Source organism: Corynebacterium sp. AOP12-C2-36, from assembly GCF_052379185.1.
Lineage (GTDB): Bacteria > Actinomycetota > Actinomycetes > Mycobacteriales > Mycobacteriaceae > Corynebacterium.
On sequence record NZ_JBQSYJ010000004.1, the window covers coordinates 173,015 to 258,012 of the forward strand.

Annotated in this window: 68 protein-coding genes and 1 tRNA gene (1 of these 69 cut by a window edge); 44 read left to right on the top strand and 25 right to left on the bottom strand. The window is 69.0% G+C overall.

All coding sequences use genetic code 11. The annotated features are described in order from the left end of the window. Positions 1–257, bottom strand: partial view of a molecular chaperone DnaK gene (gene dnaK / locus ACT3UN_RS05030; protein ID WP_444614810.1) — the 5' portion only. It extends 1,606 nt beyond the left edge of the window; the window shows 257 of its 1,863 coding nt (coding positions 1–257); the start codon lies at positions 255–257; the stop codon falls past the left edge of the window. A 213-nt stretch (positions 258–470) separates the two neighbouring features. Between dnaK and ACT3UN_RS05035 the strand changes: the two genes are divergently transcribed. The 6 genes from ACT3UN_RS05035 to ACT3UN_RS05060 all read left to right on the top strand — a co-directional run bounded on the left by ACT3UN_RS05035 (position 471) and on the right by ACT3UN_RS05060 (position 6,492). Next, positions 471–1,397 (top strand): alpha/beta hydrolase fold domain-containing protein, encoded by a 927-nt coding sequence (locus ACT3UN_RS05035; RefSeq protein ID WP_444656590.1) that lies wholly within the window; start codon positions 471–473, stop codon positions 1,395–1,397. A gap of 134 nt (positions 1,398–1,531) precedes the next feature. Next, entirely contained in the window at positions 1,532–2,776 is a 1,245-nt protein-coding gene (locus tag ACT3UN_RS05040) for a hypothetical protein (RefSeq protein ID WP_444656592.1), read from the top strand. 96 nt (positions 2,777–2,872) lie between these two features. Next, on the top strand, positions 2,873–4,138 hold the full coding sequence (locus ACT3UN_RS05045) for a pyridoxal phosphate-dependent aminotransferase (RefSeq protein WP_301442440.1): 1,266 nt from the start codon (positions 2,873–2,875) through the stop codon (positions 4,136–4,138). Between the two features lie 12 nt (positions 4,139–4,150). Then, positions 4,151–5,437, top strand: coding sequence for a sensor histidine kinase (locus ACT3UN_RS05050; RefSeq protein ID WP_444656594.1), 1,287 nt, complete (start codon positions 4,151–4,153; stop codon positions 5,435–5,437). Between the two features lie 33 nt (positions 5,438–5,470). Continuing rightward, the gene (locus ACT3UN_RS05055) at positions 5,471–5,713 is read left to right on the top strand and encodes a hypothetical protein (protein WP_301442438.1); all 243 of its coding nucleotides are present in this window, start codon (positions 5,471–5,473) and stop codon (positions 5,711–5,713) included. 26 nt (positions 5,714–5,739) lie between these two features. Continuing rightward, positions 5,740–6,492 carry a response regulator transcription factor gene (locus ACT3UN_RS05060; protein ID WP_301442437.1) on the top strand — a complete coding sequence of 251 codons (753 nt, stop codon included), beginning with the start codon at positions 5,740–5,742 and terminating at the stop codon, positions 6,490–6,492. Positions 6,493–6,757: 265 nt separating this feature from the next. Here ACT3UN_RS05060 and dcd read toward each other — a convergent pair whose 3' ends face one another. After that, a complete protein-coding gene (gene dcd / locus ACT3UN_RS05065; protein WP_301442436.1) occupies positions 6,758–7,369 on the bottom strand; it encodes a dCTP deaminase in 612 nt (203 codons plus the stop codon). 114 nt (positions 7,370–7,483) lie between these two features. Between dcd and ACT3UN_RS05070 the strand changes: the two genes are divergently transcribed. From ACT3UN_RS05070 to ACT3UN_RS05095, 6 genes are all read left to right on the top strand, one after another. Next, positions 7,484–7,557, top strand: a tRNA-Gly gene (locus ACT3UN_RS05070). A gap of 205 nt (positions 7,558–7,762) precedes the next feature. Further along, positions 7,763–9,202 carry an APC family permease gene (locus ACT3UN_RS05075; RefSeq protein ID WP_441582482.1) on the top strand — a complete coding sequence of 480 codons (1,440 nt, stop codon included), beginning with the start codon at positions 7,763–7,765 and terminating at the stop codon, positions 9,200–9,202. Between the two features lie 623 nt (positions 9,203–9,825). Continuing rightward, entirely contained in the window at positions 9,826–10,107 is a 282-nt protein-coding gene (locus ACT3UN_RS05080; protein ID WP_301442434.1) for a type II toxin-antitoxin system RelE/ParE family toxin, read from the top strand. Then, a complete protein-coding gene (locus tag ACT3UN_RS05085) occupies positions 10,082–10,411 on the top strand; it encodes a HigA family addiction module antitoxin (RefSeq protein WP_444656596.1) in 330 nt (109 codons plus the stop codon). Before ACT3UN_RS05080 ends, ACT3UN_RS05085 begins: the two co-directional genes overlap by 26 nt. Positions 10,412–10,491: 80 nt before the next feature. Further along, positions 10,492–11,010 carry an adenylyl-sulfate kinase gene (locus tag ACT3UN_RS05090; RefSeq protein WP_301442432.1) on the top strand — a complete coding sequence of 173 codons (519 nt, stop codon included), beginning with the start codon at positions 10,492–10,494 and terminating at the stop codon, positions 11,008–11,010. Between the two features lie 161 nt (positions 11,011–11,171). Further along, the gene (locus ACT3UN_RS05095) at positions 11,172–11,522 is read left to right on the top strand and encodes a diadenosine tetraphosphate hydrolase (RefSeq protein ID WP_444656598.1); all 351 of its coding nucleotides are present in this window, start codon (positions 11,172–11,174) and stop codon (positions 11,520–11,522) included. A 65-nt stretch (positions 11,523–11,587) separates the two neighbouring features. Here the strand turns inward: ACT3UN_RS05095 and ACT3UN_RS05100 are convergent, their stop codons facing one another. Next, positions 11,588–12,994 carry a GntR family transcriptional regulator gene (locus ACT3UN_RS05100; RefSeq protein ID WP_444656600.1) on the bottom strand — a complete coding sequence of 469 codons (1,407 nt, stop codon included), beginning with the start codon at positions 12,992–12,994 and terminating at the stop codon, positions 11,588–11,590. 240 nt (positions 12,995–13,234) lie between these two features. Here ACT3UN_RS05100 and ACT3UN_RS05105 point away from each other — a divergent pair, with 240 nt between their 5' ends. Both ACT3UN_RS05105 and ACT3UN_RS05110 read left to right on the top strand, forming a co-directional pair. Beyond that, a complete protein-coding gene (locus tag ACT3UN_RS05105; RefSeq protein WP_444614811.1) occupies positions 13,235–16,873 on the top strand; it encodes a bifunctional proline dehydrogenase/L-glutamate gamma-semialdehyde dehydrogenase in 3,639 nt (1,212 codons plus the stop codon). Positions 16,874–16,944: 71 nt separating this feature from the next. Further along, positions 16,945–17,751 (top strand): DsbA family oxidoreductase, encoded by an 807-nt coding sequence (locus tag ACT3UN_RS05110; RefSeq protein WP_444656602.1) that lies wholly within the window; start codon positions 16,945–16,947, stop codon positions 17,749–17,751. On the opposite strand, the gene ACT3UN_RS05115 is transcribed toward ACT3UN_RS05110, so the two are convergent. Next, positions 17,748–19,418, bottom strand: coding sequence for an MFS transporter (locus tag ACT3UN_RS05115; RefSeq protein WP_441582481.1), 1,671 nt, complete (start codon positions 19,416–19,418; stop codon positions 17,748–17,750). The two genes, ACT3UN_RS05110 and ACT3UN_RS05115, sit on opposite strands and share 4 nt — an antisense overlap. 297 nt (positions 19,419–19,715) lie before the next feature. Between ACT3UN_RS05115 and ACT3UN_RS05120 the strand changes: the two genes are divergently transcribed. The 4 genes from ACT3UN_RS05120 to ACT3UN_RS05135 are packed head-to-tail and all read left to right on the top strand — an operon-like array spanning position 19,716 to position 26,339. Next, positions 19,716–21,239, top strand: a complete 1,524-nt coding sequence (locus tag ACT3UN_RS05120) for a sugar transferase (protein WP_444656605.1) — start codon at positions 19,716–19,718, stop codon at positions 21,237–21,239. Then, positions 21,240–22,355, top strand: coding sequence for a glycosyltransferase (locus ACT3UN_RS05125; RefSeq protein WP_444656607.1), 1,116 nt, complete (start codon positions 21,240–21,242; stop codon positions 22,353–22,355). Then, positions 22,327–25,107 carry a polysaccharide biosynthesis tyrosine autokinase gene (locus tag ACT3UN_RS05130; protein ID WP_444656609.1) on the top strand — a complete coding sequence of 927 codons (2,781 nt, stop codon included), beginning with the start codon at positions 22,327–22,329 and terminating at the stop codon, positions 25,105–25,107. Before ACT3UN_RS05125 ends, ACT3UN_RS05130 begins: the two co-directional genes overlap by 29 nt. 59 nt (positions 25,108–25,166) lie before the next feature. Further along, positions 25,167–26,339, top strand: coding sequence for a hypothetical protein (locus ACT3UN_RS05135; RefSeq protein ID WP_444656611.1), 1,173 nt, complete (start codon positions 25,167–25,169; stop codon positions 26,337–26,339). A gap of 96 nt (positions 26,340–26,435) precedes the next feature. Here the strand turns inward: ACT3UN_RS05135 and ACT3UN_RS05140 are convergent, their stop codons facing one another. From ACT3UN_RS05140 to ACT3UN_RS05150, 3 genes are all read right to left on the bottom strand, one after another. Further along, positions 26,436–27,368 carry a nitroreductase family protein gene (locus tag ACT3UN_RS05140; RefSeq protein WP_301442989.1) on the bottom strand — a complete coding sequence of 311 codons (933 nt, stop codon included), beginning with the start codon at positions 27,366–27,368 and terminating at the stop codon, positions 26,436–26,438. Between the two features lie 70 nt (positions 27,369–27,438). Next, on the bottom strand, positions 27,439–28,812 hold the full coding sequence (locus ACT3UN_RS05145; RefSeq protein WP_301442988.1) for a polysaccharide pyruvyl transferase family protein: 1,374 nt from the start codon (positions 28,810–28,812) through the stop codon (positions 27,439–27,441). Further along, the gene (locus ACT3UN_RS05150; RefSeq protein WP_301442987.1) at positions 28,809–30,071 is read right to left on the bottom strand and encodes a glycosyltransferase family 4 protein; all 1,263 of its coding nucleotides are present in this window, start codon (positions 30,069–30,071) and stop codon (positions 28,809–28,811) included. Before ACT3UN_RS05150 ends, ACT3UN_RS05145 begins: the two co-directional genes overlap by 4 nt. 180 nt (positions 30,072–30,251) lie before the next feature. On the opposite strand from ACT3UN_RS05150, the gene ACT3UN_RS05155 reads away from it, so the two are divergent. Genes ACT3UN_RS05155 through ACT3UN_RS05175 form a run of 5 tightly spaced genes read left to right on the top strand, consistent with a single transcriptional unit; the run spans position 30,252 to position 34,790 of the window. Next, entirely contained in the window at positions 30,252–31,328 is a 1,077-nt protein-coding gene (locus tag ACT3UN_RS05155; protein ID WP_441579114.1) for an acyltransferase family protein, read from the top strand. After that, positions 31,325–31,834, top strand: a complete 510-nt coding sequence (locus tag ACT3UN_RS05160) for an arsenate reductase/protein-tyrosine-phosphatase family protein (protein WP_441579113.1) — start codon at positions 31,325–31,327, stop codon at positions 31,832–31,834. The genes ACT3UN_RS05155 and ACT3UN_RS05160 overlap by 4 nt, the downstream gene beginning before the upstream one ends. A 47-nt stretch (positions 31,835–31,881) precedes the next feature. Then, entirely contained in the window at positions 31,882–33,033 is a 1,152-nt protein-coding gene (locus tag ACT3UN_RS05165) for an acyltransferase family protein (protein WP_444656613.1), read from the top strand. After that, complete coding sequence (locus tag ACT3UN_RS05170; RefSeq protein WP_301444291.1) at positions 33,034–33,621, top strand: hypothetical protein; 588 nt, start codon at positions 33,034–33,036, stop codon at positions 33,619–33,621. Between the two features lie 50 nt (positions 33,622–33,671). Then, positions 33,672–34,790 carry an acyltransferase family protein gene (locus ACT3UN_RS05175; RefSeq protein ID WP_441588176.1) on the top strand — a complete coding sequence of 373 codons (1,119 nt, stop codon included), beginning with the start codon at positions 33,672–33,674 and terminating at the stop codon, positions 34,788–34,790. Between the two features lie 975 nt (positions 34,791–35,765). On the opposite strand, the gene ACT3UN_RS05180 is transcribed toward ACT3UN_RS05175, so the two are convergent. Then, positions 35,766–37,355 (bottom strand): VanW family protein, encoded by a 1,590-nt coding sequence (locus tag ACT3UN_RS05180; RefSeq protein WP_301442586.1) that lies wholly within the window; start codon positions 37,353–37,355, stop codon positions 35,766–35,768. Between the two features lie 199 nt (positions 37,356–37,554). Further along, entirely contained in the window at positions 37,555–38,787 is a 1,233-nt protein-coding gene (locus ACT3UN_RS05185; RefSeq protein ID WP_301442585.1) for a glycoside hydrolase family 3 N-terminal domain-containing protein, read from the bottom strand. Positions 38,788–38,921: 134 nt separating this feature from the next. On the opposite strand from ACT3UN_RS05185, the gene ACT3UN_RS05190 reads away from it, so the two are divergent. The 4 genes from ACT3UN_RS05190 (at position 38,922) to ACT3UN_RS05205 (ending at position 45,146) form a co-directional block, all read left to right on the top strand. Next, positions 38,922–39,518 carry a universal stress protein gene (locus ACT3UN_RS05190; RefSeq protein ID WP_444656615.1) on the top strand — a complete coding sequence of 199 codons (597 nt, stop codon included), beginning with the start codon at positions 38,922–38,924 and terminating at the stop codon, positions 39,516–39,518. Between the two features lie 60 nt (positions 39,519–39,578). Beyond that, entirely contained in the window at positions 39,579–39,773 is a 195-nt protein-coding gene (locus tag ACT3UN_RS05195) for a DUF2613 domain-containing protein (protein WP_301442583.1), read from the top strand. Between the two features lie 34 nt (positions 39,774–39,807). Next, positions 39,808–43,482 (top strand): alpha-(1->3)-arabinofuranosyltransferase domain-containing protein, encoded by a 3,675-nt coding sequence (locus ACT3UN_RS05200; protein WP_444656617.1) that lies wholly within the window; start codon positions 39,808–39,810, stop codon positions 43,480–43,482. A gap of 1,283 nt (positions 43,483–44,765) precedes the next feature. Further along, on the top strand, positions 44,766–45,146 hold the full coding sequence (locus ACT3UN_RS05205) for a hypothetical protein (RefSeq protein ID WP_441582477.1): 381 nt from the start codon (positions 44,766–44,768) through the stop codon (positions 45,144–45,146). Between the two features lie 282 nt (positions 45,147–45,428). On the opposite strand, the gene ACT3UN_RS05210 is transcribed toward ACT3UN_RS05205, so the two are convergent. Then, positions 45,429–46,550, bottom strand: a complete 1,122-nt coding sequence (locus ACT3UN_RS05210) for an acyltransferase family protein (protein ID WP_444656619.1) — start codon at positions 46,548–46,550, stop codon at positions 45,429–45,431. Between the two features lie 172 nt (positions 46,551–46,722). Between ACT3UN_RS05210 and ACT3UN_RS05215 the strand changes: the two genes are divergently transcribed. Next, positions 46,723–47,997, top strand: coding sequence for a DUF3068 domain-containing protein (locus tag ACT3UN_RS05215; RefSeq protein WP_444656621.1), 1,275 nt, complete (start codon positions 46,723–46,725; stop codon positions 47,995–47,997). Between the two features lie 74 nt (positions 47,998–48,071). Further along, positions 48,072–49,682 carry a hypothetical protein gene (locus ACT3UN_RS05220; protein ID WP_444656623.1) on the top strand — a complete coding sequence of 537 codons (1,611 nt, stop codon included), beginning with the start codon at positions 48,072–48,074 and terminating at the stop codon, positions 49,680–49,682. Positions 49,683–49,702: 20 nt separating this feature from the next. On the opposite strand, the gene ACT3UN_RS05225 is transcribed toward ACT3UN_RS05220, so the two are convergent. From ACT3UN_RS05225 to ACT3UN_RS05235, 3 genes are read right to left on the bottom strand one after another with little or no spacing between them, the layout of a single operon-like run. Next, positions 49,703–50,578 (bottom strand): hypothetical protein, encoded by an 876-nt coding sequence (locus ACT3UN_RS05225; RefSeq protein WP_441582476.1) that lies wholly within the window; start codon positions 50,576–50,578, stop codon positions 49,703–49,705. Then, on the bottom strand, positions 50,575–51,285 hold the full coding sequence (locus tag ACT3UN_RS05230; protein WP_441579627.1) for an ATP-binding cassette domain-containing protein: 711 nt from the start codon (positions 51,283–51,285) through the stop codon (positions 50,575–50,577). Before ACT3UN_RS05230 ends, ACT3UN_RS05225 begins: the two co-directional genes overlap by 4 nt. A gap of 2 nt (positions 51,286–51,287) precedes the next feature. Then, the gene (locus ACT3UN_RS05235) at positions 51,288–51,653 is read right to left on the bottom strand and encodes a GntR family transcriptional regulator (RefSeq protein ID WP_444656628.1); all 366 of its coding nucleotides are present in this window, start codon (positions 51,651–51,653) and stop codon (positions 51,288–51,290) included. Positions 51,654–52,029: 376 nt separating this feature from the next. Between ACT3UN_RS05235 and ACT3UN_RS05240 the strand changes: the two genes are divergently transcribed. After that, positions 52,030–52,614 carry a manganese efflux pump MntP gene (locus ACT3UN_RS05240; protein ID WP_301443473.1) on the top strand — a complete coding sequence of 195 codons (585 nt, stop codon included), beginning with the start codon at positions 52,030–52,032 and terminating at the stop codon, positions 52,612–52,614. Positions 52,615–52,693: 79 nt separating this feature from the next. Here the strand turns inward: ACT3UN_RS05240 and ACT3UN_RS05245 are convergent, their stop codons facing one another. Next, positions 52,694–53,854 (bottom strand): glycosyltransferase family 4 protein, encoded by a 1,161-nt coding sequence (locus ACT3UN_RS05245; RefSeq protein ID WP_444656630.1) that lies wholly within the window; start codon positions 53,852–53,854, stop codon positions 52,694–52,696. Positions 53,855–53,975: 121 nt separating this feature from the next. On the opposite strand from ACT3UN_RS05245, the gene ACT3UN_RS05250 reads away from it, so the two are divergent. The 5 genes from ACT3UN_RS05250 to ACT3UN_RS05270 all read left to right on the top strand — a co-directional run bounded on the left by ACT3UN_RS05250 (position 53,976) and on the right by ACT3UN_RS05270 (position 61,278). Further along, positions 53,976–54,776 (top strand): class I SAM-dependent methyltransferase, encoded by an 801-nt coding sequence (locus tag ACT3UN_RS05250; RefSeq protein WP_301443475.1) that lies wholly within the window; start codon positions 53,976–53,978, stop codon positions 54,774–54,776. 186 nt (positions 54,777–54,962) lie between these two features. After that, positions 54,963–56,189, top strand: coding sequence for an acetyl-CoA C-acetyltransferase (locus ACT3UN_RS05255; RefSeq protein ID WP_301443476.1), 1,227 nt, complete (start codon positions 54,963–54,965; stop codon positions 56,187–56,189). Between the two features lie 39 nt (positions 56,190–56,228). Continuing rightward, complete coding sequence (locus ACT3UN_RS05260) at positions 56,229–58,523, top strand: 3-hydroxyacyl-CoA dehydrogenase NAD-binding domain-containing protein (RefSeq protein WP_444656632.1); 2,295 nt, start codon at positions 56,229–56,231, stop codon at positions 58,521–58,523. Between the two features lie 189 nt (positions 58,524–58,712). Then, positions 58,713–59,351, top strand: coding sequence for a DedA family protein (locus ACT3UN_RS05265; RefSeq protein WP_444656634.1), 639 nt, complete (start codon positions 58,713–58,715; stop codon positions 59,349–59,351). A 46-nt stretch (positions 59,352–59,397) separates the two neighbouring features. Next, positions 59,398–61,278 (top strand): alkaline phosphatase family protein, encoded by a 1,881-nt coding sequence (locus ACT3UN_RS05270; protein WP_444656636.1) that lies wholly within the window; start codon positions 59,398–59,400, stop codon positions 61,276–61,278. Here the strand turns inward: ACT3UN_RS05270 and ACT3UN_RS05275 are convergent. From ACT3UN_RS05275 to ACT3UN_RS05290, 4 genes are all read right to left on the bottom strand, one after another. Next, positions 61,275–62,456, bottom strand: coding sequence for an oxygenase MpaB family protein (locus ACT3UN_RS05275; RefSeq protein ID WP_444656638.1), 1,182 nt, complete (start codon positions 62,454–62,456; stop codon positions 61,275–61,277). The genes ACT3UN_RS05270 and ACT3UN_RS05275 overlap by 4 nt on opposite strands. 29 nt (positions 62,457–62,485) lie before the next feature. Next, a complete protein-coding gene (locus tag ACT3UN_RS05280; protein ID WP_441579883.1) occupies positions 62,486–63,742 on the bottom strand; it encodes an oxygenase MpaB family protein in 1,257 nt (418 codons plus the stop codon). A 135-nt stretch (positions 63,743–63,877) separates the two neighbouring features. Next, positions 63,878–64,987: a YihY/virulence factor BrkB family protein gene (locus ACT3UN_RS05285; protein WP_444656640.1), complete on the bottom strand. Its 1,110-nt coding sequence runs from the start codon at positions 64,985–64,987 to the stop codon at positions 63,878–63,880. Positions 64,988–65,041: 54 nt separating this feature from the next. Then, positions 65,042–66,475: a YeeE/YedE thiosulfate transporter family protein gene (locus ACT3UN_RS05290; RefSeq protein WP_444656642.1), complete on the bottom strand. Its 1,434-nt coding sequence runs from the start codon at positions 66,473–66,475 to the stop codon at positions 65,042–65,044. 334 nt (positions 66,476–66,809) lie between these two features. Here ACT3UN_RS05290 and ACT3UN_RS05295 point away from each other — a divergent pair, with 334 nt between their 5' ends. Next, complete coding sequence (locus ACT3UN_RS05295; RefSeq protein ID WP_301443756.1) at positions 66,810–68,411, top strand: alpha/beta hydrolase; 1,602 nt, start codon at positions 66,810–66,812, stop codon at positions 68,409–68,411. Positions 68,412–68,415: 4 nt separating this feature from the next. Here the strand turns inward: ACT3UN_RS05295 and budA are convergent, their stop codons facing one another. The 6 genes from budA to ACT3UN_RS05325 form a co-directional block, all read right to left on the bottom strand. Beyond that, entirely contained in the window at positions 68,416–69,147 is a 732-nt protein-coding gene (gene budA / locus ACT3UN_RS05300; RefSeq protein ID WP_444656644.1) for an acetolactate decarboxylase, read from the bottom strand. Positions 69,148–69,189: 42 nt separating this feature from the next. Further along, positions 69,190–70,185, bottom strand: coding sequence for an aldo/keto reductase (locus ACT3UN_RS05305; RefSeq protein ID WP_301441645.1), 996 nt, complete (start codon positions 70,183–70,185; stop codon positions 69,190–69,192). Beyond that, complete coding sequence (locus ACT3UN_RS05310) at positions 70,182–71,378, bottom strand: glycerate kinase (RefSeq protein ID WP_301441646.1); 1,197 nt, start codon at positions 71,376–71,378, stop codon at positions 70,182–70,184. Before ACT3UN_RS05310 ends, ACT3UN_RS05305 begins: the two co-directional genes overlap by 4 nt. Positions 71,379–71,412: 34 nt before the next feature. After that, positions 71,413–73,242, bottom strand: coding sequence for a phosphoenolpyruvate carboxykinase (GTP) (locus ACT3UN_RS05315; RefSeq protein ID WP_444656646.1), 1,830 nt, complete (start codon positions 73,240–73,242; stop codon positions 71,413–71,415). Positions 73,243–73,315: 73 nt separating this feature from the next. Then, on the bottom strand, positions 73,316–73,870 hold the full coding sequence (locus ACT3UN_RS05320) for a DUF6802 family protein (protein ID WP_301441648.1): 555 nt from the start codon (positions 73,868–73,870) through the stop codon (positions 73,316–73,318). Beyond that, on the bottom strand, positions 73,867–74,796 hold the full coding sequence (locus ACT3UN_RS05325) for a hypothetical protein (protein WP_444626694.1): 930 nt from the start codon (positions 74,794–74,796) through the stop codon (positions 73,867–73,869). Before ACT3UN_RS05325 ends, ACT3UN_RS05320 begins: the two co-directional genes overlap by 4 nt. A gap of 106 nt (positions 74,797–74,902) precedes the next feature. On the opposite strand from ACT3UN_RS05325, the gene trmB reads away from it, so the two are divergent. From trmB to ACT3UN_RS05350, 5 genes are read left to right on the top strand one after another with little or no spacing between them, the layout of a single operon-like run. Then, positions 74,903–75,688: a tRNA (guanosine(46)-N7)-methyltransferase TrmB gene (gene trmB, locus ACT3UN_RS05330; protein ID WP_301441650.1), complete on the top strand. Its 786-nt coding sequence runs from the start codon at positions 74,903–74,905 to the stop codon at positions 75,686–75,688. Next, the gene (locus ACT3UN_RS05335) at positions 75,685–76,350 is read left to right on the top strand and encodes an NYN domain-containing protein (RefSeq protein ID WP_301441651.1); all 666 of its coding nucleotides are present in this window, start codon (positions 75,685–75,687) and stop codon (positions 76,348–76,350) included. The genes trmB and ACT3UN_RS05335 overlap by 4 nt, the downstream gene beginning before the upstream one ends. Before the next feature lie 15 nt (positions 76,351–76,365). After that, a complete protein-coding gene (locus ACT3UN_RS05340; RefSeq protein WP_444656648.1) occupies positions 76,366–78,831 on the top strand; it encodes an MMPL family transporter in 2,466 nt (821 codons plus the stop codon). A gap of 6 nt (positions 78,832–78,837) precedes the next feature. Further along, on the top strand, positions 78,838–80,133 hold the full coding sequence (locus tag ACT3UN_RS05345) for a lysylphosphatidylglycerol synthase transmembrane domain-containing protein (RefSeq protein WP_444656650.1): 1,296 nt from the start codon (positions 78,838–78,840) through the stop codon (positions 80,131–80,133). A gap of 37 nt (positions 80,134–80,170) precedes the next feature. Then, a complete protein-coding gene (locus tag ACT3UN_RS05350) occupies positions 80,171–80,590 on the top strand; it encodes a DUF3054 domain-containing protein (protein ID WP_301441654.1) in 420 nt (139 codons plus the stop codon). On the opposite strand, the gene ACT3UN_RS05355 is transcribed toward ACT3UN_RS05350, so the two are convergent. Continuing rightward, a complete protein-coding gene (locus ACT3UN_RS05355) occupies positions 80,565–81,464 on the bottom strand; it encodes a LysR family transcriptional regulator (protein WP_301441655.1) in 900 nt (299 codons plus the stop codon). The two genes, ACT3UN_RS05350 and ACT3UN_RS05355, sit on opposite strands and share 26 nt — an antisense overlap. Before the next feature lie 120 nt (positions 81,465–81,584). Between ACT3UN_RS05355 and ACT3UN_RS05360 the strand changes: the two genes are divergently transcribed. The 3 genes from ACT3UN_RS05360 (at position 81,585) to ACT3UN_RS05370 (ending at position 84,961) form a co-directional block, all read left to right on the top strand. Next, positions 81,585–82,814 carry an MFS transporter gene (locus tag ACT3UN_RS05360; RefSeq protein WP_444656652.1) on the top strand — a complete coding sequence of 410 codons (1,230 nt, stop codon included), beginning with the start codon at positions 81,585–81,587 and terminating at the stop codon, positions 82,812–82,814. Between the two features lie 129 nt (positions 82,815–82,943). After that, positions 82,944–83,513: a DUF6230 family protein gene (locus ACT3UN_RS05365; RefSeq protein ID WP_444656654.1), complete on the top strand. Its 570-nt coding sequence runs from the start codon at positions 82,944–82,946 to the stop codon at positions 83,511–83,513. Then, complete coding sequence (locus ACT3UN_RS05370) at positions 83,513–84,961, top strand: DUF6114 domain-containing protein (RefSeq protein WP_444656656.1); 1,449 nt, start codon at positions 83,513–83,515, stop codon at positions 84,959–84,961. Before ACT3UN_RS05365 ends, ACT3UN_RS05370 begins: the two co-directional genes overlap by 1 nt. The last annotated feature ends 37 nt before the right edge of the window (positions 84,962–84,998 follow it).

The following is an 84,998-nucleotide window of genomic DNA, read 5'->3' on the forward strand; positions in this document are numbered from 1 at the left end:
TTGCCGTCGATCTCGCTGGTGGTCCAGCTGTCGTCGCCGATGTGCCGCTTCACGGAGCGGATGGTGCGGTCGACGTTGGTGACCGCCTGGTTCTTCGCGGACTGCCCGACGAGCACCTCACCGTTCTTGGCGAAGGCGACGATCGACGGGGTGGTCCGGGAGCCCTCGGAGTTGGCGATGACCGTGGCCTCGCCGCCCTCGAGCACGCTGACGACCGAGTTCGTGGTTCCCAGGTCGATTCCAACTGCACGTCCCATGGTGACTTCCTCCTGCTGTTCTTGAGCTTGTTAAGTGAGCCGCGCTCAAGTCTGCACCTGACATTCCGAGGTGTCAACCTGAGTTGAGTGCTTGCGACTCAATGTCTGACATTCTGTACAACTCGCCGCACCGCAAAGTTGTTCCCGATCCGCTCAACTTTTTTCCACGGGCCTGTTTTGGGGCCCACCCCCGCTGCCCTAGGATCGACCCCCATGAGCCTGCAGATGCACCTCCTCGCCGCCGCCCCCGGACTGCCCGGCCTCTCCGGTCTGGCCGGGGGCACGTCCTGGCGCTCGCCGGCGAAGGTCCGCGAACTCATGTCCACCCCGCGGACCTCCACCCCGGTCCCCCACGAGCTCTACCAGGTCAACCATGTCGTCCTGGACACGCTGACCACCGACGACGGGGACTTCGACACCTACTCCCTGGTGCCCGCGACCGACGCCCCGCGAGACACCCCGCTGGACATCTGCGTGTACGTGCACGGCGGCGGCTACGTGAACGGCCTGAGCGCCCGGCACTGGTCACTGGTCAGCGAGATCGCCGGCGCCGGGATGAAGGTCGTCGTCCCGGACTACGGGCTCGCCCCGGAGTTCGACGCCACCGCCGCCGCACGTCTGCTCGACGTGGTCGTGGACCGGGCCCTCGCCGAGGCCGGGACCTCGTGCCTGCGCGTCACCCTCGCTGCGGACTCCGCCGGCGCCGGACTCGCCCTGGGCTGGCTGATCGACCGGCAGGACCGGTCCGGGACCGCCGGCAGGATCGACCGGATCGCACTGATCAGCCCCTGGCTGGACGCCACCTGCCACAGCCCCGGCACCGACGACCTCGTCGACACCGACCCGTTGCTGCACCCGGACGCGCTACGCGTCGCCGGGGAGGCGTGGGGACGCCACGTGGGCGTCGACGACCCGCTGGTCAGCCCGCTCGCGGCGTCCGACGCCCAGCTGGGGACGCTACCCCCGGTCCGCGTGTGGAGCGGCACCCGTGACGTCCTGCACGCGGACGCGGTGCTGCTGGCGCAGCGCACCGGCTGCGAGGCCACCGTCGTGGACGGTGCACTGCACAACTACCCGCTGCTGCCCGTCCCCGAAGGCCGGGCGGGACGCGCCGAGATCCTGTCCTGGCTGGCCCCGTGAGCGGTGCCGGCGACACGTCCGACGCCGCCGTGGGTTAGTGAGACGGTCGACGGGGGCTAGAATGGACGCGACCGTTCCCCGCGCCGGTGCCACTCGGCATGTCGCAGAACCGTGTGACGAGACGAAGAGACCAGATGAGCAACCCCTCAGACCCCCACCGCCACCATGGTGACGACCTCCCGCGCGACACTGACGCGTTCGAGGACACCGAGTTCACCATGGGCGGCGATGCCGCCGGTTCCGGGAGTTCCGACGGCACCGACGGTTTCGCCGCCGAGATCGACGACTCCGGCGCGCGCGACGACTCCGACGAGAACACCGAGGTCATCGACGCCGAATCCGCCGAGGTGACCGACGACACCGGGGACGCCGGGGAGGCCGAGGCGCCCCTGGGGTCCACCAACGACCCCGAGGTCACCGGCATCATCCCCGTCGTGGACGACGAGCAGATCTCCGGCCACGAACTCAAGCACGCCCCGGGCGGGGACGCCGGCCCGAATGCCGGCCCAAGCACGGACGCGGGCTCCGACGAGGATTCCGCGACCAGCGTCCTCCCCCTGGCCGGTGTCGCCGGTGCGGCGGGAGCGGCTGGCGCCGCAGGGTCGGCAGGCGCGGCCAGCGCGTCGACCGGAACGTCGGGCGAAGCGTCAGCCGACGCCCCGACCACGTCCAGCGCAGCGTCCACCGGGACCGGAGAGTCGGCCGCGTCCGGCAGCGCCGCCGCGGCGTCCGGCACGGGGACCGGCAGCAGCAGTGGCGGCAGTGGTAGTGGCGACGGGACGTCCACGAAGAACTCCTCGCGCCCCTGGTACGGGCGCTTCCCCACCTGGGGGTGGATCCTCGTGATCGGCGGGGTGCTGTCCGTCGGCGGGGCGGCGACCGCCGTCGCCATGATGAACTCCGGCAGCGACCAGGAGCGCCAGTCGCCCTACAGCAGCGTGGAACCGAACTACCCCACCCGCGAGGCCTGGGACCCCAGCAGCCCGATCCCCACCGCGCAGCCGAACAGTGGCTCCGACTCCGGTTCCACCTACTACGAACCCGAGTACGACGAGCCCGACGAGTACTACTCCCCCTCCCCGGAGGAGTCCGAGGATTCCGCGCCGGCGTCACCGTCGTCGCAGGCACCGTCCTCCCCCTCTGAAAACTCCGGTGGCGGCAACAGCGGCAACAGCGGCAACAACGGGAACGGTAACAACTCGGGGAACGGCAACAACTCCGGAAACAACTCCGGAAACGGGACCGGTACCGGGAACAACGGCGGCGGTACCGGCAATGGCACCGGTGGCGGCACCGACACCGGTGACGGCACCGACAACGGCGAGTCCGGCGGTGCCGGAACCGGCGGCGGGGAGTCAGGGGAGGACAGCCCCCAGTAGCGAGCCACCGGTTCCGCCGACCTTTTCGGCCGGATCGGTGCCCCAGTTCCGGTAGTCGGCTGTCACGGCGACAGGTGGACTGGCACAATTACTGGAATGAGCACTGAAGAGAACAACGCGCAGGGGCTCGGCGGATCCGGTCAACTCCGTCCGCTCGACCAGTCGACGAAGCTCCAGAACGTCCTGTACGAGATCCGTGGCCCGGTGAACTCCGAGGCCGAGCGGATGGAGGCCGACGGGCACCGGATCCTCAAGCTCAACACCGGTAACCCGGCAGCCTTCGGCTTCGACGCCCCGGACACGATCGTCCAGGACATGATCGCCGCCCTGCCGTTCGCCCAGGGCTACTCCCAGTCCAAGGGCATCCCCTCGGCACGTCGCGCCGTGGTCTCGCGCTACGAGGTCGTGCCCGGGTTCCCCAGCTTCGACATCGACGACGTCTTCATCGGCAACGGTGTCTCCGAGCTGATCACGATGACCACCCAGGCGCTGCTCAACGACGGCGACGAGGTGCTCATCCCCGCACCGGACTACCCCCTGTGGACTGCGGCGACGACCCTGTCCGGCGGCAAGCCCGTGCACTACCTCTGCGACGAGGAGGACGACTGGGCCCCCTCGATCGAGGACATCGAGTCGAAGATCACCGAGCGCACGAAGGCGATCGTGATCATCAACCCGAACAACCCCACCGGCGCGGTGTACAGCCGCGAGGTGGTGCAGAAGATCGTGAACATCGCCCGCGAGCACTCCCTGCTGCTGCTCTCCGACGAGATCTACGACAAGATCCTCTACGACGACGCCGTGCACGTGAACACCGCGTCGCTGGCCCCCGACCTGCTGTGCATCACCTTCAACGGCCTGTCGAAGGCCTACCGTGTCGCCGGCTACCGTGCCGGCTGGGCGGTGATCACCGGACCGAAGGAACACGCGAAGGGCTTCATCGAGGGGCTCACGCTGCTGGCGTCGACCCGTCTGTGCGCCAACGTGCCCGCCCAGTACGGCATCCAGGTCGCCCTGTCCGGACGCCAGTCCATCGACGACCTGGTGCTCCCCGGCGGCCGCCTGCTGGAGCAGCGCAACACCGCCTACACGAAGCTCAACGAGATCCCGGGCATCAGCGTGGTCAAGCCGATGGGTGCGCTGTACGCGTTCCCGAAGATCGACCCCGAGGTCCACGAGATCCACGACGACGAGCAGTTCATGTTCGACCTGCTGCGCTCGGAGAAGATCCAGATGGTGCAGGGCACGGGCATGAACTGGCCATCTCCGGACCACTTCCGGGTGGTCACCCTGCCGTGGAAGCAGGACCTCGCCGAGGCGATCGAGCGCCTGGGCAACTTCCTGTCCTCGTACCGGCAGTAGGACGCACCGAACGTGAACTCTCCAACCCGGGCGCCTCACCGCCCCAACCGGCTGCTCCGCATGCTGCGGGCCAGCCGGATCACCCGGCTCGGTGTGGTCGAGACCGTGCTCGCCGCATCGCTCATGGGTTTCGAGCTGATGGAGGCCCCCAGCCCCGCCTCGGCAGGAACGACGGGCTACGCGGTAGTCACCTTGGCGCTCATCGCCTGCGCCGCAAAGTTCCCGGTGGCAGTCTCGACGTTGTCCCTGCTGATGGTCCTGTCGTCCTTTCTGGTAGCTGATCTCCTTCCGCTGTACTCGGTCTTCTTCACGATGCTGATCGTGGAGATCGTCACCGCCAGTGGCCAGATTTTGCTTGCGGTCTGCCTCACTTTCGCCCATTGGGTCCTCGCCGCGATCGATCCGGTGGCCCAGGCACTCATGACTGACATAGTCTCGCTCACGGTCGGTGGCATCATGCTCACCGCCGCTCTCCTGCTCGGATACACCCGCGACCGGCACCAACGTCAGCAGAAGAACATGCGGGCTTCGCTCGCCGAACAGGAGCGTGAACAGCGCCTCGAGCTGGCCCGCGAGCTGCACGATTCGGTGGCCACCTCGCTGACCAGCGTGGTGATGCAGGCCCAGGCGCTCACCCTGCTGCCCCCCGGCGAGGAGCACAACCATCGGCAGAGTCTGGAGAATATCTCCGAGTCTTCACGCGAAGCGTTGTCGAATCTCCGCACCATGCTGCAGTTGCTCAACGAGAAGCCGAACAGAGTGTCCTTCCGCACCCGCACCGCCAGTCCTCCCCTGGATGTCGCCGTCGGAAGGATCGAGCAGGAACTCGAGGCTCACTCGCTGCAACTCCGCGCGAGACTTCAACTGCCACCAGGCATAGCTGCGGTACTGAACGACCCTGCACCGGCGGAGTCAACCAAGGCCGATGCCGCCGCGTGGACAGACCGCGACACCGTCATCAAGGTCCTCACGGAGATGACGTCCAACGCGGCGAAGCACTCCTCTCCTCGCGCGACCATCCACCTGGAGTGCCGGGTCGATGGCGACGTGTTCGAAGTCAGTATGACGAACCCGACGCGACGCCCCACCCCGCCGGACGAATTGACGTCCGGGGGTATGGGGCTGGGTTCCATGCGAGCCCGAGCGACAAAGGCCGGGGGTACGTTGACCGCCCGACTTCACGGCGGGCGCACCGGCGATAGCACTGTTGAAGCCCCCGAGCTACCCGGAGCGGGGGGAGGGGAAACGTACTTCTGGCGTACAACCCTCAGACTGCCTATAGTTGTTACCAAATCTTGATAAACACCCCTCACCTCGATCCAAGGAGCACCTATGTCCCACTCGACACCACTGGGCCGCAAGCTCGTCCTGGCAGCCACCAGCGCGATCCTCACAGGCGGGTTGCTTTCCGGCGTGGCATCCGCAGACACCGCACTCCCCGAAGCTTCCACCACCTCGTCGTCAGCCGTATCCTCGGGCCTTTCCGGGTCGTGGACCGTTGACGCCAAGCGCGCCGCCTTCGACATCTTCAACTGCAAGTACCACCCGTACCACCCGTGGTGCCGCGGACGCTGAGACATATCACCAGCAATCTGTCTGACATGCACTCAAGCCCTGTCCGCCTACTGATCGTGGACGACGACCCACTCGTCCTCTCGTCGCTGCGCCTCTACTTCGGCTCGCCTGCGGGCGAGCAGATCGAGGTCGTCGGCGAGGCGTCCACAAGCCAAGGCGCACTCGAGATCCTCGACGCCTGCACCCCGGAGACCCCTGTCGACGTCGTCCTCGCCGACATCCACATGCCCGGTATGGACGGCGTGGAACTCCTGGGAAGAATCCAGGAGCTACCGGACCCCCCGGTCTTCGTGGCGATGACCGCTCTGGACGAGGAGGAGACGATGCTCTCCGTCCTCGCCCAGGGCGGGCGGGGTTACATTCTGAAGAGTTCGCGTCCCGAGTTCATCATCGATACGGTGCTCGCCACCGTCGGCGGCGGAACTGTGGTCAGTCCACAGCCGGCGTCGAACCTGGTTCGGCACCTGTCCCAGGACTCCCCGGACAACTCGGCTCTGCAGGGCGCCAACCACGCGCCACCTGCAGCCGAGCCGCCCCGGTATCCGGGTGCCCCGACGCTCCCGCACCTGCCCGCCTCGGAGGAGCGCGTGCTGGCCCTGCTGTGCGTCGGCATGTCCAACGCGGAGATCAGCAGGAAGACCGGCCGGTCGTCCAGCATGGTGAAGAAGCAGGTCTCGCAGCTGCTGGGCCGGTTCGGGGCGTCGTCCCGCGTGCAGCTCGCCGTGCTGGCGACCGAGGCCGGATTCCGTCCGGACGACGTCCTACAGACACGGCAGTGAGCCCCCAGCGACACCGCACCGCGTTGCCATGATCCTTTAATGCTGGGTTCGTAGATTGAATATCAGCGCCTCCGGAGGTCGCTGAGACACCACAGTCACGGTGGTCACCGGAACCTACGCAGTGAAACGTCATCATCGCATAGACACGTCCCGGCGAAAGGACCCGTATACGGTAGCTGAGCATTCTCCTCTTGAAACGTCAGCACCTCGCCCCCGGCAGCAGCAATGCTCCCGGGGGCGAGGTGTGTGCGGAGAAGCTCTGGGGCTACTTCCGGAAGTTCAGGTACGCCTTCGACGGGGTGGGGCCGCGCTGCCCCTGGTACTTCGAGCCCAGGGGGCCGGAGCCGTAGGGAGCCTCCGCGGGGCTCGAGAGGTTGAACAGCGCCAGCTGCCCGATCTTCATGCCGGGATACAGGGCGATCGGCAGGTTCGCCGTGTTCGACAGCTCCAGGGTGATGTGGCCGTTGAAGCCCGGGTCGACGAACCCGGCCGTCGAGTGGGTGAGCAGGCCGAGGCGCCCCAGGGACGACTTCCCCTCGAGCCGGGCCGCCAGGTTGTCCGGCACGGTGACGAACTCCAGCGTGGAGCCGAGGACGAACTCGCCGGGGTGCAGGATGAACGCCTCAGACTCCACTCCGCCGTCGTTGACGGGCACACCGTCCTCCCCCGTGCCGTCACCGACCTCGACGAGGGTGGTGAGGTCCTCCTGCGGGAGGCGCGGGTCGATGTGGGTGTACCGGGAGTTGTTGAACACCCGGAAGTAGCGGTCGAGACGTACGTCGATGCTCGACGGCTGGATCAGGGACGGGTCGAACGGGTCCAGGGCGAGGTCACCTGAACCGAGGGCTGCGCGGATGTCTCGGTCGGAAAGAAGCACGTCACTTACCCTAGCCGACCAGCAGGCACCCCGTTGTGCCACCCCGCCGCTGGGCTGTGTTAAAGTCGTCCGCAGTGCATGAGACAGCCCACCGTGCTGACCTCAGGCGCGATCGCCGATGTAGTTCAATGGTAGAACATCAGCTTCCCAAGCTGAATACGCGGGTTCGATTCCCGTCATCGGCTCCACTGAACAAACCCCCTCCGAGCAGCACCGGAGGGGGTTTCGTCGTAGTAGTAGGCCAGGACGCGGCATGCGCTGCAGCATCAGCTGCTGCTGAATGCCTACCCCGCACTCGCCTCCTGCCGTTGGCCCCGCGGAATTCGCCACCAAAGGTTAGGCAGGACTACAGTTCCCTCCATTAATAATGGTCACAATCAAGAAAAGGTGTACATGGAACCGACGACGACCTCCACTGACCGACATTTCAAGAGGTCGCTGGGCAACCTGGGGATCTTCTGCCTCGGCTTCGGATCCATGATCGGATTCGGTTGGATCGTGCTCACCGGCGGGTGGATCGAGGACGCCGGCGCAGGCGGCGCCATCATCGCCTTCCTCATCGGCGGCGGGATCATGGTCCTCGTCGGACTCGTGTACGCAGAGCTCGCGTCCGCCATGCCCTTCGCAGGTGGGGAGCACAACTACCTGATGCGCGGTATGGGTCCCCGGCTTGCACTGCTGGGCTCGTGGGGGATCATCGGCGGGTACGTCACCGTCTCGATGTTCCAGTCCGTGGCCGTCCCCCGCGCGGCGACGTACCTCTTCCCCGACCTCGCCCAGGTTCCGATGTACTCCATCGGCGGCGAACCCGTGTACCTCACCTGGGCACTGATCGGCACCGCGACCGCCGTCGTCCTCACCTGGATGAACATCCGCGGGATGAAGGGGTCGAGCCTCTTCCAGACGTCCATCATCCTCTTCCTCGTCATCGTCGGCCTGGTCCTGCTGGTCTCCTCGATCTTCAACGGCAAGGTCGAGAACGTGGAACCCTTCTTCAACAACGGGACGTCAGGAATGGTCGCGGTGCTCGTCGTCGTCCCGTTCCTCTTCGTCGGCTTCGACGTCATCCCGCAGTCGGCCGAGGAGTCCAACGTCCCGCCACGTCAGCTGGGAAAACTGATCGTCATTTCCGTGGTGGCGGCGACCCTGTTCTACATCATCATCGTCTCGACCACTTCCCTCGCCGCCCCGACCTCTGCCATCGAGTCCTTCGACCTGGCAACGGGAGACGCCCTGACCTACATGCTGGGCAATGACCTGTGGGGCAAGCTCGTCATCGCCGGCGGACTCGCCGGAGTGATCACCACGTGGAACGCCTTCATGGTGGGCGCGTCCCGACTGCTCTGGGCGATGTCCAGGTCAGGGATGATCCCCGCCTGGTTCGGCCGGATGAACGAGAACACCGGCACCCCGGTCAACGCCCTGCTCTTCCTGGGCACCGTCACCGGACTGGCGCCCTTCTTCGGCCTGGCGATGCTCGACTGGGCCGTCGACGCCGGTGGCCCCAGCATCGTCATCACGTACCTGATGGTCGCCGTCGTCTTCCTGATCCTGCGCAAGCGCGAGCCTTCGATGGAGCGCCCCTTCATGGTCGGACGACGTCCCGTCACCGGGAAGGTCGTCGGAGTCCTCGCCGTCCTCGCCACGGCGGCGATGCTGGCCCTCTACCTTCCCGGACTCCCCGCGTTCCTGAGCCTCGGCCCGTGGATCCTCTTCGGGCTGTGGTGGGTGTTCGGCATCTTCTTCGCCCTGCGCCTACCCTCGGGCATCGCCGGCGGCGAGGACTCCGAGGAGAAGCTGCTCGAGGCTCTCGCCGCGAAGCGCGGTAGCTGACCTACCTGTCATCCGAACCATGCCCCAGGTCAGCAAATGGAAAAAGTGAACGCCTGTGAGGCATCTGCGGGTACGTTGGGCGTGCTGTGACGATCGCGCGCGACCGCAGCGTTGGCGCTGGAGAACCCGGAACCGGGAAACAGTGACAGCCCAGCTGGAAGCCGAGCCCCCACGTGTCGGATACCCGAGCTGAATACGCGGGTTCGATCCCCGCGGTCGGATTCACTAAAAAAATACCCCTCCGAGCAACGACGGAGGGGTTCTACCCTCCACACATGCAGGGACCACACGTGATGGCCCCTACCCATTCGCGCGCTTTGTTGCCACAGCAGGCGGCGCGCCATCGAGACGGAGGGCAACAACCGTGCCCGACCCGTACTCGACCCGTAGCCGTCCGCAACGGTAGGGCGACTCTGAACGAGTAAGGGACGCTGTTGGCCGCAGCACTGGCGAAACTCCAGGGCCCGCGTATCCTCTTCACGATCAGCGCCCTCACCCCCGGTGAAGAATCTTCCCGGAATCCGACTCGCACCCCTGAGCACGGCCGTCAAGACAATAGAGTCACATCATGATCATACAGTCAATATGTGATCCTAGTTTCACACTGTGATACCATACGTTGCGTGGACTTCCGGAGAAACAGCCTGCAGCGCTTCCACACCACCGGTGCCGCGCCCAAGTACATCCCCCCGGAGCTCCGAGCAGCCGTCCGCCGAAAACTGGTGATGATCGCGCGTGCCACCAACATCAACGATTTGCGTGTCCCGCCAGCCAATCATCTCGAACGCCTCAGTGGCAGCCTGACCGGCTACCACTCCATCCGCGTCAATGCACAGTGGCGCATCATATTCATCTGGACAGACAAAGGAGCTGTTGACGTTGACTTCACCGACTACCACCGCTGACCGCGCCGATGACGCGGCAGTCGTGCCCGTTCCCCACCCCGGCGAGATCCTGCGGATCGAATTCCTGGAACCGTTGGGCGTCACCCAGTACCGCCTGGCCAAGGACATCCACACCACCGGTTCGCAGATTTCCAAGCTGGTGCGCGGAACCATCGGGGTCAGTGCCGACATGGCCCTCCGCCTGTCCGCCTACTTCGGCAACTCCGCCGAATTCTGGCTTGGACTGCAGGTGGAATACGACCTGTGGCAGGCCAGCCAATGCACCGACACCAGCAGCATCTCCGCCCTGGACACCTCCGCCTGACCCCCGCCGACGCCTCGGCATCCACACCAGTGGATGCCTGCACGGCCGGCTGCCGTCCCCCACCGTGAAACGATGTAGACATGAACCGACCAGAGATCCTCTTCATCGGCGGACGCTCGGGCGTGGGGAAGTCCACCGTGGCCTTCGCGCTCCATGACCTGCTGGCTTCGAAGGACGTCACACATGCCGTCATCGAAGGTGATGCTCTCGATCTGGCCCACCCCTCCCCGTGGAGGCAGCGGATGGCGGAGCGAAATCTCGCTGCCGTGTGGTCGAACTACCGCGACGACGGCTACCACCGGCTGATCTACACCAACACCGTCTCGGTCCTGGAAGTGGACGAACTTGCCGCAGCCGTGGGTGGCGATCCGGACGTAACCTCGGTGCTGCTGCAGGCGACCGACGCGACCGCCAAGTATCGCCTGGAACGCCGTGAACACGGGGACAGTCTCCGGGAGCACATCGAGCGAAGCACAAAGGCCGCGTCGTTCCTCGAGAAGAAGGCGGCGCCGTCAGTACACCGCATCCCGACCGGCGGACGGACGCCTGAGGAAATCGCTCTGGTGCTCGCCGACTTGGCCGGCTGGGAGGCCTCATAACAAAGACTCCCCAGCATCGACCGGCTACTGTGCTCAACATGGACTAGAGAAATGACCGAATAGGGTCCGCACGCCGCGGCGAAAACCCCACTGTCCTCGGCGAACTCAATTCGGGCTTCGCTGTCATCGGAGACCCCCAGTTCCTCCCGGGCTACAGTCTCTTGCTCAGCAAGAACTCCGAGGTTACGGCCCTCTCTGAGCTCCCCAGGAGGGAACGTCTTGACTTCCTTGCTGACGTGGACCTGCTCGCCACTGCAGTCGAGCGTGCGTGCCGTAGCGTTGATCCGGGCTTCCGTCGGGTCAACATTGAGGTACTCGGGAACATGGACGACTATGTCCACGCCCACATCTTCCCGAGGTATCAATGGGAACCGGACGACCTGCCCTACCGCCCCGTGTGGCACTATGACCCCGCCAACTGGAGCGACCCCACCACTGCACTGTCCTCCGCCCACGATGCCCTGCGACAATGCATCACCGACGAGATTACTGACCTTCAGGCAGCCGAGTAAGCATAGTCCCCTTTCCCGGGACGCCGGCCGGTTACCTCGCGGTCCTGCAGTCGGGCCCAGTGCACCTACGCCTCCCCGACCAGCCGCTCCCACAGGGCCGGGTCGAAGGTCGTCGGGGAGACACGCACCATGTGGCGGACGGCGTCGTCGAGCTTCGCGCGCCACACCCGCACCGCGCCGTCCGCCTTGCCCGCCAACAGGGCGTTGAGGATGTAACGGTCGTCGCCCACGATGCGCTGCACCGCGGGGGCGTAGTCCAGCTGCAGCACGGAGATGAACATGCGCAGCCGCAACGTCAACGCGTGAAACACCCGCGACGACTGCGGCAGGCCGCTGGCGTCCGCCAACGTCTGCTGGAAGTGCAGGTCAGCCTGGTCCACGTCCGCGGCCGTCCCGTGCTCCACCGCAGCCTCCACCGCCCGCAACGCCAACTGCGGTGCCAGCATCTGCTTGCGCGAGCGTCCCGAGCACCCCCGCAGGATCACCGCCCCCACCTGCAGCCGCGCCGCGTAAAGGTCGATGATGTCGCTGCCCGTCACCAACGGCAGGGCGAACGTGCCACCCGTGGCCGTGAGCAGACCGTCGTCGACCAGACGGCGCATCGCCGAGCGCACCGCCGACACCGGGATCTCCATGTGGTTCGCCAGCCTGGTGCTGGTCACACGGTCGCCCGGGCGGAAGCCGGCGTTCATGATCTCCTTGCGCAACGCGATGGCGATCTGCTCGGTCACCGAGATCTCGTTCTGCAGGCGCCTCGGCGTCGCCCCTGACTGGGCGTTGGACGGGGGTGGATACTCCGCCAGGGATAGGTGGTCCGAGTCAAAACCCCCATCATTTCTGGTTCTACGGCTCTCCGCCCCACCCACCTCAGGGCGTTCCCACTGCAACCCGTGCAACCCGTGGCCCACCGCGACGGACACCTGTGCGAGCAGGTCGCCGGGGACGGCGTCGACGGTCGGCACGCAGGCGTCGAGCACCGCCGACAGCTGCCCCAGGAAGCCGTCCCAGCTCTGCCCGCCGGGCTCCCACATCACCCGGACGACCCCCGGCGGCGGCCCGTCGTCCCCGCCGTCGAAGGACGCCTGACTCTGCGGCCAACCGGACACGCCGGCCACCCGCAACGCCGCCATCACCGCCGTGGCCCGCCGGTCGGCAGCCTGTCTCTCACCGCTGCGAACAGTCACCTCATCTGGGTGTTCGCCGTCCTGTGCACTGTCCCGCGCCTCGAAGTGCAGGACGACCCGCGGGTACTCCACGCGGAAACCCGTCATCCACAGCTCCCCCTGGGTGGGCAACGTGAGAGCGTCCGGGTCGTCCGCCCCCGCCCGGATCCGACGCATCGCCCGACTCACCACCGGCTGGCTCAGACCCGTCATCAACGCGATCCGTCGCGTGGAGTAGTCACGCCCACCCACACGCGGCCCGGCCGTCGCCAGAACTCCGGCGACGATCTCGTCGGCGACCTCCTGCACCCGGGGGCGCCCCCGTGGTGGGGACGGTGGGTACGCCTCGGGGGGAATTTCTACGGCCATAAGCACAGGGTGCCACATTCCCGTACCCGTTTACCGATTTTTGACTCAAAGTGTGGCCGTGTCCGGAACTGCCCCTGTCTGTGATGCGGGCGATACGCGGATACTCGGCCAGTATCAGTGACATTGGCGGCAGGCACCCCTAACCGCATCGATCAAGAACGCTTCCGAGGAGGACACCCCATGACGACCGCGAACCCCGCGTCCGGCAAGGAGAAGAAGAACACAACCACGGCCCCGGTCGAGGTCAAGCCCTCGGCACAGGACGCCGGCACCACCTCCGCCGTCTCCACCGAGCACCTCGCCCCCCTCGCCGACGCCGCGGTCGCCAAGGTCACCGCCTGGCTCAACGCCAGCCGGAAGTCCGACGTGAAGCCGAACCCCTCGGCCGAGCGGCTGTCCGCCGTCCTCTCCGACCCCAACGGCCTCGACTTCACCGTCGGCTTCGTCGACCGGGTCGTGCGTACCGAGGACCAGCACGCCGCCGGCCGCGCCCTCGCCGAGCTCGGCTCGATCATGCCGGACACCCTCAGCACCCTCGACAAGGCGCAGATCAAGATGGGTTCCGCTCTCGCCCCGGTCATCCCGCAGATCGTGGTCCCCGCCGCACGTCAGCGCATCCGCTCCATGGTCGGCCACATGATCGTCGACGCCCGGGACAAGAAGTTCGGCAAGGCCGTCGCCGAGCTCACCTCCGGTGGCCACCGCCTGAACATCAACCTCCTCGGTGAGGCCGTCCTCGGCGAGGCCGAGGCCGACAACCACCTCGAGGAGACCCGCCGCCTGCTGGCCCGCCCGGACGTGGACTACGTCTCGATCAAGGCGTCCTCCATCGCCTCGCGCATCAGCCTCTGGGGCTTCGAGGGCACCGTCGACTACATCGTCGAGCGCCTCACCCCGCTCTACGTCGAGGCCGCCCGCGCGCCGAAGGGCTCCAAGTTCATCAACCTGGACATGGAGGAGTACCGCGACCTCACGCTGACCATCGCCGTCTTCCGCCGCCTGCTCAGCCTGCCGGAGACCAAACACCTGGAGGCCGGCATCGTGCTGCAGGCCTACCTGCCGGACGCCCTCGGCGCGATCCAGGAGCTCTCCGCCTTCGCCGACGAGCGCGTCGCCGACGGTGGCGCCGGCATCAAGGTCCGCCTGGTCAAGGGGGCGAACCTGGCCATGGAGACCGTGCACGCCGAGGTCGCCGACTGGCCCGTCACCACCTGCGCCTCCAAGCAGGACACGGACGCCAACTACAAGCTCGTCCTCGACTGGACGATGCACCCGGAGAACATGCGCGGCCTGCGCCTGGGCGTGGCCGGCCACAACCTCTTCGACATCGCCTTCGCCCACATGCTGTCCGTCAAGCGCGGCGTCACCGACCGCGTCGAGTTCGAGATGCTTCAGGGCATGGCCACCGAGCAGGCCGAGGCCGTGAGCTCGGACGTGGGCCAGCTGCTGCTCTACGTGCCCGCCGTGCGTCCCCAGGAGTTCGACGTCGCCATCTCCTACCTGGTGCGTCGCCTCGAGGAGAACGCCGCCAGCGCGAACTTCATGTCCGGCATCTTCGACCTGGAGCCCGGCAACGAGATCTTCCGCCGCGAGGAGGCCCGCTTCCGCGCCTCCCTCGGCGACCTCTCCGAGCTGCTGTCCACCAACGGTTACACGGCCCCGCTGCCCAACCACCTGCAGGACCGTTCCGCCGAGGTCGAGCCGTCGTCCGACGAGCTCGCCGCGTCCTACGCCGACGGCGTCCTGCCCGCCTTCGACAACGAGGCCGACACCGACCCGTCACTGCCCGCCAACCAGGCGTGGGCCGCCGAGGCCATCGCGGTCTCCGCGCAGGACGGCTGGCTGGACGCCCAGACCGCGCCGACCATCGTCGCCGACGCTGAGGTCGACGCCCTGGTCACCTCCACCCGCGACGCCGCCGCCGACTGGGCCGCGACCCCGGCCACCGAGCGCGCCGCGATCCTGTACCGCACCGCCGACCTGCTCGCCGCCCGCCGCGGCCACCTGGTCTCCATCGCCGCCGCCGAGGTCGGCAAGGCCGTCTCCCAGGCCGACACCGAGATCTCCGAGGCCATCGACTTCGCCCGCTACTACGCGCACTACGCCCTGGAGCTCGAGAAGGTCGACAACGCCGCCTTCACGCCCGACAAGGTCGTGCTGGTCACCCCGCCGTGGAACTTCCCGCTGGCCATCCCCGCCGGCTCCACCTTCGCCGCGCTGGCCGCCGGTGCCGCGGTGATCCACAAGCCGTCGAAGCCGACCCCGCACTGCTCCATGGCCATCCTCGACGCCCTGTGGGACGCCGGCGTGCCGCGCGAGGTCCTGCGCGGCGTGTACCCCGCCGACCGCACGGCAGGACGCAGCCTCGTCAGCCACCCCTCGGTCGACCGCGTGATCCTCACCGGCGCCTCCGAGACCGCCGCGATGTTCGAGTCCTGGCGCCCGGAGCTGAAGATCAACGCCGAGACGTCCGGCAAGAACGGCATGATCGTCACCCCCGCCGCCGACCGCGACCTGGCCGTCGCCGACATGGTGTACTCCGCCTTCGGCCACGCCGGCCAGAAGTGCTCCGCGGCCTCCCTCGGCATCCTCGTCGGCAGCGTGTACGACTCCGAGCGTTTCCGCCGCCAGCTGGTCGACGCCGCCGCCTCGATGATCATCGACTGGCCGACCAACATGCGCGCCGACATGGGCCCGCTCACCGAGCTGCCCAGCGACAAGCTGCAGCGCGCGATGACCACCCTGGAGGACGGCGAGTCCTGGCTGCTCAAGCCGCGCCAGCTCGACGACACCGGCCGCCTGTGGTCCCCCGGCATCAAGGACGGCGTGAAGCCGGGCTCCTTCTTCCACCTCACCGAGGTCTTCGGCCCGGTCCTGGGCCTGATGAAGGCCAAGGACCTGGACGAGGCGATCACCCTGCAGAACGCCACGGACTTCGGCCTGACCGGCGGTATCCAGAGCCTCGACCCGTCCGAGGTGCGCACCTGGGTGGAGCGCATCGAGGTCGGCAACGCCTACGTGAACCGTGGCATCACCGGCGCGATCGTGCAGCGTCAGTCCTTCGGCGGCTGGAAGCAGTCCTCCGTGGGCCTGGGTTCCAAGGCCGGCGGCCCGAACTACGTGATGCTGATGGGCAGCTGGGCCGACGACACCGCCGCCGGTTCCTCCGTCTCGCCCACCGGCTCCGCCCCGGTGGACGGCTACATCGCCGAGCTGCAGCGTCGGAACACCCTGTCCGTCGCCGACGCCGCCTGGCTCGCCGCCGCCGGACGTTCCGACAACGACGCCTGGGAGGCCGAGTTCGGCACCCCGCGCGACGTCACCGGCCTGACCGCCGAGGCGAACATCTTCCGCTACCGGCCCGCGCACGTGGTGCTGCGGATCAGTGCGGACGCCCGCCCCGTCGAGGTCGCCCGCGCCGTCATCGCCGCCCACCGCACCGGTTCGCCTCTGCGCGTCGTCGTCGACCCGACCGTGGACGGCAAGGTGCAGGACGTCCTGGCCGCGTCCACCCGCCTGGGCGTCGGACACACCATGACGACCGCGGACGACGACGACTTCGCCGCGCAGCTGTCGTCGCGTGCCCTGGACGACGGTGTCGGTGCCCGCGTGCGTGTCATCGGCACCCGCAACCCGGAGACCCTCTCCACGCTGGCCGACCGTCCCGAGGTGTGCCTGCTCAACGACGAGGTCACCGCCTCGGGCCGCGTCGAGCTGCGCCTGTGGCTCAAGGAGCAGGCCGTGTCCATGACGCTGCACCGCTTCGGTAACCCGAGCACCGAGTTCCACGCCCTGGCCGACGAGGTCCGCCGCGGGTAGGAGCGCTGGAGCGCGCTGCACGGCACTGCCGTACACGGAATAGCCAGGGGCAGGCCCACGTTGCACCGGATGTGAACATCGACATCTGCTCCGACGTGGCCTGCCCCTGGTGCTACATCGGCAAACGCCGTTTCGAGACGGCCCTCGCCGCCTTCCCCCACCGCGACGAGATCACCGTGGCCTGCCCCTGGTGCTACATCGGCAAACGCCGTTTCGAGACGGCCCTCGCCGCCTTCCCCCACCGCGACGAGATCACCGTGGCCTGGCACTCCTACCAGCTCGACCCGACGCTGCCGGAGCACGACGACCGCTCGGAGGCCGAGTACCTCGCGGCGTCCAAGGGGATGCCGATCGATCAGGTCCGCCAGATGTTCGGCCACGTCGCCGAACAGGCCGCCGCAGAGGGGCTGGACTACGACTTCGACTCGCTGGTGGTCGCCAACTCCCTGCGCGCCCACCAGCTGATCCAGCTGGCGAAGGAGCACGGCGGGGAAACCACGGACACAGTGGACACCGTGGAGGAGGCCCTGTTCCGCGCCCACTTCGTCGACGGTGAGGACATCGGGGCGTCGGACGTCCTGGTGCGTATCGGTGTCGCCGCGGGTCTGGACGCCGACGTGGTCACCGCCGAGCTGCAGGACGGCACGCGGATCCCCGCGGTGCAGGAGGACGTCCGGCATGCGGCGTCCCTCGGCCTGAACTCGGTGCCCACGTTCGTGCTCGACATGAAGCTCGCGGTACCCGGCGCGCAGCCGGTGGAGGTCTTCACCCGGGCGCTCGAGCAGCAGTGGGCGGCGTCCCACCCCGCCCCGACGATCGCGACCGTCCCGGGGGTGCAGGACGAGGCGTCCTGCGGGCCGGACGGCTGCCAGCTCTAGGAGCCGGCGCGCCCCGTGCCGTCCTTGCCGCGGATGAAGATCAGGCTGGCGAGGGCGCCGACGACCGCCAGGATCGCGGCGATGATGAAGATGCCGTGCAGCCCGTCGATGAAGAAGCCGAGGGTCTCGTGGGCGAAGGCCTGCGACTGCCGGCCGATCTCCTGGAAGAGGCCACCCTCCGCGGCGTCGCGCAGCCGGTCCTCCATGGCCGGGGGCATGCCGGGCGGGAACTGCATGCCGTCGATGCCGGTGTTGACCTTGTTGGACAGGTACGCCCCGTACACCGCCACACCGAAGGCGGTGCCCAGCGGCAGGGCGGTGTTCGCCAGGCCGGTGGCCATGCCCGTGCGTCCGGACGGCACGACCGCCACCGCCAGGGACATCACGTGCGGCAGCATCAGTCCGGTGCCCGCGCCGAGCACCAGGTACATCGGCAGCAGGTCGGCCCACCCGGAGTCGACGTCCATCACCAGTCCCAGCATCAGTCCGCCGGCGACGATCAGCATGCCCGCCGCCTGGACCACGCCGACGGGAACCCACCGCACCAGGGCGATGCCCACCGCGGAGAACACGACCATCGGCACGGCCAGCGCGCTGGAGACGTAGCCGATCTCCAGGGCGGAGAGTTCGAGCTGCCCGGCGAGCCACAGGATGATGAAGGGCATCATGCCGAAGCTGAACATGCGTGAGGCGAAGGCGTTGAAGGTGACGGTGGCGAAGGAGGGGATGCGGAAGAGGCGGAAGTCGACCATCGCCCGGTCACCCTTGGACAGTTCGAACAGGACCAGCGCGGCGAAGAGCAGCACGCCGGCGGCCAGGGAGGCGATGATGATCTCGCTGGTCCAGCCCTGCTCCTGGCCGTCGATGATGCCGTAGTTCACCAGCACCAGCGACACGACGATCAGGATCACCGCCCACACCGAGATCCGCGGGACGCCGGACGCACCGGGCGCACCGGACGCACCGGACGACGCAGCCGCCGCACCGGCGGCGCGGCGTGCGTCGCGCTCCTCGCGGTGCAGGTCGGGGATGAACAGCAGGGTCGCGAGCATCACGAAGATGCCGATGGGGATGTTGATCGCGAAGATCCACTCCCAGGTCCCGGTCTCCACCAGGGCGCCACCGACCAGCGGGCCGAAGGCGCTCGCCGCACCGCCGATGCCCATCATCGCCGCCACCGAACGCGTGCGTTTCGCCGAGGAGTCCGGGTCCGCCGGGTCGAAGGCGTCCGCCAGCAGCGGGGTGCAGGTGCCGAACACCAGGGCACCGCCGGCACCCTGCAGGGCGCGGAAGGCGATGATGCCGGCCTCCGAGCCGGTCGTCACGCAGCCGATCGAGGCGGCGAGGAACAGGACGTGGCCGATGAGGAAGATACGTCGGCGTCCGACGATGTCCGACAGGCTCGCCGCCGCCAGCAGCAGGGAGGCGAAGGTGAGGCTGTAGGCGTTGATGACCCACTGCGCCCCGGAGAGCGAGAGCCCCAGGTCCGCGCTGATCGAGGGCAACGCGACGAGCACGATCGTGATGTCGATGGTCATCATCACCGTCGACAGGGCGGCGACGGTGAGGCTCCACCCCACGGGGCGCGGCGACGGCAACCGGTGCCGACCACCCGCACCCGCCTGGCGGGGGTTGGCCCGCGGGGGAGCCGGCGAGTTCGAAGTCATGCTCCAACTGTATCGGAGGTGAAATGGCCACCCCTGCATATCCGCCCCCAATCCACTCCGGTAGCCAGGCGCGGCATTAGTGGTTAGCATGACCCACAAGCGACAGACACCACTCTCCGACCTCTCCCGGCCCTCTCCCCGGCCTCTCCCTTCTCCCCTCTCCGCCCTCCAACCTCCACACACCCCTCACCCCTCCCCTCTCCACGCGCCCGTCACCACCATGCGGGCTGAACAAGGTGATTCACCGTGATCCTCGGAAAAGCATCAACTGACCCCTCACCCCCCACCACGAGCTCCGTGGCCACGCGCCCGACAGGCACCAGTGTCCAGCGCATCTCCCAGGCCCGGGAGCGCCGCCAGGACCGCCACCTGCAGCGCAAGTGGTTCTTCATCGTCTCGGACGCGATGGCGCTGTTCGCCGCCACGTTCATCGCCAACGCGGTGAGCCTCTACCTGTGGAAGCCCCTGGGCTGGGCACTGGTGGAGGAGGTCTTCTCCCTGCGCAGCCTGGGGATGACCTTCCTGCTGACGATGTGCTGGGTCGCCGCGATCACCGTGTGCCGTGGCTACAGCCACCAGGCGAGGGCGTTCCCCACCATCGGACGCGAGCTCGTGATCAAGGGGTCCCTGTGCTACTTCGCGGCACTGGCCTGCGTGGACGCCCTGTCGTCCTACGGCCTGTTCCGCCAGTTCGCCCTGCTGGCCCTGCCCACCGGGCTGGTGCTGATGGTCATCACCCGCAACCTGTCGCGCCGCTACACCTCCCGGTTCCGCACGGACCTGCAGCGTCAGTTCCTGGTGATCGGCAACGTCGCCGACATCAACAAGCTGCTGACCACCTCCTGGCACGAGAACAACACCACCGACGACACCGCCGCCGGACGCCCGGGCTGGATCCACGCGATCCTGGTCATCGACCCGCACAACCAGCACCTGCTGGCCGACACCGGCGACGTTCCGCTCAACTCGATCTGTATCGACGAGTCCTTCTCCAACGAGGACTTCGTGGCCACCGCCGCCGGCTACAACTGCGACGCGGTGTGGGTCGCCTCCCTGGCGGAGTTCGGCCACCGCAACCTGCGCCGCCTGTCCTGGCACCTGGACCGGCTGAACATGCGGCTGTACCTCGACCCGATGATCGAGGGCATCGCCGGCACCCGCCTGAACGTGGTCCCCTTCGGTCCCAGCCACACCCTGTACGTGGACCGTCCCCGCTTCAACGCGGCCAACGGGCTGGCCAAGCGCTTCTTCGATGTCGCGGTCTCCGCGTTCGCCCTGGTCGCCGTCTCGCCGATCCTGGCGATCACCGCCCTGGCCATCAAGCTGGAGGACGGCGGCCCGGTGTTCTACGTCAGCGACCGCATCGGCTACCACGGCCGCTCGTTCCGGATCTACAAGTTCCGCAGCATGCACACCGACGCCGACGAGCGCCTGCAGAAGCTGCGCGACGACGTCGGCGCCGACGGCCTGTTCAAGATGAAGGACGACCCGCGCGTCACCAAGGTGGGCAAGTTCATCCGCAAGACCAGCATCGACGAGCTCCCCCAGTTCGCCAACTCCCTGTTCGGCACGATGAGCGTGGTCGGCCCGCGCCCGCACCTGCAGCACGAGGTGGACGCCTTCGGCGACGACATGCGCATGCGCATGGAGGTCCGCCCGGGCATCACCGGCCTGTGGCAGGTCTCCGGACGTTCCGACCTGACCCCCACCCAGGCCGAGAAGCTGGACCTCTACTACGTGGACAACTGGTCGCTGTCGCTGGACGTGCGCACGATCCTGCAGACCGTCCAGGCCGTGCTGCTGTCGCGGGGTGCGTACTAGATGACCACGATCCTGCACGTCACCGACTGTTTCGACGGTGGGGTGGCCACCGCGGTCAACCAGTACGTGCGGCTGACCCCGGAGTACCGCCACGTGCTGCTGGCCAACAACTCCCGCAGCACCGCCCCCACCGCAGGACGCACCCCTGGCGCGTTCAGCGCCGACGAGACGCTGCCGGGCTCACCCGCCGCCGCGGTCACCGCGGTGCGCCGCGCCGCGGACGCCCACCGGGCGGACGTGGTGCACGCCCACTCCAGCTTCGCCGGCGCCTACACCCGCGTGGCACGGTCCTTCGACCTGGTCACGCCGGGGCGTCCGGCACGTCCGGTGGTCTACACCCCGCACAGCTTCGCCTTCGAGCGCGCGGACATCCCCGCCTGGAAGCGCGGCGCCTTCCGCGCCATGGAGCGCTCCCTGCACCCGCTGACCACCGTCGGCGCGTCCTGCGCGCAGTGGGAGGGTGAGCTGATGGTCGGCCTGGGACGCACCCCTGTCGTGGTGGTGCCGAACGCCCTGATGGACGACCACCCGGCGGTGCCGGGCAGCTGGTCGCCACCGCAGGACGGTGCCGCCCCCGTCGTCGGCGTGGTCTCCCGGGTCACCCCGCAACGCGACCCGGCGTTCTTCGCCGAGACCGCCCGCCGCATCCGGCGGCGCATCCCGGACGCCCGGTTCGTGTGGATCGGCGACGGCGACGGCAAGGACGCCTCCCTGGTGGACGTCCTGACCGACGCCGGGGTGGAGGTCACCGGCTGGCTCTCCGGCGAGGAACTGCGCCGCCAGGTCGCCGGACTGTCGCTGATCGTGCATACCGCACGGTGGGACGGCTTCCCGATGGCCGTGCTCGAGGCCCGGCGCATCGGCGTCCCGCTGCTGGTCCGTGACATCCCGGCGCTGCGGGAGTGCCCCGCCACCGCCCGGTTCGACTCCCCCGACGACGCCGCGGCCAAGGCCGTGACGATCCTGCGGGAACGTTCCGACCCCTCGCACTGGGCGGGCCTGGACGAGTCCCACACCCCCGAACGCCAGCACGCGGCCCTCACCGAGGCCTACTCACTCGCACTCGAACTCACCGGAAGGAGGAGACGTGGCAGAACCCGACAGCCCAGCAGCTGAACCGGCCGGCACGGGCCGCCGGTCACCGCTGGAGTCGCCCCTGCTCGTCGCCGTCCTGCTCGGGGCGGTGGCGGTCGTCGTCGGGCTCGTGGCCCGCGCCACGATCACCGGACGCTTCGGCGGCTTCGGCAACGACGCCGGCACCATCCGCGAGATCATGACCTCCCCGTTCAGCGCCATGGACCTGGGTTACGGCTCCTACTCGGTGATCGCCCACTTCTACGGCGCCCTCGGCATGGAGGACGCCCCGACCGCCGCCTCCGTGTTCGGCGCGGTCATCGGCTCCACCGCGCTGGGCATCGTCCTGGTGCGCGTCGGCGGGGTGCACGCAGGGCGGATCTCCCTGGTCCTGGCCCTGGCCACCCCGGTGCTCATCGGCCTGTACCAGGCGACCTACACCAAGGAGATCCTGATCTCCCTGGGCATGATCGCCATCGTGCTGATGCCGATGAACCTGCTCGGCGAGATCGTGGTCGTCGCCGCACTGGCGCTGCTCGGCACCGAGTACCGCACCTACTGGTCGATCGTCGCGGTCGTCTACGTGGTGCTGCGCCTGCTGCTCGCCCGCCGCACCTCACTGCAGGGACGCCGGATCTCCACCACCCCGTGGCGGGTCGTGCGCATCCTCGCACTCCTCGGCGCGCTCGCCGGGCTGGCCGTGTGGATCGGCACCGGTGAACCCGCCGACTACTTCCGCACCGCCGTGAACGAGGGCGAGGCCCGCCAGGCGGTGACCGGGTCGATCATCACCCGGTTCATCGAACTCCCCGAACCGCTCGGCGGCATGGTCAACGTGGTGCTGACCATCCTGTTCTTCATCGTGCCGCTGCCGCTGGCGGCGAAGTTCTCCCCCTACTACCTGGTCATCGGCATCGTGTTCGCCGCGATCTGGGTCAGCGCGGTGTACGCCGCGTCCGCCGCCGCACGCGCCGGCGCCACCCCGGCCGACCGGGCCCGGATCCCGCGACGGCACCGACGGATGATGGCCCGCTTCGCCGCGGTGCCGCTGTCCTTCCTCGTCGTCCAGGGCCTGTTCGAACCCGACTGGGGTTCGGCCCTGCGGCACGCCACCCCGATGGTGCCCCTGATCGTGGGCGCCGTCGCCCTCAACGAACGTTACAGACCGAAAACAGAACCGACAGACACGACCGAACCGACAGACAAGAAAAGGACCCTCTCCATGACAGCCTCCACCACCTCACAGGAGACGTCCGGCGCCTCCGGGCAGAATTACCTCGCCACCTACCTGGGTTACCTGCGCAAGTCCTTCTGGATGCTCCTCGTCGGAGCACTCGTCGGCGGTCTCATCGGCTGGGGCGCCTCCGCACTGATGACGAAGGACTACACCGCCACCTCGCAGCTCTACGTCGGCGCCGCCAACACCGGGAACTCCGCCGACGCCTACCGCGGCACCCTGCTGAGCCAGAGCCAGGTCGGCACCTACGCCGAGATCGCCACCAGCCGTGCCCTCGGCGAGCGTGTCGCCGAGGACCTCGGCCTGGACCAGTCCCCCGCCGAGGTGGCCTCGATGCTCACCGCCGGTGCCAACCGCGACACGGTGATCCTCAACATCAACGCCGTCGCCACCGACGCCGGGCTGGCACGGGACGTCGCCAACTCCGCCGCGACCGAGCTGACCAGCATGGTCGCCGAGCTCAACACCACCGCCTCCCCCGGCGGTGAGTCCAGCGCCCCGCAGCTCGCGCCGCTGAACGACGCCCTCACCCCGGACGCCCCGTCCTCCCCCAAGACGCTGCAGAACGCCGGCATCGGCATCCTCATCGGCCTGGTCGTCGGCCTGGCCGCCGCGATCATCCGCGGCATGACGGACCGCCGCATCCGCGACCAGCACGCGATCACCGACATCGTCGGTGCACCGTCCGTCGGCTCGATCAGCACCAGCGACAACCTCTCCGTCGGCGGAGCCAACAACAGCACCGAGACCGCCGGCTCGCACGTCCTGGACTTCTCCGCCGCCCCGGTCATCGCCGCCGAGCAGTTCCGCGAGCTGCGCACCAACCTGCGCTTCCTCGACGTGGACAACCCCCCGACCGTCATCGCCGTGACCAGCGGCATGCCCGGCGAGGGCAAGTCCACCCTGGCCACCAACCTGGCGCTGGCCCTGGCCGACGACGGCGAGCGTGTCTGCCTCGTGGACGCCGACCTGCGTCGTCCCCGCGTCGCCGACTACCTCGACGGTGACCTGCAGTCCGAGGTCGGCCTGTCCACGGTGCTCTCCGGTGCCGCCGACGTCGACGACATCGTGCAGGACTCCGGACGCGACAGCCTGTCGGTGATCACCTCCGGCCCGCAGCCGCCGAACCCGGCGGAGCTGCTCGGCTCCCAGCGCTTCCGCGACCTACTCGCCGAGCTGGACTCCCGCTACGACTACGTCGTGGTGGACGCCTCCCCGGTCATCCCGGTCACCGACGCCGCCCTGGTCGCCTCCGCGGCCGACGGCATCATCCTGGCCGTGCGCCACGGCAACACCACCGTGGACCAGCTCACCCGCACGACCACCAACCTGAACCAGGTCAGTGCCCACATCCTGGGCACCGTGTTCACCATGACCCCGAAGTCCGAGGGCAAGGGCTACTACCGCAACGGCTACGGTTACGGCTACGGCAACACCGCCCGCGCGGTGAGCTCGGCGAAGAAGACGAGCAGCACGAACGCCGGCTCCACCGGTTCCACCGGCCCGAGCAGCGTGAGCGACGCCACCGCCAGGGAAACGGTGGGAGCGGACCGCTGACCTCCCCCGCACCCGAGGAAACCGGTCGTTCTCACGGCCGGTTTTCGTCGTTGTTACGCATGGGCCCCGCCCTGTTCGGCCAGGGCCTGAACTTCCTGGCGATGCTGCTGCCCATCATCGGGCAGGAGACCGGCCAGCTGGCCTACCTCATGCTGCCGCTGGCGCTCGCCACCGTGCTGTCGCGCACCTCCATCCTGGGTTTCCACAGCCGCTACCTCACGGTCTCGACCGGCTCGCGGGACGCGGCGACGTCCCTGTCGCTGTTGTCGATGCTCGTCGTCACCGTGGTCCTCGTGGTCGTCGGCCTGGTGGCCGACCTGGTGTTCACCCCGGACACCCACACCGTGGCGGTGCTCACCGGCTGGTCCACGATGCTGCTGCTCACCAACGGGTTGTACGTGATGGCCGTGGCCGTGGCGACCCAGGAACAGCGCATGGACGTCTACTCCACCGCCCGCCTCGTCTTCGGCGTGACGAACGTGGTGGCCACCTGCGTGGTCGTCTTCGCCGTGCCCTTCCAGGCCGGGCTGATCGTGGTGGCGGGACTGAACCCGCTCGTCGCGGCCGTGCTGATCCTGTGGCGCACCCGCAACAAGCTGCTCAACGTCCTCTGGCGTGACCGTGGCTCCCTCACCGACGAGGTGCACCGGCGCTGGCTACGCGACTCCACACGCCCCACCGGCGGGGTGCTGCTGGCGGAGTTCGGCTTCCAGTTCCAGGGGTTCATCACCCCGTTCCTGGGCCCCTACCAGGAACTGTGGGCGGTCGTCGTGCGCCTCACCGGCGGGTTCGGCACGCTGGCCCAGCAGGTCGTGGCCCCTCCCGTGGAGGCGAAGATCGCCGCGGCCGTGCGCGCCGACGACGTGGCCGGCGAGCGCTCCTGGTGCCGCAAGGCGTTGCTCATCGGCCTGGCACTCGGTGCCGCCAGTGCGGCGGTGCAGGCCGGTGCCGTGCTGTTCTCCCTGCACGGGGACGACTCGGCGACGGTCCTGTCGCTGGCCCTGGTCAGCGTGTTCTGCTTGACCTGGATGCCCTCGGCGATGTGCTCGAAGATCCCGTTGATGAAGCGGTTGAACCGGTACTACCTGGCCTGGGCGTTCGGACGCCTGGTGCTGCTGCTCCCCCTGCTGCTCCTGCGCGACACCGCCCTGCTCGTCGGCGTGGTGTCGGTGATGTCGGCGACCGCGGTCTTCCTCATGTGGACCAGCCTGCGCCCGGCCCAGCCGGAGTAGCCCCCACTCCCCGTCCCCCAGGCAGACGGCAACCCCACAGGTTGGTGCGACCATCCTGTGGGGTTGCTGCGTCGGGCCGGAAGTGGGCCAGCGGGGTTACCGGATGTTGCGCAGTTCCTCGACCGGACGGTTCGTGGACCGAGTGTGCCTGGCACCCTCGGCCGGGTAGCCGAAGGCGGCCATCGAGATGAACTCCAGGCCCTCGTCCGCGCCGATCTCCTCGCGCAGCGCGCGGGACTCCCCGGAGCGGATCGACAGGTTCAGCGCGCACGACGACACCCCCAGGCAGTGGAAGGCGAGCATCAGCTCGTCGAGGAAGATGCCGCCGTCGACCCACGCCTGGTTGCGTTCCCCTGCACCGCCGAAGGCGCGCAGGTCCACGGCGACGACGGCGAGCAGCGGGACGGTGTGCCCGAATCCGCGGTTGCCGTTCTGGTGGCGCAGCACCCGGTCGATGTCCTCGCGGGTGGAGAAGAACTGCACGCGCCAGGGCTGGCGGTTGCACACCGACGGTGCCCCGCCGGCCGCGGCGACAGCCTCGTCCACGATCGACTCGTCCACCGGACGCTGCGGGTCGAAGTTGCGCACGCTCGAGCGGCTGCGCAGCAGTTCGAGCAGTTCACCGGAGGCGCCAGCCGCCTCGGGGAGGTGGGTGACGTCGTCGGCGAGCTCGCCGCCGGCGTTCCAGCTCGTCAGGGCGTCCTGCCCGCTGGCGGCGTCGTGACGCGCCCACGTCGGGGCGTCCGAGAGGCGTCCGACGCCCTTGGCCAGACGCGGCACCAGGTCGCTGCCGAAGGGTTGCTTGGGGGCGGGCAGCGCCAGGGCCTTCTCCACGCGGTGGGTGTCCTTGAGAACCTGGTAGCCGATCACGCCGGGGTCGCCGGAGTCCAGCGCGACGCCGTTGGAGCACTTGCCGTACCTGATGAACCGCACGGTGTCCGACGCACTGTCGGCCACCGTCCTGGCCAGGTCGCGGGCGTAAACGAGGCGGCTGCGCACGGCGGGCGGGAGGGAGTCTTTGTTGATCATGGCCGGAGACCTTTCGGAGAAAAAGGGGTGGACGTCGGTGAGGGGTGTGCTGAGGGGTGTGCTGGGAGGGTCAGGCGAAGTTGAGTTCGGCCTTCGCCGTCATCGTGGCCAGCCCGGTGGACAGGGCGTCGGTGTCGCGGGCCACGGCCCGGGCGGTGTCGACCATGGCGACCAGCCGGTCGGCGGTGGTCTCGGCGGGGGCGAGCACGCAGTCGGACAGCCCGAACTCGCGCATCAGGCCCTCGACCTTGCCCTGGGTGTCGAAGAGCACGCAGGGCCGGCCGCTGGACAGCGTCAGGATGCCCAGGTGCATGCGCGCGGAGACCACCACGTCGGCGTGGGTGACGATGCCGAGCACCTCCGCCGGGCTGAGCAGCCGGTCGGCGAGTGTCACGTACGGTGCGGTGGCGGCGTCCTGCAGTCGGTCGTGGACCTGCCGGCAGGCGTCGAGGTCGTCGTCGCCGGCGCGCACCACGTGCGGCACCAGCACCACCGACCAGTCGCGGGCGACGAGGCGGCGCACGGTCTCCGCCATCTCGTCGAGGTAGGTCTGCGCGCCGCCCGACCTGGACAGTCGCTTGAGCACGAGGCCGGAGACGTTGACCACCGCGACGCGGCGGGCGTCGTCCTGCTGCCGCCCTGCCCAGTCGCCGAAGGGGGTGGACGCCGCGTCGATGCGGTGGGTGAACACGATGTCGGCGGCCAGACCGACACCACCGATGCCCGCGCCGCCCATGCGTTCGCGCGACACCGCGTCGCGGGCGAAGAGCTGGACGTCCTGGTCGAGGTCGCGGAAGCGCTGCAGGACGTAGGGGTCGGGGTGGGCCGACCAGCTGAAGCCGAGCACACGGCAGTCCAGCCCGGCGCGCGCGCCGAGCTCCAGGGCGAGCAGACGCAGTGCGGCCTCGCGTCCCTGGTAGCCGCCGTCCATGACGTCGGCGCCGATGACGGTGAGGCTGCGTGCCGTGGGGAAGTAGCTGGTCAGCCGGCGGCGGGCGAGCCCGGCGGTGAGCAGGTTGCCGTCGGTCAGGGCGGGCAGCTCCACCAGGGTCACCCGGTCGGCGTAGACGGGCGGGACGGTGAAGGCGTCGGCGGAGGGGACGACGGCGATGATGCGGCCGCCCGACGTCGCGCCGAGCTTGCCCAGTTTGCCCAACGCTGCCTCGAACATGGCCTGGTCACCGATGTTGCCGTTGCCGACGGTGGTGACCAGCAGGTCGACGGGGCGGGTGGCCGCGGCGCGGCGTCCTGCACTCCCGCGTCCTGTGGTGCCACGTCCTGTGGTGCCACGTCCGGCGAGCGTCAGGGACGCGCGGCGTTCCAGCGCCATCAACCGGTCCACGGAGGACGCCCGGTGGGCCACGGCGCGGGCGATCTCGGCCGGGGTGTGCTCGCTCAGGACGGTACGGACGGTGTTCACGGGTGAGCTCACGAGAGAGGTCACGGGCGCACCTCCTGCTTGTCCTGTGCGCCTTCTGCAGCACCGGCTGCGCCTTCTGCGTAGGCGGCGTCCCCGGCGCGGATCAGTTCCGCCAGGTCCGACCAGTCGGGCTGCTCGGCGACGCGGCGGATCGCCCCGGCGGAGAGCTCCCGGTAGCGCTGCGGGTCGCGCAGCAGCGACTCCACGGCATCGGCCACGGCCTCCGGGGAGGCGGATTCTGCGACCACGCCGAAGCCCTCGACCTGGTCGGGGATCGCGCCGACGGGCGTCCCCACGCACGGCACCGCGTGGGCCAGTGCCAGGGTCACCGGGCCGGACTGGCTGGCCTCGGTGTAGGGCAGCAGCATGATGTCGAAACCACGCACCACCTCGGTGACCTCGTCCTCCGGGATCCACCGGTTGTCCCAGGTGGCCTGTTGCCCCAGCGGGGTCTCGCGCAGGCGCTCCTCCGGGCCGGAGCCGATGATGTGCAGTTCGCAGGACGGTGCGTCCCGCCCGCGCAGGATCTCCATCGCCTCGAGTGCGACGTCGATGCCCTTGTACTTCTGCAGCCGGCCGAACAGGCCGATGACCGGCACCCCGCCGGGCAGGCCCGCCGGCGGCAGCTCGCGCGGCGTGGTCGCGGCGTCCTGCAGGTCGAACGGCGGGTGGCTGCCGGTGGAGACCGGCACGTCCACCTGCCCGGCGAGCACGTCGGTGACCGCCGAGGAGAAGGTGACGACGCGGTCGGCGCGGCGCAGTTCATTGCGCCGGCCCACCGCCTGGACCACGTTGCCCTCGCCCGGGTGGGCGGAACCGTCGTGGATGCAGGCCACGTACTCCACGTCGCGCGGGATGAGCAGCGGCAGGGCGAGCGACTGGTAGACGCTCTCCATCACGCAGACCACCCGTTCGATCCGGTGTGAACGGATCCACCGGCGCAGACGCACCGCGTTGAGCAGCAGCCGGGGAAGCCCGAGGACCACCCCGGCGGTGGAGTTGTAGGTGGGCACCGGGAACGCCGGCACACCGCCGCGGGCCTGCGCGGCGAACCGCGGTGCGATCTCCGCGTCGGGGTTGTAGGAGAGGAAGGACGCTGGGGAAGGTGCCTGCGCTGATTGCGCTGACTCGTGCTCAGCGGAAGCCTGGAACGCCCTGGTGGAGTCGGTGTCGCCGTCGACGAGATCGGCGAGGAACCGGGGGCCGCCGCCTGTGCGACCCCAGTGGACCCAGAGTGTCCTGGCTTCCGACGGCAGGGTGAGGGACCTGTCGACATTGGACATGGGGCACATTGTAGGCCAGCCGCCGCACTCGTGCCCGTCACGTTGCCCGGCCACCGGTCCCTGCCTAGGATGAGGGTGACTCACCGGGGCACTCTCCCTCTCCCACTCTCTCCCTGTGCTCTCCCCCTCTCTCCCCCCTGCGCCCCGGTCACACCCCTCACACCCGTAGGACGTTCCTCGATGACCTCCAACAAGATCCGGCAGGACGCTGCCGTCGCGTCGCCACGCGGCGCGCGTGCGGCGTCCCGCAATCTCCCGGTCGACACGCTTCGCGGCGTCGCCTGCCTGTTCCTGGTGACCTTCCACGTCATCGGCTACAACGCCGCCGACGGCATCCAGGTCGGCGACGACAGCGCGCTGCGCTACTACACCGACTCCGTCGACTACCTGCGCATGCCGCTGTTCACGCTGCTCGCCGGGCTGGTGTACGCCTGGCGTCCACTCACCGACGTGTCCGGCTACCGCTCCTTCATGGGCAAGAAGGCCCGCCGGCTGCTGGTGCCCTACGTGATCTTCGTGCCCGCCATCGGGCTGACGCAGGTGTACCTGACCGGCACGAACTCCTCCCGGGACCTCGACCCGGTGCACTGGCTGCTGTACTCGCTGAGCCCCTACTGGTTCCTGCTCACCACCTTCTGGCTCTTCGCCGTGGTCGCGCTGCTGGACTCGCGCCGGCTGCTGTCCACGCGCCTCAACTTCGCCCTGCTGTTCACCGCCTCGCTGGTCGTGGTGGTGCTGACCCAGACCGAGTACTTCCGCTTCCTGCAGCTGGGCCAGACGCTGACCCTCGCCCCGTTCTTCCTCGCCGGCGTGGCGCTGACCCGCTTCTCGTTGATCCCCGCCAACCGTGCCGTCCTGGCCGGCTGCACCGTGCTGCTGGTGGTCGTGGCCGTGGCCGTGCAGTTCTCCCTGGCCGGCGCGTTCCCGGGCATCGACGGCGCCTTCGACTCCCGCCACAGCCTGGTGGGCATCGCCCTGGGTATCCTGTTCCCCCTGGTCTTCCTCGGCTGGAAACTCGCCGACCGCCGGCTGGCCTGGATCGGCGGCTACTCCTCGGGCATCTTCCTACTGCACTCCTTCGCCATCGGCGCCTGCCGCGCGGTGGCCTCGGCGGCGGGCGTGACCTCGGTCCCGGTACTGTTCGTGGCCCTGACCGTCGGCGGGGTGGGCCTGTCCATCCTGGGCGTTGTCGTGCTGCGCAAGTTCCGCGTGGGCCGGGTCGTTCTCGGCGAGAAGGCAGGAGGGACGAGACGATGAACGTGCTGTTCGTCTGCACCGGCAACATCTGCCGCTCCCCGGTGGCCGAGTACCTGCTGCGCGACGGCCTCGACCGGAACTCCGGCGTCACCGTGACCAGCGCCGGAACGTCCGGCATGACCGGCTACCCGATGGACCCGCGCTCCCTGGAGTACCTCGCCGGGCGCGGCGTGGACGGTTCCGGCTTCACCGCCCGGCGCGTCGACCGGCACGTGCTGAAGGACGCCGACCTGGTCGTCGGCCTGGAGAAGTCCCACGTGGACCACTGCCTGCGCCTCGCCCCGGCGATGCTCAAGCGCACCTTCCGGCTGCACCAGCTCGCCGAGTGGCACCGCGGCGGCGAGCTGACGTCCCTGACCCAGCTCCCCCACCAGCGCAACCGGCTGCCGCGGGTGACCCACGACCACACCGACCCGGTGGGTTTCTCCTCCACCGGGGACTACGACCGTCTGCTCGACGACGTCGCCGCCGACGTCAGCGCCGTCGTCGACCTCCTCTCCCACTAGAACACCCCACCGACACCCCACCACCCTCTCCCCCGCTAGGAGCCCCCATGCCGCCCCTCACACGGCTCACCTGGATCGACACGGTCAAGGGCATCGCCGTGATCCTCGTCGTCCTCTACCACGCGGTCGCCCTCGCCGAACCGAAGTCCTGGTCCGGCGACCAGCTCTCCATGTTCACCTCCGCGCTGCTGACCGTGCGCATGCCCCTGTTCTTCGCGATGTCCGGGTTCTTCTTCCTGCGCCGGGTGGACCGGCCGTGGGCCTGGCAGCTGCGCAACCGCATCGGCCCGTTCCTGTGGCTGTTCGTCGTGTGGACGGCGGTGTGGCTGCTGGTCTTCCAGTTCCTGCCCGTCGAGCGCAACGGCGGCACGGACGTCCGCCAGTTCGTCCTGCTGTTCGTGGACCCCTCGATCGGCCCGTGGTACATCTACGCCCTGGCGATCTACTTCGTGGTGGTCAAGCTGATGCGTCCGCTGCCGGTGTGGCTGCAGTTCGTGATCGGCGCGGCGGTGTCCCTGCCGGTGGCCTGCGGTTTCCTCACGGTCGACTCGTGGGTGTGGACCTCGCTGCTCACCCACTTCATCACCTTCCAGATCGGTGCACTCGGCAACCGGGCGTTGACGTCCATGGCCGGCCGGGCGAACGTGTGGTGGCTGCTGGGACTCGGCGCGGCGTGGGGCGCCGGCACCGCGGCCCTGTTCTTCGTGGGCCTGGGGCTGGACAACCTGGCGCGTATCCCGGTGACCCTGCTGGGTATGGCGATGGGCGTGACCGCGGCGGTGCTGATCGACCGGCACGCCTCGGGCCTGCGCCTGGCGTGGGTCGGCAAGAACACCCTGCCGATCTACCTGCTGCACATCCCGCTGCTGGGCGTGTTCTACAGCGTCGACCTCGACCTGCCCTCCACCACACCGGTGGCCGTGGGTGTGCCACTGCTCGGCACCGCACTGACCGTGGTGGTCGCACTGCTGATCTGGCGGGTGATCCGCGGGATCCCCGGTGTCTTCATCGTCCCGTGGACCGGCGAGGGCGCGAACACGCGCACCGCGCGTAAGTCCCCGACTGCGCAGACCGGGCAGGACGCCCCGGCATCCGACGCTGCGTCCGACGCTGCGTCCGACGCGGCGTCCGACGCGGCGCCGGCGCCGCAGCGTCCTGACCGGGAGGGCAGCGGGCAGCTGCCGGTGGGGAACTCCTGAATGCCCCGCCCACGTCCCCGCACACATCTGCGCCCCCGCACCACGGGGGCCCACGCGCGTGCGGTGGGCGTCCTGCTGCTGGCGTTCCTGCTGTGCCTGTGGGGGTTCTTCGCCCTGACGAAGATCTACCTGCCGCGCCTCGACCCGCTGCCGGCGGACGTCGACGTGCTCATGCAGGTCGGCGGCGCCGCACCGTCCGATGCGCTCGCCGCCCGGCAACTCGCCCAGGAGCAGGGCATCTCCGACCTGGTGATCTCCGACCCCACCGGCGTGCAACGCTTCCACGACGCCTGGTGCGCCCCGCTGGAGGGCGTGCGCGTGCACTGCTTCGCCCCCGAGCCCTCCACCACCCGCGGGGAGGCCCGGGAGTTCGCCGACCTTGCCGAGGACAACGGCTGGGAGTCCGCCATGGTGCTGTCCACCGGGCGTGAACACGTCGAACGCGTCCGCCTGTACTTCGAACGGTGCTGGGACGGTGACCTCTCCGTGAACCGTCCCGAGAGCCCGCGCTCCGTGGTCAACCACCTCAAGCAGGCCGTCTACCAGACCGCCGGCTGGGGCCGCGCGATGAAGACCCTCGACTGCTGAAGGCCTCCCCCCACACACCCCGCACCCCCTCACACACCCCAAGGATCCACATGTCAGCCCGTACTCTCTCCTCGCCGTCTTCACCACCCTCCCGCGTCACCTGGATAGACACCGTCAAGGGTGCGGCGATCCTCCTCGTCGTTCTCATGCACGTCGCCACCGCCGCCGTCGACCAGTCCTGGTACGACCCGCGCGTGCTGGACGCCATGTCCCCGCTGCGCACCGTACGCATGCCCCTGTTCTTCGCCATGGCCGGCTACTTCTTCCTGCGCCGCGTCGACCGGCCCTGGCCGTGGCAGGTGCAGAACCGCCTCGGGCCGTTCCTGTGGCTGTTCCTGCTGTGGAGCGCCCTGTGGGCCCTGAGCGCCCAGGTGTTCCCCTGGAACGACAGCTACGACACCCTCCTGCGCATCCTCGAGGTGCCGATCGACCCCACGTACGGCCCGTGGTTCATCTACGCCCTGGCCATCTACTACGCCGCCGTGAAGCTGATGCGCCCGCTGCCGCTGTGGCTGCAGTTCGGGATCGGCGCCGTGGTGTCCCTGCCGGTCGCGTTCGGGTGGCTGGGCATCGACAACTTCGCCTGGGAGCGCACGCTCACCCACTTCCTGGTCTTCCAGTTCGGCGTCTACGGCCACCGGGTGATCGCCGCGGTCGCCGGACGTGCCAGCGTACTGCTGCTCGTCGCCGTGGGCGGGGTGTGGGCCGCGGGCATCGCCGGGGTCACCGTGACCGGTATCGGCCTGACGTCGGTGTGCTGGCTGCCGCTGACCGTGCTGGGCATGGCCACCGGCATCATCGCCGCCACCCTCATCGCCCGGTACCTGCCGTGGCTGCACCTGGACTGGTTCGGACGCAACACCCTGCCGGTGTACCTGCTGCACCTGCCCGTCATCGGCGTGCTGCTCACCGCGGACCCGCAGCTGACCTCCACCCCGCTGACCGCCGCGGGCGGCACCGTGGTGCTCACCGTGCTCACCGTGGCCGGCACCCTGCTGGTCTGGCGGGTGCTGCGCCCGGTGCCGGGACTGTTCATCGCCCCGTGGCCCGGCGAGGGAGCGAACACGCGTCCAGCGAAGGCCACAGGGGCCTCAGGGAAGTCAGGGGCCCCGGCGTCCCGGCATCCTGCAGACGACGCCCCGGTTACCGGCTCATTTCCCCGAACTTGAAGGATCATGTCAGGAAAATGAGCTAAGCATATACTTGGAGAAGTTCCACCCCCGGAAGAACTTTCCCGTCGGCCCCGTAACGATTGCTCCGGAAAAACGATAGTACGTCTGTACTGGAAGAATGCTGTCAATTTCCTTGGGGGGATCGTTGACGGTGGCCATGTGGCCACCCCCAGAGCCCGTTTCCTGCCGTTGCAGATGACCAACTGGCCTGCCTATCTTCTTGGCACGCCAGCGACGAGCGGCCGGGCCCCCCGGTTCTCTCCTCGAACGCAGGTGGACGGGCATGTCCGACAACGGTGTCTCTCAGCGTCTCTAGCCGTGGACGTCCCCGCCCCACCTCACCCCGGCCGCCGCCGCTGGCTCCTCAACTCAACAGCCGTCCACGCCCTCCCCGGGCACCGCACCCCTCAACGCCCACGCCGCACCGCTCTCTCCTCTCCTCTCCAGGTGCCGCGCGTGGAAACCGCCCGGGACCTCTCCTATAAATGGTCGTCGACGGCACATGAGAACGAGAACGATCGGGCCCGCCCCCGGAATTCCCTTCCGGTGGCGGGCCCGACCGTGTGCGGGGACGGCTGCTGGATACAGGGGCGAAGATCGAGCGTGGGATGGCTGAACCCGGGGATTCAAACACCCCACGCTCGATCTTGGCCCCTCACCGCGCCACCCACCACGGCGCTGGAGCCACCACGTCCGGGGACTTGACCGCCCATCCCCTCCCCAGGGCAGAAAAAAGGGGCCCGCGGGTGGCTGAATGCCACGCGCAGGCCCCGGAAAAAGAGCGGAAAATCAGGTCACAGACCGCCGAGCAGCAGGTGAAGAAGATCGCCGACGATACCGACAAGACCAGAAACAAGACCCATGATAGTTCTCCTTATGAGGGGTTGCCCCCGGCATTCCCGAGGACTGCCTACAAATCTAGAACTACCATGTAACCGGTCAGTTTCCTGCGCGCTACGGTCCGGTTAGAACTCAGTCCGAGCAGGTCACGATCGGTGCCGGGTCGTAGACCGTGGTCGTGGTGTCCCGCGAGACCACCGCGCCGCCCAGGTCACGCACGGTCCGGGTGTCGGTCACCGTGAAACCACGCGCGCCCGAGGACGGCGAGCAGTTGTCGCCGGAGAGCTCGATGCGCTCCGGGTCGGTGAAGTTCGTGCGCTCACCGGTGTCGGAGGAGACGTCGACCTCCTTCACCCCGCGGATGTCCACGGTCAGTGAACTGGAGTCCGCACTGGCCTCGATGAGCACCGGGGTGTCGAAGGTGTTCTTGAACTGCAGGTCGATCGCGCCCTCGAAGACCGTCGCCTCGCGTCCGGCCGGGTAGCGGCTGATGTAGTAGGAGTGCGGCGTGTGCGCCACGTCCTCCATCCCGGCGAAGTAGGAGGCGTTGTAGAGGGTGGTGGCGAACTGGCTGATGCCGCCGCCGACGGCGGTGTCGGCGTGACCGTCCTGGATGATGCCGGCGTCCACGTAGCCCTGGGCCTCGCCACGCGGGCCGGTGTAGCCGTTGAGGCTGAAGGTCTCCCCGGGCAGCACCACGGCCCCGTCGACCTGCTCGGCGACACGTCGGATGTTCACCCCGGAATCGTCGGCGAAGCCGCCGGAGGTGAAGGTGCCGACCACGTCGTCGAAGCTGGCACGCTGCGCCATCTCGGTGGTGTAGGTGGCCTTCTCGTCCTCGTAGGTGACCTCGTGACGGCGCTCGTCGGTGTCGAGCAGCTTGTCCTCGACGGGGTCGAGGGTCTTCTCCCAGTCGATGGTCACCCCGTCCTGCGAGGGGGTGACCTGCACGTCGCGCCCGTTGATGTTGAAGCCGGCGTCGCGGTACTCCACCTCGGTGGAGCCGAGCTGGGCGTCGAGGATCTCCTCGGCGGCGTCGCGGTTCCAGTCCACGCGGAAGTCGCCGTCCTCGGGCACGAAGGTGACGATGCGCCCCATGTCCCCCGGACGCAGCACACCGTCGGTGTCGTCACGTCCGGCGAAGACCACGTCACCGTTGGTGACCTTGTCGACGACCTCGGTGACGGCCTCGTCGGCGGCGTCGCGCCGGACGTCGGCCTGGGTGACGTCGGCGTCGACGCTGACCTCGCGCTGGTCGTTGAGCCAGTGGTCGCGGACCTGTTCGCGCAGCTCACCGGAGTCGACGGCCTGGCCGGGCACGTCGTCGGTGATGTCGGCGGCGCCACGGTCGTCGATGGCCAGCGCGGCGTTCTCCGGGTCGCGGGTGAGGTCCTGCTCCACGCGCGTGAGGGTGTTGTCGAGCAGCTCGTCGTTGTAGGCGCTCACGGTGCCGACCTCACGCTGCTCGAAGAAGCTCATCACCCGGGTTACCGGGTTCAGCGGCTGCTGGCCGGCCTGGTCGATCGTGGCCGCCCAGTCCACCGACAGTCCCGACTTCGCGGGGTCGATGCTGGTGGACATCTCGCCGGCGGTGACCTCCACCGGGGCGCGGACGCCCTCGGCGAGCTGGTTCCTCAGCCGGGCCTCGGCCTGGTCCTTGGACATCGAGCCCACATCGACCCCGCCGACGGTCACACCGCGGGGCACGTTGCCCTCGGTCATGATCAGGTCGGTGGCGTAGAGGATCCCACCGATGCCGACGATGCCGGCGACGGTCCACACCGGCCACAGCCGACGCTTGCGCCGGTGCGTCGTGGCCTCGGGGGTGTTGTCGTTCGGGTTGCTACTGCTCACGCCCTTCACAATAACCGGAGATTATCCTGAGGCGGAACCTGAGGCGGCAAAAACCTCACCCCGGACCTCACACAGAGCACAGCCGTTCGGCGGCCTCCTCCAGCCGCGCCCGGTCGAGGTCGCCGGACTCCACGGCGGCGACGAGGCCGTCGACGGTCGCCGGGACGTCCGCCGCGGTGGACGTCAGCGGTGCGTCCGCCCCGGCGTTCAGCGCCGCGACCACGGCCTCCGGGCCGGAGTGCAGGTCGGTGATGGCCTGCATGCCGGTGAGGTCGTCGGTGAAGACGACGCCATCGAAACCGGGGCTGGAACCGGGGCCGGAACCGTCCAGCCCGTCGCGCATCGCCGTGTACGCCGCCGGGTTCAGCGAGGACGGCGTGTCCGCGCCGAGGACGTCGCCGGCGTCCAGCCCGGGGGTCTGCATGTGCCCGACCATCACGGCCACTCCGGGGATCTGCCACAGCTCGGCGAAAGGTGCGAGGTCGGCGCCCATCTCCTCGATGGGCGGGGTGGTGACGGTGCCCTCGTGGGAGTCGCCGGTGGCGTGGCCGTGACCGGGGAAGTGCTTGATCACCGGGGTCACGTCGGCGTCGAGCAGGCCGTCGACGGCGGCGCGCCCGTAGTCGGTGACGACCTGCGGGTCGTCGGAGAACGCCCGGTCACCGATGGCGTTGTCGCTGATCGACTCCCCGCCGGCGAGGTCCACCACCGGGGCGAAGTCCATGGTGATGCCCAGGTCGTGCATCTTGCGCCCGTGCTCGGCGAAGACCCCACGGACCTCCTCCGGGCTCAGGGTGTCCGCCAGTTCGCGGGCGGCCGGCAGCTCGCCGATGATCTCGCCGAGGCGTTGGACCTGGCCGCCCTCCTCGTCGACGGAGACGGTCAGCTCCCCGCCGGCGGCCGCGGCACGCTCCTTGAGTGCGGTGACGCTGCGCTCCGGGTCGCCCTGCCCGTCGAGCATGGACAGGTCGGTGGACGAGCCGATGAACATGTGGCGCACCCCGGCGTCGACGGCCGCCGCGGCGTCGTCGAAGCCGACGACACCGACGGCGAGGGTGGACGCCGCCAGCTGCGCCACGTCCTGTTCACCGTCCACGCAGGACGTCCCGGCGTCCGTACCGTCCTGCGCGTCCGGTTCCTCCGCGCCGGACGTGCCGGACGCCGCGGCGGAGGTGGGCGCCGCCGCGGTGGTCCCGGCACTGTCGGCGTCCTGCGAGGAGCACGCCGCGGTGCCGAGCGCGAGCGCGCCGGTGGCGGCGAGGGCGAGGACGGTGACTGGGGTGCGTCGGACAGCGCTCACGGGTGGGCCTCAGGCTCTCTGGATCGTCGTGGGATCGTCGGGGCGGGGGCACGGCGAAGTGTTTGCCAGGGAATTTACGGTTTCTTCACCACCGTGCCGCCATATCGCACCCCGACCGTACTACGCTCGGGGCCATGGCTAGCGAATCCAGCACAGAGACAGTCGGCACGCTCGGGTCGTTCGAGGGCGACACCGTACTCATCGCCTTCGACGGCTCCGACGAGGCCCGCGGGGCGATCGAGTACGCCGGGCGGTTCCTGTCGACCCGCAACATCTACATCCTCACCGTCTGGGAGCCGATCCACCGTCAGGCGGCCCGCACCGCCGGCATGAGCGGCATGATGCAGCACGACTGGTCCTCGGTCACCGACGACACCGAGGACCCCGCCTACTCCGACGCGGTGGCGATCTGCCGCGAGGGCGTCTCCCTCGCCGAGGCGCAGGGCTTCACCACCGAGCCCTTCCTGGTGGAGTCGGCGACGGCGATCTGGAGTGCGATCGTGGACGCCGCCCGTGAGCTCGACGTGAGCATCATCGTGGCCGGTTCCCGCGCGCTGAGCGGGTGGCGTTCGCTGCTGCAGTCCAGCGTGTCCGACAGCCTGGTCAAGCACGCCGGGCGCCCGGTGCTCATCGTCCCGCCCGTCGAGGACGAGGACGAGGACGGCACCGACACGGCGGACTCCGTCGACACGGCCTCCGACGCGGGTTCGGGCGACGCGCCGACCAGGTAGTATCATCTGGTGAATATCGCCGCCGCCCCACACGCCTCCGACCCACTGACGGGATAACCCATGCCGACCGAGACCGACTCCCAGCCCCGCCGCACGCTCGGCCCCGCCGTCGCCTCCGCCGTCGTCGGCGTCGTGCTCGGTGGTGCCGCGGCCCTGTTCGCCGGCAGCATCGCGGACTCCTCCGACCTGCCGTCGAACCAGATCGCGGTGGACGACGCGGTGATGGGCTCCATCCAGTACGGCGAGCGCCGCTAGCGGCCGCCGAACGATACAGACGATACCGACAGGTGTGACGCTCTCCCGCCGCGGCTGGGGCCTCGCCGGCCTCCTCTGGCTGGTGGTGGCCCTGCTCCAGGGACCGGGGCTGACCGTCGCCGACACCAAGCACGACCTCACGGCCGACCCGTGGGGTTTCCTCTCGCAGGCGCTGTCGCCGTGGACGGATGTCTTCCCGCTGGGCCAGCTGCAGAACCAGGCCTACGGCTACCTCTTCCCCCAGGGCCTGTTCTTCGCCCTGCTGGACCCCCTGCCCGACTGGGTGACGCAACGGCTGTGGTGGGCACTGCTGCTGTTCCTCGCCTTCGCCGGGGCACTCAAACTCCTGGAGGCCACGGCCACCGGGTCGCGCCTGTCACGCCTGGTGGCGGCGGTGCTCTTCGCGTTGAGCCCGCGCATCCTGACCACGCTGGGGGCGATCTCCTCGGAGGCGTGGACGGTGGCGCTGGTGCCGTGGATCATGCTGCCGGTGGTGCGGATCCTGGTGGCGGGCCCACGTCCGACGAGCCGGCGGGTCGCCGCCGCGGCGCTCGGCTCGGCCGTGGCGGTGCTGTGTCTGGGGGCGGTCAACGCGGTGGCCACGCTGGCCGCGGTGGTGCCGGCGGTGCTGTGGTGGCTGGCGCAGGGGGTGTTCGCCGGTGGCGCGGGGGCCGCGGTGCGCCGCCGGACGGCCTGGCGTTTCGCCGCCTGGTGGATTCCCGGCGGTGTCCTGGCCTGCTTCTGGTGGGTCGGCCCGCTGCTGATCCTGGGCCGCTACTCCCCGCCGTTCACCGACTACATCGAGGCCGCGGGACTGACCACGCACTGGTTCAACCTGGGTGAGGTGCTGCGCGGCACCACGAGCTGGACGGCGTTCCTGTCGACCGAGCGTGAGGCGGGTTTCGCGCTGGCCACCGAGGCGGTCTTCGTCGCGGCGACGCTGGCCGTGGCGCTGCTGGGGCTGGCAGGTCTGGCGCGCGGCGGCTTCGCACGCGGTGCCACCCGTACGCGTCCGATGCCCTTCGCCGGCACGTGGCTGCTGATGCTGGGCGCCGGCGTGCTGGTGTTCGGCGTGGCAGCCTCCCCGTTCTCCCCGGTCGCCGGCCCCGTCCAGAGTTTCCTGGACGGTGCGGGTGCGCCGCTGCGCAACCTGCACAAGTTCGACGCCCTGGTGCACCTGCCGTTGATCGCGGGGTTCGCCCACCTGCTCGGCGGGCTGGACGTCCCGCGTGAGCGTGCGGCGTGGCTGCGTCCGGAGCACAACCGGCCGGTGGTGGCGTGCACGACGGTGGCGCTGGTGGTGGCGGTGGCGTGCGCGCCGGCGTGGACCGGACGCCTGGTGCCGGAGGACGGTTTCCGGCAGGTCCCGGGGTACTGGCAGCAGGCCGCGGACTGGCTCAACGACCCGGCCAACGGTGCGGCGGACTCGCGCACGATGATCCTCCCGGAGGCCCGCACCGCCCGTCAGACGTGGGGCAACACCCGCGACGAGCCGGCGCAGGCGCTGCTGGACGTCCCCTGGGTGGTGCGCGACGCGGTGCCGTTGGTGCCGCCGGAGGCGATCCGTGGGTTGGACGGCCTGCAGCGCGAGGTCGTCGCCGAGGGTGCGTCCGGGGCGAACCCGGCGCTGGCGGACGCGATGGCGCAGCAGGGTGTGGGCTTCGTGCTGGTGCGCACCGACCTGGCGCGTACCGCGGACACCCCCGGTGCCCGGGCCGTCCTGCGCACGCTCACCGACTCCGCGGCGTCCGACGGTTTCAGCGAGGTCGCCGACTTCGGCGACGGAGGCGGCGGCGACGGAGGCGGCGGTGACGGCGACATCAGGATCTTCCGGGTGGACGGTACAGGCGGCACAGACGCCGCTGCGTCCGGCCCGCGTGTGGTCGACGCCGGGGACCTGGAGGTCACCGCCGGTGGGCCGGAGGTGCTGCCGCGCCTGGCGGCGGCCGACGCCGCGGCCGGACGTTCCCCGCGCGACCGGATCCTGCGCCAGGATCTGCCGGACGGTTCGGCGGACGACGAGTCGGCCGTGGACACGGTGACCGACACCCCGGCCCTGCGCGAGCACAACTACGGCAACGTCGTCGGCGCGGAGTCCGACATCCGCTCCGTCGACGACGCGCGCGACACCCGCAACCCCGCCCGCGACTACCCCACCGGCCTCGACGACTCCGAGCTCACGCAGGTCCGCGAGAGCAACGGGAGGATCACGGCGAGCTCCTCGGCGTCCGACCCGACGTCGCTCGGCGGGGCGCAGGCGTACTCCGGGCCGTCCGCCGCGGTCGACGGGGTCACCGAGACCGCGTGGCGTCCGGGCACCGGCTCGCCGATCAACCAGACGCTGACCCTCGACCTGGCCCGCCCGGTGTCGCAGATGTCGTTGGAGGCCCGCGCCGCCGGAAGCCCGGTGCGGGTGCAGGCCACCACGTACCTCGACGGGGACACCGTGGCCTCGACGACGATGCTCATCCCCGGCTACCGCGAGGCCGACGACTCCGACCGTCCGCTGGTGCTGCCCAGCGGGGAAGCCGACCGGGTGGAGCTGCGCATCGTCGGCTCGTGGGGCGATCCGGGGCTCGGGGAGATCACCCTGACCGAGATGGCCAGCGGGCAGGACGTGACGCCACGCCGCGACATCGTCGTCCCCGCCGGCGCTGCCGGTATTGATGGTGCTGGTGTTCCCGACCGGTGGGTGCTGGGCCAGGAGATCTACGAGTTCGAGCTGCGCCGCACCGTCACCGTGCCGGACGCCGGTGCGCCGGTGACCGTGCAGGTGGACTCCGACCGCTGCGCCGCCGGCGAGGACACCGTGAGCAGCATCGACGGGGTCCCGGTCGCCTGCGGGGACACCGTGCAGCTCGACGCCGGCGAGCACGAGGTCCGCAGCCGGGACCGGTGGATCGCCCTGAATAGGCAGGACGGGGCCACGACGCAGGACGCTGCGGCGTCCGGAGACAGTACAGCGTCCGGCGACCGGGTCGTGGTGACGTCCACCGCCGTCAACGACGGCCGCACCGCCGAGCTCGACGGCACTGCGCTGGACTCGGTGAAGGTGAACGGCTGGCAGCAGGGTTGGGTGGTGCCCGCCGGGCTGGCCGACGACATGAGCGATGAGGAGATCACCGCCGCTCTCGACGTGCACTTCACCGCCACCGACACCTACCAGCGCTGGTTGGGTGCCGGCCTGCTCGGGGCGCTGGTGCTGCTGCTGGGGTGGGTGGCCGCACTGTGGACGGCACGGCGGCACGGCTCCCGGGCCGGCGTCAACGGCAGCCCTGCGGCGAGCACCACGGGCGATGTCTCCATCGACGCCCCGACGGGTCGTCCGCATCCTCTGGCCCGTGGCCTTCTGGTCGGAGCCGGTGTGCTGGCGCTCTCCGCCGTACTCGGCGGTGTGGCGGGCGTGGGCGCGGCCGTGGCGACCATGGCCGTCAGTCTGGCGGGTCCTGCCCTGGTCAACCGCCTGCCAGCGTCGGGAGTGTGGCCCACTGTGCGCCGAGTCGTGCACTGGGTAAGCCGTCCGACGGCGCTGGCGATGGTGTTGGGCGGGATTGCCACGGCCCTGATGGTCCGCTCCCCGTGGGGCGGCGGTGACTACGCCGGCTACTCCTGGACGGTGCAGCTGCTGTTCCTCGCCTGCCTCACCGCCACCGCCTGCGGGCAGATCCCCGTCAAGCAGCCTCACCATCGGGGCGCGCCACCTACGTGATGGCTACTTGATAGCTACTTGATAGGTCGGATGACAAGTAGCCTCCCACCGTGACCTGCGACGACAGTTCTACTTGATAGCTACTTGATAGATCTATCAAGTAGGATCCGGAAGCGCCTACGCAGTGACGCCGCCCATCTGGAACTGCAGCGCGCTCCCACGAGCCTCTGTATCCCGACAAAGGATCAAGCCAGAACAGTCACCACCCCGCTGGTCCCGACGGCGCCACTCTCTGACCCGCCATGTCGACACCACCATGGTGTCGCCGGGGAGTGAAAAGCGACTTGTCCCAACTCCGCCAAGTACACCAGCGCAGATACCCGAGTTCATGACTCAGGCAACGACGGTTGAGCATCTCCTGCGCGGCACCCGCCATTGCCACCGTGAGCCGGCCGGTGACCCCTACCGCGCCGTTCACGCCCAAGACAGAGATCAGATCGATATAGAACTGTGATGATATTCTCCTGGCTTTTATCCCGTAGCGTTCGATACGATAACTTCAAGACTTTCACGAGGAACACTCCCGTCGAAGTCAGCCGCAGGATCTCCGCGGCGGCGGTGAGCATCACCGCAACCGCTGCCCCTCGACCTAGCAGCAATGACCCCGACCATCCCGTGACAAACGCAAGTCAACCGCGGACCGATGGATATTCCGCTCGGCAATCAGATCGCAGAATTTCCGATCCCTTAAAGAACGGGCACAATGAGTTCACTACTACTCGCACTGTTGGGTACGCTGATAACACTGTCCCCAGTGATAGTGCTCATCATCTGGAGCAGAAAGAAGAGGTCTCGACGTGATAACCCAGGCGATGTACCGAAGATGAATTTCTTCGACGACTGGGTTGGTGGACCTACTCCGCCAAGGCACTTCGAGGTAGGCCAGCCTTTTCCGGAGAAAATCGAAGAGACCCGGGAACGAGAATGATAAGATCAGCTAGACCGTCACACGACGAGACCAGGTTCCACTGGCCGGCGCAGCTTACTTAAACTGAATGTACAGTGCCCCTATTTTCGCCCCTGTTTTCGTCAATCCCCAAGCCAACCGACGGCTGGACGTGACAGGCAACATTATATTCGCTAACTAGAGAGTGTCAGATACAGCCAACGAACCGAAGCATGCTGGCGACACTGCCGCTGCCCCTCACTGAAGAAAATAAGGCAGGAATGACGAGGACCCGGACGGGCGCGACCCTTGGGTCACTTACGGTACCTACGGCGCCAGTCATGGTTCCCCTGGGGCCACAGCTCGGGGACGCCTTCGCAATGAGGCGACGACATGAATGCCCGAGCAGCTAGAGACCCCGCCCAATACCGTTTCAACTAGAAGAAATATAGGTGGAATACCAATGGAAGACCTGAAGATATGGGGGATATTCACTGTCACAGTGTATGCGATTGGAATTTTAGTCGTACTATTGATAGTCGAGAAAGCTTCGAACTGTCCGATAAGTCGACAGATTGCGGAGGCTACATTCTTCAACTTCTCGATCGCCCTCTTCATTCCTACTTTCTTCTGCATATTTACAGAAACGTCACTTCTGGCATATTTCGGTCTCAGCCTGGGTATGTTTCTGCTATTCACCCTAGCTCGTTACCACGTAAGCTTGACGGCAATTCCGCCATCGCCAAAGTATTTATGGAATGCAGAGATATTGCTTTAGAAATACATTTCCGGTAAAGTGTCTCGGTAACTCCCGAAGAATCAGTATCGCCGACCTACATATTTCGATATCCTTAAAATTTCAACCATCCACACAGGCGCATGGTTGGTTGACGCCGGAATTGAAAGAATCGGAAGTGCGACTCTCCGACAAGCATCGAGAGCTCCTCGTCGATAGTAAAATACAATCCGCCCACGCGCAGTTCCCGGAAGTACCGCATACCAACGAAAGATAGGCCGCAAACGCGGCGCCCGTCGGCGACCTAGTCGGTCACCCCGTCGGTCACCTGGTGGCCCGCCCCTGCCACCACCGGTTCACCGCCCGGCGCGCGGGGTCCTCCACCAGTGCGTAACTCAGCGCCGCCACGGGAATGGTGAGCACCACCGTCGCCACGAGCACCAGCAGCATCTCCCCCTGGAACAGTCCGATCCCCAGCAGCGGGAACACCAGCGACAACATCGCCATGTGCCACAGGAATATCGAGTACGACCACCGGCCCAACGCCTGCATCGCCGCCGAGTCCAGCACCCGCGACGCAGGCGCCACCGCCCACGGCACGATCAGGCACGCGGCGAAGACCAGGCCGTAGAAGTTGCGGCGGGCGAACTCCCCGTCCCCCGCCGTCACCAGGCCCTCCGGACCGTCCAGCGCGGCCACGAGCACCGCGAGCACCGCGAGCAGCAACCACAGCCACCGTCGCCGCGCCCAGCGGCGCACGGCGTCCACCGTCCTCACGTGGCACCCGCCCGCAGCGTCCTGCAGCCACCCCTCCAGCTCCGCGGCGAGCAGTCCCACCCCGAACCAGGACAGGAACGCCCACGGCATGATGTGCGCGTTGACTGCCGCGTCGTGCCACGCGACGAACGGCCAGACGTAGCTAAGGCAGCCCACCGCCACGATCGCCGCCACCCGCACCCGCCGGGTGCGGCGTCCCACCGCCAGCGCGAGGACCGGCATCAGCAGGTAGAAGAACATCTCCACGCACAACGACCACAGGTGCGTGAGCCCGCCGACCAGGCCGTCCGGCACGTAGTTCTGCAGCAACAGCAGGTTCGCCACCGTCGCCACCGGGCCCGGCGCCCCGCCCTCCGAGGCGACCGGGAACAGCAGCAGGACGACGACCACCGTCACCCAGTACGCCGGCAGGATCCGCCCCAGACGTTTCACGTAGTACGCCCCCCACCTGGTCTCCGCGGCGTGGCGGCGCCACAGCAGGAACCCCGACAGGGCGAAGAACACCGGGACGAAGAAGTCCAGGCGCGCCATCATGCGGTTGACCAGCCCGCCGGTGTCGTTGCCCGTCTGGAAGGCCACATGGGCGACGATGATCCCCAACGCGGCGACCGCGCGCATCCCCTCCAGGGCGGGGAGGAAGGATTTCCGGGACCGGATCGACTGGCTCATCGCCGATCAGGTTACCGTGGACAGGACGGCCCGCGCGCCCGTCCCGTCGGTGAACCCCCGTCACCGGCGCCGGATTCCTGGCGTGTCCCTCCACGACGCCGTAGTTTCAGGAGGTAAAGTAGCTGTGGATTCCCCGCTCGTTGACGTACACCAGGACAGGAACCAGACCCCCATGAAGAAGGTCTTCTCCCACCTCGCCATCATCCTCGGCGCCGCTCTGCTGGTCATCGCGCTGGCACAGCCGCTCTACGTCCTGCCGAAGGGCAAGGTCATCCCGAAGGACATCGAGTCGGCGACGGTCACGAAGGTCGCCCCGGGGATCCTGACCGACGCCGCCGCGCTCGCCGCCGACGAACCGGTGGCCGGCAAGGAGTCGCTGCCGGAGTGCCGGGGCGAGAACAAGGTCGTGAGCTGCTTCATCTGGCCGGAGACGGACATCCAGTCCCAGCGTTTCGTGCGCGCCCAGGATCCCACCGACGACAAGGAGGTCACCCTCGAGGCCGGTGGCACCGTGTACCAGGCGGACCTGCCGGAGCCGGACAACCTGCTGTCCGCCGAGATCGACCGCGTGACCCTGGACCGCGAGAGCGCCTACCCGGTCGACGAGCCCACCTCGTCGCTGAACATCACCGCGCCCGGGGTGGACGGCGGCAACGTCAACGAGGACGTCCCCCAGTTCACCCGCACCGGACTGCAGTTCCAGTTCCCCTTCAACACCGAGAAGAAGGCCTACCCCTACTTCGACCACCGGCTGATGGAGACCAACGACATCGACTTCGTCGACCAGGAGAAGATGGACGGCGAGACGGTCTACCGTTTCGAGCAGCAGATCGGCCCGTCGGAGATGTACCCGAACGTGGAGGCGATGCTCAAGGGCGACGGAGAGCTCAGCGCCGCGGACCAGCAGTCCCTCGGATCGCTGAAGCTGTCCTTCCCCGCCGCGAAGTGGGGCCTGACCCCCGACGAGGTCGACGGGTGGGACCCCGAGGACACCGAGAACACCGAGGGTTCAGAGGACGCTGCGGCGTCCAATGACGACGACGAGGACGCTGCTGAAGGCGAGGACGCCGACCTCGGCCCGGAGGTCGAGATGAGCCGCTACTACACCGTGGACCGCACCCTGCGCGTGCAGCCGGACACCGGTGTGATCGTGCACGGTGCCGAGGAGGTGTGGATGTACTACGCCCGCGACGACGCCGAGGCCGAGGAGATGGCCCAGCCGGAGAACCGCGAGCGTGAGCTGGCGAACCCGACCCGTACCGCCATGTACTACCCCGGCGAGTTCAACGACGAGACCCACGAGAACCAGATGAACCGCGCGAAGGACGGCCTGCGCTCGATGGACCTCATCGGCACCTACATCCCGTGGGGTGCGGGCATCATCGGCGTGATCCTGCTCGTCGTCGGGATCATCCTCGCCCGTTCGTCGGGCCGCCACCGCGGCTGACATTCCCGCCCCGGCACCACCGGGGCGACCGGGGTCGATAGGGGTCACCGGGCCCGGCCCCTAGAATCAGGACGATGACCACCCCGGCACCCACCCAGCCACCGCGTCCGGCGTCGCGCCGCGCACGGTGGCTGCTGCCGTTGTGGTGCGCGGTGCTGACGTGCGCGGTCCTCTGGCCCTTCCTGCTGACCCAGCTCAACCAGCTCGGTGCAGACGCCGCCGGCGCACCGTCGCTGGTGCTGCGCGACATGGTCGTACCCCACACCATGGTGCTGAACGACCTCGCCACCGGACGCGACGGCCTGCCGCGCGCCGTCCCCCAGGACACCGTCCTGGCCTGGTTGTCGCCGCTGATCCCCCCGCCGGTGACGGTCAGCGTGCTGATGCTCGCCGCCGGCTGGGTCGGTGCGCTGGGCGCCGCCGCCCTCGCCCGGCACGTCGGGGGCACCCGTGCGGCCGTGGCGATCGCCCCGGCGATGACCCTGTGGAGCCCCTTCGTCGCCGAGCGGCTGCTGCAGGGGCACTGGTCGGTGGTGGCCGCCGGTATGCTGCTGCCCACGGTCGCCCTCACCGCGATGCGTGGCACGCGTGGCTCACTGCCCGCCCTCGTGCTCCTCATGGCCGTGTGCGCACTCACCCCGACGGGGCTGGTGCTCGCGGCGGTGACGGCGCTGGTGGCGTCCGGCGGCCTGCGCCGCATGGCGGTGGTCGCCGGCACTGCGGTGGTGCTCGCCCTGCCGTGGGTCGTCCCCACCCTGCTCAACGCCGGGGCCTCGGCGGCACGGTCGGACGCCGCGGGTGCGGCGCTGTTCGCCGCGCGCGCCGAACCCGGGGTGGGGACGCTCGGGGCGCTGGCGGGGCTCGGCGGCATCTGGAACGCCGAGGCAGTCCCCGCCTCCCGCGAGGCCCTCGCCCCGCTGAGCACCGGCGCCGGGGTGGTCCTCGCCGTCGCCGCCTGCGTCGTCGCCGGTGTACTGGTCCGACGCCGCACGCTGCGCTGCGTCCCGCTGGTGTGCCTGGCAGGCCTCGCCGTGCTGCTGCCCGCGGTCGCGGCCACTCCCCCGGGCGTGGCGGTGCTCGGCTGGTTCGTCGAGAACCTCCCCGGTGCGGGCCTGGTGCGCGACACCCAGAAGTTCGTGGTCCTCGCCCTGCCCGGGGCGGTGGTGCTGCTGGCCTGCGGGCTGCGCCCGACTCGTCGGGGCACGTGGGCAGGCCTGGGAGTCCTGCTGCTGGTGTGGGCGGGCGTGCCCGCCCTGCCGCGCGACGTCGCCGACGTCGCCCCCGTGCAGCTGGACGCCGCCTACGCCGAGGCGTCCGACGAGGTCGCGCGCTGGCAAGAAGAGAACGGGGGGACGGCGCGGACGATGCTGTGGCCGCCGGGCAGTTACCGCATGGTCGCGGGGCGTCCGGCGTTGGATCCGGCACTGAAGATGGTGCCCGGCGCGCCTGTCGACCCCGGGTACCTGATCGTGGACGGCCAACTCGTCGACGGGGACCCGGACACCGTGGCCACTCTCACCGAGTTGGCGTCCGGCGAGGACCGGCTCGCCGAGCGGGGCGTGGACCTGGTGCTGGTGCAGGACGGCGGGGATTCCGACGCCGCCGACGGGGCGGACGCTGTGCTGGGGCAGCACCGCGAGATCTGGGCGTCCGACGGGTGGCGGCTGTACGAGGTGACGGAGTAGCTACCTCAGCGGACCGCGGGTCACTCCAGCTCGATCTTGCGGTTCCAGGAGTAGTAGGTGCGCCACAGGCAGACCAGCATGAGGATCGCCATCGGCGGGACGAAGCCGAGCGGCATCGCGGAGTCGTAGGGACCGGAGACGCCCGGGGTGGTGTCGATCTCGTCGAGCAGGCTGTAGCTGCCCAGCGTCCAGCCCGACGCGTCGCCGCTGAGGCCCACCGGGATGGCGAAAAGTCCGATCAGGGCCACGACCTGGGCGACCATGCCCAGCAGGAAGAACACCAGCACCGGGCCGCCGGGGCCGAGGGTCTGCAGCCACCGCTCCTTGCCGACCGAGATCGAGAAGTAGTACTGCACCGGTGCGGAGAGCATGGCCAGGTAACCGGCCACGATCACCCCGATGATCAGCCAGGCCGGCACGCCGGAGTCGCCGAGGGCCGTCCAGAACTCGTCCAGCATCTCGCCGAGGCCGGTGATCTGCGGGTCACGAACGGAGAACCCGGTGTAGAGCACGCAGCCGAGCAGGACAGTGACGACCAGACTGACGGTGCTCACCAGCGCCGCCCACAGCAGCTTCACCGTGAGGATCCGGCTGCCCTTCACCGGCAGCGTCTGGGTGAGGTAGCCGGTCGCGCCGTAGCTGGAACGCCAGTAGTCCACGGCCAGCACGATCTGCATCACCGGGGTGAAGACCATGACGAGCATCATGCCGACGGCCGCGGCCAGGGGTCCGAAGAGGGTCCAGTCCAGCCATGTCAGCACCGAGCAGAGCAGCACGCCGAGGGTGGCAAGGCCGGTGGTGACGCCGAGCAGCGAGCGGGTGCGCAGCCACTCGTAACGGAAGAGGGTCGAGGTGGGGGTTGTCGGGGTCGGGGTTGTCGGGGTTACAGTGCTCATCGGTACTCCTCCCGGAAGATGCCGTCCAGGCTGGTGCCGTGGTGTGCGCGCAGGTCGTCGGCACTGCCCTGGAGCAGCACATGTCCGTAGCGCATCATCACCACCGCGTCGAGCATCGGCTCGAGGTCGTGGACGAGGTGTGTGGAGATCAGCAGCAGCGAGTCCGGCGAGAGGTTCGCCATGATGCTCCTGAGGATCGAGTCGCGGGCGGAGGGGTCCACCCCGGAGATCGGTTCGTCGAGCAGGTAGACCGGAACCCGGCGCGACATGGCGATCGCGACCTGCACCTCCTCCCGCATGCCCTTCGAGAGCTGTTTGATGCGCAGTTCCTCGTCGATGCCGAAGTCGGCGATCATCGCGCGGGCCTTGTCGGTGTCGAAGTCGGCGAAGTAGTCCGACCACATCCGCAGGCAGAAGCTGACCCTGTGGGACGGGGAGAGGAAGCCGGCGTCCGGCAGGAAGGAGACCAGCGCCTTCGACTCCGGTCCGGGTGCGTGGCCGGCCACGGCGACGTCCCCGTCGTAGCCGGCGAGCACGCCGGCCAGGGTCTTGAGCAGGGTGGTCTTGCCGCAGCCGTTCTCGCCGAGCAGGCCCACGATCTGCCCCGGGTTCAGGTCCAGGTCCACGCCGGTGAGCGCGACCCGCTTGCCGTAGGTCTTGCCGAGCCCACGGGTTCGGACGAGTGGTTGGTTAATTGTGTCGTTCACGGTCACTCCTCGTGTCCTGTCCACCTCGTGGTGACGAGGTGTGTCGCTTGGTCCCAGTCCAGTCCGAGGCCGCGGACGCGTCGGACGAAGTCGTCGACGGCGCCGTCGGCGAGCGCCTGGCGCTCGTCGTCGATGCGTCCTGCGTCGTCGGTGACGAAACGTCCTGCGGTGCGCTCGGTGCGGCACAGCCCGGTGCGTTCGAGTTCGGCCAGCGAGCGCTGGACGGTGTTGGGGTTGACCCCGAGTTCGGCCGCCAGCTCGCGGACGCCGGGGAGACGTTCCCCCGGGGTCCATGCGCCGGTGACGATGCGCCGCGAGAACTCCTGGAGCAGCTGGTTCCAGATCGGGGACGAGTTGTCGAACTCCACGGCCACCTCCTCACGTGTCCCACAGGCGACACTCCATTGTCCGCCTGTATTAGGTATCTAGTACAGTGACACGGTGAAGCGTTTTTGTCAACGGTCCCCCGTGCCGGAGTTTGGGGCCACGAACTCCGGAAAACGTGCTTTAGCACTCTGTGACCTGCCGCTAAAGTCACTGCCCGACGCACGGCGCACCGCCGGCGTCACCCTGTGTGAAGGGGAGTAGTTCCCGGTCGCCCGCGACCGGAGGTGTGTCGACACACCGGCCGTCCCGCTCGGCCCGGCGCACCACCTGTGCAGCAGCCGTTGACAGGCGAACGAGACCTTCGGCCCAGCCCCGTGCCCGAACCACCGGAACCGCCGAAGAAGAGGTCCCTCCCCCATGACAACCACCCAGCTCCTGCTCATCGCCCTGGGCGTCTCCGCCGACGCCTTCGCCGTATCCGTCGTCCAGGGCACCACCATCCGCGAACACGTGATGCGCCGCATCCTGCTGCTCTCCGTGGTCTTCGGTGTCTTCCAGGCGGTCATGCCGCTGATCGGCTGGGCGGTGGGGTCCTCGGTCGCCGGGTTCGTCGAGAGCATCGACCACTGGATCGCCTTCGCCATGCTCGCCGGCATCGGCACGAAGATGATCGTCGACACCGTCCGCGAGGGACGCGGGGACGGCAGCGGTGGTGGTGAGGGCACCGCGCCCGCCACGTCCTTCACCGTGCGCGCCGTGCTCACCCTCGGCGTCGCGACCAGCATCGACGCCCTCGCCGTGGGCATCGGCTTCGCGCTGGTGCCGATCAACATCCTGGTCGCCGTGGGCCTGATCGGGGCGACGACGTTCCTGGCGTCCCTCGCCGGCGGCTGGCTCGGCCACCACGGCGGACGCCGACTGGGACGTCCGGCGACGTTCATCGGCGGGCTCGTGCTCATCGGGATCGGCGCGTCGATCCTCGTCGAGCACCTCACCGCCTGAGAGGCCGCCTGCCTCACCCCATGTCATCTGACTCATGCCCCAGGTCGAAGAATGGCCATTTTCCGGCCTGGGGCATGACTCAGCTGACGAGTTCCCCGAGCAACTCCTCCCAGCGGGCACCCGTGCGCCCCCAGGAGAACGTCCCGGCGCGGAGCCGCGCATTCTCCCCCAGCTCGGCGAGCAGGGCGGGGTCGTCGAGCAGGTGCCCGAGGGTGTTTATCAGCCCACCTTCCGAGTCCACGAGCACGCCCGTCGCCCGCGGGCCGTCCGCGACCACACTGTCGCGCAGCCCGGCAGACGTGCTGTACCCCAGTGTGGGCACGCCGTGCAGGCCCGCCTCGATGACCGCCAGTCCCCAGCCCTCCTTGCGGCTCGGCAGGATGTGCAGAGCCGCCCGCGCCAGGATCCGGTGCTTGGCCTCCTCGGAGACGTGCCCGTGGAACACCACGTGCCCGGAGACCCCCAGGTCGTCGGCGTGACGCCGCAACTTCTCCGACCACCACCCGTCGCCGATGACGTCCAGGACGGTGTCCGGGTGGGCGGGCAGGACGGCGGCCAGGGCGTCCAACGCATGCTCGAGCTGCTTGTGCGGCACCAGCCGCGACAGGGTGACCAGGTGGATCGGTTCGTCCGGCGCGCGGCCCTGGGCGCTCCTGTCGAGGTCCCCGAGGTCCGGCGGGACGTCCACCCCGTTGCGGATCACCCGGATGCGCGCGCGGTCCACGCCCAGCTCCACGAGCTCCTCCGCGCTCGGCTCCGACACCGTCACATACGGTGACCTGCGGTGCAGCCAGGGCGAGAGTCGCGACTCGATGAACCAGCCCACCCGGGAGAGCACGGGGCCGGCGACGGGCCACTGCTCGCGGTGGCAGTGGTGGGTGAGCAGCACCGTGGGCACGTCCTTGCCCACCAGGGCGCGGGCGAGGAAGGGCACACCGTTCTGGGTGTCGACGACAATGTCCGGGCGGTCCGGGCGGTCTGAGTGGTTCGTACCCCACGGCAGCCGGGCATGCAGCATGTACCACCAGGCCCGCGGGTACACGGTGAAACTCCCACCACCGCGCAGGTAGGTCACCCCGTTGCGCCGCTCACGCGCGGCGGAGCTCGGGTAGCGGGCCGTGCGGAACGTGACCTCGTGCCCCCGGCCCACGAGATACTCGGCGACGTGCTCGAGGTAGACCTCGCTGCCACCGCCCTCGGGGTGGCGGGAGTCGCGCCAGCACAGCAACAGAACCTTCATGACCGTTCTCACGATACAGGCCGCGCGGCGCCCACCACCGTCTGCTGCGGCCCTCGGCGCCCACCTTGAGCCCTCAGGTCGCTCCGAGGCCCCGTCAGCGACCTGTACCCTCAAGGTCACGATGCCGAAGCCCCCCGATCACGCCGTACCTCCCACGCTGCGCCCGTTGCGTCGCCACGCCACGCTGCGCCGGTCCCTCGGCCTGCTCGGCGACTTCCGCTTCGAGCAGAGCGACCCGGACCGTTTCTACGGGCGCCTCGCCGAGGACACCGTCCGGCTGATCGGTGACCTGCAGGACGGCGCGACCGGAGAGTCGCTCGCCGGGTGCCGCATCCTCGACGTCGGCGGCGGGCCGGGCTACTTCGGACGCGCCTTCGCCGCGGCCGGCGTGGCGTCCGGCGACTACGTGACCTGTGAGCCGGACGTCGGGGAGATGGCAGCGGCGGGCATCCGGCTGCGGTCCTCGGTGCGTGGTTCGGGCATGGACCTGCCGTTCGCCGACGACGTCTTCGACGTCACCTACTCCTCCAACGTCGCCGAACACGTGTCCGAGCCGTGGCGCATGGCGGACGAGATGCTGCGCGTCACCCGGCCGGGCGGGCTGATGATCTTCTCCTACACCTGCTGGCTGGGGCCGTTCGGCGGCCACGAGACGGGCCTGTGGGAGCACTACGTGGGCGGGGAGTTCGCGGCCGGACGCTACGAGCGTCGCCACGGTCACCCGCCGAAGAACCGCTGGGGCGAGAGCCTGTTCGACGTGTCGTGCGCCGACGGGCTGCGCTACGCCGCGCGGGCGCAGGACGCCGAACTCCTCGCCGCGTTTCCCCGCTACCACCCGTGGTGGGCGTGGTGGATGGTGCGCGTCCCCTGGTTGCGCGAGGTGGCGGTGTCGAACCTGGTACTGGTGATGCGGCGGCGGTGAGGCCGAACCCCGTCCCCTCACGCCACCTCACGCCACCCGTAGCTTGACGATACAAAAGCGCAGGAAGACAGCACCCCCGACCTCACCGGAATGCCACGCGCAACCAGATATGACGATAGAGTGATCGGCGACACATGTTGCACACCGATGTCGTCGCACCAACAAGTGAGGCAAGTGAGGACCGTCATGACGAACACCAGCATCCCCGAGGCTTTCATCTACGAAGCCGTCCGAACCCCGCGTGGTAAAGGCAAGCCCGGTGGCAGCCTCCACACCGTGAAACCCGTTGACCTGCTCAGCGGCCTTATCACCGAGATCCTCGAGCGCAACCCGGGCCTGGACCCGGCCGCGGTGGGCGACGTCATCTCCGGCGTCGTCACCCCGGTCGGCGACCAGGGCATGGACATCGCCCGCACCGCGGCCCTCAACGCCGGCCTGCCGTACTCGGCGACGGGACTGCAGGTCAACCGCTACTGCGCCTCCGGCCTCACCGCCCTGAACCTGGGTGCGATGAAGGTCCGCTCCGGCTGGGACGACCTCGTCCTCGCCGGTGGCGTGGAGTCGATGTCGCGCGTGCCGATGGGTTCCGACGGCGGCGCGCTGGCCATGGACCCGGAGACCTCCTTCGCCAACGACTTCATCCCGCAGGGCATCTCCGCCGACCTCATCGCCACGCTCGACGGCGTCGACCGCGAGCAGCTCGACGCCTACGCCTCACGCTCCCACGAGCGCGCCGCGACGGCGTGGCAGGAAGGACGCTTCGACGGCTCCGTCGTCCCGGTCAAGGACCGCAACGGCGTGACGCTGCTGGACCGCGACGAGACGATCCGCCCCGGCACCACCCCGGAGAAGCTCGCCGGCCTGCGTCCGGCCTTCGCCGGCATCGGCGATCAGGGCGGCTTCGACGCCGTCGCGCTGACCAAGTACCCGCAGGTCGAGGCCATCAACCACGTGCACCACGGCGGCAACTCCTCGGGCATCGTCGACGGCGCCTCGCTGCTGATGATCGGTTCCGAGGCCGCCGGCCAGAAGAACGGGCTGACCCCGCGTGCCCGCGTCGTCGCCGCGGTGACCACCGGTGTGGAGCCCACGATCATGCTCACCGCCCCGGCACCGGCCGCCCGCGCCGCCCTGGAGCAGGCCGGCCTCACCGCCGACGACATCGACGTCTGGGAGATCAACGAGGCGTTCTCCTCCGTCGTCCTGCGCGCGCAGCGTGACCTGAACATCCCGGACGAGAAGCTCAACATCAACGGCGGCGCCATCGCCATGGGCCACCCGCTGGGCGCCACCGGTGCGATGATCACCGGCACCGCCGTCGACGAGCTGCACCGCACGGGCGGACGCTACGCCCTGATCACCCTCTGCGTCGCCGCAGGCATGGGTGTGGCCACCATCATCGAACGCGTCTAGACCACCGCCGAACACCGAACTTCTGTAGGAGAACAACTCATGAGCGACAACATCATCGCCTGGGAGACCGACGGCAACGGCGTGGTCACCCTCACCATCGACGACCCCAACTCCCCCGTCAACACCATGAACACCGCCTTCGAGGCCTCCCTGACGGAGACCGCGGAGAAGCTGCGCGCCGGTGTCGAGGCCGGCGAGGTCACCGGTGTGGTCGTCACCAGCGCGAAGAAGACCTTCTTCGCCGGCGGCGACATCAAGTCCATGATCACCGCCACCCCGGCCGACGCGGAGGCGCTCACCACCTCCATCGACCGGATGAAGGCCGACATGCGCAGCATCGAGACCCTCGGGGTCCCGGTCGTCGCCGCGCTCAACGGCACCGCCCTCGGCGGCGGCCTGGAGATCGCCCTGGCCACCCACCACCGCATCGCCGCGGACACCAGGGGCGCCAAGTTCGGCCTGCCCGAGGTCACCCTCGGCCTGCTGCCCGGTGGCGGCGGCGTGGCACGCGTGACCCGCATGCTCGGCATCCAGGACGCACTGATGAAGGTGCTGACCACCGGACGCCAGTTCAACGCCGACGCCGCCAAGGACGCCGGCCTCATCGACGAGGTCGTCGCCGCCGACGGACTCATCGACGCCGCGAAGGCGTGGATCGCCTCCAAGCCCGAGGCGTCCCAGCCCTGGGACCGCAAGGGCTACCGCATGCCCGGCGGCACCCCGACCACCCCGGCGCTGGCCGCGATGCTGCCCAGCTTCCCCGCCAACGTCACCAAGCAGATCAAGGGCGCGCCGATGCCCGCCCCGCAGGCGATCCTCTCCGCCGCGGTCGAGGGTGCCCAGCTCAAGCGCTTCGAGGACGCCACGGCCGTGGAGACCCGCTGGTTCGTCTCCCTGGTCACCGGCCCCACCTCGAAGAACATGATGCAGGCCTTCTTCTTCGACCTCAACCACTGCAACGGCGGCGGCTCGCGCCCCCTGCAGGCCGACGGCACCCCGTACCCCAAGACCGAGTTCCGCAAGGTCGGCGTCATCGGCGCCGGCATGATGGGTGCCGGCATCGCCTACGTGGCGGCGAAGGCCGGCATCGAGGTCGTCCTCAAGGACATCTCCGAGGAGAACGCACAGAAGGGCAAGGCCTACTCCGAGGGCCTGGAGGCCAAGGCCCTCAAGCGTGGCAAGACCACCGAGGAGAAGTCCGCCGCCCTGCTCGGCCGCATCACCCCCACCGCCGACTACGCCGACCTGTCGGACGTGGACCTGGTCATCGAGGCCGTCTTCGAGAACACCGAGCTCAAGCACAAGGTCTTCGCCGAGATCGAGGCCGCCGTGCCGTCCACCGCCGTGCTGGGCTCCAACACCTCGACCCTGCCGATCACCGGCCTGGCCGAGGGCGTGGACCGCCCGAACGACTTCATCGGCCTGCACTTCTTCTCCCCCGTGGACAAGATGCCGCTCATCGAGATCATCTCCGGCGAGAAGACCGACCCGGCCATCCTGGCCAAGGCCCTGGACTTCTCCCGCCAGATCCGCAAGACCCCGATCGTGGTCAACGACTCCCGCGGCTTCTTCACCTCCCGCGTGATCGGCACCGTGCTCAACGAGGCGATGCGCATGCTCGTCGAGGGCGTGGACCCGGCCGTCATCGAGGCCGCCGGACGCCAGGCCGGCTACCCCGCCCCGCAGCTGCAGCTGCAGGACGAGCTGAACCTGAAGCTTGCCCGCAAGATCGGTGCGGAGACCACCGCCGCCGCCGAGGCCGCCGGCGTCACCGTCGACGACGGCGGGGTCAACGCCCTGGTGGACGCCATGCTCGACGAGTTCGAGCGCCCCGGCAAGCTCGAGGGCAAGGGCTTCTACGAGTACGACGAGAACGGCCGCCGCACCGGCCTGTGGGCCGGGCTGCGCGGCGAGCTCCGCGAGAAGCTCGGTGTGACGCCGGTGGACGTTCCGGACGGCGAGGCGGCCACCGCCGGTGCCGACCTGAACTCCACCGCAACGTCCGGCACCTCCGGCGTCCCCACGCTCAACGACCTCATCGAGCGCATGCTGTTCATCGAGGCCCTGGAGACCCAGCGCTGCGTGGACGAGAACGTGCTGACCTCGGACGCGGACGCCAACATCGGCTCCATCCTGGGCATCGGCTACCCGGCCTGGACGGGCGGTTCCCGCCAGTTCATCACCAACTACGCCCGCCCGGCGGCCGCCGCACTGCCGTCCGACGCCGGCGAGGACTACCCCACCAGCGGTGTGGCCGGCTTCGTCGCCCGCGCCGAGGAGCTCGCCGCCGCCTACGGTGAGCGCTTCGCTCCGGTGGCGTCGCTGAAGGGCTAGTTTTCGCGAGGGCAGCAGGAACCGCAGGAACAGTGACGACGGTTTCCGTCCGGCATTCCGGTCGAAGTGAACACTTCGCAGTGGATGCCCGACGGAAACCGTCGTTCTGCAATCCGACGACACGTCCCGGGAAAGCGGCTATATTGACGGTCAACCGGTTTCACCCCCATCCGTCCGGAAGGCCACTGCGTGTTTGATTCTGTCGTCGACTGGGCGGTGTCCCTGATGGACACGCTCGGCGCCGTCGGCGTGGGCCTGGCGATCCTGCTGGAGACCGTGTTCCCACCGGTGCCCAGCGAGTTCGTGCTGCCGCTGGCCGGGTTCACCTCCACCATCGGCGAGCTCAACGTGTGGGCGGTGTTCCTCGCCGCCACGGCCGGGTCGATGATCGGCGCGTGGCTGCTGTACTGGCTGGGCGCGGTGGTCGGGGCGGAGCGGCTGCGCGCCGTCGCCGACCGCATGTGGCTCACCGAAGGCGAGGACGTGGACAAGGCGCTGCACTGGTTCGACCGGTTCGGCGAGGCGACGATCGTGTTCGGACGCGTCGTGCCGGGGGTGCGCAGCCTCGTGTCCATCCCGGCCGGCGTGCACCGCACCCCGCTGGTGAAGTTCTCCGTGCTGACCCTGCTGGGCTCGAGCGTGTGGAACGGGGTGCTGATCTGGCTGGGAGTTGCCCTGGGGGACAACTGGACGGTCGTCTCCGACACCATCGACCGCTACTCCGGCTGGGTGTACGCGGCGGTCGCGGTCGCCGTGGTGGCGGTGCTGGCGTTGCTCGTGGTGCGCGACCGCCGCCGTAAGGCGCAGGCGTTCAACAACGGTTCATGACCGGGACACCGCCGCGACAGAACGCTCCCCTAGGTTCTGCGGGGTCATGGATAACCAGAACCCGAGAACCCACCAGACCACGAGCCGACGCACCTTCCTGAAGGGGGCGTTCGCCGCAGGTGCCGCGGCGGCGGCCGGCAGTCTGCTGCCTCCGTCGCTGCTCACCCAGCTCGCCACCGCCGCACCCGCCGGCTCCCTCGACGACGTCGAGCACGTCATCTTCCTCATGCAGGAGAACCGCGCCTTCGACCACTACTTCGGGACGCTGCGCGGCGTCCAGGGCTTCGACGACCCGTCCGTCCTGCGCCGCCGCGACGGCGGCACCGTCTTCCGGCAGGACGGCGTCCTGCCGTTCCCCATCCGCGGCTCCGCCGGACGCCAGTCGATGGACGCCGAGAACGTCGACGCCCTCAACCACGAGTGGGAGGGCGGCACCGCCGCGCTCGACGGCGGCTGGTGCGACAACTGGGTCGAGGCGAAGACCGCCTCGACGATGGCCTACTACGACCGCGACGACCTGCCCTTCCAGTACGAGCTCGCCGACACCTTCACCATCTGCGACCAGTACTTCTGCTCGGTGCCGACGAGCACCTCCCCCAACCGCAACTACTTCTTCTCCGGCTACACCGGTCACGAGCCCGACTCCCCCGACGAGCGGGCCGTCGACAACCGCGCCTACGAGGCGACGCACCCCGGCTACGGGTGGCGTTGCCTCGCCGAGACCCTGCAGGACGCCGGCATCGACTGGCAGGTCTACCAGGAGTGGGACAACTTCACCGACAACAACCTGGAGTACTTCGACTACACGCGCGACATCGCCCGGAAGGTGTTCCCGGGCCCCTTCGGCACCGGCGAGACCTACTACACCGCACTGCAGAAGGCGCGGGAGACGGGTGCGCACGCCGTGGAGTCCGCGTTGACGTCGCGGCTGGAACGCACGCTCGCCGGCCTCGACGACGCCGAACGCACCGTCTTCGACCGGGCGCTGTACCGCTCGGAGCCGGGGACCACGACGCAGCGTCTCGCCGCGGACATCAGCGCCGGGACGCTGCCGGCGGTGTCGTGGGTGGTGCCGCCCAGCACGGAGTCCGAGCACCCCTCGGCGTCCTCCCCGCGGGCCTCGGCGAACCTGATCTACCGGATCCTGGAGGCCCTGGGCGACAACCCGGACGTGTGGCGCAGGACCGCGCTGATCATCACCTTCGACGAGAACGACGGCTACTTCGACCACGTGCCGCCGCCGCGTCCGCCGGAGTCCGAGCAGGACGAGTGGTACCAAGGCACGGCGCTGGGTTTCGGCAACCGGGTGCCCACCCTGGTCGTGTCCCCGTGGACGGTGGGCGGGTTCCGGTGTTCGGAGGTCTTCGACCACACCTCGGCCGCGCAGTTCCTGGAAGCGTGGAAGGGCATCGAGGTGCCGCTGGTATCGGACTGGCGACGACGCATCAGCGGCGACCTGACCAGCGCCTTCGACTTCCGCCAGCCCAGGACGTTCACCCCGGTGGCCCGCCCTGCGCCGACCGGCGGGCTGGAGCCGCGGTGGCTGCCGGAGCCCCCGGCGACGCCGTCGATGCCCACCCAGGAACCGGGGCAGCGCCCGCGGCGTCCGCTGCCGTACAGGGTGTCGGTGACGGCCACCCCGCGGCCCGGACGCTCGGCGGTGGAGCTGACGTTGCGCAACAGCGGTACGGCGACGGCGAACCTGCTGGTCTTCCCGTTCCACGGGCAGGACGCGTCGGTCACCGGTCACGACGTGTCGGGGTCCGTCACCGTCGACGTCCCCGTCAGCAGGGACGCTGACGGGGACGGACGGTACGACATCGTGGTCACCGGCCCGGCCGGGTTCCACTTCACCGCCCGCGGCACGCTGGACGCGACACCGACGGGAGGGTCCGGCGGCACGGGGAGTTCGGCGTCCGGCTCCTAGCCGACCTTGAACTCCTCGGAGTTGATCGCCTTCGCGGCGGTCTCCTCCTTCTCGGCGTTCTTGAACTCGAGGATGGTGTCCTCGTGGTTGTGGCTGTATGCTTTCTGCCCCTTGCCCTCGGCGCGGCGCTTGAGCAGCTCCTCGCGCTGCTCCAGCGGGGTCTTCGGGTTACCGAACATGCGCCGGGCGACCTCGGGGGTGTAGACCCTCGGGGTCTCGGCGGGGACGCCGAGGATCGCCGGGGCGATGTAGCGCTCGGCGCGCGGGCAGATCCGCTTCACGATGGCCATGAGCAGGCTGGGGAACTTGTTCGCCACCGTGAGGATCGGCTTCCACAGGGCGAACATCGCCGCGTCCATCGCCTTGGACTGCTTCAGGCCCGCCATGCCGCGCATCCAGTGCGGGTAGGTGGCGATCACGCTGCGGCGGAAGAAGGGACGGCCGATGACGCGCAGCGGCTTGGGCAGATCCTCGAAGGCGTTCTCGAAGGCGTCGAGGATCTCGCTGATGTTGTGCACCGCCGCCTCGGAGGCCGAGAGCTTCTCGCGCCAGCTGTCGAGGTAGGCCTGCACCTCACCACGGGTGCGCGGCACGTCGTCCATGTCGATGGGCTGGAACTGTGCGGCGATCGCCATCTGCGACCAGTACTCGTTCTCCTCGTCGCGGGAGAGCTTGCCGGGGCCCATCTTCTCGTAGGTGTAGAGGATGGAGTGCCACGCGGTCACCAGGATCCACAGCTGCGAGGACGGCTTGTTCGCCTCGTAGTCGTTGCCGGTCACCGGGTTGACCCCGTAGGAGCGGTCGTGGACCTTCATGAGGATGTCGGACATCCTGGTCACGGTCTGTGCGTCGGCGAAGGTCACCGCCGCGAAGTACTCCATGGTGCGGTCGTAGCGCACGGGCATGCGCTTGATGACCTGGCCGGAGGCGTCGACGGCTGCGACGAGGTCCGGGTCGAGGTGCTCGATGGTCACCGCGCGGAAGAAGCCGTGCAGTGCGGACGTCGGGAAGGTCCAGACCTTCCAGGTCACCGAACCGGGGCCGAAGAAGCCTTCGTCGGCGCGGGTGAGGACGTCACCCTTGCCACCTCGGCGGAAGATCCTGCCTCGGGTTCCGTTGTCGGTGTCCGTGCTGGTGTCCGTGGTTCCGGTGTCATCACCGGTGTAGGGGCAAGACATGACGTCCTCCTTCGTGGCCGTGGTGGCTGTCAGCCGACCTTGTAGCCGTCTGCGTTGATGGTTTCCTCGGCGGTCTCGACCGACTCGGCGTTCTTGAACTCGAGGATCGTGTCCTCGTGGTTGTGGTCGTAGGCCTTCTGGCCCTTGCCCTCTCCGCGCTTGCGCAGCAGCTCCTCGCGCTGCTCCAGCGGGGTAAGCGGGTTGCCGAACATCCGGCGGGCGACCTCGGGGGTGTAGACCCTGGGCGAATCCGCCGGGGTCTCGAACAGGATCGGCTCGTAGAAGCGGGTCGCCCGGGGGCAGGTCCGCTTGACCATCCACATCATCAGACGCGGCTGGACCTGCATCGCCTTGTAGATCGGCTTCCAGAGGGCGATGGAGAGTTCGTCCATGATCCGCGAGGACTGGTTGAGCCCCATCATCTTGCGCATCCAGCGCGGGTAGGTGGCGATCACGCTGCGGCGCAGCAGGGGGCGGCCGAGCTTCTGCAGCCACTTCGGCAGGTCCGGGTCGATCGTCTCGAACCCGTCGAGGATGTGGCTGATGTTGAACACGGCAGCCTCGGAGGCCGAGAGCTTCTCGCGCCAGCCGTCGAGGTAGGCCTGCACCTCACCACGGGTACGGGGCAGATCCTCCAGGTTGATCGGCTGGAACTGCGCCGAGATCGCCATCTGCGCCCAGTACTCGTTCTCCTCGTCACGGGAGAGCTTGCCGGGGCCGAACTTCTCGTAGACGTAGAGGATGGAGTGCCAGGCGGTGACGTGGATCCACAGCTGGGAGGACGGACGGTTCGCCTCGTAGTTGTTCCCGGTCACCGGGTTGACGCCGTAGGAGCGGTCGTGGACCTTCATGAGGATGTCGGACATCCGCGTCACGGTCTGCGCGTCGGCGGCGAGGACGGCCGCGAAGTACTCCATGGTGCGGTCGTAACGGATGGGCGTGCGCTTGATGACCTGGCCGGACTCGTCGACGGCGGCGACGAGGTCGGGGTCCAGGTGCTCGATGGTGACCGCGCGTGCGAAGCCGTGCAGGGCCGAGCCCGGGAAACCCCAGACCTTCCAGGCGACCGAACCGGGGCCGAAGAAGCCCTCGTCGGCGCGGTTGAGCTTGTCGTTCTTCCCGCCACGCTCCCCGCGACCTGCGGACTTCTTGGCGGAGGACTTCTTGGCGGCCCCCTCCTCCGGCGCCTCGCTGGCCGAGTTGCTGGCAGAGTGATCGGTTGCTGCCGCGTCGTCAGTCGCGGTCTCCAGCAGGTCAGTGTCGCCGCCGGTGTAGGGGCAAGACATGGTGTCCTCCGTCATGTAGTCGTGTATCTGTAGCGCTCGTCACAGAATGATATCCGAACGGAAATCTTTATGGAAGCGAATTCGGCAAAGAATTGTGTCGGACATCACTCAGGGACCCCGATCCCTGACCCCCACCTACCGGTCGAGCGCGTGACTCCCCGCAACGCCGCTGGTCCGGCCGCCGTCCCCGTCGCCGTCACTGTCCCCGTCCCCGTCGCCGTCCCGCTCGGCGACCTCCTGGTCGACGTGCTCGGCCACCTCGGCCGCCTCACGCACCGTCCGGGCGCGTTCCACGTCGCGGGCGAACTTGTCCTCCGCCTTCTCGATGGCCACGGTGTCGCGCGCCTCGAGCTGCAGGTTCTCCTCCGCCGGCAGCCCCGCCTTGAGCTGGCGCACCCGCTCGACCTCGCTGTCGACCACCGCGCCGAACAGCAGCACGATGTTCACGATGAACAGCCACAGCATCAGGATCACCACGCCGGCGAGCGTGCCGTAGGTGGCGTTGTAGTTGCTGAAGTTCACCACGTAGAAGAAGAACGCCAGGGACGCCAGGATCGCCCCGCCGATCGCCAGGACCGCACCGGTGTTGATCCAACGCATCCCACGCACCCGGATGTTCGGCGTGGTGCGGTAGAGCAAACCGACCAGCAGGATCACCACCGCGGCGATCACGAACCAGCGGGCCACCCCCCAGATCCGCAGCGCCGTCTCCTCCAGCCCCACAGCCGAGCCGAGCAGTTCGGCGAACGGCCCGGACAGACCGAAGGCCACCACCCCCAGCGCCACGAGCAGCAGCAGGAACGCGGTGAGCAGGTACATCTGCACGTTGTACTTGACCACACCGCGCCCCTCCGACGCCTCGTAGATGCTGTTCATCGCCCGGCCGAACGTCTTCACGTAGCCGGACGCCGTCCACAGCGTGGTCAGCAGACCGATGACCAGGCCCAGCCCGGCGGACGGGGTGGTCAGGATCGTCTGCAGCACCGGCTCCACCGCGCCCCACGTGGACTCCGGCACGATCGCCTGCGCCTCGTCGAGCATGGAGACCACCGTCTCCTCGCTCTGGCCGAACAGGCCCAGGATCGACACCAGGGCGATCAGCGCGGGGAACAGGGCGAGCAGCGTGCGGAAGGTCAGGCTGCCGGCGAGGTCGATGCAGCCGCAGGCGATGAAGCGCCGGAAGGACCGGCCGGGGATGTACCGCCAGGCCGGTGGGGAGGAGTGTGCTGAAGCGTCAATGGCCACAGGCTATCGAAATATCATTCACAGCGGGTAACCAGGGCAGTCCGCCGCACGCGGCTACTCCCCCTTCTTCACCGCGATGACCCAGCCGGCGTCCCCCGCGGTCTCGAACTGCGTGACCTCGTGGCCGTCCGTCGCCGCCCACCGCGGCAATGCGTCGGTCGCCTGGGTGCAGTCGAACTCGATGACGAGCTCCTCGCCCACCCCGATCCGCTTGATCGCGTCCTTCGCCTCGATCAGCGGGAAGGGGCACACCGCACCGAGGGTGTCCATCCTCCACCGCCCGTCGCCGAGGTCGGTGAGCCCACCGCCGTCGGACGCCGCGACGACGCCGAGCGCCGAGGCGTCCAGCGCCGGCGCGGTGAGGACGCCTCCCGCCGGGACGCCGGACGCAACGGACGGTGCCGACGGCACCGCCGCCGAGCCGTCCTGCGCTGTCGGTGCGTCCTGCACGTCTTGCGGGTTGTAGGGCTGGTCCGGCTTCAGCCAGATCTTCGCCGCCAGCCCCACGCCGAGCGCGATCGCGACGATGCCGACCCACCCCTGGTAACTGAACAGCGAGGTCTGCACCATGCCGTTGCCCACCGTGCAGCCGCCGGCCCAGACGGCGCCGACGCCCATCATCGTGCCGCCGGCGACCGAGCGCACCGCCTGGCGTGCGTCCGGGACGCGCACGCGGAACTCGCCCGACGCCTTCGCCGCGATGAACGACCCCACCAGGATGCCCAGGACCAGCAGCACACCCCAGTTCCAGTTCTCCGGGTTCGCCGTGGTGATCCAGGACGCCAGGTCACCCGAGGGTGTGGTGATGCCCAGGCCGGAGTTCCGGCCCGTGGCGGCCGAGAGCGGCCAGGCGACGACACCGATCACGCCGATGACCGCGGCGGTGACGTAGAAGTGCCACGGCTTCTCCGTGAGCAGGTGGGCCAGACCCGTCTTCTTCGGCGGCAGCGTCGCCACGGTCGGCAACGCCCGGTCACGCGCCACGTACCGGCGCACCATCAGGGCGGTGACCACCACGATGACCAGCACGAAGACCCACGGGGACAGGCCCACGGACTCCGGGATCGTGGTGGCGCCGACGGTGACGTCGCCCAGGAAGTCGTTCAGGCCACTGAGCGGGCCGTAGTTCATCGCCGCCGACGACAGGGCGTACATCGCCAGGGCGATCCAGGACCCCACGAGCCCCTCGCCCGAGCGGTACCAGGTACCCGAGGCGCACCCGCCGGCCAGCACGATGCCCAGGCCGAAGACGAGACCGCCGACGATCACGGCGAACGGGGCGAAGTCGCTGACCACCGGGTCGATGACGCCGAGGCTCGACAGTGCGGTCAGGCCGACCGCGTGCACGGCGATGACGACGAGCAGCGCGGTGACCCCGCGCCAGGTGCGTTGGGTGAAGATGTCGCGCAGGAAGCCGGTGACGCAGAACCGGCCGCGTTGCATGACGAAGCCGAGGACGGCGCCGACGGCGAGTCCGGTGATGAGCATGGGGTCCTCCCGAGGGATCCGCGAGCGATCTGGAATGAACAGATCTGTCTATGAGCGACTGTGGACCCTACACCGCCGTGCCGCGATCCGACAAGGGTCGGAGCTGGGTCGGGCCCGGCTCGGGCCTGGGGCCAGGCAACCCCGCGTCGCGTGCCAGATTCAGTGATCCGCTGCCACGAAAAGGGCGAATCTTGTACGCGAGCGTGGCGACCCCGCGATTCGGGGGGAGGCCGAGGGGAGGGATCCCCCGTTTCTCGCCTGGCCGCATCAGGTAGGTTCTCCAGAAGAACCTCTTCTCGACGTTTCAGGAGAATCAGTGCCACCGCGTGTCCGCATGTCCGCCCCCGCCCTGTTAGCCGGTGCCGCCGTCGCCGCCTCGACCGTCTTCGCGCTGCCGACCGCCGCCGCAGACCCAGACGCCGCCGCAGTCCCGCAACCCCAGGCGTCCAACGACGTCACCTGGGAGAACTGCCCGGAGCAGGTCACCGTCGACACCGCCGAGTGCGGTCGTCTCGACGTGCCGATGTACCACTCCGATCCCGACGGTGAGCAGATCTCCGTCGGCTTCGTCCGGGTGCCGGCGTCCGACCCGGAGTCCCGACGCGGGACATTGTTCGGCAACCCCGGCGGCCCTAGCGGCGACGGGTACTCCTTCTTCGGCTACGACCAGGAGGGCGGTCTCTCCTGGCCCGAGGAGATGAGGGAGGAATGGGACCTCGTCGCGGTGCAACCCCGTGGACTGGAAGGCTCCACCCCGGTGGACTGCCTGCATGAACCGTCCGGCTACGACGCCGTCCGGGCGCAGCTGGAGCCGGGCGGCTACGTCAAGGCCGCCTGCGAGACAGGCACACCCGGCTACACCGACGCGCTCACCACCAAAGAAACGGCCGGCGACTGGGAGGACGTGCGCGCCGCCCTCGGCGAGGAGAAGATCTCGCTGCTGGGCCTGAGCTACGGCACGCAGCTGGCGTCGACCTACGCCACGATGTTCCCGCAGCGCACCGACCGCACCGTACTGGATTCCGGCTACGACGTGCAGCGCGCCTGGGCCGGTGTGCTCGACGACCAGACCGGCGGGTACACCGACGGTCTGCACGACTTCCTGACCTGGGCGGCGCGGAACAACGACACCTACGGGCTCGGAGAGACCCCGTTGGAGGTCTACCGGTCCTGGTCACGGGTGGTCGTGGAGGAGTCCGGCACGAATCCCACGGTGGTGCCGCCGCCCGCGCAGGTAGGCGACCTCCCGCCCGGCCTGCAGTGGGGTGGCCAGCCCGCCGCCGACCTGCTCACCGCTGTCGGGGAACCGCAGGCCCGCCTGGAGAACCTCTTCCGCATGGTCGCCGCGCCCGGCGCCGTCCAGAGTTCCTCGATGACCTTGGCGATGACCCGCGCGCTCGTTCCGTCGCCGAACAACTGGGGCACGCTGGCGGGCCTCGTCGCCGGTACGGAAACCCCGCCGTCCGTCGAGGAGCTGGCGGCACAGAACCAGGACCCGTCCACGACTGTGCCGATCTACATGCAGTCGATGGTCATCTGCAACGAGAACCAGGTCGCACCCGACTACTCACGTATCCCCGAGGCGGTGTGGAACGGCTACGTGGTGCAGGACGCCTTCTCCGCGCCCGGCGACCTCGCCGCGGCGGGGATCAGCTGCAACGGCATCGAGCCGGACGCTCCGTTCGTCGACATCGACGGCGGCGCGCTGCAGACCGCGCCGCTGCAGGTCCAGGGCACCGGTGACCCGCAGACGCTCTACCGCACGCACCGCCCGATGGCGGAGGCGATGAACAGCCACGTCATCACCGTGGACGGCCCGGGGCACGGCCAGGTCGGCTTCGGCAACGACGTGGTGGACGACGCCGTCGTGGAGTACCTGCGCACCGGCAGCACCGACGTGACGTCCGCCCCGTCACGTCCGGTGGGTACCGCCTAGGGGCTCAGTCCTTGACCTCGGTGGCGTGCAGTTGCTCGTCGAGGTCCTCCGGGTCGAGGTTCGCCTCGGAGAACGTCGAGTTCAGCGGCAGCCGCAGGTCCAGGTCGGCGCCCGGGCACAGTTCGATCTTGCCCTCGGCGAGGGTGAAGTCCAGGACGTGCCCGCCGACGGTGCGGCCGTCGTCGATGAAGTGCACGTGGCACCCCGGTACCGAGATGCCCTTCTCGAACACCGGCGTACGGAAACCGGCGATGACCCCGGAGACGTCGGTGAAGTGCTGTTCGGCGTCGTCGCCGACGGCCTGCGTCATCGGCGGGTACGGCTTCGACTGACGCACCACGGTGCGGGTCGTGACGTCGCTGAAGCGTCCGGTGATGCGCACGGCGTACATGTAGTTCGCCGAGGGGGTCATCTCGTCGATGAAGTCGGAGAGCTCGGAGCGCCGGATGTTCTCCGGTGCCCGACGCCGGATCCGCGGCACGAAGTTCGTCGCTACCGCGTAGGGGCTGCGTGCCTCCAGGTCGGCGCGGGTGGCGCTGCCGTCGTGTCGCAGCTGGTAGCAGGTGCCGTCGATGATGACCATCTCCCCGTCCAGGGCGTCGAACGTGCCCAGGCCGAAATTGCCCTTGCCGAGCAGCTCGCCGACGGTCATCTCACCGTCGTAGATGCCGTCGAGCAGGGCGGTCATCAGGGAGTTCTGGAAGATGGTGTGCCGGGTGACGGGGCGGTCAGTCATGCCACCCAGGGTAACCGTCACCCGCCCTACACGGCAGGACCGTCACCAGGCGTAGGACATCGGGGCCTCCCCCGGGCCGGGCCAGATGCGGTCCAGCTCGTCCAGCGTGGCCTGGTCCAGGGTCACGCCCAGCGCATCGACCGCGGCGTCGAGGTGAGCGACCGTACGCGACCCGGCGATCAGGGTGGACACCGCTGGCTGGTGCAGCAACCAGGCCTGCGCGACCTCTGCCGGGGTGTGGCCGAGTCGTGCGCACAGTGCCTCGTAGGCCTCGAGCTGCCCGGCGAGCGCACCATATTGCTCACCGAGGGCACCGCGACGCTCGGTGTGCTCGCCGTCCTTCGGCCGGCCGGCCAGCAGCCCCGCGTCCAACGGGCTCCACGGGATGAGGCCAACTCCGAAGTACTGCAACGCCGGGATGAGCTCCTGCTCGACCGCGCGGTTCGCCAGGTTGTAGATGCTCTGCTCGGAGACCAGCCCCATGAAATTGCGCTGACGGGCGGTCATCTGGGCGGTGGCGACGTCCCAGCCCGCGTAGTTGCTCGAGCCGACGTAGGTGATCTTCCCTTCGGCCACGAGCTGTTCCATGGCCTGCCAGATCTCCTCGAACGGGGTCGCCCGGTCGACGTGGTGCATCTGGTAGACGTCGATGTGGTCGGTCTTCAGTCGCCGCAGGCTCGCCTCGCAGGCGCGTTTGAGGTGGTAGGCCGACAGGCGACGGTCGTTGGGCCCCAGCCCCATCGGCTGGTAGGCCTTGGTGGCCAGCACGATGTCGTCACGCCTGCCGGACCTGGCCAACCAGTTGCCGACGATCTCCTCGGAGGTCCCGTAGCCCTGCGCCATGTCCGGCGACTGGGGACCGCCGTAGACGTCGGCGGAGTCGAAGAAGTTCACGCCGCGCTCCACGGCGCGGTCCATGATGCCGAAGGCGTCGTCCTGGCCGGTGGCGTCGCCGAAGTTCATCGTTCCCAGCCCGATCCTGCTGACGAGGAGTCCGGACCGGCCGAGGTGTGCGTACTGCATAGTCGTGTCGCTCATGGTCCCGACGATACGTACGTGCACCCGATCTCCGCCCCGATGCGTTCCAGGATCGGCAGCGGGTTGCGCATGCACTCCGCCACGTCCGGTTCGTGGTCGGTGAGGGCGTGGATGGCGGTGAAGAGACCACCGTCGTCGGACGCCGCGAGCCGGTTCTCCCCGCACACCGCGATGACAGGAACGCCTTGATCCCCGTGGACACGGTGGTCACGGTGGCCACGGGCGCGTTCGGCGACACCGGCCGGCGCCTTCCCGCTGAGCGTCTGGGAGTCGATGCGCCCCTCCCCGGTGACGACCAGGTCAGCCCGTCCCAGGGCGTCGGCGAACCCGGTCTCCTCGAGGATCAGCTCGACCCCGGAGCGCATCTGCGCGCCCGCCAGCGCCATGGCCATGAACCCGAGCCCACCGGCGGCGCCGGCGCCGGGGCGTCCCGCCACGTAGGACGTCCCGAGCGCGTCCTCGACGACGGTGGCGAAGTGCGCCAACGCCGCGTCCACGTCGGCGACGTCGCCTGCGGCGATGCCTTTCTGCGGTCCGTAGACCGCGGCCGCACCGTCCGGCCCGCACAGCGGGTTGCGCACGTCCGAGGCGATCACGACCTCGACCTGTGCCAGGCGCGGGTCGAGGTGGCTGAGGTCCACGACCCGGACGTCACCGAGGTCGGCCACGGAGTCCACGCTGGAGCAGTTCACGCCGGGGAACTCCACGCCGAGGGCACGGGCCATGCCGAAGCCGGCGTCGGTGGTGGCGCTGCCGCCGAGGCCGAGGATGATGCGCCGGGCGCCGTCGTCGAGGGCAGCGCGCACGAGCTCGCCGACGCCCCAGGAACCGGCGGCCCGGGCGTCCTGCGCCGAGGGGGTCGCGCCGCCGGGCGAGACCATGTCCAGCCCGCAGGCGCGGGCGACCTCGATCACGGCGGTGGGGACGGCAGGCGCTGAAGACTCGGTTGTGTCGGTACCCAGCGCGTACTCGGCGTCCACCGGCCTCCCGCCGGAGTCGCGTACGCGGGCGGTGCGGCGACGGAAGCCGAGGTCGTCGAATACCTCGAGTGTGCCGTCACCGCCGTCGGCAAGGGGCCTGATCAGCACGCGGCAGCCGGTGGACTCCAGTCCGCGGCCCAGTGCGGAGGCCACCGCGCGCGACGACGCCGACCCCTTGAACTTGTCGCAACAGATCAGGACGGTCGGCGTCATCGGTTATCCGGGGGTACGGCCGGAACAGGAGTGGTTAGGCCTTGGCCTTGGCGTCCTGCACGCGCTGCTTCAGGGCGCTGAACTGCTCCCAGACCTCCTCGGGGACCTTCGGGCCCAGGAAGGTGAGGTACTCGGCGTTGTCCTCGATGTCGCTGGCCCACTGCTCCGGCGGTGCGGTCAGGGAGGTGCGGATGTCCTCCTCGGGCTCGGTGACACCGTCGAGGTCCAGGTCCTCGTAGCGGGCGGTGTGGCCGACCACGGTCTCGTCGGCGCCGACCTGCCCCTCGATGCGCTCCACGATCCACTTGAGCACGCGGCTGTTCTCGCCGAAGCCGGGCCACAGGAAGCGGCCGTCGTCGCCGCGGCGGAACCAGTTGACCAGGAAGACGTCCGGCATCTTGTCGCCGCCGCGCTTGCCCATGTCGATCCAGTGCTGCAGGTACTCACCGGCGTTGTAGCCGATGAAGGGCAGCATGGCCATCGGGTCGTGGCGCAGGGTGCCCACGGCACCTTCCTGGGCGGCGGTCTGGCCGGAGGCCATCAGCGCGCCGACCATGGTCGCGTGCTCCCAGTCGTAGGTCTGGGAGACCAGCGGCACGGTGTCGGCACGGCGACCACCGAACAGGATGGCGTCGACCTTCACGCCCTTCCAGTCGTCGAACTCCGGTGCGGCGACCGGGCACTGGGCCAGCGGCACGCAGTAGCGGGAGTTCGGGTGCGCGGCCTTCTCGTCGGACTCGGGCGTCCAGTCGTTGCCCTTCCAGTCGATGAGGTGGCCGGGGGTCTCCCCGCCGATGCCCTCCCACCACACGTCGCCGTCGTCGGTGAGCGCGACGTTGGTGAACAGGGTGTTGCCGGCCTCCATGGTCTCCATGGCGATCGGGTTGGAGCCGTAGCTGGTGCCCGGGGCCACGCCGAAGAAGCCGTTCTCCGGGTTCACGGCGTAGAGGTGGCCGTCCTCGCCGAACTTCAGCCAGGCGATGTCGTCGCCGACGACCTGGGCCTTCCAGCCCGGCACGGTCGGGGTGATCATCGCCAGGTTGGTCTTGCCGCAGGCGGACGGGAAGGCGCCGAGGATGTGGTAGTCCTTGCCCTCCGGGCTGGTCAGCTTCAGGATGAGCATGTGCTCGGCGAGCCAGCCCTCCTCCTTGGCCATGACCGAGGCGATGCGCAGGGCGTAGCACTTCTTGGCCAGGATGGCGTTTCCGCCGTAGCCCGAGCCGAAGGACCAGATCTCCTTGGTGTCGGGGAACTGGGTGATGTACTTGGTGTCGTTGCACGGCCACGGCACGTCCTGCTCGCCGGGCTCCAGCGGGGCGCCGACGGAGTGCAGGCAGCGCACGAAGGCGCCGTCGGTACCGAGCTTGTCCAGGGCCTCCTGGCCCATTCGGGTCATCACACCCATGGACAGCACCACGTAGGCGGAGTCGGTGAGCTGCACGCCGAGCTTGGGCTCGGGGTCGCTGATCGGACCCATGCAGAAGGGCACCACGTACATGGTGCGACCGCGCATGGAACCGGCGAAGTGCTCGGACATCTCCTGCTTCATCGCCGCCGGCGGCGCCCAGTTGTTGGTGGGGCCAGCACCCTCCTGCTTCTCGGAGCAGATGAAGGTACGCGACTCCACGCGGGCGACGTCCGCCGGGTTCGAGCGGGCGAGGAAGCTGTTGGGACGCTTCTCCTCGTTGAGCTTGGTCAGCGTGCCGGCGTCGACGAGCTCACCGGTCAGACGGCCCCACTCCTCGCGGGAGCCGTCGACGAAGACCACGCTCTCCGGCTGGAAGAGTTCGACAGCCTCGGAGATCCAGGCGAGGAGTTCCTCGTGCTGGGTGGGTGGCTGGCCGACGAGCCCGGGGATGGTCATGAAAACTCCTGACGAGATGTGTTTTGAGAACGGTGCGTTCTTGTGTGTCTGGTTAGTTCTGCGTCTCCCCAGACTAACCCCAGTTCCCCCTGTCCACACATTCCCACCCGCGCGGGTCCCACGAACCACGTCCGTTTCCGGGGGTGGACGGGGGGACGTCGTACCACTCGCCGTCCCGTCGCCCCTGCTCCGCGCCGTGTTCGCCCTGTTCCGTGTGTTCTTCACCGAGCATACTCTCCCCGGTACCTTCGCCGTTAGTTGTGATAGAAGACACATCTGCCGATATCTCCGTCACACCCCTCACCCCGGCCATGCAGTCCTGCCGACGCCACGACGACCACCCGCCGTCGAAGGTGACCACCGAGACGGCGTCCACCCGCCCGTCGCCGTCGGTGTCCGAGCAGATCGTCATGCCCGTGTCATCGCTGAGCGTGACGGACTCCTCGACCCCCGCGACCTCCTCCAGCCCGTCGAGCACGTGCGACGCCGGCAGGCCGAAGGTCTCGTCGCCCAGGTCCAGCAGCAGGCCGTCACCGACACCGCCCACCTGAGCGGGGTCGACCGGGTCCAGCCCGGACGCCCCGGGGAACAGGGGGAAGCCGTCCGCCCCGAACTCCCAGCCGCTCATGACACGGCCCCCTTAACCTGGCCCTTAACCTTGCCCGCCACCGTGCCGGCGACGGGCGGGACGACGAGTCGGGCGACCACGTCGGTCACCGTCGCCGCCCAGTGGCGCCGCAACGTCGCCGCCAGGCGCGCCGCCTCACGCTCCCGGCGCGCGGCACGTCCCGCCCACCAGCGTGCCCCGGCGGTCGCACCCGCCACCAGGGCGCCCGCCGCGACGGCGGCGAGCAACGAATCCGTCAGACGCAGGACGCCCGCAGCCGCGGCCACACCCGCGCCGAGTGCCGCGGCCGCGGTCACCAGGCGTCCGGGCACCCCAGACGTAGAGGACGTGCCGGGGCCGCCGGACGCCCCGGCGTCCTGCGGTGGTTCCGCAGGTGCCAGGTGCGGCATGTCCACGCCCTGTTCGAGCACGGTGACGGTGAGCCTCGCACGGAAGCGTGCGTCCAGCTCGCCGGCGCCCACACCGGCGGCCGATCCGTCCCGCACGTCGAGACCGTCCAGCAGGACGGTGGCGGCGCGGTCGGCGGCCAGGCGCACGGCGATGCGCACCCGGTCGAGACGTTCGGCGTCGGCACGGCGGGCGTCCGCCTCCCACCGGTCGGCGTCCGCCCACATCCCGTCGAGCACCCCGCTCAGCCGGGCCAGCTGCCCCGGTTCGGCGGCGGAACCGCCCTCCCACGTGCAGTGCACCACGCCGACCTCGTCGGCGAGCGCGTGGGCCGACGCCGGGGCGTAGAGCACGACCACGCCCATCGCGTCGCGCACCGCGCGCAGCACCTCGAGGTCGGCACCGCCAGCACCATCAGCACCGCTGCCACCGTCCGGCGGCACGACCGCCACGACCCCGTCCGCCTGCCCGGGGCCCGCCCCGGCGACGTAGGTGCGCCGGATACTCCCCCCCGGTACGGGCGTCCAGTGCCCTGACACCCGCCGTAACCTGCTCGACGACCCGCGCGTCCGGGCCGATCACAGAAATGACCGTCACACTTCCCCCTAGTTCCCTGTACCGCTGTGTTCTGCCACAATGTGAGGGATGTCTAATACCGATAACCCCCCAGCACCGCGTTCGGGTGGCCGTGGCCGCCCCCTGCAGACAGAGTTTAACGACGGACGCGACTATCCGCGACTGGGTAGCTTCAGTTTCCGGCGCGGAACACTCACCGACAACCAGGAGAACCTCTGGGAGGAGAACTGGCCGTCGTTGGGCATCGAACTCACCGACGACCTCACCGACCCGGTCGACCTCGACGGATGGTTCGGACGCACCGGCCACGACACCATCGTCGAGGTCGGCTCCGGCACGGGAACGTCCACCGCGGCCATGGCCCCGCTGGAAGAGGACACCAACGTCGTCGCCGTGGAGATCTACCGTCCGGGCCTGGCGAAGCTGCTGGGCTCGGTCGTGCGCGGCGACATCGGGAATGTCCGTATGGTCAAGGGCGACGGGGTCGAGGTGCTGCAGCGTCTCTTCGCCCCGGGCAGCCTCGCCGGGGTGCGCATCTTCTTCCCGGACCCGTGGCCGAAGGCGCGGCACCACAAGCGCCGCATCATCCAGACCGGCACGCTGCACCTGATCGCCTCGCGTCTGCGCCCCGGCGGCATCCTGCACGTCGCCACCGACCACGCCGACTACGCCGACTGGATAGACGAGCTCGTCGACGTGGAACCGGACCTGGAGTACCTGGGCTGGCCGCAGGACGAGACGACCCGCGCCGAGGTGGCGCCGGTGCTCACCGACCGCCAGATCATCACCAAGTTCGAGGGCAAGGGCCTGGACAAGGAGCACACCATCCGCGAGTACCTCTGGAAGCGGCGATGAGCGGCGCGCGCTCCGGCAACGCCGAGGCCCTGTCCTACACCGGGCAGGCCGAGCAGACGCCGGTGTACCTGCTGGTCTGGGACGCGCCGAACATCGACATGGGTCTGGGCTCCCTGCTGGGGGGACGCCCCGACGCCGTGCACCGCCCGCGCTTCGACGCGGTGGGCCGCTGGCTCATCGACGAGGCGCGCGACGCGTCCGGCGAGGCCGTGGAACTGACGCCGGAGGCGACGGTGTTCACCAACGTCGCGCCCGGCTCCGCCGAGCAGATCCGCGGCTGGGTGGACGCCCTGCGCAACGTCGGTTTCGCCGTCTTCGCCAAGCCGAAGCTCACCGAGGACTCCGACGTCGACCCGGACATGCTCGAGCACATCCGTCGTCGTCGTGACGAGGGCGTGCTCGACGGTCTGGTCGTGGCCAGCGCCGACGGGCAGAACTTCCGCGAGCTGCTCGAGGAGCTCGCCGGGGAGATCCCGGTGACCGTGCTCGGCTTCCACGAGCACGCCCACTGGGCCGTGGAGAACGAGACCATCGGCTTCCTCGACCTCGAGGACATCCCCGGGGTCTTCCGCGCGCCGTTGCCGCGCGTCAACCTCGACTCCCTGCCGGACGACGGTGCCTGGCTCCAGCCGTACCGCCCACTCTCCGCGTTGGTTCGCTGAAAGGAGCCTTCCTAAGTGTTCACGAGATGGGGCGACTTCGCCTTCCGTTTCCGACGCATCATCCCCGCCGTCATCATCGTGCTGATCGGCGTGCTCTACCTGGGCATCGGCACCCAGCTGGACGACCGGATGAGCCAGGAGGGGTGGGACGACCCGACGAGCGACTCCACCCGCGCCGCGCAGATCGAGCAGGAGACCTTCGGACGCGACGCCTCCGGCGACGTGATCGTGCTCGTCACCAGCGATAGCGCCGATGGCGCCGACCTGACCGATCCGGGCCTGATGGAGAACGTCAGCAGCCAGCTCAACGCCATCGCCGTCGGCAACCAGGACGCCGTGGCCGGGATGACCAGCTACTTCGACACCGGTCAAGAGCAGATGCTCTCCGACGACGGCACCTCCGCCTTCGCCGCGATCAGCCTGCACGGCACCGAGGACGAGGTGCTCGACAACTACCGGGTCATCGAGGACGAGCTGCACCAGATCACCGTGGACGGTGCCACCGTGGAGATCGGCGGGGCCACGGCCGTCGCCGGCGCCCTGGACTCCGGCATGGGCGACGACATCCAGCGCGCCGAGCTGATCGGCCTGCCGGTCGTCGCCCTGCTGCTGCTGGTGATCTTCGGCAGCGTGGTCGCCGCCTGCATGCCGCTGGTCGTGGGCATCCTGTCGATCCTCGGGTCGATGGGCATCCTCTCGGTGCTCGCCGGGGTCACCCAGGTGAACACCTTCTCCCAGTCGGTGGTCACCCTGCTGGGCCTGGGCCTAGCGATCGACTACGGGCTGTTCATGGTCTCGCGTTTCCGTGAGGAGCTCGCCGAGGGCAACGACACACGCACCGCGGTACGCAACACCACCGCCTCGGCGGGCAAGACCGTGGTCTTCTCCGCCCTGATGGTGGCGGTCGCCTTGTCGAGCCTGCTGATGTTCCCGCAGGCCTTCCTGAAGTCGGTGGCCTACGGCGCGATCTCCGCGGTGGGCCTGGCGGCGCTGATCAGCGTGGCGGTGCTGCCCAGCCTGTTCGCGATGCTCGGCCACCGCATCGACAAGTGGACGATCATCCGCCGCGGGCGTACCCGCGAGGCCACGGTGGCGTCGTGGTGGGGCAAGGTCCCGGCGTTCGCGATGAAGCACGCGAAGCTGATGACGGTGGGCATCGTGGCCCTGCTGATCCTGCTGACCATCCCGTTGAGCGGGGTGAAGTTCGGCGGCATCAACGAGACCTACCTCCCGCCGGACAACGACACCCGCATCGCCCAGTCGCACTTCGACGACAACTTCCCGGAGTTCCGCACCGACCCGGTGAAGCTCGTCGTCGAGGGCGACAACGCCGCCGTCGGCGAGGTCTTCCAGAAGGCCAACGCCATCGAGGGTCTGACCGGCACCTTCCAGGTGTCTCAGCCCACGCAGGACGGGGTGACGGTGCTGTCGGCGGGCATCGCCGACCGCGACGACAACGACCGCATCGTCAACGAGCTGCGCGACATCGCCCACGGCCTCAACGCCGACGGGACCGTGCTCGTCGCCGGCACCCCGGCGATGGAGGTCGAGTCGATCGAGGCGCTGTTCGACAAGCTGCCGTGGATGCTGGTGTACATCATCGCCGCCACGTTCATCCTGCTGTCGCTGGTGTTCGGGTCGGTGATCCTGCCGGCGAAGGCGGTGATCATGAACATCCTCGGCACCGGTGCGACGTTGGGCATCCTGACCGCCCTGTTCGTCGACGGTGTGGGCGCGGACCTGTTCAACTTCTCGCCGGGCCCGCTGATGAGCCCGGTGCTGGTGCTGATCGTGGCGATCATCTACGGACTGTCCACGGACTACGAGGTGTTCCTGGTGTCCAGGATGGTCGAGGCCCGGGCGCACGGGGCCTCGACACCACAGGCGATCAGGTTCGGCACGGCCACGACCGGCGGCATCATCACCGCCGCGGCGTTGATCATGATCGTGGTGGCCGGGGCGTTCGCGTTCTCCGACATCGTGATGATGAAGTACATCGCCTTCGGCATGATCGCCGCGCTCATCATCGACGCCACGGTGATCCGCATGCTGCTGGTGCCCGCGGTGATGTTCCTGCTGCGAGAGGACTGCTGGTGGGCGCCGCGCTGGGTCACGGCCCTGTCGCGCAAGATCGGCCACAACGAGCAACTCGAGGGCTACAGCCCGGAGCAGGCCACTGGACCGACCTCTGAGCCGGTCCGCGAACCGGTCACCGTCGGTGCCCCGGAAGAGACGCAGGACGAGGCACAGGACGCAGCGCCGGACGCACGGGGCGCCGTCGTGTCCCGCTCGCCGCTGCCCGCGGCGCGTCCCGCCGGGGTCGAAACGCAGGACGCGACGGACGCGGCGGACGCATCGGACGCCGAGGAGCACGACGAGGCGGCGTCCTACGGTGCGCACGCGACGTCGGACGACGCGGTCCCCTTCAGCGAACTGATGCGGCGCCTGCAGCAGGAACGTCCCGACGACCGGGAGAATTGACCGCCGATGACCTCCGACCCCCAGCCCAGCCGTTTCCGCGACCGGTGGCGCATGATCCTCCAGTGGTTGAAGGATCCGCGCGTCCGGGCGTTGCTCACCCTCATGCTGCTGGGGGCGATCATCTTCCTCGCCCGCGACCACTACCACTTCCTCGAGGAGGGGTGGGCGGCGATGCTGCAGGCCAACAACTGGTACATCCTGGCCGCCGTGGTCGCGATGGGCCTGTCGATGGTCGCGCAGGCCGAGGTGATGGTCGCGCTGCTGCGGCCGGCGGGCGTGCCGGTGAAACGCACCAGCGCCAATGCGCTGGGGCTGTCGGCCAACGCGTGGTCGTCGTCGTTCCCGGGTGGGCCGGCGATCTCGGCGGCGATGATCTTCCGCGAGCAGATGAAGTGGGGTGCGACCCCGGTCATCGCCAGCTGGTACCTGGTGATCTCCGGGGCGTTGTCCGGTGCGGCGATGGCCATCCTGGGCTTCGGTGCGGTGTTCTTCCTGCAGGCCAACGTGCACGTGTTCTCGCTGACGTTCTCCCTGGTCGCGCTGATCGCCCTGACGCTCGCGGCGAACTGGGTGGCACGCAACCCGGAGAAGGTGCAGGCCGGCCTGCTGGCGGCGATGACCTGGTTCAACGAGAAGCGCCACAAGCCCGCCGACCGGTTCCACGAGCAGATCCGCAGCTTCGCCGACCAGTTGCGGGCCGTGGACCTCTCGCCGAAGTGGCTGGGCTACGCGGTGTTCGTCTCCCTGCTGAACTGGGTGCTGGAGATCGTGTGCCTGTTCCTGTGCATCCTGGCCATCGGCGCCGAACCCAGCGTCGCCGGCGCGGTGCTGGCGTTCATCATGGCCAAGCTCGTGGGCCAGGCGCAGATCACCCCCGGCGGGCTGGGCCCGGTGGACATCACGCTGACCACGATGCTGGTCGGTACCGCGGGGCTGGGGTCCGGGCAGGCGGCGGCCGCGGTCATCGTGTTCCGCATGATCAGTTTCGCGCTGCTCACCCTGGTCGGTTGGCTGGTGTTCCTGTGGACGTTCGTGCGCCCGGAGGAGGCGCAGGACGCCGCGGCGTCCGGGGCGGGCACCGGCGGTGCCGGCGACACGACCGGCTCTGCCGGTTCGGCGGGCGGGGCGTCCGGTACGTCCGACGTCCGGCGCCGCAGTGGCCGGGGCCTGACCTTCCGGCAGATCACCGGCGGCTCGGCGGCTCGACGCCCGCACGACGACCGGGACGGTACGGGGGACGGTACGGACGACGACGGCATCATCGACCGGCTCCCCCGTCATCCGGAGCGTCCGGAGGAGTGACCCCCACGGGCGGTGGTCACACCCTAGAATGGTCGGTATGACGAAATCCCCCGATGTGTCGTCCGGCCCCGCCGGTCCGTTCTCCGCCACCGCCGGTACCTCGACCACGATGGCGCTGGTCATCGACGCCGTCGCCGTCCTCGTTTTCGCCCTGCTGGGCAGGCTCTCCCACGACTCCGGCTTCTCCATCCTCGGCTGGTTGGGGACGTCCTGGCCGTTCCTGCTCGGACTGGCCGTGGCGTGGGCGCTGGTGCTCACCGGGACCGTGCGTCCCGCCCCCGGCACGGGCCTCGGCGTGCTGATCGTGACGTGGTTCATCGGCATCGTGGTGCGCAGTGTCGTGAACCTGTCGCTGCCGTGGATGTTCCTGCTGACCTCGTTGATCTTCCTGGGGATCCTGATGATCGGGTGGCGTGTGGTCGCCTCCTTCGTCACCCGTCGACAGCCCGCCGCCTGACGAGTTCCAGGAAGCGGGCCACCGGCAGCGTGAGGTTGGTGCCCGCGGCGTCCCACACCACGCCGAGCTCGCGCACCTTGTCCGTGTCCAGGGGGATCACGGACATTCCCTCCATCTGCAGGTTCGGGTCGCCCAGCGGCAGCAGTGCCACGCCGAGCCCCGCGGTGACCAGTCCGGCGACGGTGGTCAGCTCCATGGACTCGAAGACCAGCCGGGGGCGGAATCCGTTGTCGGCGGCCAGCCCGTCGAGCAGCAGGCGGGTGCCGTAGCCCTCCAGCATCGCCACGAAGGGTTCCTCCGCCGCCTCCGCCAGGACGATGGACGCCCGGCCCGCCCACCGGTGGTCCGAGGACACCGCCAGCCCGAGGCGTTGCTCGGCCAGTTCCGTCCAGCCCACCACCCCGGAGGACACGTGGTCGACGGGGCAGGGCCCGACGATCGCCAGGTCCAGGCGCCCGTCCAGCACCTGGTCGACGAGGCCCAGTGCCGCGCCCTGCACCAGTTCGAAGTCGATGCCGGGGTGGGCGGTGCGGAACTCCCTCAGCAGGTCGGGAACCAGCCAGGTGCCCAACGAGTGCATGAAGCCCAGGCGCACCGTTCCCAGTTCCGGGTCGACGAGCCGACGGACCTCGTCGACGCCGGCGCGCCAGGTGTCCCGGGTGTCCACGGCGGCCGCGGCCAGCACGGCGCCGCGGTGGTTGAGCACGAGGTTGCGGCCCCGCCGGTCGAAGAGTTCCACGCCGACGGCGGCCTCGAGCTTGCCCAGACGACGCGACAACGCCGACTGGCTGATGCCGGTCGTCAGGGCGGTGTCGACCATGTTGCCGGTCTCGACGAGGTCGAGGAACCAGTCGAGGTCCACGGGGTCAGCCACGCACGACACCTCCCCTGACGAGCCTGTGACGGCCTGCGCGCCGCCTGATGCATTATTCGGGACAGGGTCGTCATTGTAATGCATTTTGATTGTCAGCGGGAGGTGACCACGATGGGCGGCATGAACGACACAGGCGGCACCGGTGACCCAGACGGCACAGACGGTACAGACACGCGGCTCTCCCCGGGCGACCCCGGCTACCGGCGGGTGATGGTCGCCGCCGCCACCGCCGGACTGGCCAGCTTCAACGCCATGTACCTCACCCAGGCCGTCCTGCCGGCGATCCACGACGGCCTGGGGGTCACCCCCACCACCGCCGCACTGACGGTGTCGGCGACCACCGGCATGCTCGCCGTCGCCGTGATCCCGGTGAGCATCCTGTCCGAACGCGTCGGTCGTCGCCGCGTCCTGCAGGTGTCCGTCCTGGCGGCCACCGCGCTGAGCCTGCTGCTGGCGATCGCCCCCGGCATCGGCACCCTCATCGGCCTACGCGCCCTGCAGGGCCTGGCGGTCGCCGGCGTCCCGGCGGTGATGATGAGCTTCCTGTCCGAGGAGATCCGCCAGGACCACCTGGGCCGGGTGATGGGCCTCTACATCGCCGGCACGACACTCGGCGGGCTGCTCGGACGCCTGGTGCCGTCCGGCGTACTGGAGTTCACCGGATGGCGCGGCGCCGTGCTCGCCGGCGGGCTGGTCGCCTTCGCGCTCGGACTGGTGTGCGTCTGGGCACTGCCGCCGCAGCGCCACTTCACGCCGAAGAAGATCACCCTGCGCCACGAGGTCGCCGCCTTCCGCCGCCACTGGCACGACCGCCGCCTGGTGGCCCTGTTCATCCTGCCGTTCCTGATGATGGGCGCCTTCGTCTCCCTGTACAACTACCTCGGCTTCCGCCTGAGCGGCGAGTTCGGCCTCACCGAGGCTCTCGCCGGGGCGGTGTTCCTGCTCTACCTGTCCGGGACGTGGTCCTCGGCGCGGGCCGGGGCGATGGTCGCCAAATACGGGGCGGCACGGGTGCTGGTCGGCGGAGTCACCCTGACCACCGTGGGCCTGTGCCTCGCGCTCGTGCCGAACCTGGTGGTCACCGTCCTCGGCGTGCTGCTGTTCACCGCCGCCTTCTTCACCGTGCACTCCACCGCCTCCACCCTGGTCGGCCAGATCGCCGACCGCGACCGGGCGGAGGCCTCCTCGATCTACGTGATGAGCTACTACCTCGGATCCTCGGTGATCGGGTGGCTCTCGGGCTACTTCTTCCAGATCGGGTGGGTCGCGCTGGTGGTCGCCCTTGTCGCACTACAAATCAGTGCGCTAGTGTTATGCCTGGTCAGCACGTCGGCTACCCGCCGATCGTGACACGCCCCACTACAATTTGCGCATTCTTCACAGAAACAAGTACGACAGCGATACGATGTTGCGAAGTCGGCTTCATATTTACTAACCGAGGGGCGTGGAGAGCGCCACCTCACCAACGGAGGAACGAACATGGGACACATCAAGGGAAAGCGGTTCGCCGGCGTCATGGCGGTCGGCCTCCTGGCCACCGCCGGGGTGGGCGTGGCAATGGCCCAGGGCGGTATCTCCGCCAATCTGGCACTGTCGAACACGATCTTCAACCAGGAGGCCAGCAACCTCGACGCCAGCGGTGTGGCCATCTTCGGCGGCACCGACGACCAGCACGACGGCGCCCAGGGCGTGGCCCGTCTGGTGTTCGACGACGCCACGATCACCGACATGTGCATGACGGCTCCGCTGAACCTGCCCGGCCTGGGCGAGAAGCGCTTCCAGATGCTCGTCCCCGGCGAGAACACCACCGCCGAGCACCTGGTGCTCGGCGCCCCCGGCCTGGTCGGTGGCCTCACGCTGAACAACGCGCAGATCGGTGTGGACGCCAGCCAGCTCGACGACGAGCCTGCCGCCGGCTCCTGGGGCCTGCACGCGGACAGCCTGACCGGTTGGGACCAGGTCATCAAGGCCACCTCGATCAGCGCGGACAAGCTCACCGCCGCAGGTGCCAAGGTGGGTGTCGTGAGCGTTGACGAGGCTGAGTGCTGATGCCTGACGACTCCACCTCGTCCCCGGACAATCCCAGGGACGAGGACACCACCGAGCTCATCGACGCCGTCGACGACAACGCCGTCAACGACAACGCCACCGGCGATTCCGCCGGCGACGCGGCGTCCGGCGACGCTGCCGGTGCCACCGCGTCCGACGATGCGTCCCGCTCGGAGAAGCTCGAGAAGCAGAACCGGCGCTTCACCCGTTGGCGCAAGCAGCGCCCGTTCGGTGCCGGCCTGCTGATGATCCTGGCCGGCATCGCGATCATGGCTCCGGCCTACCTGTCTCTGGAGATCTCCAACATCCAGATCCAGATCTCCACCATGGGCGGGGTCTCCACCCTGGTCATCGGCCACCTCCAGACCCCCTGCGCACTGATGTGCCCGTTCCGTGGTGAAGGGCGTGTGATCGCCGGCGTCGCCGCGATGATCCTCTCGGTCCTGTCCCTGTGGCAGACGAACTTCGGCGGGCTCATCATCGGCCTGATCCTCGGCCTCGTCGGCGGTGCCCTGGCCCTGGCCTGGGACCCGCAGTCCCGCGAGGACGCCAAGGACGAGAAGCGCCAGAAGAAGGAGGCCAAGCAGGCCCGGAAAGCAGAGAAGTCAGGGAAAGGAGCCGCGAACGCGAAGCCGGTGATCGCCGTGCTCGCCGCGCTCGCCGTCGGTGTCGGCATCCAGACGCCCGACGCCCGCGCCCAGATCCCCGGCCTGCCGGACATCCAGCTGCCGGACCTGCAGATCCCCGGCCAGACCGGCAACGGCGACGGAGACACCGACGGGGAGACCAACAACTCCCCCGCCCTGCCGAACCTTCCGGAGCTTCCCGAGGTCCCCGACCTCAACCTCCCCGAGCTCACCCTGCCGGACGGCAACCAGCTGCAGGACGGCATCGACGGCTCCCTGGAGTCCCTCGGGGTGGAGATCCCGGGGCTGAACGTGGCACCGCCGGAGCCGGTGGCGAACATGCGGCCACCGTACGGCGACACCTTCACCATCAAGACCGACAACGCGACGATGACACCGGGCATGAAGCTGTCCTACGTCACCATCGACACGGTGCAGGGGCCGAAGAAGGCGATCCGTATCGACGCCGACCAGGCTGTCATGGAGAACCTGCGCGTGCAGTTCCCCAACTCCCTGGGCCCCGACCTGCTGGACGACACCAAGGGGAACACCAGCACCCTGACCGGCAACTTCCACATCTTCGTGCAGGAACTGACGATGACGCTGGAGCTGCTCGGCGTGGACACGATGATCCCGATCACCATCAACGCGGACTGGGCCCCCGACGACATCGCCGCGGAGCTCTCCAAGATCGGTCTGGGCCTGCCGGACCTGCTCTCCGAACAGACCCGCGTGCTCGACGTGCGACTGGAGACCTACCAGGTCATGGCGGACAAGATGGACTTCCCCGTCACCGACATCGGCCCCTGGCACGAGAACTGATCCCCCGCAGGGGTACCAAGTTGGGGCGGGGGGGGGG

Coding starts and splice junctions, on each gene's coding strand:
- ACT3UN_RS05370 (WP_444656656.1), top strand. CDS start 83,513: ATGCCTGACGACTCCACCTCGTCCCCGGACAATCCCAGGGACGAGGAC.
- ACT3UN_RS05275 (WP_444656638.1), bottom strand. CDS start 62,456: ATGTCTTGCCCCTACACCGGTGATGACACCGGAACCACGGACACCAGC.
- ACT3UN_RS05290 (WP_444656642.1), bottom strand. CDS start 66,475: ATGCTCATCACCGGACTCGCCGTCGGCGCCGTCCTCGGCTTCGTCATG.
- ACT3UN_RS05225 (WP_441582476.1), bottom strand. CDS start 50,578: ATGAGCACTGTAACCCCGACAACCCCGACCCCGACAACCCCCACCTCG.
- ACT3UN_RS05195 (WP_301442583.1), top strand. CDS start 39,579: ATGCCGACCGAGACCGACTCCCAGCCCCGCCGCACGCTCGGCCCCGCC.
- ACT3UN_RS05040 (WP_444656592.1), top strand. CDS start 1,532: ATGAGCAACCCCTCAGACCCCCACCGCCACCATGGTGACGACCTCCCG.
- ACT3UN_RS05215 (WP_444656621.1), top strand. CDS start 46,723: ATGAAGAAGGTCTTCTCCCACCTCGCCATCATCCTCGGCGCCGCTCTG.
- ACT3UN_RS05165 (WP_444656613.1), top strand. CDS start 31,882: ATGCCGCCCCTCACACGGCTCACCTGGATCGACACGGTCAAGGGCATC.
- ACT3UN_RS05160 (WP_441579113.1), top strand. CDS start 31,325: ATGAACGTGCTGTTCGTCTGCACCGGCAACATCTGCCGCTCCCCGGTG.
- ACT3UN_RS05305 (WP_301441645.1), bottom strand. CDS start 70,185: ATGAGCGACACGACTATGCAGTACGCACACCTCGGCCGGTCCGGACTC.
- ACT3UN_RS05140 (WP_301442989.1), bottom strand. CDS start 27,368: ATGATCAACAAAGACTCCCTCCCGCCCGCCGTGCGCAGCCGCCTCGTT.
- ACT3UN_RS05210 (WP_444656619.1), bottom strand. CDS start 46,550: ATGAGCCAGTCGATCCGGTCCCGGAAATCCTTCCTCCCCGCCCTGGAG.
- ACT3UN_RS05280 (WP_441579883.1), bottom strand. CDS start 63,742: ATGTCTTGCCCCTACACCGGCGGCGACACTGACCTGCTGGAGACCGCG.
- ACT3UN_RS05240 (WP_301443473.1), top strand. CDS start 52,030: ATGACAACCACCCAGCTCCTGCTCATCGCCCTGGGCGTCTCCGCCGAC.
- ACT3UN_RS05045 (WP_301442440.1), top strand. CDS start 2,873: ATGAGCACTGAAGAGAACAACGCGCAGGGGCTCGGCGGATCCGGTCAA.
- trmB (WP_301441650.1), top strand. CDS start 74,903: ATGTCTAATACCGATAACCCCCCAGCACCGCGTTCGGGTGGCCGTGGC.
- ACT3UN_RS05245 (WP_444656630.1), bottom strand. CDS start 53,854: ATGAAGGTTCTGTTGCTGTGCTGGCGCGACTCCCGCCACCCCGAGGGC.
- ACT3UN_RS05090 (WP_301442432.1), top strand. CDS start 10,492: ATGAACCGACCAGAGATCCTCTTCATCGGCGGACGCTCGGGCGTGGGG.
- budA (WP_444656644.1), bottom strand. CDS start 69,147: ATGACTGACCGCCCCGTCACCCGGCACACCATCTTCCAGAACTCCCTG.
- ACT3UN_RS05035 (WP_444656590.1), top strand. CDS start 471: ATGAGCCTGCAGATGCACCTCCTCGCCGCCGCCCCCGGACTGCCCGGC.
- ACT3UN_RS05075 (WP_441582482.1), top strand. CDS start 7,763: ATGGAACCGACGACGACCTCCACTGACCGACATTTCAAGAGGTCGCTG.
- ACT3UN_RS05365 (WP_444656654.1), top strand. CDS start 82,944: ATGGGACACATCAAGGGAAAGCGGTTCGCCGGCGTCATGGCGGTCGGC.
- ACT3UN_RS05345 (WP_444656650.1), top strand. CDS start 78,838: ATGACCTCCGACCCCCAGCCCAGCCGTTTCCGCGACCGGTGGCGCATG.
- ACT3UN_RS05175 (WP_441588176.1), top strand. CDS start 33,672: ATGTCAGCCCGTACTCTCTCCTCGCCGTCTTCACCACCCTCCCGCGTC.
- ACT3UN_RS05255 (WP_301443476.1), top strand. CDS start 54,963: ATGACGAACACCAGCATCCCCGAGGCTTTCATCTACGAAGCCGTCCGA.
- ACT3UN_RS05205 (WP_441582477.1), top strand. CDS start 44,766: ATGCCCGAGCAGCTAGAGACCCCGCCCAATACCGTTTCAACTAGAAGA.
- ACT3UN_RS05360 (WP_444656652.1), top strand. CDS start 81,585: ATGAACGACACAGGCGGCACCGGTGACCCAGACGGCACAGACGGTACA.
- ACT3UN_RS05335 (WP_301441651.1), top strand. CDS start 75,685: ATGAGCGGCGCGCGCTCCGGCAACGCCGAGGCCCTGTCCTACACCGGG.
- ACT3UN_RS05350 (WP_301441654.1), top strand. CDS start 80,171: ATGACGAAATCCCCCGATGTGTCGTCCGGCCCCGCCGGTCCGTTCTCC.
- ACT3UN_RS05105 (WP_444614811.1), top strand. CDS start 13,235: ATGACGACCGCGAACCCCGCGTCCGGCAAGGAGAAGAAGAACACAACC.
- ACT3UN_RS05115 (WP_441582481.1), bottom strand. CDS start 19,418: ATGACTTCGAACTCGCCGGCTCCCCCGCGGGCCAACCCCCGCCAGGCG.
- ACT3UN_RS05260 (WP_444656632.1), top strand. CDS start 56,229: ATGAGCGACAACATCATCGCCTGGGAGACCGACGGCAACGGCGTGGTC.
- ACT3UN_RS05155 (WP_441579114.1), top strand. CDS start 30,252: ATGACCTCCAACAAGATCCGGCAGGACGCTGCCGTCGCGTCGCCACGC.
- ACT3UN_RS05135 (WP_444656611.1), top strand. CDS start 25,167: ATGGGCCCCGCCCTGTTCGGCCAGGGCCTGAACTTCCTGGCGATGCTG.
- ACT3UN_RS05060 (WP_301442437.1), top strand. CDS start 5,740: ATGCACTCAAGCCCTGTCCGCCTACTGATCGTGGACGACGACCCACTC.
- ACT3UN_RS05220 (WP_444656623.1), top strand. CDS start 48,072: ATGACCACCCCGGCACCCACCCAGCCACCGCGTCCGGCGTCGCGCCGC.
- ACT3UN_RS05190 (WP_444656615.1), top strand. CDS start 38,922: ATGGCTAGCGAATCCAGCACAGAGACAGTCGGCACGCTCGGGTCGTTC.
- ACT3UN_RS05270 (WP_444656636.1), top strand. CDS start 59,398: ATGGATAACCAGAACCCGAGAACCCACCAGACCACGAGCCGACGCACC.
- ACT3UN_RS05250 (WP_301443475.1), top strand. CDS start 53,976: ATGCCGAAGCCCCCCGATCACGCCGTACCTCCCACGCTGCGCCCGTTG.
- ACT3UN_RS05320 (WP_301441648.1), bottom strand. CDS start 73,870: ATGAGCGGCTGGGAGTTCGGGGCGGACGGCTTCCCCCTGTTCCCCGGG.
- ACT3UN_RS05315 (WP_444656646.1), bottom strand. CDS start 73,242: ATGACCATCCCCGGGCTCGTCGGCCAGCCACCCACCCAGCACGAGGAA.
- ACT3UN_RS05180 (WP_301442586.1), bottom strand. CDS start 37,355: ATGACCGAGGGCAACGTGCCCCGCGGTGTGACCGTCGGCGGGGTCGAT.
- ACT3UN_RS05310 (WP_301441646.1), bottom strand. CDS start 71,378: ATGACGCCGACCGTCCTGATCTGTTGCGACAAGTTCAAGGGGTCGGCG.
- ACT3UN_RS05170 (WP_301444291.1), top strand. CDS start 33,034: ATGCCCCGCCCACGTCCCCGCACACATCTGCGCCCCCGCACCACGGGG.
- ACT3UN_RS05055 (WP_301442438.1), top strand. CDS start 5,471: ATGTCCCACTCGACACCACTGGGCCGCAAGCTCGTCCTGGCAGCCACC.
- ACT3UN_RS05150 (WP_301442987.1), bottom strand. CDS start 30,071: ATGTCCAATGTCGACAGGTCCCTCACCCTGCCGTCGGAAGCCAGGACA.
- ACT3UN_RS05295 (WP_301443756.1), top strand. CDS start 66,810: ATGTCCGCCCCCGCCCTGTTAGCCGGTGCCGCCGTCGCCGCCTCGACC.
- ACT3UN_RS05125 (WP_444656607.1), top strand. CDS start 21,240: ATGACCACGATCCTGCACGTCACCGACTGTTTCGACGGTGGGGTGGCC.